The 107,530-nt window shown below is 75.8% G+C and carries 93 protein-coding genes and 1 tRNA gene; 40 read left to right on the forward strand and 54 right to left on the reverse strand.

Annotated features, from left to right (window positions below; genetic code table 11):
* Nucleotides 1–123 precede the first annotated feature (123 nt).
* On the forward strand, nt 124–906 hold the full coding sequence (locus ACI78R_RS16345; protein WP_457041479.1) for an esterase/lipase family protein: 783 nt from the start codon (nt 124–126) through the stop codon (nt 904–906).
* Here ACI78R_RS16345 and ACI78R_RS16350 read toward each other — a convergent pair.
* Nucleotides 873–2,522 (reverse strand): FAD-dependent oxidoreductase, encoded by a 1,650-nt coding sequence (locus ACI78R_RS16350; RefSeq protein ID WP_457041480.1) that lies wholly within the window; start codon nt 2,520–2,522, stop codon nt 873–875. The genes ACI78R_RS16345 and ACI78R_RS16350 overlap by 34 nt on opposite strands.
* Before the next feature lie 68 nt (nt 2,523–2,590).
* On the opposite strand from ACI78R_RS16350, the gene ACI78R_RS16355 reads away from it, so the two are divergent.
* Nucleotides 2,591–3,184, forward strand: a complete 594-nt coding sequence (locus tag ACI78R_RS16355) for a helix-turn-helix domain-containing protein (RefSeq protein WP_073419281.1) — start codon at nt 2,591–2,593, stop codon at nt 3,182–3,184.
* A gap of 2 nt (nt 3,185–3,186) precedes the next feature.
* On the opposite strand, the gene ACI78R_RS16360 is transcribed toward ACI78R_RS16355, so the two are convergent.
* The 5 genes from ACI78R_RS16360 to ACI78R_RS16380 are packed head-to-tail and all read right to left on the reverse strand — an operon-like array spanning nt 3,187 to nt 7,426.
* Entirely contained in the window at nt 3,187–4,170 is a 984-nt protein-coding gene (locus ACI78R_RS16360; protein WP_457041481.1) for a zinc-binding dehydrogenase, read from the reverse strand.
* Between the two features lie 17 nt (nt 4,171–4,187).
* Entirely contained in the window at nt 4,188–4,547 is a 360-nt protein-coding gene (locus ACI78R_RS16365; RefSeq protein ID WP_073419276.1) for a hypothetical protein, read from the reverse strand.
* Nucleotides 4,544–5,422: a DODA-type extradiol aromatic ring-opening family dioxygenase gene (locus ACI78R_RS16370; RefSeq protein ID WP_073419275.1), complete on the reverse strand. Its 879-nt coding sequence runs from the start codon at nt 5,420–5,422 to the stop codon at nt 4,544–4,546. The genes ACI78R_RS16365 and ACI78R_RS16370 overlap by 4 nt, the downstream gene beginning before the upstream one ends.
* Nucleotides 5,415–6,239 carry a citryl-CoA lyase gene (locus ACI78R_RS16375; RefSeq protein WP_457041482.1) on the reverse strand — a complete coding sequence of 275 codons (825 nt, stop codon included), beginning with the start codon at nt 6,237–6,239 and terminating at the stop codon, nt 5,415–5,417. Before ACI78R_RS16375 ends, ACI78R_RS16370 begins: the two co-directional genes overlap by 8 nt.
* Nucleotides 6,236–7,426, reverse strand: a complete 1,191-nt coding sequence (locus tag ACI78R_RS16380) for a CaiB/BaiF CoA transferase family protein (RefSeq protein WP_073419273.1) — start codon at nt 7,424–7,426, stop codon at nt 6,236–6,238. Before ACI78R_RS16380 ends, ACI78R_RS16375 begins: the two co-directional genes overlap by 4 nt.
* A 214-nt stretch (nt 7,427–7,640) precedes the next feature.
* On the opposite strand from ACI78R_RS16380, the gene ACI78R_RS16385 reads away from it, so the two are divergent.
* From ACI78R_RS16385 to ACI78R_RS16415, 7 genes are all read left to right on the forward strand, one after another.
* Complete coding sequence (locus tag ACI78R_RS16385; RefSeq protein ID WP_457041483.1) at nt 7,641–9,134, forward strand: amidohydrolase family protein; 1,494 nt, start codon at nt 7,641–7,643, stop codon at nt 9,132–9,134.
* A gap of 9 nt (nt 9,135–9,143) precedes the next feature.
* Nucleotides 9,144–9,962 carry an IclR family transcriptional regulator domain-containing protein gene (locus ACI78R_RS16390; protein WP_073419271.1) on the forward strand — a complete coding sequence of 273 codons (819 nt, stop codon included), beginning with the start codon at nt 9,144–9,146 and terminating at the stop codon, nt 9,960–9,962.
* Nucleotides 9,963–9,991: 29 nt separating this feature from the next.
* Nucleotides 9,992–10,561: a hypothetical protein gene (locus tag ACI78R_RS16395; RefSeq protein ID WP_457041484.1), complete on the forward strand. Its 570-nt coding sequence runs from the start codon at nt 9,992–9,994 to the stop codon at nt 10,559–10,561.
* 158 nt (nt 10,562–10,719) lie between these two features.
* Nucleotides 10,720–11,322, forward strand: a complete 603-nt coding sequence (locus ACI78R_RS16400; protein WP_457041485.1) for an acyl-CoA-like ligand-binding transcription factor — start codon at nt 10,720–10,722, stop codon at nt 11,320–11,322.
* A gap of 80 nt (nt 11,323–11,402) precedes the next feature.
* Entirely contained in the window at nt 11,403–13,073 is a 1,671-nt protein-coding gene (locus tag ACI78R_RS16405) for an MDR family MFS transporter (protein WP_457041486.1), read from the forward strand.
* A gap of 130 nt (nt 13,074–13,203) precedes the next feature.
* Complete coding sequence (locus ACI78R_RS16410) at nt 13,204–13,434, forward strand: ribbon-helix-helix domain-containing protein (RefSeq protein WP_073419268.1); 231 nt, start codon at nt 13,204–13,206, stop codon at nt 13,432–13,434.
* Nucleotides 13,421–13,768, forward strand: coding sequence for a type II toxin-antitoxin system PemK/MazF family toxin (locus tag ACI78R_RS16415; RefSeq protein WP_073419267.1), 348 nt, complete (start codon nt 13,421–13,423; stop codon nt 13,766–13,768). Before ACI78R_RS16410 ends, ACI78R_RS16415 begins: the two co-directional genes overlap by 14 nt.
* 78 nt (nt 13,769–13,846) lie before the next feature.
* On the opposite strand, the gene ACI78R_RS16420 is transcribed toward ACI78R_RS16415, so the two are convergent.
* The 9 genes from ACI78R_RS16420 to ACI78R_RS16460 form a co-directional block, all read right to left on the reverse strand.
* Nucleotides 13,847–16,069: a glycoside hydrolase family 3 C-terminal domain-containing protein gene (locus ACI78R_RS16420; RefSeq protein ID WP_457041487.1), complete on the reverse strand. Its 2,223-nt coding sequence runs from the start codon at nt 16,067–16,069 to the stop codon at nt 13,847–13,849.
* A complete protein-coding gene (locus ACI78R_RS16425; RefSeq protein WP_457041488.1) occupies nt 16,066–17,541 on the reverse strand; it encodes a family 43 glycosylhydrolase in 1,476 nt (491 codons plus the stop codon). Before ACI78R_RS16425 ends, ACI78R_RS16420 begins: the two co-directional genes overlap by 4 nt.
* Nucleotides 17,538–20,156, reverse strand: coding sequence for a glycoside hydrolase family 78 protein (locus ACI78R_RS16430; RefSeq protein ID WP_457041489.1), 2,619 nt, complete (start codon nt 20,154–20,156; stop codon nt 17,538–17,540). The genes ACI78R_RS16425 and ACI78R_RS16430 overlap by 4 nt, the downstream gene beginning before the upstream one ends.
* The gene (locus ACI78R_RS16435; RefSeq protein ID WP_457041490.1) at nt 20,153–21,073 is read right to left on the reverse strand and encodes an alpha/beta hydrolase fold domain-containing protein; all 921 of its coding nucleotides are present in this window, start codon (nt 21,071–21,073) and stop codon (nt 20,153–20,155) included. Before ACI78R_RS16435 ends, ACI78R_RS16430 begins: the two co-directional genes overlap by 4 nt.
* Nucleotides 21,070–23,718 carry a family 78 glycoside hydrolase catalytic domain gene (locus ACI78R_RS16440; protein ID WP_457041491.1) on the reverse strand — a complete coding sequence of 883 codons (2,649 nt, stop codon included), beginning with the start codon at nt 23,716–23,718 and terminating at the stop codon, nt 21,070–21,072. The genes ACI78R_RS16435 and ACI78R_RS16440 overlap by 4 nt, the downstream gene beginning before the upstream one ends.
* A complete protein-coding gene (locus tag ACI78R_RS16445) occupies nt 23,715–24,734 on the reverse strand; it encodes an ABC transporter ATP-binding protein (protein WP_457041492.1) in 1,020 nt (339 codons plus the stop codon). The genes ACI78R_RS16440 and ACI78R_RS16445 overlap by 4 nt, the downstream gene beginning before the upstream one ends.
* Entirely contained in the window at nt 24,731–26,752 is a 2,022-nt protein-coding gene (locus ACI78R_RS16450; protein WP_457041493.1) for a dipeptide/oligopeptide/nickel ABC transporter permease/ATP-binding protein, read from the reverse strand. Before ACI78R_RS16450 ends, ACI78R_RS16445 begins: the two co-directional genes overlap by 4 nt.
* Nucleotides 26,749–27,690 carry an ABC transporter permease gene (locus ACI78R_RS16455; protein WP_457041494.1) on the reverse strand — a complete coding sequence of 314 codons (942 nt, stop codon included), beginning with the start codon at nt 27,688–27,690 and terminating at the stop codon, nt 26,749–26,751. Before ACI78R_RS16455 ends, ACI78R_RS16450 begins: the two co-directional genes overlap by 4 nt.
* Nucleotides 27,691–27,764: 74 nt before the next feature.
* On the reverse strand, nt 27,765–29,354 hold the full coding sequence (locus ACI78R_RS16460) for an ABC transporter substrate-binding protein (RefSeq protein ID WP_457041495.1): 1,590 nt from the start codon (nt 29,352–29,354) through the stop codon (nt 27,765–27,767).
* Between the two features lie 185 nt (nt 29,355–29,539).
* Between ACI78R_RS16460 and ACI78R_RS16465 the strand changes: the two genes are divergently transcribed.
* The 7 genes from ACI78R_RS16465 (at nt 29,540) to ACI78R_RS16495 (ending at nt 37,218) form a co-directional block, all read left to right on the forward strand.
* Nucleotides 29,540–30,352, forward strand: coding sequence for an IclR family transcriptional regulator (locus ACI78R_RS16465; protein WP_245794338.1), 813 nt, complete (start codon nt 29,540–29,542; stop codon nt 30,350–30,352).
* A gap of 233 nt (nt 30,353–30,585) precedes the next feature.
* Nucleotides 30,586–31,143 (forward strand): quercetin 2,3-dioxygenase, encoded by a 558-nt coding sequence (locus ACI78R_RS16470; protein ID WP_457041496.1) that lies wholly within the window; start codon nt 30,586–30,588, stop codon nt 31,141–31,143.
* Between the two features lie 70 nt (nt 31,144–31,213).
* Nucleotides 31,214–32,119, forward strand: a complete 906-nt coding sequence (locus ACI78R_RS16475; protein WP_457041497.1) for an alpha/beta hydrolase fold domain-containing protein — start codon at nt 31,214–31,216, stop codon at nt 32,117–32,119.
* Nucleotides 32,120–32,293: 174 nt separating this feature from the next.
* Entirely contained in the window at nt 32,294–33,922 is a 1,629-nt protein-coding gene (locus ACI78R_RS16480) for an FAD-dependent monooxygenase (RefSeq protein ID WP_457041498.1), read from the forward strand.
* A gap of 23 nt (nt 33,923–33,945) precedes the next feature.
* Nucleotides 33,946–35,121 carry a glycoside hydrolase family 1 protein gene (locus ACI78R_RS16485; protein ID WP_457041499.1) on the forward strand — a complete coding sequence of 392 codons (1,176 nt, stop codon included), beginning with the start codon at nt 33,946–33,948 and terminating at the stop codon, nt 35,119–35,121.
* A complete protein-coding gene (locus tag ACI78R_RS16490) occupies nt 35,121–35,972 on the forward strand; it encodes a fumarylacetoacetate hydrolase family protein (protein WP_457041500.1) in 852 nt (283 codons plus the stop codon). Before ACI78R_RS16485 ends, ACI78R_RS16490 begins: the two co-directional genes overlap by 1 nt.
* Nucleotides 35,962–37,218 carry a DUF3500 domain-containing protein gene (locus tag ACI78R_RS16495; protein ID WP_457041501.1) on the forward strand — a complete coding sequence of 419 codons (1,257 nt, stop codon included), beginning with the start codon at nt 35,962–35,964 and terminating at the stop codon, nt 37,216–37,218. Before ACI78R_RS16490 ends, ACI78R_RS16495 begins: the two co-directional genes overlap by 11 nt.
* 67 nt (nt 37,219–37,285) lie before the next feature.
* On the opposite strand, the gene ACI78R_RS16500 is transcribed toward ACI78R_RS16495, so the two are convergent.
* The 10 genes from ACI78R_RS16500 to ACI78R_RS16545 form a co-directional block, all read right to left on the reverse strand.
* On the reverse strand, nt 37,286–38,602 hold the full coding sequence (locus ACI78R_RS16500) for a hypothetical protein (protein WP_457041502.1): 1,317 nt from the start codon (nt 38,600–38,602) through the stop codon (nt 37,286–37,288).
* 55 nt (nt 38,603–38,657) lie between these two features.
* Entirely contained in the window at nt 38,658–39,494 is an 837-nt protein-coding gene (locus tag ACI78R_RS16505; RefSeq protein ID WP_457041503.1) for an SDR family oxidoreductase, read from the reverse strand.
* A 66-nt stretch (nt 39,495–39,560) separates the two neighbouring features.
* Nucleotides 39,561–41,033 (reverse strand): rhamnulokinase, encoded by a 1,473-nt coding sequence (locus tag ACI78R_RS16510; protein WP_336031772.1) that lies wholly within the window; start codon nt 41,031–41,033, stop codon nt 39,561–39,563.
* Entirely contained in the window at nt 41,030–43,066 is a 2,037-nt protein-coding gene (locus ACI78R_RS16515; protein ID WP_457041504.1) for a bifunctional aldolase/short-chain dehydrogenase, read from the reverse strand. Before ACI78R_RS16515 ends, ACI78R_RS16510 begins: the two co-directional genes overlap by 4 nt.
* 96 nt (nt 43,067–43,162) lie before the next feature.
* Nucleotides 43,163–44,347: an L-rhamnose isomerase gene (gene rhaI / locus ACI78R_RS16520; RefSeq protein ID WP_073419250.1), complete on the reverse strand. Its 1,185-nt coding sequence runs from the start codon at nt 44,345–44,347 to the stop codon at nt 43,163–43,165.
* The gene (locus tag ACI78R_RS16525; RefSeq protein ID WP_336031766.1) at nt 44,344–44,706 is read right to left on the reverse strand and encodes an L-rhamnose mutarotase; all 363 of its coding nucleotides are present in this window, start codon (nt 44,704–44,706) and stop codon (nt 44,344–44,346) included. The genes rhaI and ACI78R_RS16525 overlap by 4 nt, the downstream gene beginning before the upstream one ends.
* A 68-nt stretch (nt 44,707–44,774) precedes the next feature.
* Nucleotides 44,775–45,863 carry a rhamnose ABC transporter substrate-binding protein gene (rhaS, locus tag ACI78R_RS16530; protein ID WP_073419248.1) on the reverse strand — a complete coding sequence of 363 codons (1,089 nt, stop codon included), beginning with the start codon at nt 45,861–45,863 and terminating at the stop codon, nt 44,775–44,777.
* 56 nt (nt 45,864–45,919) lie between these two features.
* Nucleotides 45,920–46,933: an ABC transporter permease gene (locus ACI78R_RS16535; protein WP_457041505.1), complete on the reverse strand. Its 1,014-nt coding sequence runs from the start codon at nt 46,931–46,933 to the stop codon at nt 45,920–45,922.
* Nucleotides 46,923–47,999 carry an ABC transporter permease gene (locus ACI78R_RS16540; protein WP_457041506.1) on the reverse strand — a complete coding sequence of 359 codons (1,077 nt, stop codon included), beginning with the start codon at nt 47,997–47,999 and terminating at the stop codon, nt 46,923–46,925. The genes ACI78R_RS16535 and ACI78R_RS16540 overlap by 11 nt, the downstream gene beginning before the upstream one ends.
* Nucleotides 47,996–49,546: a sugar ABC transporter ATP-binding protein gene (locus ACI78R_RS16545; protein ID WP_457041507.1), complete on the reverse strand. Its 1,551-nt coding sequence runs from the start codon at nt 49,544–49,546 to the stop codon at nt 47,996–47,998. The genes ACI78R_RS16540 and ACI78R_RS16545 overlap by 4 nt, the downstream gene beginning before the upstream one ends.
* A gap of 210 nt (nt 49,547–49,756) precedes the next feature.
* Between ACI78R_RS16545 and ACI78R_RS16550 the strand changes: the two genes are divergently transcribed.
* From ACI78R_RS16550 to ACI78R_RS16565, 4 genes are read left to right on the forward strand one after another with little or no spacing between them, the layout of a single operon-like run.
* Entirely contained in the window at nt 49,757–50,788 is a 1,032-nt protein-coding gene (locus ACI78R_RS16550; RefSeq protein WP_073419246.1) for a LacI family DNA-binding transcriptional regulator, read from the forward strand.
* A complete protein-coding gene (locus ACI78R_RS16555; protein ID WP_457041508.1) occupies nt 50,785–51,558 on the forward strand; it encodes a (Fe-S)-binding protein in 774 nt (257 codons plus the stop codon). The genes ACI78R_RS16550 and ACI78R_RS16555 overlap by 4 nt, the downstream gene beginning before the upstream one ends.
* Nucleotides 51,555–53,051, forward strand: a complete 1,497-nt coding sequence (locus tag ACI78R_RS16560) for a LutB/LldF family L-lactate oxidation iron-sulfur protein (protein ID WP_457041509.1) — start codon at nt 51,555–51,557, stop codon at nt 53,049–53,051. Before ACI78R_RS16555 ends, ACI78R_RS16560 begins: the two co-directional genes overlap by 4 nt.
* Complete coding sequence (locus tag ACI78R_RS16565) at nt 53,048–53,668, forward strand: LutC/YkgG family protein (protein WP_457041510.1); 621 nt, start codon at nt 53,048–53,050, stop codon at nt 53,666–53,668. Before ACI78R_RS16560 ends, ACI78R_RS16565 begins: the two co-directional genes overlap by 4 nt.
* Here ACI78R_RS16565 and ACI78R_RS16570 read toward each other — a convergent pair.
* A complete protein-coding gene (locus ACI78R_RS16570) occupies nt 53,665–54,036 on the reverse strand; it encodes a thioredoxin family protein (protein WP_073419243.1) in 372 nt (123 codons plus the stop codon). The two genes, ACI78R_RS16565 and ACI78R_RS16570, sit on opposite strands and share 4 nt — an antisense overlap.
* A gap of 131 nt (nt 54,037–54,167) precedes the next feature.
* Between ACI78R_RS16570 and ACI78R_RS16575 the strand changes: the two genes are divergently transcribed.
* Nucleotides 54,168–55,460 carry a PP2C family protein-serine/threonine phosphatase gene (locus ACI78R_RS16575; RefSeq protein ID WP_073419242.1) on the forward strand — a complete coding sequence of 431 codons (1,293 nt, stop codon included), beginning with the start codon at nt 54,168–54,170 and terminating at the stop codon, nt 55,458–55,460.
* Between the two features lie 34 nt (nt 55,461–55,494).
* On the opposite strand, the gene ACI78R_RS16580 is transcribed toward ACI78R_RS16575, so the two are convergent.
* The 4 genes from ACI78R_RS16580 to ACI78R_RS16595 all read right to left on the reverse strand — a co-directional run bounded on the left by ACI78R_RS16580 (nt 55,495) and on the right by ACI78R_RS16595 (nt 60,168).
* The gene (locus tag ACI78R_RS16580) at nt 55,495–56,310 is read right to left on the reverse strand and encodes an HDOD domain-containing protein (protein WP_073419241.1); all 816 of its coding nucleotides are present in this window, start codon (nt 56,308–56,310) and stop codon (nt 55,495–55,497) included.
* Complete coding sequence (locus ACI78R_RS16585) at nt 56,307–58,352, reverse strand: putative bifunctional diguanylate cyclase/phosphodiesterase (RefSeq protein WP_457041511.1); 2,046 nt, start codon at nt 58,350–58,352, stop codon at nt 56,307–56,309. Before ACI78R_RS16585 ends, ACI78R_RS16580 begins: the two co-directional genes overlap by 4 nt.
* A 141-nt stretch (nt 58,353–58,493) precedes the next feature.
* Complete coding sequence (locus tag ACI78R_RS16590; RefSeq protein ID WP_457041512.1) at nt 58,494–59,351, reverse strand: patatin-like phospholipase family protein; 858 nt, start codon at nt 59,349–59,351, stop codon at nt 58,494–58,496.
* A 1-nt stretch (nt 59,352) separates the two neighbouring features.
* The gene (locus ACI78R_RS16595) at nt 59,353–60,168 is read right to left on the reverse strand and encodes a mycofactocin-coupled SDR family oxidoreductase (protein WP_457041513.1); all 816 of its coding nucleotides are present in this window, start codon (nt 60,166–60,168) and stop codon (nt 59,353–59,355) included.
* A 79-nt stretch (nt 60,169–60,247) separates the two neighbouring features.
* Between ACI78R_RS16595 and ACI78R_RS16600 the strand changes: the two genes are divergently transcribed.
* The 5 genes from ACI78R_RS16600 (at nt 60,248) to ACI78R_RS16620 (ending at nt 66,099) form a co-directional block, all read left to right on the forward strand.
* Nucleotides 60,248–60,832: a TetR family transcriptional regulator gene (locus ACI78R_RS16600; protein ID WP_457041514.1), complete on the forward strand. Its 585-nt coding sequence runs from the start codon at nt 60,248–60,250 to the stop codon at nt 60,830–60,832.
* Complete coding sequence (locus ACI78R_RS16605) at nt 60,829–62,790, forward strand: alpha-amylase family protein (RefSeq protein WP_457041515.1); 1,962 nt, start codon at nt 60,829–60,831, stop codon at nt 62,788–62,790. Before ACI78R_RS16600 ends, ACI78R_RS16605 begins: the two co-directional genes overlap by 4 nt.
* Before the next feature lie 19 nt (nt 62,791–62,809).
* Nucleotides 62,810–63,751, forward strand: coding sequence for an alpha/beta hydrolase (locus tag ACI78R_RS16610; RefSeq protein ID WP_457041543.1), 942 nt, complete (start codon nt 62,810–62,812; stop codon nt 63,749–63,751).
* Nucleotides 63,752–63,843: 92 nt separating this feature from the next.
* Nucleotides 63,844–65,346: a diguanylate cyclase domain-containing protein gene (locus ACI78R_RS16615; RefSeq protein ID WP_457041516.1), complete on the forward strand. Its 1,503-nt coding sequence runs from the start codon at nt 63,844–63,846 to the stop codon at nt 65,344–65,346.
* 45 nt (nt 65,347–65,391) lie between these two features.
* A complete protein-coding gene (locus tag ACI78R_RS16620; protein WP_073419232.1) occupies nt 65,392–66,099 on the forward strand; it encodes a class I SAM-dependent methyltransferase in 708 nt (235 codons plus the stop codon).
* A 125-nt stretch (nt 66,100–66,224) separates the two neighbouring features.
* Here ACI78R_RS16620 and ACI78R_RS16625 read toward each other — a convergent pair whose 3' ends face one another.
* Nucleotides 66,225–67,061 carry an HpcH/HpaI aldolase/citrate lyase family protein gene (locus ACI78R_RS16625; protein WP_073419231.1) on the reverse strand — a complete coding sequence of 279 codons (837 nt, stop codon included), beginning with the start codon at nt 67,059–67,061 and terminating at the stop codon, nt 66,225–66,227.
* A 130-nt stretch (nt 67,062–67,191) separates the two neighbouring features.
* On the opposite strand from ACI78R_RS16625, the gene ACI78R_RS16630 reads away from it, so the two are divergent.
* On the forward strand, nt 67,192–67,794 hold the full coding sequence (locus ACI78R_RS16630) for a TetR/AcrR family transcriptional regulator (protein WP_457041517.1): 603 nt from the start codon (nt 67,192–67,194) through the stop codon (nt 67,792–67,794).
* A 3-nt stretch (nt 67,795–67,797) separates the two neighbouring features.
* Nucleotides 67,798–69,981: an MMPL family transporter gene (locus tag ACI78R_RS16635; RefSeq protein WP_457041518.1), complete on the forward strand. Its 2,184-nt coding sequence runs from the start codon at nt 67,798–67,800 to the stop codon at nt 69,979–69,981.
* A gap of 57 nt (nt 69,982–70,038) precedes the next feature.
* On the opposite strand, the gene ACI78R_RS16640 is transcribed toward ACI78R_RS16635, so the two are convergent.
* Nucleotides 70,039–70,611 carry a DUF4865 family protein gene (locus ACI78R_RS16640; protein WP_457041544.1) on the reverse strand — a complete coding sequence of 191 codons (573 nt, stop codon included), beginning with the start codon at nt 70,609–70,611 and terminating at the stop codon, nt 70,039–70,041.
* Nucleotides 70,612–70,640: 29 nt separating this feature from the next.
* On the reverse strand, nt 70,641–71,204 hold the full coding sequence (locus tag ACI78R_RS16645; RefSeq protein ID WP_457041519.1) for a TetR/AcrR family transcriptional regulator: 564 nt from the start codon (nt 71,202–71,204) through the stop codon (nt 70,641–70,643).
* A gap of 125 nt (nt 71,205–71,329) precedes the next feature.
* On the opposite strand from ACI78R_RS16645, the gene ACI78R_RS16650 reads away from it, so the two are divergent.
* A complete protein-coding gene (locus ACI78R_RS16650; RefSeq protein WP_245794333.1) occupies nt 71,330–72,997 on the forward strand; it encodes an AMP-binding protein in 1,668 nt (555 codons plus the stop codon).
* A gap of 281 nt (nt 72,998–73,278) precedes the next feature.
* Here the strand turns inward: ACI78R_RS16650 and ACI78R_RS16655 are convergent, their stop codons facing one another.
* Entirely contained in the window at nt 73,279–73,884 is a 606-nt protein-coding gene (locus ACI78R_RS16655; protein ID WP_217651138.1) for an SACE_7040 family transcriptional regulator, read from the reverse strand.
* Between the two features lie 46 nt (nt 73,885–73,930).
* On the opposite strand from ACI78R_RS16655, the gene ACI78R_RS16660 reads away from it, so the two are divergent.
* The 3 genes from ACI78R_RS16660 to ACI78R_RS16670 are packed head-to-tail and all read left to right on the forward strand — an operon-like array spanning nt 73,931 to nt 78,718.
* On the forward strand, nt 73,931–75,556 hold the full coding sequence (locus ACI78R_RS16660; RefSeq protein ID WP_457041520.1) for a carboxyl transferase domain-containing protein: 1,626 nt from the start codon (nt 73,931–73,933) through the stop codon (nt 75,554–75,556).
* A 2-nt stretch (nt 75,557–75,558) separates the two neighbouring features.
* Entirely contained in the window at nt 75,559–77,565 is a 2,007-nt protein-coding gene (locus ACI78R_RS16665; RefSeq protein WP_457041521.1) for an ATP-binding protein, read from the forward strand.
* A 1-nt stretch (nt 77,566) separates the two neighbouring features.
* Nucleotides 77,567–78,718: an acyl-CoA dehydrogenase family protein gene (locus ACI78R_RS16670; RefSeq protein ID WP_457041522.1), complete on the forward strand. Its 1,152-nt coding sequence runs from the start codon at nt 77,567–77,569 to the stop codon at nt 78,716–78,718.
* A gap of 37 nt (nt 78,719–78,755) precedes the next feature.
* On the opposite strand, the gene amaB is transcribed toward ACI78R_RS16670, so the two are convergent.
* The 3 genes from amaB to ACI78R_RS16685 form a co-directional block, all read right to left on the reverse strand.
* Nucleotides 78,756–80,285, reverse strand: a complete 1,530-nt coding sequence (gene amaB, locus ACI78R_RS16675; RefSeq protein ID WP_457041523.1) for an L-piperidine-6-carboxylate dehydrogenase — start codon at nt 80,283–80,285, stop codon at nt 78,756–78,758.
* A gap of 90 nt (nt 80,286–80,375) precedes the next feature.
* The gene (locus tag ACI78R_RS16680; protein WP_457041524.1) at nt 80,376–81,533 is read right to left on the reverse strand and encodes an NAD(P)/FAD-dependent oxidoreductase; all 1,158 of its coding nucleotides are present in this window, start codon (nt 81,531–81,533) and stop codon (nt 80,376–80,378) included.
* A complete protein-coding gene (locus ACI78R_RS16685; RefSeq protein ID WP_457041525.1) occupies nt 81,530–82,174 on the reverse strand; it encodes a cysteine hydrolase family protein in 645 nt (214 codons plus the stop codon). The genes ACI78R_RS16680 and ACI78R_RS16685 overlap by 4 nt, the downstream gene beginning before the upstream one ends.
* Before the next feature lie 86 nt (nt 82,175–82,260).
* Between ACI78R_RS16685 and ACI78R_RS16690 the strand changes: the two genes are divergently transcribed.
* From ACI78R_RS16690 to ACI78R_RS16700, 3 genes are all read left to right on the forward strand, one after another.
* Nucleotides 82,261–83,205, forward strand: a complete 945-nt coding sequence (locus tag ACI78R_RS16690; protein ID WP_457041526.1) for a quinone oxidoreductase family protein — start codon at nt 82,261–82,263, stop codon at nt 83,203–83,205.
* A 101-nt stretch (nt 83,206–83,306) separates the two neighbouring features.
* Nucleotides 83,307–84,275: an intradiol ring-cleavage dioxygenase gene (locus tag ACI78R_RS16695; RefSeq protein ID WP_457041527.1), complete on the forward strand. Its 969-nt coding sequence runs from the start codon at nt 83,307–83,309 to the stop codon at nt 84,273–84,275.
* A gap of 16 nt (nt 84,276–84,291) precedes the next feature.
* Complete coding sequence (locus tag ACI78R_RS16700; RefSeq protein ID WP_457041528.1) at nt 84,292–84,483, forward strand: twin-arginine translocase TatA/TatE family subunit; 192 nt, start codon at nt 84,292–84,294, stop codon at nt 84,481–84,483.
* Here ACI78R_RS16700 and ACI78R_RS16705 read toward each other — a convergent pair.
* The 4 genes from ACI78R_RS16705 to ACI78R_RS16720 all read right to left on the reverse strand — a co-directional run bounded on the left by ACI78R_RS16705 (nt 84,462) and on the right by ACI78R_RS16720 (nt 89,376).
* Nucleotides 84,462–85,649 (reverse strand): NAD(P)/FAD-dependent oxidoreductase, encoded by a 1,188-nt coding sequence (locus tag ACI78R_RS16705; RefSeq protein ID WP_457041529.1) that lies wholly within the window; start codon nt 85,647–85,649, stop codon nt 84,462–84,464. The two genes, ACI78R_RS16700 and ACI78R_RS16705, sit on opposite strands and share 22 nt — an antisense overlap.
* 14 nt (nt 85,650–85,663) lie before the next feature.
* Nucleotides 85,664–86,683, reverse strand: coding sequence for a hemolysin family protein (locus ACI78R_RS16710; RefSeq protein ID WP_457041530.1), 1,020 nt, complete (start codon nt 86,681–86,683; stop codon nt 85,664–85,666).
* Complete coding sequence (locus ACI78R_RS16715) at nt 86,680–88,083, reverse strand: hemolysin family protein (protein ID WP_457041531.1); 1,404 nt, start codon at nt 88,081–88,083, stop codon at nt 86,680–86,682. The genes ACI78R_RS16710 and ACI78R_RS16715 overlap by 4 nt, the downstream gene beginning before the upstream one ends.
* A 159-nt stretch (nt 88,084–88,242) precedes the next feature.
* Nucleotides 88,243–89,376 (reverse strand): serine hydrolase domain-containing protein, encoded by a 1,134-nt coding sequence (locus ACI78R_RS16720; RefSeq protein ID WP_457041532.1) that lies wholly within the window; start codon nt 89,374–89,376, stop codon nt 88,243–88,245.
* Between the two features lie 195 nt (nt 89,377–89,571).
* Here ACI78R_RS16720 and ACI78R_RS16725 point away from each other — a divergent pair, with 195 nt between their 5' ends.
* Complete coding sequence (locus ACI78R_RS16725; RefSeq protein ID WP_457041533.1) at nt 89,572–90,729, forward strand: epoxide hydrolase family protein; 1,158 nt, start codon at nt 89,572–89,574, stop codon at nt 90,727–90,729.
* Between the two features lie 144 nt (nt 90,730–90,873).
* Here the strand turns inward: ACI78R_RS16725 and ACI78R_RS16730 are convergent, their stop codons facing one another.
* Together ACI78R_RS16730 and ACI78R_RS16735 are read right to left on the reverse strand one after the other, a co-directional pair.
* On the reverse strand, nt 90,874–91,776 hold the full coding sequence (locus tag ACI78R_RS16730; RefSeq protein WP_457041534.1) for a glycerophosphodiester phosphodiesterase: 903 nt from the start codon (nt 91,774–91,776) through the stop codon (nt 90,874–90,876).
* A 65-nt stretch (nt 91,777–91,841) separates the two neighbouring features.
* Nucleotides 91,842–91,914 (reverse strand) — tRNA-Asn (locus ACI78R_RS16735).
* Between the two features lie 140 nt (nt 91,915–92,054).
* Here ACI78R_RS16735 and ACI78R_RS16740 point away from each other — a divergent pair.
* The gene (locus tag ACI78R_RS16740) at nt 92,055–92,378 is read left to right on the forward strand and encodes a hypothetical protein (RefSeq protein WP_217651137.1); all 324 of its coding nucleotides are present in this window, start codon (nt 92,055–92,057) and stop codon (nt 92,376–92,378) included.
* A gap of 28 nt (nt 92,379–92,406) precedes the next feature.
* Here ACI78R_RS16740 and ACI78R_RS16745 read toward each other — a convergent pair whose 3' ends face one another.
* From ACI78R_RS16745 to dusB, 7 genes are all read right to left on the reverse strand, one after another.
* Nucleotides 92,407–92,988, reverse strand: a complete 582-nt coding sequence (locus ACI78R_RS16745) for a hypothetical protein (protein ID WP_457041535.1) — start codon at nt 92,986–92,988, stop codon at nt 92,407–92,409.
* Nucleotides 92,985–95,810, reverse strand: coding sequence for a DNA primase (dnaG, locus tag ACI78R_RS16750; RefSeq protein WP_457041536.1), 2,826 nt, complete (start codon nt 95,808–95,810; stop codon nt 92,985–92,987). Before dnaG ends, ACI78R_RS16745 begins: the two co-directional genes overlap by 4 nt.
* 94 nt (nt 95,811–95,904) lie before the next feature.
* Entirely contained in the window at nt 95,905–96,423 is a 519-nt protein-coding gene (locus ACI78R_RS16755; protein WP_336028619.1) for a hypothetical protein, read from the reverse strand.
* Nucleotides 96,424–96,439: 16 nt separating this feature from the next.
* Nucleotides 96,440–97,066, reverse strand: a complete 627-nt coding sequence (locus ACI78R_RS16760) for a YdcF family protein (RefSeq protein ID WP_175562795.1) — start codon at nt 97,064–97,066, stop codon at nt 96,440–96,442.
* 115 nt (nt 97,067–97,181) lie between these two features.
* Nucleotides 97,182–97,505, reverse strand: a complete 324-nt coding sequence (locus ACI78R_RS16765; protein WP_073419207.1) for a hypothetical protein — start codon at nt 97,503–97,505, stop codon at nt 97,182–97,184.
* Between the two features lie 105 nt (nt 97,506–97,610).
* Complete coding sequence (locus ACI78R_RS16770; RefSeq protein ID WP_073419206.1) at nt 97,611–98,084, reverse strand: hypothetical protein; 474 nt, start codon at nt 98,082–98,084, stop codon at nt 97,611–97,613.
* Nucleotides 98,081–99,235: a tRNA dihydrouridine synthase DusB gene (dusB, locus tag ACI78R_RS16775; RefSeq protein WP_457041537.1), complete on the reverse strand. Its 1,155-nt coding sequence runs from the start codon at nt 99,233–99,235 to the stop codon at nt 98,081–98,083. The genes ACI78R_RS16770 and dusB overlap by 4 nt, the downstream gene beginning before the upstream one ends.
* A 135-nt stretch (nt 99,236–99,370) precedes the next feature.
* Here dusB and ACI78R_RS16780 point away from each other — a divergent pair, with 135 nt between their 5' ends.
* The gene (locus ACI78R_RS16780; RefSeq protein WP_457041538.1) at nt 99,371–100,474 is read left to right on the forward strand and encodes an NAD(P)-dependent alcohol dehydrogenase; all 1,104 of its coding nucleotides are present in this window, start codon (nt 99,371–99,373) and stop codon (nt 100,472–100,474) included.
* Between the two features lie 72 nt (nt 100,475–100,546).
* Nucleotides 100,547–101,692, forward strand: a complete 1,146-nt coding sequence (locus tag ACI78R_RS16785; RefSeq protein WP_457041539.1) for a glycosyltransferase family 9 protein — start codon at nt 100,547–100,549, stop codon at nt 101,690–101,692.
* Here the strand turns inward: ACI78R_RS16785 and ACI78R_RS16790 are convergent.
* The 4 genes from ACI78R_RS16790 to ACI78R_RS16805 form a co-directional block, all read right to left on the reverse strand.
* Entirely contained in the window at nt 101,662–103,062 is a 1,401-nt protein-coding gene (locus tag ACI78R_RS16790; RefSeq protein WP_073419203.1) for a glycine--tRNA ligase, read from the reverse strand. The genes ACI78R_RS16785 and ACI78R_RS16790 overlap by 31 nt on opposite strands.
* Nucleotides 103,063–103,142: 80 nt before the next feature.
* Nucleotides 103,143–104,090 carry a hypothetical protein gene (locus ACI78R_RS16795; RefSeq protein WP_457041540.1) on the reverse strand — a complete coding sequence of 316 codons (948 nt, stop codon included), beginning with the start codon at nt 104,088–104,090 and terminating at the stop codon, nt 103,143–103,145.
* A 69-nt stretch (nt 104,091–104,159) separates the two neighbouring features.
* A complete protein-coding gene (locus tag ACI78R_RS16800; protein ID WP_073419201.1) occupies nt 104,160–104,438 on the reverse strand; it encodes an antibiotic biosynthesis monooxygenase in 279 nt (92 codons plus the stop codon).
* A 48-nt stretch (nt 104,439–104,486) separates the two neighbouring features.
* Nucleotides 104,487–105,365 (reverse strand): hypothetical protein, encoded by an 879-nt coding sequence (locus ACI78R_RS16805; protein WP_457041541.1) that lies wholly within the window; start codon nt 105,363–105,365, stop codon nt 104,487–104,489.
* Between the two features lie 251 nt (nt 105,366–105,616).
* Between ACI78R_RS16805 and ACI78R_RS16810 the strand changes: the two genes are divergently transcribed.
* Nucleotides 105,617–107,449: a protein kinase domain-containing protein gene (locus ACI78R_RS16810; protein ID WP_457041542.1), complete on the forward strand. Its 1,833-nt coding sequence runs from the start codon at nt 105,617–105,619 to the stop codon at nt 107,447–107,449.
* The last annotated feature ends 81 nt before the right edge of the window (nt 107,450–107,530 follow it).

Here is a 107,530-nt window from a genome sequence, read left to right on the forward strand (position 1 = left end):
CCCCCCCCCCCCCCCCCCCCCCCCCCCCCCCCCCCCCCCCCCCCCCCCCCCCCCCCCCCCCCCCCCCCCCCCCCCCCCCCCCCCCCCCCCCCCCCCCCCCCCCCGGCCGGGTAGCGGAGGTCCGTGACCGACCAGGACCGGCGCCGCACGCTGCTCGCCGCCACCGAGCCGGTGCGGGCCGCCGCCAGCGCCGGCGCGCTGGCGCTCGCCTACCCGCTGCTGCGCGGCGCCCCGAGGGGTGAGCCGCACGGCGTGCTCGTGCTGCCGGGCCTGCTCGCCTCCGACGTCTCCACCGTCACCCTGCGCCGCTGGCTGAGCGGCCTCGGGTACCCGGTCGTCGGCTGGGAGCTGGGCCGTAACCGCGGCCCGACGAAGGAGATCACCGACGAGCTGCCCCGCCTGGTGGAGCGGCTGGCGGAGCGGCACGCCGGGCCGGTGAGCATCGTCGGGCAGAGCCTCGGCGGCATCTACGCCCGGCGGCTCGCGCTGCGGGTGCCGCGCCTGGTCCGCCAGGTGATCAGCCTGGGCTCCCCCTTCGGGCTGGCCGGCGGGGGCGGCGGGGCGGGTGACGACAGCCCCGGCGCCCGGGCCTACGCCCGCTACCGCCACCTGCACGCCGTCCCCCGCGGGCGCGGAGGGCTCGGCGGCGGGCTGCCGGCGCCGAGCACCGCCGTCTACTCGCGGTGGGACGGCGTCGTCGACTGGCGGGCCTGCCGGCAGCAGGCCGGACCGCGGGCGGAGAACGTCGGCGTCCACGCCAGCCACCTCGGGATGGGGCACGACCCTGCGGTGCTGTGGCTGGTCGCCGACCGGCTGGCCCAGACCCGGGAGGGCTGGGAGCCGTTCCGCCCGCCGGCCCGGCTGCGCTTCCTCTACCCGCGCGAGGACGGCGACACGGCCGGCTGACGCCGCCGCGCCCGCAGCACGGCGTCGGCCACGTGCGCGTGGCCGCCGTGGCCGTGGCCGCCCTCGCCGTGCCCGTGGCCGTGGCCGTCCCCACCGCGCTCGTGGGCCCGCGCCGCCCGGGGCCGGGTCTCGGCCACCTCGACCTCCCACTCCTCGCCGTCGAGGACCGCCGCGAGCTGCTCGCCGGTGGCGTACCACTCGGGCAGGCCGGGCCGCTGCACGCCGTGCGAGAGGTCGCTGCCGTCGTGCATGGTCACCAGCAGCGTGCCGCCGGGCGCCACCGCGGAGGCGAGCCGGCGCAGCACGTCGTCGCGGGTGGCGGGCAGGAAGTGCAGGAAGGACGCCGTCACCAGGTCCCACCGCTCCTCGCCCGGCTCCCAGGAGGAGATGTCGGTCTTGCGGGTGTCGAGCGGCACCCCGGCCGCCGCGGCCGCCGCGGCGGCCCGGTCGAGCGCCACGCGGGAGAGGTCGAGCGCGGTGACCGCCCAGCCGCGGCGGGCCAGCCACACGGCGTCGCCGCCCTCGCCGGCCCCGGCGTCGAGCGCGCGGCCCGGCGGCAGGTCGGCGGCCTCGGTGGCCAGCACGTCGTTGACCCGCCCGCTCCACGCGCGGTCGGTGGACCGGTAGCGGTCCTCCCACCACTGCTCGCCGAACTCCGGGTCGGTCTGCGCGCGCAGCACCTCGACGGCGAAGCGGGTGTCCTCGGCGACCAGGTCGGCGTTGATCTGCCCCGCCGCCCACAGGCCCTGGGCGGCCGAGGAGATCACCTGCGCGCCCAGGTCGGCGACGTTGCCGGCCGCCCAGACCCCGGGCACCGACGTCGCGCCGCGCGCGTCGACGGGCACGTGGGAACCCATGACCACCTCGCTCATCGCGAAGGGCACCGCCTCGATGCCGAGCCCGGCCAGCACGGCCGAGCGGGCGGTGAACCGCGGCGCGACGACGACGGCCGCGCGCGGCACGACCTCGCCGGAGGCCAGCCGGACGCCGGTGAGCCGGCCGCCGTCGGTCTCGAGGCCCGCGACCTCGCCGGTCACGACCCGCACGCCGCGCGCGGCCAGCGCCTCCGCGGCCTCGGCGGGCAGCTCCCCCACGGTGTGCTGGAAGAGCACGACGTCGGCGCTCCACTGCCGCCACAGCTGCGCCTGGTGCAGCGACAGCGGGCCGGTGGCGACGACGCCGATGGCCTGGTCGCGCACCTCCCAGCCGTGGCAGTAGGGGCAGTGCAGCACGTCGGTGCCCCAGAGCTCCCGCACGCCCGGGATGTCGGGGAGCTCGTCGGTCAGGCCGGTGGTGACCAGCAGCCGCCGCGCCCGCAGCGTCCGCCCGCCGGCCGTGCGCACCGTGAACGCGCCGACCTCCCCGCCGGCCTCGGTGACCGTGTCGGACACCAGCACCCCGCCGTAGCCGGCGACCTCCGCGCGCCCCGCGGCGAGCAGGTCGGCGGGCGGCGTGCCGTCGCGGCCCAGGTAGTTGTGCATCGCGTGCGCCGGCGCGTTGCGCGGCGTCCCCTCGTCGACCACCGCCACGGAGCGGCGCGCCCGTCCCAGGGCGAGGGCACCGGACAGGCCGGCCGCTCCCCCGCCGATGACCACCACGTCGTACGTCTCGTCCATGCCCGAGACGGTGCACCCGCCCGTGCCGCCTTGACAAACTTCATTGCTGGAACGGCAAACTGGACGGCGTGACCGACCTCGACCCGGGCCTCGACGCCGTCCTCGACGCGGTGGGCCCGCGGCTGCGCGAGCTGCGGCGGCGGCGCGGCGCCACGCTGCAGCAGCTCGCCGACGACACCGGCATCTCGGTGTCCACGCTCTCGCGGCTGGAGTCGGGGCAGCGCCGGCCCACCCTGGAGCTGCTGCTGCCGCTGGCCCGCGCCCACCAGGTGCCGCTCGACGAGCTCGTCGACGCCCCCGAGACCGGCGACCCCCGCGTGCGCCTGCGCCCGCTCACCCGGCACGGCGCCACGTTCCTGCCGCTCACCCGGCGCCCCGGCGGGCTGCAGGCCTACAAGATGGTGCTGCCGCCGCGGTGGGGCGGAGAGCCCGGCGAGCTGCGCTCGCACGAGGGCTGGGAGTGGGTCTACGTGCTGTCGGGCCGGCTGCGGCTGCTGCTCGGCGACGCCGACGTCACCCTGACCCCCGGCGAGGTGGCCGAGTTCGACACCCGCACCCCGCACTGGCTGGGCAACCCCGACGACCGGGCCGCCGAGGTGCTCGCGCTGTTCGGCCCGCAGGGCGAGCGCATCCACGTCCGCGCCGCCCCGAAGGGCCATTAGCGCTACGAAGGCCCCTCCGGGACGACGACCAGGCGGGTGCCCGCGTCGCCGACGGCCTGGCGCTCCCACGCCCGGGTCACCTCGGCCAGCGGCACCGTCTCGTGCGCGACGGCGACCTGCCCGGCCGCGGCGGCGGCGAGGACGGCGTCGAGCGCGGTGCGGCGCTGCGCCGGGGTGAGCGCGTTGTTCGTGTACCCGAGCACCTCCGCCGACCGGCCGCGCAGCACCGCGGAGGAGAACACCGCCTCGTCACCGGACGCGCCGCCGAGGTTGACCAGCCGCCCGCCGGGCGCGAGCACCCGCGCGGCGGCCGTGGCGGCGACGCCGAAGACCGGGTCGACGACGACGTCCGCCCCGCCGCCGAGCGCGTCCCCGAGCGCCGCGGCCAGCGCGCCGGCGTCGCCCCCGGCGGGCACGACGGCGTCCGCCCCGGCCGCGCGGGCCCGCTCCCGTCCGGCCGCCGACCGCGCCAGCGCCACCACCCGGGACGCACCGAGCACCCGCGCCGCGCCGACCGCCGCCTGCCCGACCGCGCCGCCCGCGCCGAGGACGAGCACCCGCTCGCCCGCCTGCAGCCGGCCGCGCCAGGTCAGCGCCATCCAGGCGGCCACGCCGGACAGGCCGATCGCGGCGACGGCGGCGTCGGGCAGGTCGGCGGTCAGCGGCACGAGGTCGTCGTCGGCCACCGAGCACCGCTCGGCGAGGCCGCCGTCGCCGGGGGCCATGCCGGCCGACGTCGCGAACCACACCCGGGTGCCGGCCGACAGCCGGCCACCCTCCTCGACGACCCCCACCCCCTGCACGCCCGGCACGTACGGCACGTACGGGGCGCCGAGGTAGGAGGTGCCCGACGCGCAGAGCAGGTCCAGCGGCACGATCGGCGCCGCGGTGACCCGGACCAGGCTGCGGCCGGGCGCCGGGGCCGGGTCGGGGTGCTCGGCGTGCCCGGGCGGCGTCCCGGGCGCGCGGACGACGGCGGCGCGCACGTCAGGTCGCCCGCACGTCAGGTGGTGATGTCGGGATAGGGCAGCGTGATGTGCTCCATCGCCTTCCCGTAGGCCTTCTGGTACTCCAGCGGCCCGTGGTCGCGCTCGAACATCGCGATGAAGAGCGTGAGCGTGAGGAACGGGTGGGCGCCCATCTGGAACAGCGTCACGTGGTCGTGCTCGCGCAGCGCCCGCCGCTCGTCCTCGGTGAACTCCAGCCAGGTGGAGCGCTCGTCGGAGGTGCAGTTGAGGATGCGGTTGGCCATCTCGGCCTCCCACCACTCGACCGTGCCGGCCGGGTCCTCGCGGTAGCGCTCGACCAGCTCGGGGTCGCGGTCGACGGTGTAGAGGAACTTGTCCAGCAGGTACCGGCTCATGCCGAGGCCGCCTCTCCGGGGACGCCGTTCGGGTACCAGGTGAAGTACGCCTCCATGGTGTGGAACAGGTCGAGGGTGTCCACGTGGTCGGCCTTCCGGCCCTCCCCGGCCACGCCCATCATCAGCATGAAGTCCATGAAGCCGTGGGTGGCGTTGCCCGGCTGGTGCAGGGAGTCCAGCGACACCTCGGCCAGGCAGCCCTCGATGTCGCCGGAGGCGATCCACTCGACGGCCTTGCGGTCGAACTCCGGGTCGGGCCCGTGCTCGCCGAACTGGCGCGGGCCGCCGAGCTCGAGGCTCAGGTGGCCGGTGCCGATGACCGCGACCCGCTTGTCGGACTCCCAGGACTCGACCATCTCCCGGATCGCCCGGCCCAGCTGCACGAACCGCCTCGGCTGCGGCAGGGGCGGGGCGAAGATGTTCGTGTAGACCGGCACGATCGGCAGGTCGGCCTGCGGGCGCAGCGTGATGATCGGGCACGTGATGCTGTGGTCGATCCGCAGCTCGTTGGAGAACGCGAGGTCGAAGTCGCGGTCGAGGCCGTCGCGCAGCAGGTGCGCGGCCAGGTCCTCCTCGCCGCGCAGCGTCATCCGCGGCAGGCCGAACTCGCGCTCCTCGTTGTAGAAGTTGGCGTCGAAGAACGGCGCCTTGCCCACGAGGAACTGCGGCATGTTGTCCAGCCACAGCTGGTGGAAGTGGTCGCTGCCGACCATCACCAGCACGTCGGGCTCGGCCCGGGTCAGGGTCTCCCGGAACCGCTCGATCTTGGCCACCCACTCGTCGGCGAAGGGCGGCCGGTCGGCGCCGGTCGAGGTGCTCGCCCGGTAGTAGAAGGGGTGGTGGGTCGATGCGATGACCGCGGCCAGCTCAGCCACGACTGCCTCCCAAGGTCTCGGGCTCGTACGGGTCCGGGGCGACGGAGCGGTTGTTCAGGTCGACCGACAGGAAGACCTCGTTGGCGACCGGGTGCCGGATCTCCTCGGCGAGCTGGCCGATGAGCCCGGCGGTGCGGGCGAGCAGCGCGAAGCCGCGCAGCAGCTCCAGCGGCAGGCCGAGGTCGGCCAGCGCGGCGCCGCAGACGCCGGCGCCGTTGAGCGGCAGCGTCCGCCCGAGCACCTGCGGGTGCGCCCGGCCGATCGCGGCGAACAGGGACAGGTGCGGGCCGACCAGGCCCTCCTCGGCGGCGATCTCGAACAGTCTGGGAGTGCGCGGGTCGCCGTCCTTGTGCACATGGTGCCCGAGGCCCGGGACGAACCGGCCGGCGGCCCGCTGCGCGGTGACGGTCTCCAGCGCGAGGGCGTCCCAGCCGGCGTCGTCGGTCGGCAGCTCCCCGGCGGCGGCCAGCACCCCGTGCAGGAAGCGGCCGCAGTCCTCCGTGACGCCGAGGAACCGCGAGCCGCCGCCGAGCAGGCCCGCGGCCAGCGCGCCCTGCACCGAGTCCGGCGCGGACAGCCAGGTCAGCCGGGTGACGATCGCCGTCGGGGTGAAGCCGTGGTCGGCGAGCGCGGCGAGCACCGCCTCGAACACCCGCGTCTCCCCCGCGGTGGGCCGGCGCTGGGTGGCCAGCCAGAAGGCGAGCTCGCCGAAGCCGACGTTGCCCATGACGTCGCGGGCGAGGTCGGTGCCGAGCAGGGTGATCGACTCCCGGCTCGAGGCGCCCAGCGCCGTCGGGTAGCCCTCCTCCGCGCTCACGGCGTCTCCTCCCCCTCGGCCAGCCAGCGGCGGATCTCCGCGCCGTGCTCGTCGAGCCCCGGCGGCGGCAGCCGGTACTCGGCGGCGGTGGCGGAGAAGCGGATCGGGTTGCGGATCGACGGCACGGCCGCCGCACCCTCGCCCGCGACGACGACCGGGTCGAGGCCGACCTCCTCGGCGAAGGCGACGCCCTGGTCGATCGTGTTGATCGGCCCGCACGGCACGCCCGCGGCGATGATGTCGCGGAACCACTCCATCTTGGTGCGGGTGCGCAGCCGCTCGACCAGCAGCGGCCGCAGCTCCTCGCGGTTGGCCGTGCGGTCCTCGTTGTGCAGGAAGCGCGGGTCCTCGGGCAGCTCCGGGAGGCCGAGCACCTCGCACAGCCTGCGGAACTGGCCGTCGTTGCCGGCGGTCACGATGAGGTCGCCGTCGGCGCAGGGCAGCGGCTCGTAGGGGAACAGGCTCGGGTGGCTGTTGCCCATCCGGAACGGGACGACGTCGCCGGCCACGAACGCCGACGACTGGTTGACCAGCCCCGACAGCGCGCTCGCGAGCAGGTTGACCTCGACGTGCTGGCCCCGCCCGGTGGCGTGCCGGGCGTTGAGCGCCGACAGCACGCCGATGGTGGCGTGCAGCCCGGCCATCACGTCGAAGACGGCGACGCCGGCGCGGTACGGGTCGCCGTCCGGGTCGCCGGTGAGGCTCATCAGGCCCGAGATCGCCTGCACGATGAGGTCGTAGCCGGGCAGCGAGCGCCCGCCGGGGCCGCTGCCGAAGCCGCTGATCGAGGCGTAGACGACGGCGGGGTTGGTCGCGGCGACCGAGTCGTAGTCCAGGCCGAAGCGGGCCAGGCCGCCGGGCTTGAAGTTCTCCACCACGACGTCGGCGCGGCGGGCGAGCTCGCGCGCGGCGGCGAGGTCGGCGTCGTCCTTCAGGTCCAGGGCCACCGACCGCTTGTTGCGGTTGACGCCCAGGTAGTAGGTGGACACGCCGTCCCGGACGGGGGGCTGCCAGGTGCGGGTGTCGTCGCCGCCGGGCCCCTCGACCTTGACCACCTCAGCGCCGAGGTCGGCCATCAACATCGTGGCGTAGGGGCCGGCGAGGATGCGGGAGAAGTCGGCCACCAGCAGCCCGGCGAGCGGGCCCGAGGGTGGCGGTGCGCCGGTTCCGGCCGGTCCTGCCGTCATCGTCGCTCCGCGCTCCTCGTGCTCGGGTGCCGCTGGCACGGACGGGCGTCCGCCGGTGGCGCCGATCCTGGGCACCGGTCCTGACCTGTGTCAACCGCACCACCCTGCGCTTGACATGTGCGGCAGGTCACGCGCAGGGTGACGCCGATCCAAGCTCGCGTCCGCTGGACGGACGCTCGTCCGCTCTCGTCGCCCGACGTCCGAGGAGACCTCCGTGACCCAGCCCGAGACCCCCGCCCCGCAGGCCGGCCGCCCCGTCGTCCTCCGCGGCGGCACGGTGCTCACCATGGACGACGCCGGCACCGTGCTGCGCGACGCCGACGTCCTCGTCGTCGGCGACCGCATCGCCGCCGTCGGGCCGGCGCTGGAGGTCCCCGAGGGCACCGAGGAGGTCGACGCCACCGGCGGCATCGTGATGCCCGGGATGATCGACACCCACCGGCACATGTGGCAGACGGCGATGCGCGGTTACGGCGCCGACTGGTCCCTCACCCAGTACTTCGTCTGGTACTACCTCGAGCACGGCCGCCGCTTCCGCCCCGAGGACGTCGCCGCCGGCAACCGGCTGGCCGCCGTGGAGGCGCTGGACGCCGGCGTCACCACCGTCGTCGACTGGTCACACGGGCTGCAGACGGTCGACCACGCGGAGGCCGCCGTGGACGCCCTGCAGTCGGTGCCCGGCCGGTACGTGCTCGCCTACGGCAACATCCAGGCCGCGCCGTGGGAGTGGACCGCCGACAAGGCCGTGCAGGCCTTCCTCGAGCGCCGCCGCACCGGTGCCGGCGACCTGTTCGACGTCCAGCTCGCCTTCGACGTCACCGGCGACCCGGCCTTCCCCGAGAAGGCGGCGTTCGAGGTGGCCCGCGACCTCGGCCTGCCGGTGACCACGCACGCCGGCGTCTGGGGCGCCACCAACGACGACGGCATCCGGCTCATGCACGAGCACGGCTTCGCCACCCCAGAGACCGTCTACGTGCACGCCGCCTCGCTGTCCCCCGACAGCTACCACCGCATCGCCGCCACCGGCGGGTCGATCTCGGTGTCCACGGAGTCCGAGCAGAGCGCCGGGCAGGGCTACCCGCCCACCTGGCAGGTGCGCGCCCACGGCATCCCGGTGTCGCTGTCGATGGACACCAGCGTGTGGTGGAGCGGCGACCTGTTCTCCGCGATGCGCACGACGCTCGGCGCCGACCGTTCCCGCGAGCACTTCGAGGCCCACCTCAAGGGCGAGACGGTCACCCACCTGGCGCTGCGCGCGCAGCACGTCGTGGAGTGGGCGACCCGCGGCGGGGCGACGGCGCTGGGCCGCGACGACCTCGGCCGACTGGTGCCGGGCGCGAAGGCCGACGTCGTGCTCCTCAAGAACGACGCGTCTCCGGTGTCCTCCCCCCTCCTGCACCCCTACGGGCACGTGGCGTTCCAGGCCCAGCGCGGCGACGTGCACACCGTGCTCGTGGACGGCCGGGTCGTGAAGTCCGAGCACCGGCTGGTCGGCGTCGACCTGGCCGCCGTGCGGCGCGAGGTCGAGGCCACTGTGGAGCACCTGCGCGCCGACATGGGCGAGGACGTGTGGCAGTCGGGCATGGACCCCGAGCTGCCCGAGGGCAAGGTGCTCGACAACCCGTACCAGTACACCGACTTCCGCTCGGAGAGCACGCACGCCGCCCGCGAGGAGGCCTTCGAGCGGCACCTGGCCGGGGAGCACTGAGGGGGAACGGTGGCCGGACGCGGTGAGGGGCCGGACTTCGTCGAGGCGCTGGCGCGCGGCCTGGACGTGCTCACCTCCTTCGGTGCCGACCGGCCGGCGATGTCCCTGTCGGAGGTCGCCGCGGCCGCCGGGCTCGCCCGCCCGACGGCGCGGCGGCTGCTGCTCACGCTCGAGGAGCTCGGCTACGTCCGGTCGGCCGGGGGGACGTTCTCGCTGACGCCGAAGGTGCTGTCGCTGGGCATGGCCTACGTCGGCGCGCTGGGGCTGTGGGACGTCGCCCGGCCGCACCTGGAGGCGCTGGTCGCGCGCACCGGCGAGTCGTCGTCGATGGCGCAGCTCGACGGGTCCGACATCGTCTACGTGGCCCGGGTCTCGGTGCCCAAGTTGATCACCCTGCGCGTGGAGATCGGCACGCGCTTCCCGGCCGCGCAGACGTCGCAGGGCAAGGTGCTGCTGGCCGCGCTGCCGGCCGGGGAGCTGGACGCCGTCCTCGCCCAGCCGAGCCGCTCGGGCCTGCCGCCCTACATCGGGCGCTCGCCCGAGCAGCTGCGCGAGGAGCTCACGGAGGTGCGCGCCCGCGGCTGGGCGCTGGCCGACGAGGAGCTCGCGCCCGGGGTCCGGTCGGTCGCCGTCCCGGTGCGCGACGGGCACGGCGCGGTGCGGGCGGCGATGAACGTGACCGTGCACGCCGCGGAGACCTCCACCGAGGTCCTGCTCGCCGAGCACCTGCCCGCGCTGCTGCGCACCGCCGGCGAGGTGAGCGCCGACTGGGCGCGGTGGCAGTCCCGGCCGCACGTGGAGGTGGACCGGTCGCGCTCCGCCGGATGACTTCACGCCGGATCGGGTACCCCCGGCCCATGAGCGGGAAGTCGGCGGAGGACTACGCCAGGGACTACACGGACCCGGAGCTGCGCGAGCGGCTCAAGGAGGAGATCAAGGCCGGCGACCGGGGTGGGCAGCCCGGCCAGTGGAGCGCCCGCAAGAGCCAGCTCCTCGCGCACGAGTACGAGGCCCAGGGCGGCGGCTACGTGCACGAGGGCGAGCGCACCGAGTCCCAGCGGCACCTGCAGGAGTGGACCGGCCAGGACTGGCACACCGCCGACGGCGGCGACCGCGCCCGCGGCTCCGGTGGCACGAAGCGGTACCTGCCGGACGCCGCCTGGGAGCTGCTGTCCGACGAGGAGAAGCGCGCCACCGACTCCCGCAAGCGGCACGGCGAGGAGCAGCACGTCGCCAACACCGACGCCGCCAGGGAGGCGCGGAAGGCCGCCGAGCTGCTCGACGCGAAGGCCGACGAGGCGAAGCGCGCGGTGGGCCGCATGCACGGCGACTCCCAGCTCGACCGCGCGGAGAAGGCCGAGCGCGACCTCGGGAAGGGCCGCAAGACGGTGCTCGAGGCGATCGAGCGGCAGCGCGACCGGGACTGAGCGACACGCAGCAGGATCAGGCGGCCTGATCGTGCTGCGTCCTGACTCGCGGTCTGCGGTGAGCCAGGACGCGCGGCGGTGCGCCAGGACGCCGATCGACACGCCGTGCAGTACGCGCAACTTTGCACTGACTGCACCTTTCGGGCGATGATGAGCGGGTGACCTCCGGCCTGCGCGAGCGCAAGAAGCTCGCCACCCGCCTGGCGCTGCACCAGACGGCGCTGCAGCTGGTGGCCGAGCGCGGCCTGGACGGCGTCTCTGTCGACGACATCGCCGGCCGGGCCGGCGTCTCCCCGCGCACCTTCTTCAACTACTTCCCGACCAAGGACGACGCCGTCGTCGGGATCGACGCCTCCGCCGTCGGGCAGGCCGCCGAGCGGTTCGCCGCGCGGCCGGCGCACGAGTCCCCGGTCGAGGCGCTGCGCGCCGTTCACGCCCAGCAGGCCGCCGAGATGGCCAGCGAGCCCGAGACTCTGTGGCCGCTGCGGCTGCGGGTCATCGACGAGCACCCGGTCCTGATCGCCCGGCTGCACGCGGTCTTCGGCTCCGCCGAGCGGGCCCTGGCCGAGGCGATCGCCGTCCGCACCGGCACCACCGTCGGTGCCGACCTCTACCCGACGCTGCTCGCCGCGGTGTCCGGGGTGGCCGTGCGCGCCGCCCTGCACGCCTGGCTCGCCAGCGACTTCACCGAGTCCCTGCCCGCCCTCGTCGACGAGGCCTGGGACGTGCTCGCCGCCGGGCTGCCCGCCCCGCGCCCCTGATCCCCCGAGCGGCCGGCGCCGTCCGCTCGCCCCCCGGTGCCGCGCGCCCGCGGCACCGTCGCACGACCCGTGGAGAACGAGTGAACCCGCCGCCCGACGGCACCGCCCCGCCCATCGTCCTGACCCGGCGCCGCATCAACGTGATCTTCTCGGCGCTGCTCGCCGGGATGCTCGTCGCCGCCCTCGACCAGACGATCGTCTCGACGTCGATGCCGACCATCGTCGGCGAGCTCGGCGGCGTCTCGCACATGGCGTGGGTGACCACCGCCTACCTGCTGGCCACCACGCTGGTCATGCCCGTCTACGGCAAGTTCGGCGACCTGTGGGGTCGCCGCACCCTGTTCCTCGTCGCGATCGGCCTGTTCACCGTGGCCAGCGTCGGGGCCGCGCTGGCGCCCGACTTCGGCTGGTTCGTCTTCTGGCGCGGCGTGCAGGGCCTCGGCGGCGGCGGGCTGATGATCCTGTCGCAGGCGATCATCGCCGACATCGTCCCGGCGCGGGAGCGCGCGCGGTACATGGGCCCGATCGGCGCGCTGTTCGGGCTGTCGGCCGTCGCCGGCCCGCTGGTCGGCGGCTTCTTCACCGACACCGCGGCCCTGGGCTGGGAGTGGTGCTTCTGGATCAACGTGCCGGTCGGCGTGGGCGCGTTCCTCATCGGGTGGTTCGCGCTGTCGCTGCCGCGCCGGCGTAGCACCACCCCGCTCGACGTCGCCGGCATCGTCGCGCTGTCGGCCACGACGACGTCGCTGGTGCTGTTCACCGACCTCGGCGGCAGCGACGGCTGGACCGACCCGTGGACGCTGGCGCTCGCCGCGGCGTTCGTCGTCTGCGCGGTCGTGTTCGTGCTCGTCGAGCGGCGCGCGGTCGAGCCGATCGTGCCGCTGACGCTGTTCCGCAACCCGACCTTCGTCGTCGCCACCGCCATGGGCATGGCCGTGGGCCTCGGCATGTTCTCGGCCATCGCGTTCATGCCGACGTTCCTGCAGATGAGCTCCGGCCTCTCGGCGGCGGGCTCCGGCCTGCTCATGCTGCCGATGACCGCCGGGATCATCCTCACGATCCAGTCCTCCGCGGCGGTCATCCTGCGCACGGGCCGGTACAAGCGGTTCACGGTCGCTGGCGTGGCGGTCATCCTCGCGACGATGGTCTGGATGACCACGCTGACCGGCGGGACGTCGCTGTGGGTGATCGGCGCGATGTTCTTCGCCCTCGGCTGCGGGCTCGGGCTGATCATGCAGAACGTCGTACTGGCCGCGCAGAACGCCGTCCCGGCCACCCAGATCGGCACCGCCACCTCCACGAACAACTACTTCCGCGAGGTGGGCGCCACCCTGGGCGTCGCGGTCTTCGGCACGCTGTTCACCAGCCGGCTGGCGGAGAACCTCACCGGCGCGCTGACCGCGAACGCCCCGCAGGCGGCCGCCGCGGGCATCAGCTCGCCGGACACCCTGGTCCCCTCGGCGGTCGACGCGGCCGGGGAGCCGCTGCGGACGGCGATCGTCGACGCCTACGCGGGCTCCCTCGCCCCGGTGTTCTGGTACCTGGTGCCGGTCCTCGCCGTCGCGCTGCTGCTGTCGTTCCTGCTGCGCGAGATCCCGCTCGCCGAGCACGCCGGCATGGTCGCCCGCGGCGAGGCGGTCGAGTCCGAGGAGGAACTCGCGACGCTGCTGCGGTCGGGCGCGCAGGCCGCCGTCCCGGCGCCCGAGCCGACCCTGCACGGACCCCGCGACGACGACCAGCTGCGCGTCTGAGCGCGTCCTGACCGGAGGGGATGTGCGGCTGGGGTGCGGTGCGGACCCCGGACACGCCCCGGCTGCACATCACCTCACCCCTCGGTTGCATCCACCGCCGCGGTTCGTGCTACCCGGGTAGCATCGCGGTGTGAAGCTGAGCGTGAGCTTGACCGAGGAGGACGTCGCGGTCCTCGACGACTACGCCCGGTCGGCCGGCCTGCGGTCCCGATCGGCGGCCCTGCACCACGCGATCCGGCTGCTCCGCCATCCGGACCTCGAGGACGACTACGCCGCGGCGTGGGAGGAGTGGCAGACCTCGGGCGAGGAGGCCGTGTGGCAGACGACGACGGGCGACGGGCTGGACGATGCTCCGCGGTGAGATCCGGCTCGTCGACCTCGAGCCCGTCCGCGGCAGCGAGGCGGGCAAGCGCCGACCCGCGGTGGTCGTCAGCAACGACCGGGCGAACGCGGTGGCCGACCGGCTCCGGCGGGGTGTGGTGACCGTCGTACCGGTCACCAGCAACACCACCAGGGTCTTCCCCTTCCAGACCCTGCTCTCTGCCGAGGACACCGGCCTCCGGGTCGACAGCAAGGCGCAGGCAGAACAGGTACGCGCGGTCGCGGTCGAGCGCGTGGGCGCCGTGCTCGGCCGCGTCCCCGCGGCGGCGATGGCCGCCCTCGACGACGCGCTCCGGCTCCACTTGCAACTCTGACCGACCGCTGTACCCCGGTGGCCCGGCACCGTGCGGATCCCGTGCCCCCGGGGTCCAGCACTCCCTGGCCCGGGCGCGTCAGCCGGCGCGGGCGGCCCGGGCGACGGCGACCAGGCGGTCGAGCTCGGCGGGCGGGATGGCGGCACCGAAGTCGGCGGCGAACCGGCGCATCGGCATCGACCCGATCATCTGCAGCATCCCGGCGTGAATCTCCGCGGCGCCGTCCGGCATGGCGGCGAGGAACCCCTCGAGCAGCGGCGGCCCGACCACCGGGTGCTCGAACCACTCGGCCACCGACGAGCCCAGCGTGAGCTCCGGGACGACGGTGTCGCCGGTCAGCGTCACCGTCTCCTCGGCCAGGACCTCGGCGGCGTTCGCGCAGACCTGCACCGTGTACTGACCCGGCGCGACGACCCAGCCGCCCTCCCGGACGTCCCAGTGGGCGAAGGCCCTCCGGTCGAGCGCCAGCTCCACCGTCCGCGACTCCCCCGGCTCCAGCGGCACCTTCGTGAAGGCGCGCAGCTCCCGGGCGGGGCGGCGGACCGGGCCGGCCGTCGTCGCGACGTAGACCTGGACCACGTGCCGGCCGGCCCGCTCGCCGGTGTTGGTCACCGTCACCGACACGCTCGCCGCGTCGTCGCCGGTGACGGCCACCCGCAGGCCGGAGGTCTCCACGGTCGTGTACCCCAGCCCGTGGCCGAACGGGTAGCGCACCGGGCGGCCGACGGTGCAGTGGTGGCGGTAGCCGACCATCACGCCCTCGCCGTAGCGGACGTGCCCCTGCTCGCCGGGGAAGGTCAGGAAGCTGGGGGTGTCCTGCAGGCGCAGCGGGATCGACTCGGCCAGCCGCCCGGAGGGGCTCACCGCTCCCGTGAGCAGGTCGGCCAGCGCGCTGCCGCCCGCCTGGCCGAGCAGGAAGCCGGCCAGGACCGCGTCGACGTCGTCGTGCCAGCCCTCCAGGGACACGACGCCGCCCGAGGACAGCACGACGACGGTGCGCGGGGCGGCTCGGGCCACCGCCCGGATGAGCTCGACCTGCACGGCGGGCAGGTCGAGGGTGGTGCGGTCGAAGCCCTCGGACTCGTCGTCCTCGGCCAGTCCGGCGAAGACGACGGCGACCTCGGCGTCGCCGGCCGCGGCGACGGCCTCCTCGCGGAGCGCGGCGGCGTCGCCGGAGCCGTCGAGGGAGAAGCCGGGCGCGAACGACAGCGCCGGGAGCGCCGCCCGCAGCGCGGTCAGCCCGTCGTCGACCCGGGTGGCGTTGACGTGCGAGCTGCCGCCGCCCTGGTAGCGCGGCGTGCGGGCGAACTCGCCGACGACGGCCACCCTCGTCCCCGGGGCCAGCGGGAGCACGGCGCCGTCGTTCCTCAGGAGCACCGCGCACTGCGCCGCGAGCTCGCGGGCCAGCGCGTGGTGCGCGTCGGCGTCGAAGCCGTCGGTCGGCTCGGCGACGAGGTCCGCGAGCGCGGCCACCCGCCGGGCGCTGCGGTCGACGAGCGCCTCGTCGAGGTCCCCGGCGCGGACGGCCTCGACCACGCGCCGGTTGCCCGCACCGGAGTCTCCGGGCATCTGCAGGTCCAGGCCGGCGGCCAGCGCGGCGACCCGGTCGTCCACGGCGCCCCAGTCGGAGACGACGACGCCCTCGAAGCCCCACTGCTCGCGCAGCACCTCGGTGAGCAGCCAGCGGTCCTGCGATGCGTACACGCCGTTGACCCGGTTGTAGGCGCACATGACCGTGGCCGGCCGCGCCGAGGTCACGATCCGCTCGAAGGCAGGCAGGTAGATCTCGCGCAGCGTGCGCTCGTCGACGTCGGCGCTGACCTGCATGCGCTGCGTCTCCTGGTTGTTGGCCGCGAAGTGCTTGACCGAGGCGCCGACGCCCTGCGCCTGCTGGCCGCGCACGTGTGCTGCGCCGAGCACGCCGGTGAGCAACGGGTCCTCGGAGTAGTACTCGAAGTTCCGCCCGCACAGCGGGGACCGCTTGATGTTCACACCCGGGCCGAGGACAACCGGCACGCCGAGGGCGCGCGCCTCCCGGCCGACCGCCGCGCCGACCCGCTCGGCGACGTCGGGGTCCCAGCTCGACCCGACGGCGACGGCCGGCGGGAAGCAGGTGGCCGGCAGGCTCTGCAGCAGGCCGATCCGGTCGAAGTCGTCGGCCTGCCGGCGGACGCCGTGCGGTCCGTCGGTGAGGACGACCGACGGCAGCCCGGCCTCCTCCACCGCGGGCGTCGACCAGAAGTCCTGCCCGGACAGCAGCGTCGCCTTCCGCTCGAGGGGCAGGTCGGCGGGGTCGGTCACGGGAGCTCCTGCGGGTCGTCGGCGCCGGCGTACGCGAACGAGCGCACCACGAGCGAGCCGCGGGCGCACCAGACGCCGCCGAGCCGGCCGGTCATCCCGCCGGCGACCTCGGTGGACACGTAGCGCCCGTCCAGGCGGCCGAGCTCGACGGAGCCGCCCGCGCCGACGAGGCAGGCCACCAGCACGTCGGGCGCCAGCGCCGTCGAGGAGAAGTGGCCCTCGCCGGGGAGCGTCCGGATCTCCAGGGTCACGTCGCCGCCGGTCACCTCCGCCTCCCCCAGGACCTGCCGCAGCGGGCCGACCTGCGCCACCGCGCGCACCCGGGTGCCCTCGACCTCGACGTCGAGGGAGTGGCGGCCGTCGATCCGCAGCGTCAGCCCGCCGACCCCGTCGGAGGCGCGCACGACGGCGCGGAACCGCGCGTGCTCGTGCTCCTGGCGGCGGCCCACGAAGGCCACGTCCTCCGACGCCGGGTCGGGGTCGGCGGTGGCCAGCCGCCAGCCGCCCTCGACCCGGGTGAGCAGGTCGCCGGGGAAGCGCCGCGGCGCCGCCCACGCCGGGCCCGCGAGGTCCTCGGTGACCGCGACCGCGCCGCCGGGCGGGGCCAGCCACTCCCCGAGCCGGGGCCAGCCGTCGGCCCACTCGACCTCGGCGGCGAAGGTCTCGCGGCCGAGGACGTGGAACTGGGGGCTGGTGCCGCGCGGGCGCACGCCGTGGAAGACGACCGCCCACGAGCCGTCGGCCCGCTGCACCAGGTCGGCGTGCCCGGTGTTCTGCACCGGCGACTCGACGCCCCGGTGGGTGAGCAGCGGGTTGTGCGGACAGGGCTCCCACGGCCCGGCCGGCGACGGGCCGCGCGCGATCGTCACCGCGTGCCCGCGCTCGGTGCCGCCCTCGGCGATCAGCAGGTACCAGAGGCCGCCCACCCGGTACAGGTGCGGCCCCTCGGGGAACCGCCCGCCGGTGCCCTGCCACAGCCGCCGCCGCCCGGTGAGTGGCGTCCCCGTGGCCGGGTCGACCGCCTGCTGCACCAGCCCGGCGGGGCCGCCCGCCCCGAAGCCGGCGTAGCTGACCAGCAGCGTGCCGTCGTCGTCCCAGGCGAGGTCGGGGTCGATGCCGCGCACGTCCGGCATCCGCACCGGGACCGACCAGTCCCCCAGCGGGTCCTCCGCGGAGGTGAGCACCTGCCACCCGCCGTCGGCGAGGTTGGTGGTGACCAGCCAGAACCGGCCGTCGTGGTGGCGGATCGTCGGCGCGGTGATCCCGCCCGACCCGGGCGCCGCGGAGACGTCGAGCTGCGAGGGCCGGGCCAGCACGTGCCCCACCTGCTCCCAGGACACGAGGTCGGCCGAGCGGTACAGCGGGACGCCCGGGGCGTACTCGAAGGACGAGTGCACCATCCAGTAGGCGTCCCCGACCCGGACGACGCTCGGGTCGGGGTGGAACCCGCCGACGACGGGGCGCGGCGTCACGCGTGCGCGTCCGGGTCGAAGAACAGTGCCGGCCTCTCCACCGGGCGCGGCTCCTCGATCGTGCAGGTGAACGCGTGCCGGCCCGGGCCGGCCTCCCGCGGCGCGCTGCCGTCGGGCAGCACCACCTCCGCCGTCGTGTTCGGCGGGACGACGACGTCGAGCGCGAACGCCGTGCCCCCGGTCAGCGCCCAGGACACCGACGCCGTCCCGTACGGCGTCTCGTGCGTGGCCGCCGCCGAGGTGAGGCCGGGCCCCGGGCGCGGGGCGAACCGGATCCGCCGGTAGCCGGGGGCGGCCGGGGCCAGCCCGGCCACCGTGCGGTGCAGCCAGTCGGCGACCGCGCCGAAGGCGTAGTGGTTGAACGACGTCATCTCGCCGGGGTTGATCGTCCCGTCGGGGAGCATGGAGTCCCAGCGCTCCCAGATCGTCGTCGCGCCCATCGTCACCGCGTACAGCCACGACGGGTTGCCGCGTTGCAGCAGCAGCTCGTAGGCGGTGGCCAGCTCGCCCGCGTTCGTCAGGGCGTCGGTGACCAGCGGCGTCCCGAGGAAGCCACTCGCGATGTGGAACCCGTCCGCCAGCACCTGCTGGGCCAGCAGCCGGCCGGCGTGCTCCCGCTGCCCGGGCTCGAGCAGGTCGAACTCCAGCGCCAGGGCGTAGGCCGTCTGCGACGGGAAGGCGACCCGGCCGTTCGGGGAGACGTACTCGGCGCGGAAGCGGGCCGCGGCCCGCTTCCCCAGCTCGGCGAACCGGGCGCCGTCGCGCCCGAGCACCTCCGCCACCTGCGCCACGGTGCGCGCCGAGCGGGCGAGGTAGGCGGTGGCCACGCACTGCCAGGGGGTGCGGGCGGCGGCCGGGTTGTCCGGCGGGGCGGCGGTGTCGAGCCAGTCGCCGAAGGAGAACCCGTCCCCGGGGAAGTCGAGGTGCTCCCCCGCCCGCGCGGCGAACGCGTCGATCCACGCGGTCATCGAGTCCCACTGGGCGGCGAGCAGCCCGGCGTCGCCGGTGCGCTGGTAGAGCACCCACGGGACGACGACGGCGGCGTCGCCCCACCCGGTCTCCGGCTGCTGCGGGAAGGGCAGCAGCGGCAGGAACGGCACGTACATGGGCACGACGCCGTCGAGCTCCCGCTGCTCGGCGGCGAGGTCGGTCAGCCAGGAGCGGAGCATGCCGGTGGTGTCGTGGAGGAACGACGCGGTGGGCGCGAACACCTGCAGGTCACCGGTCCAGCCCAGCCGCTCGTCGCGCTGCGGGCAGTCGGTCGGGATGTCGAGGAAGTTGCCCCGCATCCCCCAGACGACGTTCTCGTGCAGCCGGCTGACGTCCGGGTCCGAGCACGTGAACGTGCCGGTCCGGCGCATGTCCGTGTGCAGCACCACCGCCTGCAGGTCCTCCGGCCGCAGCTCGCCGGGCCAGCCGGTCACCTCGGCGTACCGGAAGCCGTGGAACGTCGACCGGGGCTCCCAGGTGCGCGGGCCGCGCCCGTCGAGGACGGCGACGTCGGTGGCACGGGCGGCCTTCAGCGGCCGGGTGCCGAGCTCGCCGTGCTCGAGCACCTCCGCGTGCCGGACGGTGATCTCGGTGCCGGCCGGACCGTCGGGCAGGGACAGCCGGAGGCGGCCCACCAGGTTCTGGCCGAGGTCGACGAGCACCCTCCCCGACGGCGAGGTGGTGACCGCCCGCACGGGGAGGACCTGCGTGCGGCGCACCGGCGGTCCGGTGGGGGCCACCAGCGTGGCGGGGTCGAGGTCGGCGACCTCGACCGGCGTCCAGGCGGCGTCGTCGAACCCGGGCGCGGACCACCCGGGCAGGTCGCGGCGGAAGTCGACCGTCTCGCCGGAGTAGAGGCCGGAGCGGACGGTGGGCCCGTCGGTCGTCGAGCGCCAGGCGCCGTCGGTGGTCACCACGGTGCGCGAGCCGTCGGGGTGGTCGACCTCCAGCTGCAGGAAGGCGCCGGTGCGGTCGCCGTACCACCCGCGCTTGCCGGTGAAGCCGAGGTACCCGGCGAACCAGCCCTCGGCCAGGTGCACGCCGATCGCGTTGGGGCCCTCGGTGAGCAGTCCCGTGACGTCGTGGGTCCGGTAGCGGAGCCGGTGCCGGTAGCTCGTCCAGCCGGGCGCCAGCACGACGTCGGAGACCGCGGCGCCGTTGAGCTCGGCCTCGTACACGCCCTGCGCGGTGGCGTACAGCCGGGCGCGCGCCACCGGCCGGTCGAGGACGAACTCGCGCCGCAGCAGGGCCACGGCCTCCTCCCGGGCGGGGAGCACCGGGCGCACCAGCCGCGCGCTCCAGTCGGCGGGCGACAGCAGGCCCGCCTCGACGGCGACCTCCTCGCTCCACGCCGACGGCTCGGCGTCGTCCGCTCCCCACACGCGGACGCGGACGGTGCGCCCCTCCCGGGAGGCGAGCGGCGGTGCGTCCCACGGCACGAGCACCGAGTCGGCGGAGTCGACCCGGCCCGAGGACCAGGTGCCGATCTCCAGCTCGTAGGCCACCTGCCGCCAGCCGGGCAGGTCGGTGGAGGTGACCCACGACAGCCGCGGCGTCGTCTCGCCGATGCCCAGCGGCTCCCGGTGGTGCTCGGCGGTGACGGGGGCGACGGTCACGTCGCTCATCGGACCCGGTCCCCGAGCAGCGCGTCGGCGAGGTACGCGACGGAACGGTCGACGATCCCGTCGACGTGGTCGCACCCGAGCCAGATGTGCCCGGCACCCTCGACCGGCTCCAGCTCCGAGGTGGCGCCGGCCTCCTGCAGCGCGGCGTGCAGCGCCTCGCTCCGCGCGTACGGGACCAGCCAGTCGGCGGTGCCGTGCAGCAGCAGGAACGGGGGCGCGTCCGCGGTCACGTGGGTGACCGGGCTGGCGTCGGCGCGGGTGGCGTCGGTGAGGCCCGCGACCAGGTGCTCCTCCGGCGGTCCCCGCAGCTCCTCGGGGAGCAGGGCCGCGATCTCCGGCGGCGGCTCCTGCCGGGGCATGGTGGCGAGGTCGGAGACGCCGTACCAGTCGACGACGACGTCGACCGCGCTGGACTCCCCGACCACGCCGTGCGTCCCCTCCAGGTCGGGCCGGTGCCCGGTGAGGCCGAGCAGCGCAGCGACGTGCCCGCCGGCCGACTCGCCCCACGCGCCGATCCGGGTGGTGTCGACGCCGAGGTCGCCGGCGAACCGGCGCAGGTAGCGGACGGCGGCCTTCGCGTCGTGGAGCAGCGCGGGGAACGGCGCCTCCAGCGCGTGCCGGTAGTCGATGGTGGCCACCGCGAGCCCGGCGGCGAGCAACGCGTCGAAGACCTGGTCCACCCGCAGCGTCTCGGGCAGGTACCGGCGGTCGCCCATCATGAACGCGCCGCCGTGCACCCAGACGACCAGCGGCGCGGGCGCCGGGGTGTCGGGCACCCACACGTCGAGCTGCAGCGGGCGGTAGCCGAAGGCGACGGCGTAGGTGACGCCGGAGAAGTGGCGGGCGCCGTCCGCGCGCCGGACCGGCGGCGGCGGGGGCAGGAACCGGGCCGGACCGGCCCACTCGGCGGTGGTCATGCGGCGTCCTCCAGGGCGCTCGGGAACGTGTGGGTGCCGGGGCCGGCCGTCGTCGCGGTGCCGTCGGGCAGCACCACCTCGGCCTGCGTGCCGGCGGGGACCTCGACGGTCAGCGCGAAGCGGTCGCCGTCGACCCGCCAGGACGAGGCGATCCGGCCGTACGGGGACTCGTGGGTGGCCACGGCGGAGGTGAGGCCGCCGCCGGGCCGGGGCCGGACGCGGAACCGGCGGTACGCGGGCTCCAGCGGCTCGATGCCCGCGGTGTACCGGTGCAGGAAGGAGACGACCGCGCCCTTCGAGTAGTGGTTGAGCGAGTCGCGCGGCCTGCCCTCGGCGTCCACGCCGTCCCAGTGCTCCCACACCGTCGTCGAGCCGCGGTCGACCATCACCAGCCAGCCGGGCTCGGTGTCCTGCAGCAGCAGCTCGTAGGCGACGTCGAGGTGCCCGGCGTCGGCCAGCACGGGCAGCAGGTACGGCGTCGCCAGGAAGCCGGTGCCCAGGTGGGTGCCCGCCTCGCGCACCAGCTCCACCAGCCGCTCGGCGACGGCGGGCCGCAGCTCCCCGGGCACCAGGCCGAAGGCGAGCGCGCGCACGTGGTCGGCCTGGGTGTCGCTGACCAGCCGCCCGTCGCCGTCGAGGTACTCGGCCTGCCAGGCGGCGCGCACCCGCGCGGCGAGCCCGGCGTAGCGGGCGGCGTCGTCGTCGCGGCCGAGCACGGCGGCGATCTCCGCCAGCAGCCCCGCGCTGTGCGCGAACCAGGCGGTGGCGACGACGCCCTCGTCGGCGGCGACGAACGCGCCGAAGTCACCCACCTCCTCGCCGGGGACGAGCCACTCGCCCCAGTGGAAGCCGGTGTCCCACAGCCACCGCTCGTGCGGCGCGGGCTCCGGCCGCCGGGCCGCGCGGTCGGGGTGCCGCTGCTCGCGCGCCATCCGCTCCGCCCGGTCCAGCCAGCGCACCATCGCCGGCCAGGTCTCCTCGAGCACGCGGGTGTCCCCGTAGGCGCGGTACAGCTGCCACGGCACGACGACGACCGCGTCGCCCCACCCGGCCGAGCCGTTGAGGAACGACACCGGGCTCTCCCGCCCCTCTCCGCGCGGGCAGGGGCTGACGTTGGCGACCGTGCCGTCGGGCCACTGGTCGGCCACCACGTCGCGCAGCCACTTGGTGGAGAACCCGGCGACGTCGTAGAGGAACGCGGCCGTCGGCACGAACAGCTGCCAGTCGCCGGTCCAGCCGTGCCGCTCGCGGTGCGGGCAGTCGGTCGGGATGTCGCAGGCGTTGCCGCGGAAGCTCCACACGGCCGCCTCGTGGAGGGCGTCCACCCGGGCGTCGCTGCAGGCGAACGTGCCGGTGCGGCGCAGGTCGGTGTGCACCACGACGCCGCGCAGGTCGTCGGGCGTGAGGTCGCGCGGATGGCCCTCGATCCGCACGTACCGGAACCCGTGGGTGGTGCGGCGCGGCTCGAACACCTCGCCGGGCGCCCCGGCGGAGACCACGACGTCGACCTGGCCGGCCGGCAGCGGGTGCGGCAGGAACGGCAGGTCGGGCCGCAGGTGCTCGACCGTGACGTCGCCGTCGGGGCCGAGCCACTCGCCGTGGGTGAGCGTGAGCGTGGTGCCGGCGGGGCCGAGGTCGGTCAGCCGCACCCAGCCGTTGACGTTCTGACCGAGGTCGGCGACCTGGACGCCGGACGGCAGCCGGGTCATCGAGACCGGGACGATCTCCTCCACCCGGCGCACCGGCGGGGCCGGGCTGTCGACCAGCCCGCCGGAGCCGTGCTCGGCCACGGTGACCGGCTCCCACGCGGCGTCGTCGAAGCCGGGGGCGTCCCAGCCGCGCGGCAGCCGCGTGAGGTCCCACCGCTCGCCGGCGATGAGGTCGGCGGCGGTGACGTGGCCGGTCGCGCTGCGCCAGCCCGGGCCGGTGCCGAGCACGGTGACGGTGCCGTCGTCGTGGGTGAGGTGCAGCTGCGCGAGGAACGCGACGCGGTCGCCCCACTGGTCGGCCGAGCGCGTGACGCCGGTCTGCCCGCGGAACCAGCCGTCGGCGAGGACGACGGCCAGCGCGTGCCGCCCGGGCGCGACCGGGCCGGGGTCCAGCGTCTGCACCTGCAGCCGCCGGTCGTACTGGGTGTAGCCCGGGGTCAGCTCGGCGTCGCCGATGCGCGCGCCGTCGAGGAACGCCTCGTAGAGCCCCTGCGCGGTGGCGTACAGCCGGGCGGAGGTGACCGGCCGGTCCGCGTCGAACTCCCACCGCAGCAGGGCGGCCGCCCGCTCCCCCGCCGGGCCGGCCGGCATGGTGCCCGGCTCGATCCAGTCGGCCGACCAGTCGGTGGCGTGCAGCAGTCCGGTCTCGAACCACGCCGGGACCGACTCCGGGCTCGCGCCGAGGTCGGTGCGCACCCGCACCCGCCAGGCGACCCGCTGCGCGGAGGACAGCGCCGGGCCGGGCCACGGGACCAGGACGTGCTCCTCGTCCTCCACCCAGCCGGAGTCCCAGCCGTCGTCGGTGGTCAGCCGGTACGCGTGCTGCTCCCGGGCGCCGTCGGGGAGCCGCCAGGACAGGCGCGGCGACGTCGTGCCGAGGCCGAGCGGCTCGTCGAGGTGCTCGACGCGCAGGCCGTGCGGTGCCGCACCCGTCACAGGGCGGGGACCCGGTCGGCGTGGTGGCAGGCCGCCTCGGTGCCCTCGACCAGCCGCAGCGCGGGCCGCTCGGTCCCGCACACGTCGGTGGCCAGCGGGCAGCGCGGCACGAACGGGCAGCCGGTGGCCGACGGCTGGGCGACGCCGGCGGTGCCGAAGCCGGCGGCCTCGCGGGCCGCCCGGCGGGCGGCCTGCTCGGCGGGACGCGGCACCGGCGCGGCGGCGGTCAGCGCCACGGTGTACGGGTGGCGCGGCGCGCTGCTGACCGCCTCCACCGGCCCGGTCTCCATGACCTGGCCGCGGTAGAGCACGACGGTCCGCTGCGAGAGGAACCGGACGACACCGAGGTCGTGGGCGATGAACAGGAACGCCAGGCCGCGCTGGTCGCGCAGGTCGGCGAGCAGGTTGAGCACCTGCGCCTGGGTGGAGAGGTCCAGCGCGCTGACCGGCTCGTCGAGGACGACGACCCTCGGGTCGCACACCAGCGCGCGGGCGATGGCGATGCGCTGCCGCTGGCCGCCGGAGAACTGCGCCGGGTAGCGGTCGACGGCGTCGCCGGGCAGGCCGACCGACTCCAGGCCCGAGCGCGCCTTCTGCAGCGCCTCGGCGCCCCGGATGCCCATCAGTCGCAGCGGCTCGACCAGGGTCTGGCCGATGGTGCGCGCCGGGTTGAGCGAGGAGTACGGGTCCTGGAAGACGACGCGCAGGTCGGCCACCTGACGGCTGCGCTGCTTGAGCGACATCGCGGTGACGTCCGTGCCGTTGACCCGGATCGTCCCGGAGGCCGCCGGCTGCAGGCCGAGGACCGCCTTGCCGATCGTCGACTTGCCCGAGCCGGACTCGCCGACCAGGCCGACGGTCTCGCCGGGGGCGATGTCGAAGCTGACCCGGTCGATGGCCGGGGGCGCCTGCCGGGCCCTGCGGCCCGAGCCGTAGCGGACGAAGAGGTCGCGGATCTCCAGAGCGGGGGTGGTCGCCGTGGCCGAGAGGGCCGTGGCTCCGGCGGGGGCGCTCATGCGGACACTCCGGCGGTCGGGGTGGGCTCCTGGACGGACGTCTCGTCGCCGGCGGACTCGGGCTCCCAGACGGCGTGGTCGCGGGAGAGCTCGTCGACACGCACGCACAGGACCGAGCCGTCGTCGTGCGCGGGCAGCGCCGGGAAGGGCGCGCTGCAGCGCTCCTCTGCGAACCGGCAGCGGGTGGCGAACCGGCAACCGGTCGGCCACGAGCCCGGCGGCGGGACGGTGCCGGCGATGGAGGCCAGCCGCTCGGGCACCGGCTCGCCCTCGGGCACGTGCGGGTTCGCCCCGAGCAGCGCCATCGTGTACGGGTGCGCCGGCGCGTCCAGCACGGCTGCGGCGGTGCCGGACTCGACGACCTCGCCGGCGTACATGACGGCGACCGTGTCGCAGATGTCGGCGACGACGCCGAGGTCGTGGCTGACCAGGACCACCGACAGACCGGTGTCGCGCACCAGCGCCCGCAGCAGCGACAGGATCTCCGCCTGCACGGTGACGTCGAGCGCCGTCGTGGGCTCGTCGGCGACCAGCAGCCGCGGCTCGCCGGTGAGCGCCAGCGCGATGCAGACCCGCTGCGCCATGCCGCCCGAGAGCTGGTGCGGGTGGCTCCTCAGGACCCGCTTCGCGTCGACGATGCCGACGTTGCGCAGCAGCTCCGCGGCGATCCGTCTCGCTTGCTTCCGGCCCACCCCGCGGAAGCGGCGGATCGGCCCGACGAGCTGGGTGGCGATCGAGAACATCGGGTCCAGCGCCACCATCGGCTCCTGGGAGATCATCGCGATCTCGCGGCCGCGCACCCGGTCGATCTCCCGCTCGGTCAGCCCGGCCAGCTCCCGGCCCTGCCAGCGGATCGAGCCCCCGGTCACCGCCACGCCGTCGGGCAGCAGGCCCAGGAGCGAGCGCGCGGTCATCGTCTTGCCGCAGCCGGACTCGCCGACCAGGCCGAGCACCTGCCCCTGCCGCAGGGAGAAGGAGACACCGGTGACCAGGTCGGGGCCGTCGTCGACGGAGACGGTGAGGTCGCGGACCTCGAGCACCGCCTCGGGGTCGGCCGGGGTCGCCGGGGTGACCGCCTGCACGGCCCGGCGCAGCGGCCGGCGGCGGCGGCGGCGGCGCACGGTCGGTGCGGCGGCCCGGCCGGCGAGGGCGTCGGCGAGCTCGTTGGCCGCGACGACGGTCAGCGCCAGCACCAGGCCGGTGGGCACCATGAGCCACGGCGCGTTGTAGATGTAGCCCGAGGCGTCCTGGATCATGAAGCCCCAGCTCGGCTCCGGCTCCCCCGGACCGAAGCCGAGGAACGCCAGTCCCGCCACGACCAGCAGGCCGATGCCGAACAGCTGCGCGGCCTGCACGGCGACCACCGTGGCCATCGACGGCAGAACGTGCACGAGGTTGACCCGCAGCGAGCCGAGGCCGTTCACGCGGGCGGCGTCGACGTAGAGGCGCTGGCGCACCGACTGGGCCACGCCGAGCAGCACCCGGTAGACGGCGGCCGAGATGAGCACGCCCATGACCGCCATGACCGGGTAGAGCCGGTTGCCGATCACGCCGATGACGGCGAGCAGCAGGATCGTCGCCGGCAGCGCGAGGAACACCTCGGTGGCCCGGCTGATGACCCGCTCGACGCGGCGGCCGCGCTCGGCGGCCACCAGAGCCAGTGGCAGGCCGATGCCGAAGGCGACGACGAGCATCAGCGCCGACGCCAGCAGCGGCAGCGCGCCGGCGGTGAAGATCCGGCTGAGCAGGTCGCGGCCCAGCGGGTCGGTGCCCAGCCAGTGCTCGGCCGAAGGCAGCGCGAGCCGGTTCGCGGTGTCCTGCTGCCCCGGCTCGTAGGGCCGCCACAGCGGCGCGCTGAGCGAGGCGACCACGACGAGGACCAGCCAGCCGGCGCCGAAGACCCCGCCGGGGCGGCGCAGGAAGCCGGGCAGGCCGCGTCGGCGGCGGGCCGGCGGGACGGGCTCGGTGGCGACCTCGTCGGCCGCGGCCTCGGCGCCAGGGAGGGGCAGCACGCTCATGCCGCACGCACCTTCGGGTCCAGCGCCGCGACCAGCAGGTCCAGCAGCAGGTTGATGACGACGACGACAGCGGTGGCGACGACGACCACGCCCACCAGGGCCGGGAAGTCGCTCGCCGTGGCGGCGGCCTGGCTGGCCTGTCCGAGGCCCGGCAGGGCGAAGAGGTTCTCGATGATCACCGAGCCGCCGAACAGCGCGATGAACTGGATGCCGAGCGTGGAGACGACCGGCACGCTGGCGTAGCGGAGCGCGTGCACGTAGCGGATCCGCCACGGCGGCGTCCCCATCGCCCGCAGCGTGCGGACGTGCTCCTGCGACAGCGCCTCGCGCATGCCGGCGTTGGCGGTCCGGGCGACGATCGCCGCGCCGCCGACGGTGAGGGTGAGCACCGGCAGCAGCAGGCTCTGCAGCCACGCGGCCGGGTCGGCGGAGAAGTCGACGTACCCGGTCGCCGGGAGCCAGCCCAGCTGCAGGGAGAGGAGGTAGACCAGCAGGATCCCGACCCAGAACGCCGGCAGCGACAGGGCGACGCCGCTGCCGGTGGTGATGCCCTTGCCCAGGCGGCCGCCGCGCACCGCGGCGGTCACGCCGAGCAGCACCCCGACGACACCGGACAGCAGGGTGGCGAGGAAGGCGATGGAGGCGGTGACCGGCAGCCGGTCGGCGAGGTCCGCGGCGATGTCACGGCCGTCGATCAGGGAGGTGCCGAGGTCCCCGCGGAACAGGGCGCCCACGTAGTCGAGGAACTGCGCGTACAGCGGGCGGTTCCAGCCCAGGGCCTCGTTCTCCGCGGCCACCGCCTCCGCGGTGGCGCCGGGGCCCAGCCGGACCGCTCCCGGGGAGCTGTCGCTGGCGTGGACGAGCAGGAAGGTGATCAGGACGGCGGCCAGGAGGGTGCCGACCGCCAGGGCGAGTCGCCGGGCGACGTAGGCGAGCATCTGGGTCCTCGTGTCAGGGGTGTCGAGGAGGGGGCCGGTGGCCGCGGCGGGACCGCGGCCACCGGCCGGGGACCTCAGCTGGCCGGCTGGACGGCCGACAGCACGAGGTAGTTGTTCGTCCCGGCGAAGGCGGGCTCGCTCACCGAGTCGGCGTTGTAGCCGGCGTAGGTGACGTCCTCGTAGACCGGGATGAACCAGCCGTGCTCGGTGATGGCCCGGTTCAGGTCGGTGAGCGCCTGCTGCTGCGCGTCACCGGTCGCGCCGAGCGCGGCGCCGAGGGCCGACTGGATGTCGGGCTCCTGCGCCTGCTGCATGTTCATGAACCCGCCGTAGAGGACGCCGGCGACGAAGCCGGCCGGGTTGGACCCCACGGAGAAGGGCCCGAAGATCACCGGGTCGGTGCGGACGGCCGCGAAGACCTGGTCGGTCGAGGTCGCGGTGACGAAGTTCAGCCGGATGCCGACCTCGGCCCACTGGCTCTGCACGGCGACGGCGTCCTCGTCCGGCTGGCCGAGCACGGTCAGGTCGACGTCGATGCCGTCCGGGTAGCCGGCCTCGGTCAGCAGCTCGCGGGCGCGGTCGGGGTCGTAGGCGAACTCCTCGTCGAGGGCGGGGTCGAAGCCCGGGGCGTCCTCGGGGAAGAACTGCGACGTCGGTCGGGAGCCGTCGTGCAGGTCGCTGACCAGCGACTCGCGGTCGGTGGCGAACAGCAGGGCCTGGCGCACCTGCTCGCTGCCGAAGGCCGGGTTGCTGCTCCCCAGCTTGTCGATCACCGGGAAGCCGACGATGGTGCCGCCGACGTCCACGGTGCTCTGCCGGGACTGGACCAGGTCGATCGTGGTGGGGTCCAGCTGGGTGGCGATGTCGGCCTGGCCGGAGACGACCGCGTTGGCCAGCGACTGCGGGTCGGTGATGACGTCGTACTCGATGGTGTCCCAGACCCACTCGTCGGCGGCCCAGGCGTCGTCGTTCTTGACCACGGTGTAGGTGCTCGCCCGGGTGGTCGCGTCCTCGTCGAGGACGTAGGCGCCCGAGCCGTCCGGGGTGGTCTCCAGCGAGGAGGGGTCGGCGACGCCGGTGGGTCCGACGATGACGCCGGTCGTGTCGGCCAGGTTCTGCTCGGGCGTCGCCTGCGGCTGCGCCCAGGTGATGACGACCGTGCGGGGGTCCTGGACCGTGACGTCGGTGATCTCCGACGCCTGGCCCGGCGCCAGGGAGCCGTACGCCTCCAGGTCGGGGTCGCTGCGCCGGTCGAGGTTGGCCTTGACCACCTCGGCGTCCAGCGGGGACCCGTCGGTGAAGGTGACGCCCTCGCGCAGGGTGAGGGTGGTCTGGGTGTTCTCGGGGTTGTTGGAGAACTCCGTCACCAGGCTCGGCTCCACCGACCCGTCGGGCTGGGTGACGAACAGCGAGTCGTAGAGCGACGCGAAAAACTCGAACTGGCGCTGGGAGTACAGCAGCGGGTCGTACCCGGTCGGGGCGGCGTCGGCGTCGAAGGCGATGGTGAGCGTGCCGTCGGCGCTCTGACTGCCGCCACCCCCGCCGCTGCCGTTGCCGCCGCAGGCCGCGAGCGTGGCCGCGGTCGCCGTCGCGAGCACCGCGGCGCCGATCCGCACGGTCGCCGGCCGGGTCTGCCGGGAGGTCCGCGTGGTGAATCGATTCATCGTGTCCTGGCTCCTCATCCTCGACGGACGCGAGGGGTCTGGACGGCCGACCGGCGGCCGTGCGGGCTGCTCCGCCCGACTGCTCCAAGACGATGCGGACGTCTCCCCTGTGGCGTCAGGCACAATTCCGGCCAATGGCACGCGAGTGTGGTGCGCGCCTCAGCTGACGGGGAGGTGGCCGACAGGTGTCGGAGACGTCGCCCGGGGACGTGCCCCGGGTGCGGGGCAAGCGCCCGCCGCAGGGCGATCCGGTGGTCGACCGGGCGCTGGCGCTGCTGTCCGCGTTCGACGCAGCCCACCCGTCGCTGACCCTCGGCGAGCTGGCCCGGCGCAGCGGCATCCCGACCAGCTCGGCGCTGCGGCTGGCCGGCCGGCTCGTCGCGTGGGGCGCCTTGGAGCGCGACGCCGAGGGCCGGTTCACGGTGGGCCTGCGGCTGTGGGAGGTCGCCTCGCTGGCCCCGCGGGCCCGCGGGCTGCGCCAGGTGGCGATGCCGTTCCTCGGTGACCTGGAGGAGGTCACCCGCCAGCACGTGCTGCTCGCCGTCCGGGAGGGCGGGGACGCCGTGCTGCTCGAGCGGCTGTCGGCGCACGCGGCGATCCCGGTGCTCTACAGCGTGGGCGGCCGGCTGCCGCTGCACTCCACGGGCGTGGGCCTGGTGCTGCTCGCCTACGCCGAGGCCGACGTGCAGGAGGAGTACCTGTCCCGGCCGCTGCTGCACGAGCCGGAGCGCACGCCGGTGTCGGAGGCGGCGCTGCGGCGGACGCTGGCCGACGTCCGCCGCGAGGGCATGGCGCACTTCCGCCGGAAGGTGCCGCGGCCGATCGTGTCGGTGGCGGCGCCGGTGTTCGACGCGGCCGACCGGCTGGCCGCTGCTGTCTCGGTGGTCGTGCCCCAGGAGGGCGCCGATGCGCGGGTGCTCGGGCCCGCGGTGCGCACCGCCGCCCGCGCGATCTCCCGCGGCCTGGGCGCACGCCGCCCCCTCGGTCCCGGCCGCTGAGCGAGCACCTCAGGCTGCGACCCCTGCCCGCCGCGCTGTCCCGCCGCGGGCCGTACCTCCGCGATCATGGAGCTGCGGTGGCGACACTCCGGCGGGTGCCGGCGTGTCCTCACGCCGGCTCCATGATCGCGGGAGCCACAGCGACGCGTGCCGCTCAATGGCACGGCCGTTGGTCGGGTGACCGGGGTCACGGATGCTCGACCGGTCAGCGTCGACCCGACCCGGGAGTGCAGATGAGCTTCGAGTACCTGATCGACCCGGAGAAGGGGCCGCAGTGGCAGGGGGTCCTGCCCGGCAAGCCCGTCCCCTACGTGCTCCGGCGCGGCGAGGGGGAGCACGCGAAGCTCTTCGGCGACCTGTTCACCGTGCTGCTCTCCGGTGACGAGACGGAGAACCAGTTCGGGATCGTCGTCAGCGACTCCCCCGCCGGCGACGTCATCCCCACGCACTCGCACGACGCGACGCACGAGACGTTCTTCGTCCTCGACGGGAAGGTGCGGCTGTTCTTCGAGGACGCCGAGGGCGGCAAGCAGTCCCAGCTGCTCACCCCCGGCGACTTCGGCTACGTCCCCGCCGGCTTCGCCCACGCGTACCAGATCGTCGAGGACGCCCGGATGATGGGCACGCTGTCGGGCGGCTTCGAGCGGTTCTTCCAGCACATGGGCACCCCGACCGACTCCACGGCGACGGACCAGCCGCCGTTCGTCCCGGACTTCCCGCGCATGCAGGCGGCGGCGCAGCAGCACCGGATGCGGTTCCTGCGCGACTACACCTGGCCCGAGCAGGGCTGAGTCCCGCATCCCCTCACCGGGCGCGGCTCCTGCGTGGAGCCGCGCCCGTCGCGCGTCCCGAGGAGGCCCCGTGCCCACGCCCGCCCTGCCGCTGCCCCCGCCGGCACACGCCGCCCCGCTGCCGCCGGCCCTGCCCGGCCCGGACGGCACCCGCCTCCTCCCCGGGGTCCCCTACGCGGCGCTCCCCGGCGCCCGCCCGCTCGAGCTCGACCTGTACCTGCCGGCCGGCGACGGCCCGCACCCGGTCGTGCTCTTCCTGCACGGCGGCGGCTGGCGGCTCGGCAGCCGGCGCTCCGGCGGGCCGGCCTTCCCCGGCCGGACGCTGTTCGAGCGCGTGGCCGCCGCCGGGATCGCCGTCGCCAGCGCGGACTACCGGCTCTCCGGCGAGGCGGTGTGGCCGGCACAGCTGTCCGACGCGAAGGCCGCCGTCCGCTGGCTGCGGTCCCGGGCGCACGAGCTCGGGATCGACGGCGACCGGCCGGCCGCGTGGGGCGAGTCGGCCGGCGGGCACCTCGCCGCGCTGCTCGGCCTGGTCACCGACCCGGAGCTGGAGGGCGACGTCGGCGTGACGGGCCCGTCCAGCGCCGTCGTCGGGGTGGCCGCCTGGTACCCGCCGACCGACCTCGTGGGCTTCGCCGGGGACGCCGGCGCGGATCCCGCCGACGCCACCACCCGCGAGGCGCAGCTGCTCGGCGCTGCGCCCGCGGACGCCCCCGACACCGCGGCGGAGGCGAGCCCGCTCGCCCACGTGTCGGCCGGGGCGCCGCCGTTCCTGCTGCTGCACGGCCGCGCCGACCGGTTCGTCCCGTGCGTGCAGTCCGAGCGGCTGGCCCACGGCCTGCGGGACGCCGGGGCCGACGTCGCGCTGCACACCTACGCCGGTGCCGACCACATGTGGCTCGGCGCCCCCGAGGCGGCGGCCGACGCCCTCGACCGGACCGTCGCCTTCCTCCGCGCGCGGCTGCTCGGCGGCTGATCCGGAACGGCCGGGGTCCGCTTGCCGGTCAATGGAATCGGCACTCGGCAGGGTGACCCGCGCCACGGATGCTCGTCCCCGTCCGGACGCGGCCACCCGAGCCCGCCGGCCCCCCTCCTCGGCCTCCATCGCGCCAGAGGCTGCTCCCGCACCGCTGTTCGACAGGAGTCCCCCGTGACCGAAGCGCACGTCCCCCCGCGGGTCCCGGTCCTCGTGGCCGGCGGCGGTCCCAGCGGCCTGGCCGCGGCGATCGAGCTGGGCCGGCGCGGGATCGAGGTCCTCGTCGTCGAGCCGCGCACGGCGCTGGACCCGCTGCGCCCCCGCGCCAAGACCACCAGCGTCCGGACCATGGAGCACCTGCGCCGCTGGGGCCTGGCCGACCGGCTGCGCGCCGCCGCGCCGCTGCCGGTCTCGTACGCGCAGGACGTCGTCTTCTGCACCGGGCTGTTCGGGCACGAGATCACCCGCTTCCCGGAGGCGTTCGGGCTGTGGACCCGGCCGCGGCAGATCGCCGCCGAGGCCGGCCAGCAGGCGCCGCAGTCGGAGGTCGAGCGGCTGCTGCGCGAGGCCGCCGCGGAACTGCCCGCCGTCACGCTGCTCCTCGGCTCCCGGGTCACCGCCGTCACCGACGGCCCCGACGAGGTGCGCGCCGTCGTCGAGGGGCACGACGGCGGGACCGCCGAGGTGACCGCCGAGTACCTGCTCGGCTGCGACGGCAGCGCCGGCGTCTCCCGCCGCGCGATCGGCGCCCGCTACGAGGGCTCATCCGGCGCGCTGCCCAACCTCAGCGTCACCTTCCGCTCGCGCGCGCTGGAGGAGCGGCCGCTGTGCGCGCACGGCGTGCACCACTGGGTGATCGGCACCGAGCGCGGCGGGCTCATGGGCCGCCTCGACCTCGACGGCACCTGGTGGGCGATCGTCCAGGGCGTCGACACGGTGGCCGGCGACGCCGACGCCGCCGCGCTGGTGCGCGCGATGGTCGGGGACGACATCGACGTCGAGGTGCTGGCCACCGACCCGTGGCAGGCGCGGATGCTGCTCGCCGACCGCTACCGCGGCGAGCGGGTGTTCCTCGTCGGCGACGCCGCGCACCTCAACCCGCCGTGGGGTGGCCACGGCTTCAACACCTGCGTCGGCGACGCCGTCAACGTCGGCTGGAAGCTCGCCGCCGTGCTGCAGGGCTGGGCGCCCGCCGCACTGCTCGACAGCTACGAGCCCGAGCGCCGGCCGGTCGCACGGCGCACCATCGACGCCGCCGGCAGCCAGGAGGCGTTCCTCGCCCCCGCCTTCACCGGCCGCGACCTCGACGACGACGGCCCGACCGGCGTGGAGCTGCGCGCCGCGCTGGCGGAAGCGCTGCAGGTCAAGGACCCCGAGTTCCACAGCCTCGGCCTGGTCCTCGGCTACGACTACCCCGACTCCCCCGTCGTCGTCCCCGACGGCCGGCCGGTGCCCGGCCCCGTGCTCGCGACCTTCACCCCGTCGGCGCACCCCGGCGCGCGGCTGCCACACGCCTGGCTGGCCGGCGGCGACTCGCTGTTCGACCGGCTCGGCGACGGGTTCACGCTCCTGCGGCTCGACCCCGCCGCGGACCCCGGCGCGCTCCCGGCCGCCGCGGCCGCCCGCGGCGTGCCGCTCGCCGTCGTGGACCTGGCCGGCGAGCCGGGCCTGCGCGACCTGGTGGACGCCGACCTGGTGCTCGTCCGGCCCGACCAGCACGTCGCCTGGCGCGGCGCGTCCGTCCCCGACCCGGACGCGCTGCTCGCGCGCGTGCTCGGCGCCGCCGTCCCCGCCCTCCGCTGAGCCTCCCCGAAGGAGATCCGCCCATGACCGCCGCACAGTTCCCGGAGGGCTTCCTCTGGGGTGCCGCCACCGCCGCCCACCAGGTCGAGGGCGGCAACGTCAACAACGACCACTGGGAGGCCGAGCACGCGCCGCACTCGCCGTTCGCCGAGCCCAGCGGCGACGCCTGCGACTCCTGGCACCGCTGGCCCGAGGACCTCGACCTGGTCGCCGGCGCGGGACTCACCGCTTACCGGTTCAGCCTCGAGTGGAGCCGCATCGAGCCGGAGGAGGGCGAGTTCTCCCGCGCGGCCCTCGACCACTACCGCCGGGTCCTCGACGGCTGCCGCGACCGCGGCCTGGCGCCGGTCGTGACGCTCGTGCACTTCACCCAGCCGCGCTGGCTGCTGCACGACGGCGGCTGGACCGGGCAGAAGACCGGTGACCGGCTCGCCCGCTTCGCCGAGTACGCGCTGCCGGTGCTCGCCGACGCCGAGTACGTCTGCACGCTCAACGAGCCCAACCTCATGGCGGCCCAGCCGGTGATGGGCGCGATGGCGATGCGGGGCGAGGAGATCCGCGGCCTCCCCCGGCCCGACCAGGGCGTCGCCGAGGCCCTGCTCGGCCTGCACGGCCGGGCGATGGACGTGCTCCGCGGGAACGTGCGCGCCGCCGGCATGACGCTCGTCGGCCGCGAGCACCTCGCGGAGCCCGGCGGGGAGGAGCGGATGCGCGAGGAGCGCGCCGCGTTCGAGGACCAGTTCCTCGAGGTGGCCCGCGACGACGACTTCCTCGGCCTGCAGGTCTACACCGCCGCCCGCTTCGACGCCGGCGGCCTGGTCGCGCCCGCCCCGGAGCTGCAGACGCTGGCCCACGGGATGGAGCGCCGGCCGCAGGCGCTGGGCGCCGCCGTCGCCCGCGCCGCCGAGGTGCTGCCCGGCCTGCCGCTGCTCGTCACCGAGAACGGCATCGCCACCGCCGACGACGACGACCGCGTCGCCTTCACCCGCGACGCGCTGACCTCCCTGGCCGGCGCGGTCGAGGGCGGTGCCGACGTCCGCGGCTACCTGCACTGGTCGCTGCTGGACAACTTCGAGTGGATGCTCGGCTACCGGCCCACCTTCGGCCTGGTCGCCGTCGACCGGCGGACCTTCGCCCGCACGCCCAAGCCGAGCCTCACCTGGCTCGGCGAGGTCGCCCGCCGCAACGGGCTCGCCTGATGCGGGTCGTGGGCATCCGCCGCGACGGCGGGCCGGTGGAGGTGGCGGCGCTGTCGGAGGACGGCGCGACGGTGACGGTGCTCGCCGGGCTCGAGGAGTTCTGGGCCGACGCCGCCGGGCACCTCGCGCGCCGGGTGGACGGGGAGCCGGTCCCGGTCGGCGACGTGGGCTTCGTGCCGCCCGTGCTGCCCGGCGCCCGGGTGGTCTGCATCGGGCTGAACTACCTGAAGCACGTCGCGGAAGGCTCCTTCGCCGGCGACGGCGTGCCGCCGTACCCGACGCTGTTCGCCCGCTGGACGCAGTCGCTCACCGTCGACGGCGCGGAGATCCCGGTGCCCGCCGACGAGGACGGCCTCGACTGGGAGGGCGAGGTGGTGGCCTACGTCGGCTCGACGCTGACCGACGCGACGCCGGAGGAGGCGCTGGCCGCCGTCGTCGGCTACTCCGCCTTCAACGACGTCACCTCGCGGCGGGCGCAGAAGCTGACCAGCCAGTGGATCCTCGGCAAGAACGGCGACCGGTCGGGCCCGCTCGGCCCGCTGGTCCCCGCCGCCGAGGTGGGCGACCTGCGCGAGGGCCTGCGGGTGCGGACCCGGGTCAACGGGGAGACCGTCCAGGACGGGCGCACCGACGAGATGGTCTACACGGTCGGCGACACCCTCGCCCTCGTCTCGCGCACGTTCACGCTGCGCCCGGGCGACCTGCTGGCCACCGGCACGCCGTCCGGCGTCGGCTACGCCCGCACGCCCCCGTGGCTGATGCAGCCCGGCGACGTCGTCGAGGTGGAGGTCGAGCGCCTCGGCGTGCTCACCAACCGCATCGTGGGGAGCGGGGCGCGCCGTGCCCGGTGAGTTCCGGCGGTACCTGTTCCCGCACGACCACCCGCGCCTGGCGGAGGTCCGCGGGATGGACCCGTACGCCTACCGCGAGCACGCCCGCACGCCCGGGACCTTCACCGGCGGGCTGGTCGAGGGCTGGACGCCGCTGTACCTGGCGCCGTTCCGCGGGGTGACCGAGGACGGCACGCTGCGCCCGGAGGTGCACCGGTTCGAGCCCGCGCGCCCGGGCGAGGAGGCGCCGGTGGCCGCGATGGTGGCCGCCGCGGAGTCGCTGCTCTCCCTGCTGTCGGCCGAGGACCGCGCGCGCGTGTGCTTCCCCGTCGACGCGCCCGAGTGGCAGACCTGGGCCAACCCGGAGTTCATGCAGTTCGACACCGGCCTGCGCCTGGAGTCCCAGCGCGAGGAGGTGCGCGAGGCGGCGCTGGGCCTCGTGCGCGCGTCGCTGTCGCCCGAGGGCGCGGGCCTCGTGCACGCCGCGATGCTGGTCAACGGCTTCCTCGGCGACGTCGTCGACCTGCCCACCGTGCTCGGCGAGTGGAGCTACAACCTCGCCGTCTACGGCACCCCCGACCTCCGCGCGCCGTGGGGCTGGCAGCTCTACGGCCACCACTGCGCGGTCAACGTGCTGGTGGTCGAGGGCCGCATGGTGGTCTCGCCGGTGTTCGTCGGCGCCGAGCCCGACGAGATCGACGAGGGCCCGCACGCCGGGGTCGCCGGCCTGTTCGCCGACCGCATCGAGGCCGGCCTGTCGGTCATGGCCGCGCTGACGCCGGAGCAGCGGGCGGCCGCCACCGTCTACGAGCGGATGGTCGACCCGGCGATGCCGCCCGGCCGCGTGCACCCCGGCGACGAGCGGCACCTGGCCGGCGCGTTCCAGGACAACCGGGTGATCCCGGCCGAGGGCGTGCGCGGCGCGGACCTCTCGGCGGACGCCCGCGCCCGGGTGCTGCACCTGGTGTCGACGTTCGTGCGGCTGCTCCCCGAGGGCCCGCGGGCGGCGCGGCTGCGCGAGGTCGGGGCGCACCTCGACGACACGTGGTTCTCCTGGATCGGCGGGCACGCGCCCGGCGACGTCTTCTACTACCGGGTGCAGTCGCCGGTGGTGATCGCCGAGCTCGACCACCACTGCGGCGTCTTCCTCGACCACGCCACTCCGCAGCCGTTCCACGTCCACACCGTGCTGCGCACCCCGCACGGCAACGACTACGGCCGCGCCTGGGTGCGGCAGTGGCAGGCCGGGCACGATCAGGCCGGCTGATCGTGCCGCGTCCTGGCTCACGGTGGGCGGCGAGCCAGGACGCACCACGGTGAGCCAGGACGGGTGATCAGGCCTGCGGCTGCGCGTCCCGGTTCTGCGGCGCGTCGTCGGGCGGGCGCGGGTCCTCGACCTGCGGGTGCGGGTCGTCGCCGCGGTCGCGGGCGCGGCCGGCGCCGGGCAGGCCCGACACCACCTGGTGGACGTCGTCGACGAGCTCGAGCAGGGCGTGCAGGTCGGTCGGCACCCGCCCGAGGTCGGCGGTGGTCGGCAGGGTGCCGGCCTCCAGGCCGCGCAGCAGCCGCGGCGCCTGGTCGGCGAGCGCCGCGAGGACGGCGACCCGCTCCTCGGTGAGCAGGGCGGGCAGGCGGCCGAGGAGGGTGCCGAGCGCGCGGGCCGCGTCGTCGGTCAGCTCTCGGTTCAGCCGGGTCACGAGGTCGAGGACGGCGTCCGCGGTCCCCCCGTCGAGCACCTCCTCGACGCGGTCGAGGCGCTCGTCGGTCAGCAGCCCGTCCACCCGGGCGCCCAGCCGCGCGAGGCGCTCGTCCTCCAGCAGCGCGCCGGCGCGGTCCACCAGCCGCGGGACGCGGTCGGCGGCCAGCAGGTCGTCGAGCCGGCCCAGCAGGCGCAGCACCCGCTCGTCGGCCGCGAGGGCCAGCAGCGTGCGGACGCGCTCGTCGGCGGCGAGGTCGAGGGCCTGCTGCACCCGGTCGCCGGTCAGCAGGTCCAGGGTGCGGTCCACCCGGGGGTCGGTGAGGACGTCGAGGCTCCGGTCGACCCGCGGGTCGGTGAGCACGTCCAGGGTCCGCTCGACCCGGTCACCGGTGACGAGCTCGAGGGCCCGCACGACGCGGTCGTCGCCCGCGAGGTCCAGGGCGCGCTCCACCCGCTCGTCGGCGAGGTGGTCGAGCAGGCGGTCGACGCGGGGCAGCAGGTCGGCGTCCAGCAGCCGGTCGAGCCCGTCGGCGAGCCGGTCCAGCCGGCCCGAGGACAGCAGGCCGTCGACGGCGTCGAGGAGCCGGGGCACGACGTCGGCGCGCGAGCGCAGCGTGTCCACGGTCCGGGTGACCGCCTCGACCCGCTCCGGGGCGAGCGCGGCGCCGAGCCGGTCGACCAGCGCGCCCACGGTCGCGACCCGCTCCGGCGGGGCGACCGCGGCGAACCGCCGCACGAGGTCGGCCGCCACCTCCACCGCCTCCGGGCCGACCGCCGCCGCGCGGGACACCGCCGGCGCGGCGCCCTCGAGCAGGGCGCGGGTGCGGCGCAGGACGTCGTCGGCCAGCGGCAGCAGCGTCTCCGCGCGCGGCAGGGCCGCGCTCAGCGAGCGGACCGAGTCGGCGAGCGTCCAGGGCAGGTCGAGGAGGTCCGAGGGACCGGGCAGGCGCACGGGCGTCGTCTACCCGCGCCGGTGCCCCTGACGCCCCGACCGCCGAGCCCCTGCGTCAGCCGCGTGCGCGCAGCACCTGCTCCAGCGTGCGCGCCGGCCGGCCGAGCAGGTCGGGCACGGCGGGGCTGACGACGTCCAGCTCGCCCGCCGCGACGGCGGTGTAGGTGGACACCCACGCCTCCACCTGCCAGTCCGGCGCGCCGTAGGAGGCCCGCGAGGCGTACGCCTCCTCGAGCGTCTCGGGCACGTAGCGCACGTCCCGCCCGGTCGCGGCCGACAGCGTCGCGGCCAGCCCGGCGAAGGTGAGCGCCTCCGGGCCGGTGAGGTCGTACGTGCGGCCGGCGTGCGCGGCGGGGTCGCGCAGCACCGCGACGGCGACGTCGGCGATGTCGTCCTGGGCGACCGGCGCCACCCGCCCGTCGCCGGCCGGGCCGCGGATGGCGCCGTCCTCGCCCACGAGCACCGGCGCGAAGTCGGCGTAGAGGGAGTCGCGGAGGAACGTCGCGGACAGCCCGCGGGCGCGCACGTGCTCCTCGGTGGCCCAGTGGTCGCGGGCCAGGGTGAACGTGGCGTCCGGGGCGGCGCCGAGGAACGACACGTAGACCAGGTGCGCCACCCCGGCGTCGGCCGCGGCGTCGACGAAGGTCCGGTGCTGCTCCACGCGGTCGGGCGTCTCCGACGCCGAGACCATGAGCACCGTGCCGACGCCGTCCAGCGCGGCCCGGACCGCGTCCCCGTCGGCGTAGGGCGCGGCGACGGCGGTGGCGCCGGGCAGCCGGAGCGCGCGCGAGGTGTCGCGGACCAGCAGCCGCTGCTCCACCCCTGCGTCGGCGAGCCGGCGCGCGACCCGCCCGCCCAGCTGCCCGGTCGATCCGGTCACGGCGAGGGTCACGGGCGTCTCCTGACGGTCGGGGCCGGATGCCGCGTGCAACCGCCCGGCCCCGCCCCGCGTTCCCGCTCAGGACAGGCGCGCCTCCGCGGCGGCCCACCCGGCGTCGGTGCCCGACGGCCGGTACTCGACCAGGGACTGGGTGGCGCGCAGCAGCTCGCGCATCTCCCCCAGCCCGCCCTCGAGCCCGCCGAGCGCCCGCGCCTGCACCAGCGCGTTCCCCAGCGCCGCGGCCTCCACCGGCCCGGCCAGCACCGGCCGCCCGCAGGCGTCGGCGGTGAGCTGGCACAGCAGCGCGTTGCGCGCTCCCCCGCCGACCAGGTGGACGACGTCGACGTCGCGGCCCGACAGCTCGACGGCCCTCCGGACGGTGCGCCGGTAGGCCAGCGCGAGGCTGTCGACGATGCAGCGGACGGTCTCCGCCTGGCTCTGCGGCGGCGTCTGCCCGGTGTCGGCGCAGGCCTGCGCGATGCGGGCCGGCATGTCGCCGGGCGGGAGGAAGCGCGGATCGTCGGCGTCGACCACCGCGGTGAACGCGGGCACCCGCGCCGCGGCGGCGAGCAGCTCGGGCAGGTCGGCCGGGAGCCCGGCGGCGGCCCAGGTGCGCAGCGACTCCTGCAGCAGCCACAGCCCCATGACGTTGTGCAGGTACCGGACGGTGCCGTCGACGCCGAGCTCGTTGGTGAAACCCGCCGTCCGGCCGGCCTCGGTGAGCACCGGCCCGTCCAGCTCCACGCCGACCAGCGACCAGGTGCCGCAGGAGACGTAGGCGAACCGGTCGCCGCGCGCCGGGACGCCGACCACCGCCGAGGCGGTGTCGTGCGAGCCGACGGCGAGCACCGGCACCTCGCCCAGCCCGGTCTCGGCGCGCACCTCGGCGGTGAGCCGGCCGATCTCCTCCCCCGGCTGCACGAGGGCCGGGAGCAGGTCGCGCGGCAGGTCCAGCCGGTCGAGCAGGCCGGTCGCCCACTGCCGGGTGGTGGCGTCGAGCAGCCCGGTGGTGGAGGCGTTGGTGACCTCCGCGACCCGCGCCCCGGTGAGCCAGTGGGCCAGCAGGTCGGGGACCAGCAGCGCCTGCCGGGCGGCGGCGAACCGGGCCGTGCCGCGCATCGCGGCGAGCTGGAACACCGTGTTGAACGGCAGGTGCTGCAGCCCGTTGACCCGGTACAGCTCGTCGGGCGGGACGAGCGCGTGCACGGCCGGCACCGCCGTCTCGTGCCGGGCGTCGCGGTAGTGCACGGGGTTGCCGAGCAGCGCGCCGTCGGCGTCGAGCAGCCCGACGTCGACCGCCCAGCTGTCGATGCCGATCCCGTCCAGGCCCCGCCCGTCCGCCTCGTGCCCGGCCGCGCGCAGGCCGTCGAGCACGCCGGCGTACAGGCCGAGCACGTCCCACTGCAGCGTCCCCGCGGTGCGCACCGGCCGGTTGGGGAACCGGTGCACCTCGGTGAGGTCGAGCCGGCCGGGGCCGACCCGCGCGGCCATGACCCGGCCGCTGGAGGCGCCCAGGTCGACGGCCGCGAGGGTCAGCTCCCGGGGGCTCACCGGAGGAACGCGGCGGCGACGCCGGAGTCGACCGGGACGTGCAGGCCGGTGGTCCGGCTGAGCTCCCCGCCGGTGAGGGCGAAGACGGCGTCGGCGACGTGCTCGGGCAGCACCTCGCGCTTGAGCAGCGTGCGCTGCGCGTAGAACTGCCCGAGCTCCTCCTCCGGCACCCCGTAGACGGCGGCGCGCTGGGCGCCCCAGCCGCCGGCGAAGATGCCCGACCCGCGGACGACGCCGTCGGGGTTGATGCCGTTGACCCGGATCTGGTGCTCGCCGAGCTCGGCGGCCAGCAGCCGGACCTGGTGGGCCTGGTCGGCCTTGGTCGAGGAGTAGGCGATGTTGCTCGGGCCGGCGAACACGGCGTTCTTCGAGGAGATGTAGACGACGTCGCCGCCCATCCCTTGCTCGATCATGATTCGGGCCGCCTCGCGGGAGACGAGGAAGCTGCCCTTGGCCATGACGTCGTGCTGCAGGTCCCAGTCGCGCTCGGTGGTCTCCAGCAGCGGCTTGGAGATCGACAGGCCGGCGTTGTTGACCACCAGGTCGACGCCGCCGAAGGCGAGCACCGCCTCGCGGAACGCGGCGGCCACGGCCTCGGCGTCGGACACGTCGGCGGCCACGCCGATCGCGACGTCGGGACCGCCGATCCCGGCCGCGGCGTCGGTGGCCTTCTGCAGGTCGAGGTCGGCGACGACGACGCACGCGCCCTCGGCGGCCAGCCGCTCGGCGATGGCCTTGCCGATGCCGCTCGCCGCGCCGGTGACCAGCGCGACCCGGGTGGCCAGCGGCTTCGGCTTGGGCATCCGCTGCAGCTTGGCCTCCTCCAGCGCCCAGTACTCGATGCGGAACTTCTCGCTCTCGTCGATGGGCGCGTAGGTGGAGACGGCCTCGGCGCCGCGCATGACGTTGATGGCGTTGACGTAGAACTCGCCGGCCACCCGCGCGGTCTGCTTGTTGGCGCCGAAGCTGAACATGCCGACGCCGGGTACCAGCACGATCGCCGGGTCGGCGCCGCGCATGGCCGGCGAGTCCGGCGTCGCGTGACGCTGGTAGTAGGCGGCGTACTCGGCGCGGTACTCCTCGTGGAGGGTCTTGAGCCGCGCGACGACGTCCTCCACCGGCGCGGTGGCCGGCAGGTCGACGACCAGCGGCCGCACCTTGGTGCGGAGGAAGTGGTCGGGGCACGAGGTGCCGAGCGCCGCGAGCGGGGCGAGCTTCTCGCGGGACAGGAACTCCAGGACGACGTCCGAGTCGGTGAAGTGACCGACCTGCGGCTTGTCGGTGGAGGCCAGCCCGCGGATCACCGGCGCGAGCGCGGCCGCCTTCGCCCGGCGCTCGTCCTCGGGCAGCGCCTCGAAGCCGGGGACGACGGCGCCGAACGGCTCCGCCTTCCCCTTCTCGGCCAGGAACCGCTCGGCGGTCCGGATGACGTCCAGCGAGTGGGCCTCGGCCTCCTCGCTGGTCGCGCCCCACGCGGTGATGCCGTGGCCGCCCAGGACGCAGCCGATGGCCTGCGGGTTCTTCTCCTTGATGGCGGCGATGTCGAGGCCGAGCTGGAAGCCCGGACGGCGCCACGGCACCCAGACGACGCGGTCGCCGAAGCACTCGCGGGTCAGCGCCTCGCCGTCGGCCGCCGTCGCCAGGGCGATGCCGGAGTCGGGGTGCAGGTGGTCGACGTGCGCGGCGTCGACCAGGCCGTGCATCGCGGTGTCGATGGAGGGGGCGGCGCCGCCGCGGCCGTGCAGGCAGTAGTCGAACGCGGCGACCATCTCGTCCTCGCGCTCGACGCCGGGGTAGACGTCGGCCAGCGAGCGCAGCCGGTCCAGCCGCAGGACGGCGAGGCCCGCCTCCTGCAGCGTGCCGAGGTCGCCGCCGGAGCCCTTGACCCACAGCAGCTCGACCGGCTGCCCGGTGACCGGGTCGGTCTCGGTGCCCTTGGCGGAGGTGTTGCCGCCGGCGTAGTTGGTGTTGCGCGGATCGGCGCCCAGCCGGTTGCTGCGCTCGAGCAGCTTCCGGACGACGGGGTTGGTCACGGGGGTGCTTCCTTCCGGTGGGAACGTGCTGGAACGGCCCGGCCGCAGGGACCCGCGGCGCGCGGAGCGTGGCGTGGGGGGCGGTCGGGTCCTTGCTCAGGCGCCCCAGGAGGCCTGGGTGCCGCCGACGCGCTCACGGGCGATGCGCTCGGCGTGGCCGGACCGCGCGTAGGCGGCGTACGGGTCGGCGTCGAGCCCCTTGCTCTCGCGGAGCTCGGCGAGCAGCGGGCGGACGTCGGTGGAGAAGGCGTCGGTCAGCGCGCCGTGCGCGCCGAGCACGTCACCGGACTGCTGCGCGGCGGCCAGCGCCTCGCGGTCGACCAGCAGCGCCTTGGCGGTGGCCTCCTGCACGTTGGTCACCGAGCGGATCTGGCCGGGGATCTTCGGCTCGATGTTGTGGCACTGGTCGAGCATGAAGTTGACGCCGGAGTCGGGGCGCAGCGCGTCGGCGGCCACGATCTCGTTCATGATCCGGAACAGCTGGAACGGGTCGGCCGAGCCGACGATGAGGTCGTCGTCGCCGTAGTAGCGGGAGTTGAAGTCGAACGCTCCGAGGCGGCCGGCCCGCAGCAGCTGCATGACGATGAACTCGATGTTCGTGCCCGGCGCGTGGTGGCCGGTGTCGAGGACGACGGTCGCCTGCTCGCCGAGGGCCAGGCAGTGCAGCAGCGAGGTGCCCCAGTCGGGGATGTCCATCGCGTAGAAGTAGGGCTCGTAGAACTTGTACTCGAGCAGCAGCCGCATGCCCGGGTCGAGCTGGGCGTAGATCTGCTGCAGGGAGTCGGCGAGCCGGTCCTGGCGGCCGCGCAGGTCGTCCTGGCCGGCGTAGTTGGTGCCGTCGGGCAGCCACAGCTTCAGGTCCGTGGAGCCGGTGGCCCGCATGACGTCGATGCACTGGGTGTGGTGCGCGATCGCCTTGTCGCGCACCCGCTTCTCCGGGTGGGTCAGCGACCCGAGGCGGTAGTCGTCGTCCTGGAACAGGTTGGAGTTGATGGCGCCGATCGAGACGCCGAGGTCGGCGGCGTGGGCGGCGAGCTTGCCGAAGTCGTCGACGAGGTCCCACGGGACGTGCAGCGACACCCGCGGCGCGGCGCCGGTGTAGCGGTGCACCTGCGCGGCGTCCTCGATCTTCTCGAACGGGTCGCGGGCCACCCCGGGCTGGCCGAAGACCTTGAACCGGGTGCCGGAGTTGCCGAACGCCCACGAGGGCAGCTCGATGGTCTGCTCGGCCAGCGCGGCGAGGGCGGCGGCCCTGCGGTCGGGGGTGCCGGGGTCGGTCACGAGGGGTCTCCTGGAGCGGCGGTGGTGGGTTCGCCGAGCGCGGTCAGCTGGGCGTCGAGGTCGAAGACGAGGGACAGCTCGGCCTTGCCGGAGCCGTCGCCGGTGACGAAGAAGGGCGCCATGGAGGCCTCCCAGCGGGCGCTCACCTCGGTGGCGTCCACGGCGGCCTGGGCGGCGGCGAGGTCGTCGGTCTCCACGACGCCGACGAGCAGGCCGTCGTCGCGGAGGTAGAGCCGGTAGTCGTGCCAGCCGGCGTCGCGCAGCGCGCGCAGCATGTCCGGCCAGACGGCCGCGTGCCGCTCGCGGTACTCGGCCAGCCGGTCGGGGCGGACCTGGAGGGTGAACACGGCGCGGGGCACGCGGGGGTCCTCTCGGGAGGGGGTCCCCGCCGCCGCCCGCCGGGGGCCGGCGGCGGCGGGGAGACGACTCAGAAGTCGAAGTCGTCGATGTTGTCGGCGCTGAACACGGTGGGCTCGCCGAGGACGACGACGCCGTCGGCGCCGATCTCGTACTCGCCGAGGTCACCGGCGGTGAAGGTCTCGCCCTCCTCGCCGGTGATCTGGCCGGCGGCCAGCGCGGCGCCGGCGTACGCGGCCAGGTAGCCCAGGTCCTCGGGGTTCCACAGCGCGAAGGCGGTGACGGTCCCGTCCTGGACGAACTCGCGCATCTGGTTCGGGGTGCCGAGGCCGGTCAGCGCGACCCGGCCCTTGTACTCGGAGCCGGACAGGTAGCGCGCCGCGGCGGAGATGCCGACCGTGGTGGGCGAGATGATGCCCTTGAGGTCGGGGTAGGTCTGCAGCAGGCCCTGGGTCTCCTGGAAGGACTTCTCGTCCTCGTCGTCGCCGTAGACCGTCGTGACGATCTCCATGTCCGGGTACTCCTGGGCGGCGTACTCGGTCATGAGCTCGATCCAGGTGTTCTGGTTCGTGGCGTTGGCGGTGGCCGACAGGATCGCCACCTGGCCCGTGCCGCCGATCTGCTCGGCCATCGTGTCGATCTGCGTCTGCGCGATGCCCTCGGCGGTGGCCTGGTTGATGAACAGGTCGCGGCACTCGGGGTCGGTGTCGGAGTCGAAGGTGACGACGCTGGCGCCGCCGCTGCGGGCCTGGTCGAGCGCGCTGCAGATGGCGTTCGGGTCGTTGGCCGAGGTCAGGATGACGTCGGCGCCCTGCTGGGTCAGCGTGTTGATGTAGCTGACCTGCGAGGAGGCGCTGGCCTCGGACGGGCCCACCTGGCTGAACTCGCCCTCGATCTCGCCGACGGCCCGCTCGGAGCCGGTGGCGGCGACGTCGAAGTACGGGTTGTTCAGCTGCTTGGGCAGGAAGGCGATCGCGAGGTCCGCGGGGATCTCGGCGTCGGGGTCGGCCGAGGCGCCGGCGGCGTCCCCGCCGCCGGAGCTGCCCTCGTCCTCGCCGCGGGTGGTGCCGCCGCAGGCGGCCGTGGTGAGCACCATGGCGGCCACCGCCAGGCCGGTCAGGCCACCGCGCACGCGGCGGCTGGTCAGGAACAGCGACATCGGGGTCCCTCTCTTCGGGTGGATGGGGTGGTGCGGTGGTGCGGATCGGGGGGGGGTCAGGCGGGGGCCCGGCGTCGCCGGCCCTTGACCCGGGCGGCGACCTGCGGCGCGACGACCGCGGTGATCAGCAGGACGCCGGTGACGATGTTGAGGACGTCGGAGGGCACGTTGACCAGCTGCAGCGCGTTGCGGACCGAGGCCAGCAGGAGCGCGCCGGCGATGACACCGAGCAGGCCGCCGCTGCCGCCGAAGATGGACACGCCGCCGAGCAGGATCGCCGCGATGACCTGCAGCTCGAGGCCCGTGGCGTTGTCGGCGCGGGCGCTGCCGTAGCGCAGCGTCCAGTAGACGCCGCCCAGGGCGCTGACGACGCCGGTGACGACGAACAGCCAGAGCTTGGTGCGGGCGACGTCGATGCCGCTGAACCGGGCGGCGTCCTCGCTGTTGCCCATGGCGTAGAGCGAGCGGCCGATCGGGGTGGCGTGCAGGACGACGGCCGTGACCGCGACGAGCACCAGCAGCGGGACGACGACGGTCGGGATGCCGGTGGAGCCGATCGAGCTGATCGCCCAGGTGGTCCAGGCCCGCGGGAAGTCGGCCACCGCCTGGTCGCCGAGGACGACGAACGCCAGGCCGCGGTAGAGCGCCAGGGTGCCGATGGTGACCGCCAGCGAGGGCAGGCCAAGCCGCGTGACGAGGAAGCCGTTGACCGCGCCGAGCACGCCGCCGAGCACGAGGAGCAGCGGGACGATCGCCTCGAGCGGGAGGCCGGCCACCCACAGCTGGCCCATGACCGCGCTGCACAGGCCGACGGTGCTGGCCACCGACAGGTCGATCTCGCCGGTGACCACGACGAGCGTCAGCGGCAGCGCGATGAGCGCGATGACGACGACGTCGAGCAGCAGGAAGCCGGCGTTGCGGGTGCTGGCGAAGCCCTCGACGGAGAAGGCGGCGACCACCAGGAACAGCACGAGGAACGTGGTGATGACGCTGCCGCTGGGCAGGGTCGGCCCGCGGCGGGCGGGCGCCGCGGCGGCCGGGGCCGGCGCGGGCGGGGTCTCAACGGTCACGGCGGGCGTTCCTCCCCCGGAGACGGGCGGCCAGGCGCAGCTGCAGCGCCCGGTCGAGGGCGATGGCGGCGAGGATCAGCCCGCCGACGGCGGCGTCGCGCCAGAACGGGTCGAGGCCCAGCTGCGGGAGCGCGGTGCCGATCGTGGTGAGCAGCAGCGCGCCGAGCGCGGCCCCGTAGACCGAGCCGCTGCCGCCGAAGATGGCCACGCCACCGACGACCGCGGCGGCCACGACGAACAGCTCCTGGCCGGTGCCGGCGGTGGTGTCCAGCGTCTGGAACCGGGCGGCGTAGAGCACGCCGGCCAGGCCCGCGAGGGCGCCGTTGACGACGAAGGCGGTGAGCACGCGGCGGCCGACCGGGATGCCCGACAGCCGCGCCGCCTCCGGGGCGGAGCCGATGCCGTAGAGCTCGCGGCCGCTGCGGAAGGTGCGCAGGTAGTAGCCGACGACCAGCACCACGACGACGGCGACGAGGAAGAGCACCGGGACCCCGAGCAGGCGGGCGGTGCCGAGCGACTTGAACCCGCCGGGCAGGTCGGCGGCGTTGATCTGCAGCCGGTCGGCGCTCGACGCCCACAGCGAGTCCAGGCCGCGGAAGGCGTAGAGCGTGCCCAGGGTGACCACCAGCGAGGGCACCCCGGCGACGGCGACGATGGCGCCGTTGAGCAGGCCGCACACCGCGCCGACGGCCATGCCGGCGAGCACCACGACGACGACCGGCGTGCCCGGCGCGACCACCATCAGCGTGCCCGAGGCGTAGGCCGACAGGCCGAGCACCGAGCCGACCGACAGGTCGACGTTGCGGGTGATGATCACCATCGTCTGGCCGGCGGCGAGCACCGTGAGGATCGCCGCGGACAGCAGCAGGTCCCGGACGTTCTGCCCCGACAGGAACCGCGGGTTGGCCACGACCGTGGCCACGACCAGCAGGACCAGCGCGGCGACGATGCCGAGCTCGCGGACGACGACGAGGCGCTGGACGAGCGCCGAGCCGCGGCGGCCGGTGCGCTCGGGGGCGGCCAGCTCCTCGGGCAGCGGCGCGGGCTTCGTGAGGGGCGCGCTCACCGGGCACCTCCCGCGAGGGAGCTGCCCTGGCCGGTCGCGGCCAGCATCACGCTGTCCTCGTCGGCGCGGGCGCGGGGGATGTCGTCGACGAGGCGGCCCTCGGAGACGACGAGGACGCGGTCGGCCATGCCGAGCACCTCCGGGAGCTCGCTGGACACCATGACGACGGCCAGTCCCTCGGCGGCCAGCTGCGACAGCAGCCGGTGCACCTCGGACTTGGTGCCGACGTCGATGCCGCGGGTGGGCTCGTCGACGATCAGCACGCGCGGCTCGGTCGACAGCCACTTGGCCAGGACGACCTTCTGCTGGTTGCCGCCGGACAGCGTGGACACCGGGTCGGAGAGCTTCCCGGCCTTGACCTGCAGCCGCTTGGACCACTCGGCGGCCTGGGCGCGCTCGGTGCGGGAGCTGAGCAGCCCGGCCCTGGCCAGCTTCCAGCGCCGGGTGAGGGTGGCGTTCCTCTCCACCGAGAGCTCCATGACCAGGCCCTGCTGGCGGCGGTCCTCGGGGACCAGTGCGAGGCCGGCGGCCATGGCGACGGCGGGGCTGCCGCCCCTTAGCTCCTCCCCCGCGACGCGGACGGTGCCGGCGTCGTAGGGGTCGACGCCGAAGACGGCGCGCACGATCTCGCTGCGGCCGGCGCCGACGAGGCCGGCCAGGGCCACGATCTCGCCGGCCCGCACGTCGAAGGAGACGTCGGAGAACACACCGCGGCGGGTCAGGCCGCGCACCTCGAGCACGACCTCGCCCGGGGTGACGTCGGTCTTCGGGAACAGCGAGGAGACCTCGCGGCCGACCATCCGGCGCACGACGGCGTCGACCGTGAGGTCGCGGGCGAGGTCGGTGGAGACCCACTGGCCGTCGCGCATGACGGTGATCCGGTCGCACAGGTCGAAGACCTCGTCGAACCGGTGGGAGATGAACAGCACCGCCGCACCCGAGTCGCGCAGCGACCGGGCGACGGCGAACAGCCGCTCCACCTCGACGCCGGACAGGGCCGCGGTGGGCTCGTCCATGACCAGCACCCGTGCGTCGAACGACAGCGCCTTGGCGATCTCGACCATCTGCTGGTCGGCGATCGACAACCCGCGCGCCGGCCGGTCGGGGTCGAGGGCGACGCCGAGGCGGTCGAACAGCGCCCGGCACCGCTGGGCGAGGCCGCGGCGGTCGATCCGGCGGCCGGACAGCAGCGGCTGGCGGCCCATGAAGATGTTCTCCGCGACCGACAGGTCGGGGAACAGCGTCGGCTCCTGGTAGATGACCGCGATGCCGGCGGCCCGCGCGGCGGCGGGGTCGGCGAGGGTGACCGGCTGCCCGTCGAGCAGCACGCGGCCGGTGTCGGGACCGTGCACGCCGGCGAGGATCTTGACGAGGGTCGACTTGCCGGCGCCGTTCTCGCCGACGAGCGCGTGGGCCTCCCCCGCGCGCAGCTCGAGCTGCGCGCCGCGCAGCGCGGCGACCGCGCCGAAGCTCTTGCCGACGTCCTCCAGGGCCAGGACGACCCCGCCCTCCGCCGGCGGCGCCGCTGGCGCCGGGGCGTGGTCCACGACGACCACCTCCGTTGTGAAACGATTCAGACGACCTGTGGCGCAGACCATAGGGGCCGGTTCGAGAACGTGTCAACGCCCTCCCTGCGGCCGTTGCGGGACCGCGATCCGGCACGGCACCGCGCCGTTTGACACGTTTCAGCGCAGCAGCGACCATCACTGCCGACGGGTGTCCCCCATCACCCCGTCCGACCAGCGCGAGGAGGCGCCGTGGCCGCGAGCATCCGCGACGTCGCCGAGCACGCCGGGGTGTCGGTGGGCACCGTGAGCAACGTCCTCAACCGGCCCGACGTCGTCAGCGCCGCCACCCGCGAGCGGGTGCTCGACGCGATCGCCGCCCTCGGGTTCGTGCGCAACGAGTCGGCCCGCCAGCTGCGCGCCGGGCACAGCCGGACCATCGGCCTGGTGGTGCTCGACATCGCCAACCCGTTCTTCACCGACGTCGCCCGCGGCGTCGAGGACGTCGCCAACTCCGCCGGCCTCGCGGTCATCCTGTGCAACTCCGACGACCGGCCGGAGAAGGAGAGCGCCTACCTCGACGTGCTCGCCGAGCAGCGGGTGCAGGGCGTGCTCATCACCCCGACGGCGGAGCTCTCGCCCCACCTGCAGACGCTGCGTCGGCGCGGCGTCCCGGTGGTGCTCGTCGACCGGCGGGCGCCCGGGCCCGACCAGTGCGCCGTCGCCGTCGACGACGTCCTCGGCGGCCGGCTGGCCGCCGAGCACCTGCTCGAGCGCGGACACCGGCGGATCGCCTTCATCGGCGGCGCCTCGGGCCTGCCGCAGGTGCAGGAGCGCCACGCGGGCATCGAGACCGCCGTCCGGGACGCCACCGGGGGCGACGACGCGCTCGTCGTCTTCTCCCCCGAGCAGCTCACCGTCGACGCCGGCCGCGAGGCCGCGGCGCGCATCGTCGGCATGCCCGCCGCGCGCCGGCCCACGGCGGCGATCTGCGCCAACGACCTCATGGCGCTCGGGGTGCTGCAGGAGATGGTGCGCCAGGGCGTGCGGGTGCCCGACGACTTCGCGATCGTCGGCTACGACGACATCGACTTCGCCGCCTCGGCCGCCGTGCCGCTGACCAGCGTGCGCAAGCCACGCCAGGCGCTGGGCTCCCGGGCCGCCGAGCTGCTGCTCGACGAGGCCCGCGGCGGGGAGCACGCGCACGTGCAGGAGGTCGTCGAGCCCACGCTGGTGGTGCGCGAGTCGAGCATGGTCTTCCGCGATCGAGAGGGGACCCCGTGAGGGTCGCGCTGTTCGCCACCTGCCTGGTGGACACGATGGTGCCGCAGGTCGCGCGGGCCACCGCGACGCTGCTGCAGCGGCTGGGCCACGAGGTGGTCGTGCCGCCGTCGCAGGCCTGCTGCGGGCAGATGCACGTCAACACCGGCTACCGGCGCGAGGCGGTGCCGATCATGGCCAACCACGTGCGGGCGTTCGCGGGCGCCGAGGCCGTCGTCGCCCCCTCCGGGTCCTGCGTGGCCTCGATCCACCACCAGCAGGCGATGGTCGCCCGGCGCGCCGGGGAGCACGCCCTGGCCGACGACACGGAGGCGCTCGCGGCCCGCACGTACGAGCTGAGCCAGTTCCTCGTCGACGTCCTCGGCGTCACCGACGTCGGCGCCTACTACCCGCACCGGGTCACCTACCACCCGACCTGCCACTCGCTGCGGATGCTGAAGGTGGGCGACCGGCCGCTGCAGCTGCTGCGGGCGGTGCGCGGCCTCGACCTCGTCGAGCTGCCCGGCGCGGAGTCCTGCTGCGGGTTCGGCGGCACCTTCGCGGTGAAGAACGCCGACACCTCGACGGCGATGCTCACCGACAAGATGGCCGCCGTGCTGTCCACGCACGCCGAGGTCTGCACCGCCGGCGACGCGTCCTGCCTGATGCACATCGGCGGCGGGCTGTCGCGGCTGCGCTCGGGCACGCGCACGGTGCACCTGGCCGAGATCCTCGCCTCGACGGAGGAGAACGTGTCCCCCACCCAGACCACCGCCCCCGCGGTGCCCGCGTGAGCGCCTCCCCGCTGGCCCCCGGCGCCCCGCGGTCGGGCACCACGTTCCTCGGCCTGCCCACCGCGCCCCCCGGCGTCGGCCACCTGCGCGGTGACCGGCCCTTCCCCGACGCCGCCCGCACCGCCCTGCGCGACGGGCAGCTGCGCGCCAACCTCGGCCGCGCCACGACGACGATCCGCGGCAAGCGCGCCGCCGTCGTGTCGGAGGTGCCGCACTGGGAGCAGCTGCGCCAGGCCGGCAAGGCGCTCAAGGCCGCCACCATGGCCCGGCTCGACGAGCACCTCGAGGAGCTCGAGCGGCAGGTGACCGCGCGCGGCGGCACGGTGCACTGGGCGCGCGACGCCGCCGAGGCCAACCGCATCGTCACCGAGCTCGTGCGGGCCACCGGCAGCTCCGAGGTGGTCAAGGTCAAGTCGATGGCCACCCAGGAGATCGGCCTCAACGAGGCGCTGGAGGCCGCGGGCATCGAGGCGGTCGAGACCGACCTGGCCGAGCTGATCGTGCAGCTCGGCGCGGACTCCCCCAGCCACATCCTGGTGCCGGCGATCCACAAGAACCGCTCGGAGATCCGCGAGATCTTCAGCCGGACCATCCCCGGCGTCGACCCCGGGCTGACCGACGACCCCCGGCAGCTGGCGATGGCCGCCCGCGCCCACCTGCGCGAGCGGTTCCTGCGCGCGCGGGTCGCCGTCAGCGGGGCGAACTTCGCCGTCGCCGAGACCGGCACGCTGTCGGTGGTCGAGAGCGAGGGCAACGGCCGGATGTGCCTGACGCTGCCGCAGACGCTCATCACCGTCATGGGCATCGAGAAGGTCGTGCCGCGCTGGGCGGACCTCGGCGTCTTCCTGCAGCTGCTCCCCCGCTCCTCCACCGGCGAGCGGATGAACCCCTACACCTCGACCTGGGCCGGCGTGACGCCCGGCGACGGGCCGCAGGAGTTCCACCTCGTGCTGCTCGACAACGGCCGCACCGCGGTGCTCGCCGACGAGGTGGGCCGCGAGGCGCTGCACTGCATCCGCTGCTCGGCCTGCCTGAACGTGTGCCCGGTGTACGAGCGCACCGGCGGGCACGCGTACGGCTCGGTCTACCCGGGCCCGATCGGGGCGGTGCTGTCCCCGCAGCTGACCGGCGTCGAGGACAACGCCTCGCTGCCGTACGCCTCGTCCCTGTGCGGCGCCTGCTACGACGTCTGCCCGGTGGCGATCGACATCCCCTCGATCCTCGTGCACCTGCGCGCGGAGCACGTCGAGGCGCAGGAGCAGCCCACGGCGGAAGCCGTCGCCTTCCGAGGACTGGCGAGGGTGATGAGCAGCCCGCGGCTGTGGCACCTCGCCCAGCGCGCCGCCGGGCTCGGCCGGCTGCTCGCCCGCGGGAAGCCGACACTGCCGGCCGCGCTCCCGCCCCCGGCGAGCGCCTGGACCCGCACCCGCGACCTGCCCACCCCGCCGGGGAGGACGTTCGTGCAGCAGTGGAACGAGGAGCACCGGTCGTGAGGGCGCGCGAGGAGGTGCTCGGGCGGATCCGGACGGCGCTCGGCGAGCAGCGCCCGTCCGTCGCCGTCCCGCCGGTGCCGGCGCCGCGCGAGCTGCCGGCCGGCGAGCTGCTCGACCTGCTCGCGGAGCGGGTGGAGGACTACCGCGCCACGGTGCTGCGCTGCGCGCCCGGCGAGATCGGCCCGACCGTCGCCCGCGGCCTGGACGCGGCGCTGGGAGGCGGCTGGGACCCGGCGGGCGTCGTCGTCGCCCCCGGGGTGCCGGCCGCCTGGCGGCCCGACGGCGCGACGGAGGACGACGGCCGGCCGCCGGTCGAGCTGGCCGCCTTCGCCGCGACCCTCACCGGCGTCGCGACGGCGGTCGCCGAGACCGGCACCCTGGTGCTCGACGGCGCGCCGCTGTCGGGGCGGCGGGCGCTGTCGCTGCTGCCCGACGTCCTGGTGTGCGTGGTCGAGGCCGCGCAGGTGGTGCCCGACGTGCCCGACGCGCTGGGCCGGCTCGACCCGGTCGCGCCGCTCACGATGGTCAGCGGTCCGTCGGCGACCAGCGACATCGAGCTGCAGCGCGTCGAGGGCGTGCACGGCCCGCGGACGCTGGTGGTCGTGCTCGCCGGCTAGTGCTCCTGGCGCAGCGGCTCGGGGTAGACCGCGCGGACGGCCGGCATGTCGAGCGCGCGGATGGTGTCGACCAGCAGGTCCAGGGAGTCGGCCGGGAGCCAGCCGGGCTCGGCGAACACCAGCACGCCGTCGCGGTAGGCCATGAGCGTCGGCGCCGACCGCACGCCGAGCTCCGCCGTCAGCGCCTCCTCGGCGCCGGTGTCGACGGCGGCCAGGCGCAGGTCCGGGTGGCGCGCGGCGGCCGCGTCGAACACCGCGCTGAACGCCCGGCTGCTGCCCGAGCGGTCCGTGCGGAAGTCGACCAGCACGATCCCGGGCCCGGCCACCGCGTCCGCGTAGCCGCCCGCGTCGAGCACCTCGGTGGTCATGGCGCACCTCCCGTCCGCGTCCAGTGTGGCCCGGGGGACGGCGCCGGGCACGATCTCGTTCCGGCCGGTGCGGGCTGCCGTACCCTCCGTACCCGGCACGTGCGGGGACCGCGGGCCGGGACGGAGCCTGGGTGAGGACACCGACCGACGACGGCGGAGCCGGCGTCGAGCGCGACCGGTTCCGCTACCTGGCCGAGGTCACCGAGTCCCTCACGCAGAGCCTCGACACCGGCACGGCCGCCGACCAGCTGGCCCGCCTGGTGGTGCCGCGGCTGGCCGACTGGGCCACCGTCACGCTGCTCGCCGGCGACGGCGCCCCCGGCAGCTCGGCCCGCGCGCACCGCGACCCCGGCCTGCTCGACGCCGTCGACACCTACCTCGCCGGGCGGGTCACCGCCCCGCGCGACCAGTCCGCGCTGGCCTCGGCGCTGCTGTCCGGCGAGCCGGTGCACCTCACCGCGCTCGAGCCCGACCTCGGCCCCGAGTCGCTGCCGGAGGGCCCGGTGCGCGCCGCCTGGGACCGGCTGGACCCGCGCTCGAGCCTGTTCGTCCCGCTGCAGGCGCGCGGCTCCGGCTTCGGCGTCCTCTCCCTCGTGCGCTGCGGGGACCGTCCGCCGGCGGGGCCGGACGACGTCGCGCTCGCCGTCGAGGTGGCCCGCCGCGGCGGGCTGGCGCTGGACAACGCCCGGCTGTTCGGCCGGCAGCTGCGGGTGGCCGAGACGCTGCAGCACAGCCTGCTCACCCCGCCGCCGCAGCCCGCCGGCCTGGAGCTCGCCGTCCGCTACCGGGCCGCGGTGTCCCAGGACCTGGTCGGCGGGGACTGGTACGACGCGTTCGGCCGCCCCGACGGCGCCACGGTGCTCGTCATCGGCGACGTCGTCGGCCACGGGGTGGAGGCGGCCGCGGCGATGGCGCAGCTGCGCAGCGCCGTGCGGACGCTGGCCTACGACTCCCCCGACGGCCCCGCCGGCACCCTCGACCGGGTCGACCGGGTGCTCGCCGGCCTGCACGTGGGCACGCTGGCCACCGCGCTGGTCGCCCACGTGCTGCCGCCCGACGGGACCGGCCCGCGCCGGGTGCTGCGCTGGTCGTCGGCCGGCCACCTGCCCCCGCTGGTGCTCGACGCCGGCGGCGGGGTGCGGACGCTGGCCACCCCACCCGAGCGGCTGCTCGGCGTCGACGAGCCCGGCACCCGCCGGGACCACGAGGTGGCGCTGGAGCCCGGCGAGACGCTGGTGCTGGTCACCGACGGGCTGGTGGAGGTCGGCCGGCGGGACATCGACGAGGGCATGGCCGCGGTCGCCGGGGCGCTGGCGGGGCTGTCCCGGCTGCCGGCGGACGCGCTGTGCGACCGGCTGCTCACGCGGGTCCTGCCCGACCGCACGGACGACGACGTCGCCGTGCTCGCCGTCCGCGTGCTCTGACCGCGGGCGCCGACGGCCGGCCCGACCGGGCGGCTCAGCCCAGCAGGGCCAGCCGCAGCTCCTCGGCCTCGGCGCGCACCCGGTCCACGACCAGGTCCAGCGCGTCCTCCTGCAGCAGGCCGCCGCACAGGCGCCCGACCGGTACCGGCCGGTGCGGCCGGCCCGAGAGCCGGGCGGCGACCTCGGTGGCCACGCGCAGCAGGGCCCCCTCGGGAGCGGTCAGGTCGTCGGCGAGCTCCAGCGCGGTCACCATCCGCTGCGGGAAGCCCCAGTGCCGCAGGGCCAGGGCGCTCAGCCGCAGCGCGTGCACGCCGTAGCGCCGGGTCTCGGCCAGCCGGCGGGCGGGCGCGTCCTCCGCCCCGGCCACGAGCGCGGGACGGCCCTCCGGGTCCTCGTGGTGCAGCAGCGCCGCCCCGATCTGGGACAGCATGCCCAGGCACAGGGCGTCGGGCGGGCGCTCGCCGAAGCGCGGCGCGAGCGCGGCCGCCGCCTGGGCGACGTGGGTGCTGGTCAGCCAGAAGTCCTCCGGCAGCGCGGACTCGTCGCCGAGGTCGGTGAGGGCGACGGTCGCCATCGTCCGCACGGTCATGAGGCCGACGACGGTGACGGCGAACTGCAGCGAGGTCACCCGGCCGCACATGCCGAAGTAGGCGGAGTTGGCCAGCTTCATCACCCGGCCGGCCAGCGCCACGTCACCGGCGAGCACGCGGGCGAGGTCGCGGGCCCCGGCGTCCTCGGCGCTGGTCATGGCGACCAGCTGGGCTGCCACGGGCCGGCTGGCGGCGAGCGTGTCGATGCGGGCCAGGAGCCGGTCGACGTCGAGCGGGACCGGGGTGTCGAGGACGGTCACGGGGTCTCCCGTCGGGCGGCGAACCAGGCGGCGCAGTCGGCGCCGGCCATCGGGCGGGCGTGCAGGAAGCCCTGCAGGTGGGTGACGCCCAGCCGGGCGAGCTCCCCCGCCTGGGCGTGCGTCTCGACCCCCTCGGCGACCGTGCTCAGCCCCAGCGTCCGGGCGAGGCCGATGACCGCCGCGGCGATCGCGTCGCCGCCGGTGGTGAGCTCGGCGACGAAGGAGCGGTCGACCTTCAGGCAGTCGACCGGCAGGTGCCGCAGGTAGGCCAGCGACGAGTAGCCGGTGCCGAAGTCGTCGATCGCGAGGTGGACGCCGAGGTCGCGCAGCCGCTGCAGGACCTCCCGGGCCGCGGCCGGGTCGGTCATGAGCGCCGACTCGGTGAGCTCGATCGACAGCCGCTCGGGGGTGAGCCCGTGCCGGGTCAGGGCCGCGGCGACGCGGCCGGGCAGCGAGGCGTCGAGCTGCAGCGCGGACACGTTGACGTTGGCGCGCCGCGGGGCGGCGTCGCCCAGCTCGGCGTCCCACGCGGCCAGCTGCCGGCAGGTCTCGTCGAGCACGTGCAGGCCGAGCGGCCCGATGAGCCCGCTGGTCTCCGCCAGCGGGACGAACTCCTCGGGGCTGACGGCGCCGCGCTCCGGGTGCATCCACCGCGCCAGCGACTCGACGCCGCTGGGGCGCCCGTCCGCGGCGGAGAGGATGGGCTGGAACCACACCGCGATGCCGCCGCCGGAGATGGCGTCGCGCAGGTCGGCGACCAGGGCCAGCCGCTCGCGGGCGGCCACCCGGGCGCGCTCGTCGAGCACGGCCACCCGGCCCTTGCCGCCGGCCTTGGCCTGGTACATGGCGATGTCGCAGTCGCGGACGAGGTCGTCGGCGGTGACGTGCGCGCCGGTCTGCACGGTGACCCCGACGCTGGTGGTGGGCCGCACCTCCACACCGCTGAGCCGCACCGGCAGCGCCACGGCCGCGACCAGCCGCTCGGCGAGGAGCACCGCCTCGGCCTCGTCCACCGACGTCGCGACGACGACGAACTCGTCGCCGCCGAAGCGGGCGACCAGGTCGCCGGGCCGGACGGCGGCGCGCAGCCGGTCGGCGACCTCGACCAGCAGCACGTCGCCGGCCGCGTGGCCGAGGGAGTCGTTGACCACCTTGAAGTCGTCGAGGTCGAGGAAGAGGCACGCCAGGCCTCCGGCGCCCGGGGTGAAGTGCTCGGCGATCCAGCCGGACAGCAGGGTGCGGTTGGGCAGGCCGGTCAGCGGGTCGTGGTTGGCCTGGTGGGCCAGGCGCGCCTCGAAGGCCATCCGCTCGGTGACGTCCTCGAGCGTGGCCACGAAGCCGGCGCCCACGCCCGGGGTGGTCACGTGCGACAGGCGCAGCACCGCCGTCCGCACGTCCCCGTCGGCGCGCACCACGCGCACCGAGGTGACGCCGTCGGCGCCCTCGAGGACGCCGGCGACCTGGTCGACGACGTCGTCGATGTCGTCGGGGTGCAGGAAGTCCAGCCAGCCGACGCCGAGCAGCTGCTCGGCGCGGGCGCCGACGAGGGCGCACATGGCCTCGTTGACGTGGGTGAGCCGCATGCCCTGCTCGCTGAGCAGCAGCGGCACCGGCGAGCGCTCGGTGACCGCGGCGAAGCGCCGCTCGTGGGCGTCGGCGGTGGCGCGCAGCGCCCGCTCGAGCTCGTCGGCGGTGGAGATGACGCGGAGGGTCCAGCGGGTGCCGGAGGGCTCGGGCATGGCGACGACGACGGCCTCGACCTGCTCCCCGGTCGCCCGCCGCACCGGGGCGGTGAGCTGCGCGGTGCGCCCGGAGTGCAGCAGCGCGTGCAGCACGTCGGGCGCCACGCCGGGGAGGAAGGAGCGCAGGTCGTGACCGCGGAGGTCGGCGGCGCGCGCACCGAGCAGGCGGGCGGCGCCCTCGTTGGCCCAGCTGATGGGCAGCGCCCCGCTGCCGACGGCGTCGACGACGAGGAGGGCCGTCGCGTCGACGGCGGTGGCGCTGTAGGTGGGGGTGCCGGGTGCCGCCGTCGCTGCCGTCACGCCGCCACCTTCTCTCCTCCGGGGACGGCATCCGCCGTCCGGGACCAGGTCGCCCAGAGCCGGCCGGGCATCCTGGTCATCGGCGGGACGGGCGTGTGCTGGAGTCGGTCCGGCGACGCCCCTCCCCGGAGGGGTGAGGCCTCAGCCCCAGACGGCGGCGACCTCCGCGGCGACGCGCTCGGCCTGGGCCCGGCCGGCCCGGGCGGCGGGCGCGCGGGTGGCCGGGTCCAGCGGGTTGGACCCGAACGCCGCCAGGGCCGCCTCGTCGGCCAGCACGAGGTGCGCCTGCCCGTCGCGGCGCAGCGTGGCCATCTCCTCGTCGAGGGAGGGCCCGAGCGGGCTGCCCGGGAAGCCGCCCATCGGCGCGACGACCAGCACCCGGTCGTGCCCGGCCGCGAGGTCGGCGTTCGTCGGCGAGCGCAGGCCGCCGTCCATGAACCGCCGGTCGCCGATGGTGATCGGCGGGTACACCCCGGGCACCGCGCAGGACGCGGCGACGGCCTGCAGCAGGTCGAACCCGGAGCCGCTGTCGACGGCGAGGAACTCCCCGTCGGCGGTGTCGATCGCGGTGACCACCAGGCGCGCGGCGGGCCACCCCGGCGTCCCGATCCGCCCGCCGATGACCGCGAGCCGCTCGGACTCGGGCATGGTCCGCGCCCGCAGCGCCAGCGCGCCGATCCGGGCCCGCGCCTCCTGCGGGGAGGAGACGCCGGCCAGCGCCTCGGCCATCGCGGCGAAGAACCCGGCGCCGTCGAAGTCGACGGCCCGCTCGGTGGCCGGCACCGGGCCGAGCTGGGCGGCGTAGGCCTCCTCCAGGTCGGCGCCGGTGCGCACCAGCGTCCCCACGATCGAGCCGGCCGAGGTGCCCACCACGGTGTCGGCGTCGCGGACGTCGACGCCGGCCGCGGCCAGCCCGGACAGCAGCCCGAGCTCCCACGCGATGCCGGCGATCCCGCCGCCGCCGAGGACCAGCGCCCGGCTGCCCGGGGAGCCGCCCACCTCAGAACTCCGAGACGCCGGCGTCGACGGCCATCTCGTGGGCCGTCACGTACCGGGACTCGTCGGAGGCGAGGAACAGGACGACGTCGGCGACGTCCTCGGGCTGCGTGATCTGCACCGGCAGCAGGTTGCTGAACATGGGCGCCAGTCTGGGGTCGCCCGCCATCGCGGCGCCCAGCGTCGCCTGCATGTCGCCCTCGCCCATCGGCGTCGCGACGCCGGTCGGGTGCAGGCTGTTGACCCGGATCGCGTGCTGCGCGAGCTCGGTGGCGAAGGCCTTGGCCATCCCGCGGACGGCCCACTTGCTGGTCGTGTAGTGGACCATGAACGGCTGCACCTTGAGCCCCGCCGCGGAGCTGACCAGCACGATCGAGCCGCCGCCGGCCGCGACCAGGTGCGGCGCGGTGGCCATCACGGTGTTCCAGACGCCGGTCACGTTGACGTCCAGGGTGTTGGCGAAGACCTCCGCGCCCACCCGGTCCCACGCGCGCGGGCTGCAGATGCCGGCGTTGGCGACGACGACGTCGAGCCGGCCGAGCTCGGCCACGCCGCGGTCGGCGGCCGCGCGCAGGCCGTCGAGGTCGCGGACGTCGACGACCGCCGACACCGCCCGCCGGTCGTGGGCCTCCACCTGGCGCACCGTCTCGGCCAGGTCCTCCTCGGTGGCCGAGGGGTAGCTGACGTCGGGCAGCGGCCCGCAGACGTCGACCACCACGACGTCGGCGCCCTCGGCGGCGAGCCGGACGGCGTGCGCCCGCCCCTGCCCGCGCGCCGCGCCGGTCACCAGCGCCACCTTGCCCTCGACCCGTCCCGCCATGTCGTCTCCTCCGCTCGGCCGTGTGCCGCGTCACGCTAAGGATCGCTTGCACTCAGTGCAAGGCCCTAGGGTCGGGGCCGTGACGCAGGCCCGGCACCCCACCCGGCTGGAGACGTGGCGGGCGCTGCGCGAGGCCACGCTGCGGCTGGTGGCCGAGCACGGCTTCGCGGCGGTGAGCGTCGACGACGTCGCGGCGGCGGCCGGCACGTCGCGGCGGACCTTCTTCAACTACTTCCCCACCAAGGCCGCCGCGCTGTTCGACCCCGACCCGGAGCTCGCCCAGCGGCTGGAGCGGCTGACCGCCGAGGCGCCGGACACCGGCGACGTGTGGGCCGACCTGCGCGGCATCTGCGCGGTGTTCGTCCGCTGGGGCCCGCACGACGTGCTGCGCGTGTACCGCCGGGTGGCCGGCTCGGGCGAGCTCGGTGACTACCCGGTCGAGGTGCACCGGCACGTGCAGGCGGCGCTGGAGGCGTGGGCCACCCGGCGGCTGCCCGGCGACGAGCTCGGCCCACGGCTGCTGGCCGCCGCGGCCGGCGCGGCGCTCGGGGCGGCGTTCCGCACCTGGGACCCGGCGTCGCCCGCGGAGGAGTTCGCCCGGCTCGCCGACGAGGCGCTCGCCCGGGTGCGGGTGGGCCCGGGACGCGCTACGGAGGACACGTGAGCGGGGGCGCGGAGGACAGCAGGCTGCCGGTGGGGTTCTCCGGGGAGGTGGCCACCGCGCTCGGCGCGGACGAGGCCGACGCCTTCCTCACCCGGGTCGGGCTCGCCCTGCCCGACCTCACCGCCGCGCTGACCGGGCTGTACGGCGACCGCGCCGGCGACGTCCTCGCCCGCGGGCTGCGGACCGCCCTGGCCGCCGCCGCCGAGCGGCCCGCGCCGCTGCGGCGGATCGACCGGCGCCGCGAGATCGACCCGGGATGGTTCCAGTCCCCCGGCGTGCAGGGCTACGTCTGCTACGTCGACCGGTTCTGCGGCACGCTGCGCGAGCTGCCCGCCCGGCTGGACCACCTGCAGGACCTCGGCACCACCTACCTGCACCTCATGCCGCTGCTGCGCCCGCGGGAGGGCGAGAACGACGGCGGCTACGCGGTGGCCGACTACCGCGCCGTCGACCCGCGGCTGGGCACGATGGCCGACCTCGAGGCGGTCGCCGCCGCGCTGCACGGGCGCGGGATGAGCCTGTGCATCGACCTGGTGCTCAACCACACCGCCCGCGAGCACCCGTGGGCGCGCGGCTGGCTGGCCGGCGACCCCGCGTACGCCGGCTTCTACACCGCCTACCCCGACCGGGCCGAGCCCGACGCCTGGGACGCGACGATCCCCGAGGTCTTCCCCGACCGGGCGCCGGGCTCGTTCTCCTGGGTGCCGGAGGCGCTCGGCGGCGCCGGCGGCTGGGTGTGGACGACGTTCTGGCCCTACCAGTGGGACCTCGACTACACGAACCCCGAGGTCGCGCTCGCGGTGCTCGGCGAGATCACCTGGTTGGCCAACCGCGGCGTCGACGTCTTCCGGATGGACGCCGTCCCGTTCATGTGGAAGCGGCGGGGCACCGACTGCCAGAACCAGCCCGAGGCGCACCTGCTGCTGCAGGTGCTGCACGCGCTCACCCGGCTGGCCGCGCCGGGCGTGGTGTTCAAGGCCGAGGCGATCGTCGCGCCCGACGACCTGGTGCGGTACCTCGGCGCCCACGAGCGCGAGCGGCCCGAGTGCGAGCTGGCGTACCACAACCAGCTCATGGTGCTGCTGTGGAGCAGCCTGGCCACCGGCGACGTGCGGCTGGCGCGGCAGTCGCTGGGCCGGATGCGGCCGATCCCCCGCACGACCACCTGGTGCACCTACGTGCGCGGGCACGACGACATCGGCTGGGCGGTCACCGACACCGACGCCGCGGCGGTCGGCCTGGACGGCTTCGCGCACCGCCGGTTCCTCAACGACTTCTACGCCGGCCGCTTCCCCGGCTCGTTCGCCCGCGGCGCGCTGTTCCAGGAGAACGAGGCCACCGGCGACGCGCGGATCTCCGGCACCACCGCCTCGCTGTGCGGCGTCGAGGCCGCCCTCGAGGCCGGCGACGACGCGGCACTGGACGCCGCCGTCCGCCGGTTCGTGCTCCTCCACGCGGTCGCCTACGGCTTCGGCGGCATCCCGCTGCTGTTCTCCGGCGACGAGCTCGCCCAGCGCAACGACGCCGGCTACCTCGCCGACCCGGAGCTCGCCCCGGACAACCGCTGGATGCACCGGCCGCCGCTGGACTGGGCCGCCGCCGGGCGCGCCGCCGACCCCGCCACCGTGGAGGGGCGGGTGTGCGCCGCGCTGCGGGAACTCGGCGCGGCCCGCCGGTCGCTGCCGTCCCTGACCGGCGACGTCGGCGCCGAGCCCCTGGACGCCGGCAGCGACGCCGTCCTGGTGTGGCGCCGCCGGCACCCGCGGCACGGCACGTTCGTCGGGGTGGCCAACGTGGCCGCGGGCCCCGCGTCCGTCGACGCCGACACGGTCACCGGGCTGGGCACCTTCGCCCAGGTGCACGGCAGCGATGGCGTGCTGCCGGTGGCCGACGGCCGGGTCGTGGTGCCCGGCCACGGGTTCGCCTGGTACGCCGAGACCGTCGTCGACCGGATCTGAGGAGGAGCGCGTGGCAGGGATGGACCTGCGGGTGCGGGTGCTGGGCCGGCTGCTGGGCCGGATGTCGGTCTCGTCGATGGACGAGGAGCGGATCCGCCGGGCGCAGGCGCAGCGCATCCCGCACAACCCGCTCACCGACGCGCTGCTCGGCGGCGTGGCCCGCGGCGTGCGGCTCACCGACGGCACGGCGCGCGGCGAGGTCGGTGACGTGCCGGTGCGCACCTACCGGCCGCAGGGCGGCGACGGCCCGCTGCCGCTGGTCGTCAACTTCCACGGCGGGGGCTGGACGCTCGGCAACCTGGACTCCGCCGACTGGCTGTGCAGCAACGTGGCCGCCGCGGTCGGCGCCGTCGTCGTGTCGGTCGACTACCGGCTCGCGCCCGGGCACCGCTGGCCCGCCGCGGCCGAGGACTGCTACGCCGCGCTGGTCGACGTCGTGGCGCGGGCGGCCGAGCTCGGCGCCGACCCGGAGCGGGTGGCGGTGATGGGCGACAGCGCGGGCGGCAACCTGGCCGCCGTCGTGTGCCTCATGGCGCGGGACCGCTCGGGCCCGCGGATCGCCCACCAGGGACTGGTCTACCCCTCGGTCGACCTGACGATGAGCAGCCCCTCGATCGACGAGAACGCCTCCGCGCCGGTGCTGACGAAGGCCGACTGCCTCGCGTTCCGCGACCACTACCTGGGCGGCCAGGACCCCACCGACCCCTACGCCTCCCCGTTGTTCGCCCCGGACCACACGGGCCTGCCCCCGGCGCTGGTGCAGGTGGCCGAGCACGACCCGATCCGCGACGACGGCGCCCGCTACACCGCGGTGCTGCGCGCGGCCGGGGTGCCGGTGCGGCACACCGAGTACGTGGGCATGCCGCACGGCTTCCTCGCCTTCCCGCGGCTGTGCCGGTCGGCGCCCCAGGCGCTGGCCGAGCTGTGCGCGGAGCAGACGGCGGCGCTCGCCGCAGGCTGAGCCGCGCGCTCCCTCACCCCGACGGGTCATCTCCCCGGCGCCGCCGCGCGCCGATGACGGGAGGAGACCGCCGTCGACGAGAGGAGCACGAGGTGGCCCGCACCGGCCCGGCCCCCCGGCACCTGGGGGCGCTGCTCGTCGCCGTCTGCGCGGTGGGTGTGCTCGCGACCGCCGTGCTGCCCTCCTCCGCCGCGACGCTGGTCTCCGACGTCGTCCAGGCGCTGGCCGCGGCCGCCGCCGCGGCGGCCACCGCCCGGCACGCCGTCGCGTCGGCCGGGCTGCGGATGCGCACGGCGTGGTGGCTGCTGGCCGCGGCCTGCGGGTCGTGGTCGGCGGGGCAGGCGTACTGGACCGTGCTCGCGGCCCGCGGGGAGTCGCCGTTCCCGTCGCTGGCCGACGTCGGCTTCCTCGGCTTCTCCGCGTGCGCGGTGCTGGCGCTGGCGGTCCACCCGGCCGGCGGCGGGCGCACCGGGCGGTGGCAGCGCTGCCTCGACGCGGTGATGACCACCGGCGCCGTGGGCCTGGTCAGCTGGCAGACCGCGCTCGGCGCGGTGCTGCGCGAGGACACCGGCCACGACGTCGCCGCCCGCCTGCTGCTGGCCGCCTACCCGGTCGCCGACGTCGCCCTCGTGGTGCTGGCGGTCCTGCTCGTCACCCGCACCGCCGGCGACCGCCGCCCGCTCAACCTGGTCGCCGCCGGCGTCACCGCGATGGCGGTCGCCGACAGCGCCTTCACCTACCTCGCCGCGACCAGCGCCTACGACGGCGGTACCGCCGACGCCGGCTGGACGCTGGCCTTCGTGCTGCTCGCGGTCGCGGGCCTGTGCCGGCCGGCGACCGCCGCGGGCGCCGCGCCCGCCGGCCACGCCGCCCGCCGGACCAGCGCCGCGGCGTCGCTGCTCCCCTACGCCCCGGTCACCCTGGCCCTCGGCACCGCCCTCGTCCGGACCCTCTCCGGCGCCGCCCTGACGCAGGGCGAGGAGCTCGTGGCCGCCCTGGTCGTCGCCGCCCTGCTCGCCCGCCAGTACGGCACCGTGCGCGAGAACGTGCGGCTCGCCGACGACCTGGCCGCCCGCGAGGCGCAGCTGCGCCGGCTGGCCTTCTCCGACCCGCTCACCGGCCTGGCCAACCGCGCGCTGTTCCTCGACCGGCTCGAGCACGCCCTCGCGCTGCACGCCCGCGACATGCGGCCGGTCGCCGTCGTCTTCCTCGACCTCGACGACTTCAAGGCGGTCAACGACACCCTCGGGCACGCGGCCGGCGACGAGCTGCTGCGGGGGGTGGCCGGCCGGCTGACGGGCTCGCTGCGCGCCGGCGACACCGTGGCCCGCCTGGGCGGCGACGAGTTCGCCGTGGTGCTCGAGGACGGCGGCGACGCCGGCGAGGCCGCCGCCCGGGTGGCGGCCGCGATGGCGCTGCCGTTCACCGTCGCGGGCACGCTGCGCCCGGTGGGCGCCAGCACCGGCGTGGTCGCGCTCGGGCCCGGCGACGCCGCCGTCGGCGCCGACGAGCTCATGGCCCGCGCCGACGCCGCGATGTACGCCGCCAAGCGCGCCGGCAAGGGCCGCGTCGTCCACCACGGCGCGCCCGCCTGACCTCCGGCTTCGGCAGGCGGGCGACCGAGGTGCCAGGGTGGACAGGTGACCGACCTCCAGCACCGCGACGGCCGGCGGACCGAAGCGGTCCGCACCTACCGCGGGCACGGCATCCACGCCGCGCCCGGGGTGCACGAGTACGCCGCCGCGCAGGTGCGCGCCGCGCTGCCCGACGGCGGCCGGGTGCTCGAGGTCGGCTCGGGGTGCGGGGCGCTGGCGCTGCGGCTGCGCGACGCCGGCATCGACGTCGTCCCCACCGACCTCGACCCGCCGCACGACTGGATCGCCCGGCTCGACCTCGACGACCCCGAGTGGACCGACGACACCCGCGGCCCGTTCGACCTCGTCGTCTGCGTGGAGACCCTGGAGCACGTGGAGAACCCGCGGCAGGTGCTGCGCTCGATCCGCGCGCTGCTGCGGCCCGGCGGGCGGCTGCTGGTGAGCACGCCGAACGTCACGCACCCGCACTCGCGGCTGCTGACCCTGCTGCGCGGCGCCCCGTACATCTTCGGGCCGCGGCACTACGACTCCCCCGGCCACATCACGCTGCTGCCGGACTGGATGCTCACCCGGCACGTGCAGCGGGCGGGCTTCGGCTCGGTGGAGGTCACCACCGCCGGCGACACCCTCTACACCGGCCCGATGCGGATCGCCTACCGCGTGGAGATGGCGGTGCTGTGGCTGCTGGGCGTCCGCCAGCGCGCCACCTCCGGCGACGGCGTCTGCACCTTCGTCACCGCGACGGCGGTCTAGCGGTCACTCCCCCACGGTGACGTGCACCCGTGGCGCATCCCAGGCCGGGAGCGCGCCGCGACCGCACACCACCGGGGACGGCGGCCTGCGGTCCTCCCGGGCGCCGGGAGGACCGCAGGGGCGGGTCAGCTGGGCTGCACCCCGAAGGTGGCGGCCAGCCGCTCGATCTTGCGGGCGCGGCCGAGGCGGGGCAGGTCGCTGCCGTCGCGGATGACCTGGCCGCGCGCCTCGAAGTCGGCGAGGAAGTCCAGCGCCCAGGCGACGTCGGACGGCGCGGGGCTGATGACCTCGTTGATCACCGGCGCCTGGTCGGGGTCGAGGCACAGCTTGCCGGTGAGGCCGAGGGACACGGTGACGGCGGACTGCTCGCGCAGCACCGGGTGGCTGGTGCTCACCGTCGGGCCGTCGATCGGCCCGGGCAGCCCGCCGATCCGGCTGGCCACGACCAGGCGGGAGCGCGGGTAGGCCATCGCCAGGTCGTCGGCGCTGGTGCCGGTGTCGCGGCGGTAGTCGCCGCTGCCGAAGGCGAGCCGGAAGGCGCCGCGGGCGCGGGCGATGCCCACCGCCTCCTCGATGCCCAGCGCCGACTCCACGAGCGCGAGCACGGGGGTCGCGCCGCCGAGCCGGTCGAAGGTCTCGGTGACGTGCTCGCCGGCCTCGGTCTTGGCCAGCATCACGCCGGCGAGGCCGGGGAGGCCGGCCAGCGCGGCGACGTCGTGCTCCCACCAGGGCGTCGAGTGGTCGTTGATGCGCACCCACGCCGAGCGGCCGGCGTCCCCGAGCCACTCGACGACGCCGGCGCGCGCCTCGTCCTTGTGGGCCGGGTCCACGGCGTCCTCGATGTCGAGGACCACCTGGTCGGCGCGCGAGGCGTACCGCTCGTCGAACAGCTCGGGGCGCGCCCCGTTGACCAGCAGCCACGAACGCGCGTCCGCGGGGCCGACCCTCCTGCGTGTCGTCATGACGTCATCCTCCCGTCCGCGGCCGCGAGGACCGAGCCGACTCCCGGCCAGCGGGACGTGACACACCCCACCCGACCGGATCGGACGGCGGACCGACCGATTCGGTCGGTCGCGCGTACCGTCTGGGGACGTGGCACGACCGTTCCGGCAGCAGATCGACGAGGGCATCCTCGACCGCGCCGCCGGCCTGTTCGCCCGCCGCGGCTACGCCAAGACCTCGCTGCAGGACGTGGCGGACGCCGTCGGGCTGTCGAAGGCCGGCCTGCTGCACCACTTCCCCAGCAAGGACGCCCTGCACGAGGCGGTGCTCGCGCACGCCGACGCGCTCGGCCGGCGGGTGCTCGAGGCCGTCCGCCCCCTGCCCGCGGGCCCCGCCCGCGACCGGCGGGCGATCGAGGTCCTCGTCGACGTCGCCCTCGGCCACCCCGGCTTCGTGGCCATGCTGCTCGCCCCGGTGACCGAGCTCCCCGACGGCGGCGCGCACGAGCCCGGCGGACCCGAGACCGCGGTCTTCGAGTGCTTCGGCGTCGACCCCCACGACGAGGACGCCGACCCCGAGCGGCTCGTGCGCGTGCTCGGCGCCGTCGCCGCCCTCGCCGTCCTCACCCTCGCCGCCCACGAGGCGGACCAGACCAGCGCGTGGCGGCCCCTCGTGGTCGCCACGTGCCTCGACGCGCTCGGACACCGCCGTCCCCGCGCGGTCCCTTCCCACCCCCACCAGGCGGAGGCCTGATCCATGGCTGTCCTGTTGTCCCGACTCGGGACCTTCTCCGCGCGGCACCGGTTCGCCGTCCTGGCCGTGTGGCTGCTCGTCCTCGTGGCGGGCGGCGTCGGCGCGGTCACGCTCTCCGGGCCGACGTCGACGAACTTCTCCATCCCGGGCCAGGAGTCGACGACCGCGCTCGACCGGATCCAGTCGCAGTTCGGCGCCGGTGCCGGCGGGGCGACCGCGCGGGTCGTCGTCGTCGCCCCCGAGGGGCAGACGCTGACGACGCCGGAGAACGCCGCGGCGGTGACCGAGCTGGTCACCACGCTCGGCGAGCTGCCCGGCGTCACCTCCGCCACCAACCCGCTGGACCCGGCCGCGCCAGCGGTCAACCAGCAGCAGACCACCGCCTACAGCACGGTCAGCTACGACGCCGCGCCCGGCGGGGTCACGCCCGAGGAGCAGGAGGCGCTGCAGGACGCCGTCGCCGACGCCGGTGAGGGCGGCCTGACCGTCGAGGTCACCGGCGAGGCGGTGCAGGAGGTGCCCGCGGTCGGCGGCCCGTCGGAGGTCATCGGCGTCGTCGTCGCCCTCGTCGTCCTCGCCGTCACCTACGGCGCGCTGGCGATCGCCGGGATGAACCTGCTGACCGCGCTCGTCGGCGTGGGCGTCGGCGTCCTCGGCATCACGATCGCCACCGGCTTCGTCGACCTGTCCTCGACCACGCCGATCCTCGCCGCGATGCTCGGCCTCGCCGTCGGCATCGACTACACGCTGTTCATCGTCACGCGGCACCGCCAGGAGCTGCTGCGCGGCACCGACGTGCGCCGCTCGATCGGCCTGGCCGTCGGCACCGCGGGCTCCGCGGTCGTCACCGCCGGCCTCACCGTGGTCATCGCGCTGGCCGGCCTGTTCGTCGCCGGCATCCCCTTCCTCACGCAGATGGGTCTGGCCGCGGCCGGCACGATCGTCGTCGCGGTGCTCGTCGCGCTGACCCTGGTGCCCGCGGTGCTCGCTCTGCTGGGCACCCGGGTGCTGCCGAAGCGGATGCGCGCGGCGGCCGCAGAGGGCACGTCCGTCCCCGCCCGCGGCCGCGGCTTCCTCGCCGGCTGGGCCGACGGCGTCACCTCCCGCCGGGTCGCCTCGCTGCTGCTGGCGATCGTCGCGCTCGGCGTCGTCGCGATCCCGGTCGCCTCGATGCGCACGACGCTCATCCAGCAGCCGGCGGAGGACACGTCGGCCGCTCGCGCCGACGCGCTGCTCGCCGAGGGCTTCGGCGAGGGCTTCAACGGCCCGATCACCGTGCTGTTCGAGGGCGACGGCGCCGTGGAGGCCGCCGCGCAGCAGGCGCAGGAGATCCCCGGCCTCGACGACGTCGCCGTCGTCGCCCCGCCGATCCCGAACGCCGACGGCACCGCCGCCCTGCTGACGGTGGTCCCGCAGTCGAGCCCGAGCAGCGCGGCCACCGAGCAGCTCGTCGCCGACCTGCGCGACCAGTTCGGCTCGCTCGACGGCGTCGAGGCCTCGGTCACCGGGCAGACGGCGGTCAGCGTCGACGTCGCGCAGAGCCTGGACGAGGCGCTGCCGAAGTACCTGGCGCTCGTCGTCGGGCTGGCGCTCGTGCTGCTGGTCCTGGTCTTCCGGTCGCTGCTGGTGCCGCTGGTCGGCGTCCTGGGCTTCCTGCTCACGATCGGCGCCTCGCTCGGCGCGACCGTGGCGGTGTTCCAGTGGGGCTGGCTGGCCGACGTGGTCAACCTCGACACCACCGGGCCGCTGCTGAGCCTCACCCCGATCCTCGTGATCGGGATCCTGTTCGGCCTGGCGATGGACTACCAGGTGTTCCTGGTGTCGCGGATGCACGAGGCGCACAGCCACGGCACCCCGCCGCTGCAGGCGATCCGCACTGGGTTCCGCCAGGCCGCGCCGGTGGTCGTGGCCGCCGCGCTGATCATGTTCAGCGTGTTCGCCGGCTTCGTGCCGGCGGGCGAGGCGACGATCAAGTCGATCGCGTTCGCGCTGGCGGTCGGCATCCTGGTCGACGCGTTCGTCGTCCGGATGGTGCTCGTGCCCGCGGCGCTGGCGCTGCTCGGTGAGCGCGCGTGGTGGCTGCCGCGCTGGCTGGGCTGGCTGCCGGTGCTCGACGTCGAGGGTGCGGCGCTGGAGCGCGACCCGGCCACGTCCCGCGAGCGGGAGCTGGTCGGCGACCCGCGCTGACCCACCCCGCGTCCCGGTCCGGCCCGTCCCCCTCCCGGGGAGGCGGGCCGGACCGCGTCACCAGAGGCGGCCGGTCGGCAGGTCGGCCAGGTGCGGGGTGCTCGCGTGCAGCACGTCGAAGGGCGTCGACCCGGCGGGCACCGTGTCGGGCACCGCGCTCCACAGCACGAACCGGACCAGCTCCCAGCGGGAGGGGTCGACGGCGACGGCCTGGCTGTGCCACCGGTCGTCCGCCGGCCCGGCCTGGGCGGCCTCCCGCTCCACCGCCTCCCCCGGTGCGACGTCGGCCGGCAGCGACCGCACCGCACGGGTGGCGAACACCGGCGCCTCCGCGAACGCCGGGCCGCGGTCGAACGAGACGCCGATCCAGGAGCGCACCGGCGGCCGCCCGAAGTCGGCGACGATGTTCCGGAACGGGCCGTAGAGGAACGCGTCGAGGCCCGCGGGGTCGCGCCACAGGTAGAACGGCGCGTAGGCGTTGACCGCCGACCCGTGCCGGCCGACCCGGCGGACGGCGTAGGCCTTGACGCCCAGGTGCGGGAAGTCGTCGGTGGCCGTGCCCCGGGTGGCCACCCGGCGCTCGATCACCGCCATGTCCTGGTCGGCGGGCAGGCCGATCTCGTACTGCATGACGTGCACGTCGTCCCCTCCTCCGGGTCTCAGCGGGCCAGGGCGCCGAGCAGCGCGACGGCGCCCTCGACGGCCTCGTCGAACGGCTCCGGCCGCCCGGCCGCGCGGGCCAGGACGTAGCCGCCCTGGACGGTGGCGACGACGGCCGCCGCCACCGCCGCGGGGTCGGCGTCGGGGCGCAGCTCCCCCGCCGCCTGCCCCTCGGTCACGACCTCGGCCAGGCGGGAGCGCAGCCAGGCGAACGTCGTCTCCACCGGTGCGCGCAGCGCGGCGTCGGCGACGAGGTCGGGGTCCTGGGCGTGCCGGCCGACCGGGCAGCCGCGCATCACCTGGCGCTCGCGCCGCAGGTAGGCGGTCAGCCGCTCGAGCGCCGTGCCGGTCCCGCCGAGCAGGGCCTCCGCGCCGGCGCGCTCGCGGTCGGCGGTGCGCTGCAGGGCGGTGCGCGCGAGGTCGGCCTTGCCGGTGAAGTGGTGGTACATGCTGCCCTGGCCCGCACCGGCGCGGTCCTGGATCGCCTTGGGGCTGGTGCCGACGTACCCGCGCTCCCACAGCAGGTCCTGCGCGGCCTCGACCAGTCGCTCGCGGGCGTTCACACGGCGACCGTACACACCAGTAGGTACAGCCGTCGAGACGTCCCACCCCGGCCGTTCGGGGGTGCCGCCGGCCGCCCGGAGGGTGCAGCCTCTACCCACCCATGCCCGGACGGAGAGGACCAGCAGTGACCCAGCACGGCACGCCCCCGGCCCTGCCCTCCTACGCGAGCGGCACCTCGACGGTCCCGCTGCTCGGCGACACGATCGGGGACAACCTGGACCGGACGGCGGCGCGGGTCGGCGACCACGAGGCGCTCGTCGAATGCGCCACCGGCCGCCGGTGGACCTATCCGCAGCTGGTCGCCGACGTCGACGCCTGCGCGCTGGGCCTGGACGCGCTGGGCGTGGCGAAGGGCGACCGGGTCGGCATCTGGTCGCCCAACTGCGCCGAGTGGGTGTTCGTGCAGTACGGGACGGCGAAGCTCGGCGCCGTCATGGTCAACATCAACCCGGCCTACCGCACCCACGAGCTGGCGTTCGTGCTGCGCCAGGCCGGCATCTCGGTGCTCGTCGCGGCGCCGGAATTCAAGACCAGCGACTACCGCGCGATGGTGGCCGAGGTGCGCGGCGACTGTCCCGACCTGCGCGAGGTCGTGTTCCTCGGCGACCCCGAGTGGGAGCGGCTGCTGGAGACCGGCCGCGCCGCCGACCGCTCGCTGCTCGCCGCCCGCGCCGCGGAGCTCTCCCCCGACGACCCGATCAACATCCAGTACACGTCGGGCACCACGGGCTTCCCGAAGGGCGCCACGCTCACCCACCACAACCTGCTCAACAACGGGTTCTTCGTGGGCGAGGGCTGCGGCTACACCGAGGCCGACCGGATCTGCATCCCGGTGCCCTTCTACCACTGCTTCGGCATGGGGATGGGCAACCTCGGGGCCACCAGCCACGGCGCCACGATGGTGATCCCGGCGCCCGCCTTCGACCCGGTGGCCACCCTGCGCGCGGTACAGGAGGAGCGCTGCACCTCCCTGTACGGCGTCCCGACGATGTTCATCGCCGAGCTCGCCCTGCCCGACTTCGGCACCTACGACCTGTCCAGCCTGCGCACCGGGATCATGGCCGGCTCGCCGTGCCCGGTGGAGGTGATGAAGCGGGTGGTCGCCGAGATGGGCATGACCGAGGTGACCATCTGCTACGGCATGACCGAGACCTCGCCGGTGTCCACCCAGACCGGCGCCGACGACGACCTCGACCGCCGCACCTCCACCGTCGGCCGCGTGCACCCGCACCTGGAGGTCAAGGTGGTCGACCCGGCCACCGGCATCACCGTGCCGCGCGGGACGCCCGGGGAGTTCTGCACCCGCGGCTACTCGGTGATGCTCGGCTACTGGGACGAGCCGGAGAAGACCGCCGAGGTGATCGACGCCGCCCGCTGGATGCACACCGGAGACCTCGCCGTCATGGACGAGGCCGGCTACCTCAACATCGTCGGCCGGATCAAGGACATGGTGATCCGCGGCGGGGAGAACGTGTACCCGCGGGAGGTGGAGGAGTTCCTCTACACCCACCCCGACGTCGTCGACGCGCAGGTGATCGGCGTCCCCGACGAGCGCTACGGCGAGGAGCTGATGGCGTGGGTGCGGCTGCGCGAGGGCGCCGCGCCGCTGACCTCGGAGGCGCTGCGCGAGTTCTGCGCGGGCAAGCTCGCCCACTACAAGGTCCCCCGCTACGTGAAGGTCGTCGACGCCTTCCCGATGACCGTCACCGGCAAGGTGCGCAAGGTCGAGATGCGCGAGGTGTCGGTCGAGGAGCTGGGCCTGCAGTCGGCCGCCGCGGTCCGCAACGCCTGACCCCGGCTGGCGGCGAAGGGCGGCCGGCGGCGGGCTGACGGTGTGCGCGGAGGTGCAGTTCCGAGCCGCGGAGCTGCACGTCCGCGCACGCTGTCACGTCGAGGCCCGCCGTCCGCGCGCGGGAGGCGAGGCCAGGCGGTGGCCGCCGGGCGAGGGTCCGGTCGAGGTGATGTGCATCTGCGGCGCATCCCGGGGCGGAAACGCGCGACAGGCGCACATCGCCGGCCGCCTGCGGGCTCGGGTCGGCCCCCGGACCCGCCGTCCGCGCGCGGATGGCGGGGTCAGGCGGTGGCGGCGGCCTCGGCCATCGCGGCGAGCAGGGCGGCGGTCCGCTCGCGGGACAGCCGGCCGGCGCTGTGCGGGGTGGAGTTGACCAGCCCGAAGACGGCGTGCGCGCGGGCGCGGCTGGCCGCCGTCCCCTCCTCCGGCAGCAGGCGGGCCAGCACGTCCACCCACACCTCGACGTAGCGGCGCTGCAGCCGGCGCACCCGCGCGGCGTGCTCGGGCGCCAGCGAGCCGAGATCGCGGTCGTGCACGGTGATCAGCGCCGGGTTGTCGAGCGCGAAGTCGACCTGGAAGGCGACCAGCGCGCGCAACTGCGCGGCCGGGTCGTCGCCGGCCGCGGCCACCCGCTCCCGCCCGCCGGCGAGCAGCCGCTCGCTGATGCCCTCGAGCATCTCGGCGAGCATCGCGTCCTTGCTGGCGAAGTGCCGGTAGATCGCCGGCCCCGTCACCCCGATCGCCGCGCCGACGTCGTCGACGCCGACCGACCGGGCGCCGCGCTCGGCGAACAGCTGCGCCGCCGCCCGCAGGATCTGCTCGCGCCGGGACGGCCGGGCCGCGTCGGCGGCCAGCGCGCTGTCGACGTCGCCCCCGGCCGCTGCCACGCCGGGATGGTAGCGCCGGATGTGAACGTGCGTTAACGTGACGCCCGTGACGTTAACTGCGGTTAACACGTCGGGGACGCCGCTCGCCTCCAAGGCGGACGTCCGCGGCGAGACCTTCGCCCGCAACGCCGCCGCCCAGGACCAGCTGCGCGCCGAGCTGCACGACCGGCTCGCCGCCGCGGCCCTCGGCGGCCCCGCCCGCACCCGGGAGCGGCACGTCGCCCGGGGCAAGCTGCTCCCCCGCGAGCGCGTCGACGCCCTGCTCGACCCGGGCAGCCCGTTCCTCGAGCTCTCCCCGCTCGCGGCCGACGGCATGTACGACGGCGACGCCCCGGGCGCCGGGATCATCACCGGCGTCGGGCGGGTCAGCGGCCGCGAGGTCGTCGTCGTGGCGAACGACGCCACCGTCAAGGGCGGCACCTACTACCCGATGACGGTGAAGAAGCACCTGCGCGCGCAGGAGGTGGCGCTGCACAACCGGCTGCCCTGCGTCTACCTCGTCGACTCCGGCGGCGCCTTCCTGCCGATGCAGGACGAGGTCTTCCCCGACCGCGAGCACTTCGGCCGGATCTTCTTCAACCAGGCCACCATGAGCGCCCAGGGCATCCCGCAGATCGCGGCGGTGCTCGGCTCGTGCACCGCCGGCGGCGCCTACGTGCCGGCGATGGCCGACGAGGCGGTCATCGTCCGCGACCAGGGCACGATCTTCCTGGGCGGCCCGCCGCTGGTGAAGGCCGCGACCGGGGAGGTCGTCAGCGCCGAGGACCTCGGCGGCGGGCTGCTGCACAGCCGCACCTCCGGCGTCACCGACCACCTCGCCGACGACGACGCGCACGCCCTGCGGATCGTCCGCGACATCGTGGCGAACCTGGGCCCGCGCGCCCCGCGCCCGTGGGAGGTGCGCCCGGCCGAGCCGCCCGCCGTCGACCCCGCGGAGCTGCCCGGCGTCGTCCCCGCCGACCCGCGCACGCCCTACGACGTCCGCGAGGTCATCGCGCGGCTGGTCGACGGCAGCCGGTTCTCGGAGTTCAAGGCGCTGTACGGCACCACGCTCGTCTGCGGGTTCGCGCACGTCGAGGGCCACCCGGTGGGCATCGTCGCGAACAACGGCGTGCTGTTCGGGGAGTCGGCGCTCAAGGGCGCGCACTTCATCGAGCTGTGCGACCAGCGGTCGATCCCGCTGCTGTTCCTGCAGAACATCACCGGGTTCATGGTCGGCCGCGACTACGAGGCCGGCGGCATCGCCAAGCACGGCGCGAAGATGGTCACCGCCGTCGCCTGCGCCCGGGTGCCCAAGCTGACCGTCGTCATCGGCGGCTCGTTCGGCGCCGGCAACTACTCCATGTGCGGCCGGGCCTACTCCCCCCGCTTCCTGTTCACCTGGCCCGGCGCCCGCATCTCCGTGATGGGCGGCGAGCAGGCGGCCAGCGTGCTGGCCACCGTCCGCCGCGACCAGCTCGGCGACTCGTGGAGCGCCGAGGACGAGGAGGCGTTCAAGGAGCCGATCCGCGCGCAGTACGAGTCCCAGGGCAACGCCTGGTACGCGACCGCGCGCCTCTGGGACGACGGGGTCATCGACCCCCTCGACACCCGCACCGTCCTCGGCCTGGCGCTGTCGGCGTGCGCGAACGCGCCGCTCGCGCCGGTCTCCTACGGCGTCTTCCGGATGTGAGCGTGTTCGACACCGTCCTCGTCGCCAACCGGGGCGAGATCGCCGTCCGGGTCATCCGCACCCTGCGCCGCCTCGGCGTCCGCAGCGTCGCCGTCTTCTCCGACGCCGACGCCGGCGCCCGGCACGTCCGCGAGGCCGACGTCGCCGTGCGGCTCGGCCCCGCCCCCGCGGCGCAGTCCTACCTGGCCGTCGAGCGCCTGCTCGAGGCGGCGGCGGCCACCGGCGCCCAGGCGGTGCACCCCGGCTACGGCTTCCTCTCGGAGAACACCGCCTTCGCCCAGGCCTGCGCCGACGCGGGGCTGGTCTTCGTCGGCCCGCCGGCCAAGGCCGTCGAGATCATGGGCGACAAGATCCGCGCCAAGCAGACCGTGAGCGCGGCCGGCGTCCCCGTCGTCCCCGGCCGCACCGACCCCGGCATGACCGACGACGACCTGGTCGAGGCGGCCGCCGAGGTCGGCTACCCGGTGCTGGTCAAGCCCTCGGCCGGCGGCGGCGGCAAGGGCATGCGGCTGGTGCACCGCGACGCCGACCTGCGCGCCGCGCTGGTCTCCGCCCGGCGCGAGGCCGCCACCAGCTTCGGTGACGACACCCTCTTCCTCGAGCGGTTCGTGCCCGACCCGCGGCACGTCGAGGTGCAGGTGCTCGCCGACACCCACGGCACCGTGGTGCACCTCGGCGAGCGCGAGTGCAGCCTGCAGCGGCGGCACCAGAAGATCGTCGAGGAGGCGCCCTCGCCGCTGCTCACCCCGGCGCAGCGCGCCCGCTACGGCGCGCTGGCCTGCGAGGTCGCCCGCTCCGTGCGCTACACCGGCGCCGGCACCGTGGAGTTCATCGTCGCCGGCGACGCCCCCGACGAGCCGTTCTTCATGGAGATGAACACCCGGCTGCAGGTGGAGCACCCGGTCACCGAGCTGGTCACCGGCACCGACCTGGTCGAGCAGCAGCTGCGGGTGGCGGCCGGCGAGCCGCTGGCGTTCGGCCAGGACGACGTCGTCCTCACCGGGCACGCGGTCGAGGCGCGGCTGTACGCCGAGGACCCGGCGCGCGGCTTCCTGCCCACCGGCGGCACCGCGCTCGTCCTCGCCGAGCCCGCGGGCGCGGGCGTGCGGGTCGACAGCGGCCTGCTCGAGGGCTCGGTCGTGGGCACCACCTACGACCCGATGCTCGCCAAGGTGATCGCGCACGGGCCCGACCGGGAGACCGCGCTCACCCGCCTCGACCGCGCGCTGGCCGGCACCGTCGTCCTCGGCGTCGGCACCAACACCGCGTTCCTCCGGGCGCTGCTCGCCTCCCCCGACGTCCGCGCCGGCCGGCTCGACACCGGGCTCGTCGAGCGCGACCTCGACGCGCTGACGAGCAGCGCCGTCCCGGTGGAGGCGTACGCCGCGTTCGCGCTCACCCGCCTGGCCGCGCTGTCCCCCGCCGGCCCCGTCGTCGACCCGTGGGACGTGCCCAGCGGCTGGCGCACCGGCGGCCGGCGCGCGCCCCTGCGGTGGGACGTCGCCGGCCCCGACGGCGAGCGGCTGACCGTCGCCCTCACCGGCGGCACCCGGCTGCGGGTGGGCGACGGCGACGAGCACGCGGTCGCAGCCGTACCCGCGGACGGCGGGCTGCTGCTCACCGTCGACGGCCGCACCACGTCCGCCCGCACCGCCGTCGACGGCGCCACCACCTGGGTGCACGTCGACGGCGTGACCGCCGCGCTGACCGAGCTGCCGCCCGCCCGGCTGCACGCCGACGCCGGCACCGCCGACCGCACGGTGCGCAGCCCGCTGCCGGGCACCGTCGTGGCGGTGCACGTGGCCGCGGGCGCCGAGGTGGCCGCGGACGCCCCGCTCGTCGTCGTCGAGGCGATGAAGATGGAGCACACGCTCACCGCTCCCGCCGACGGCACCGTCGACCTCTCCGTCCGCGTCGGCGACCAGGTCGCCCTGGGCCAGGAACTGGCCGTCGTCCACCCCGCGGCAACTCCCGCGGCACCCCCCGCAGCACCGACACAGGAGTCGTGACGTGCTCGACACCCGCCTCACCGACGAGCAGCAGCAGCTGCGCAAGACCGTGGAGGAGTTCGCGCGCGAGGTCGTCGCGCCGGTCTCCTACCAGCACGACCGCGACAGGACGTTCCCCTACGAGGTCGTGCGCGGCATGGCCGAGATGGGCCTGTTCGGCCTGCCCTTCCCCGAGGAGTACGGCGGCATGGGCGGCGACTACTTCGCCCTGTGCCTGGCCATCGAGGAGCTCGCGCGGGTCGACCAGAGCGTCGCCATCACCCTGGAGGCGGGCTGCTCGCTCGGCGCCATGCCGGTGTACCGGTTCGGCAGCGAGGAGCAGCGGCAGCAGTGGCTGCCGCTGCTCACCAGCGGGGAGGCGTTGGGCGCCTTCGGCCTGACCGAGGCCGGCGCCGGTAGCGACGCCGGGGGCACCCGGACGACGGCGGTGCTCGCCGACGGGCAGTGGACGATCAACGGCGGCAAGGCGTTCATCACCAACTCCGGCACCGACATCACCCGGCTGGTCACGGTCACCGCCGTCACCGGCGAGCTCGCCGACGGCCGCAAGGAGATCAGCTCGATCCTCGTGCCGGTGCCCACGGCCGGCTTCACCGCCGAGCCCGCCTACGACAAGGTCGGCTGGCACGCCAGCGACACCCACCCGCTGTCGTTCGACGACGTGCGGGTGCCCGAGGAGAACCTGCTCGGGCAGCGCGGGCGCGGCTACGCCAACTTCCTGTCGATCCTCGACGAGGGCCGCATCGCGATCGCCGCGCTGTCGGTCGGGGCCGCCCAGGGCTGCGTGGACGAGAGCGTGAGGTACGCGCGGGAGCGGTCGGCGTTCGGCCGGCCGATCGCCCAGAACCAGGCGATCGCGTTCAAGATCGCCCGGATGGAGGCGCGGGTGGTGGCCGCGCGCGCCGCCTACTACGACGCCGCGGCGAAGATGCTCGCCGGCCTGCCGTTCAAGAAGGAGGCGGCGATCGCCAAGCTCGTCGCCGGCGAGGCCGCCATGGACAACGCCCGCGACGCCACCCAGGTGCACGGCGGCTACGGCTTCATGAACGAGTACCCGGTCTCCCGGCACTACCGGGACTCCAAGATCCTCGAGGTCGGCGAGGGCACCACCGAGGTGCAGCTCATGCTCGTCGCCCGCACGCTCGGGCTGTGAGCCGGGGCCGGGCCCGCGAGGGCCCGGCCCCGTCCGCTCAGATGGGGAACTCGACGCCCTGCGCCAGCGGCAGCTCGCCGGAGAAGTTGATCGTGTTGGTGGCCCGGCGCATGTAGCCCTTCCAGGCGTCCGACCCGGACTCGCGGCCGCCGCCGGTGGCCTTCTCGCCGCCGAACGCGCCGCCGATCTCCGCGCCCGACGTGCCGATGTTGACGTTGGCGATGCCGCAGTCGGAGCCGTCGGCGGCGAGGAACCGCTCGGCCTCGGCCTGGTCGGAGGTGAAGATGGTCGACGACAGCCCCTGCGGGACGTCGTTGTTGAGCGCCACCGCCTCCTCCAGCGTGCGGTAGGTCAGCACGTAGAGCACCGGCGCGAAGGTCTCCTGCCGGACGATGTCGGTCTGCCCGGGCATCCGCACCAGCGCGGGCTCTGCGTACCAGGCGTCGGGGGCCTCCTCGGCCAGCCGCCGCCCGCCGCCGACGACGACCTCGCCGCCCTGCTGCCGCGCCGCCTGCAGCGCGTCCTGCATGCCCTTGTAGGCGGCGTCGTGGATGAGCGGGCCCACGAGCGTGCCGCCCTCCAGCGGCGAGCCGATCGGCAGGTTGCGGTAGGCCGCGGCGACCCGCTCGACGAGGGCGTCGGCGACGTCCTCGTGCACGATCACCCGGCGCATGGTGGTGCAGCGCTGCCCGGCGGTGCCGGCGGCGGAGAACACGACGCCGCGGGTGGTGAGGTCGAGGTCGGCCGACGGCGTGACGATCGCGGCGTTGTTGCCGCCGAGCTCGAGCAGCGAGCGGCCGAAGCGGTCGGCCACCCGCGGGCCCACCGCGCGGCCCATGCGGGTGGAGCCGGTGGCCGACAGCAGCGCGATGCCGGGCGAGTCCACGAGCGCCTCGCCGACGTCGGCGCCGCCGATCAGCACCTGGCTGAGCCCCTCGGGCGCGCCGGTCTCGGCGATGGCCCGGTCGAGCAGCGCGGCCGACGCGAGCGCCGACAGCGGGGCGAGCTCCGAGGGCTTCCACACCACCGGGTCGCCGCAGACCAGCGCGAGCGCGGTGTTCCACGACCAGACGGCGACCGGGAAGTTGAAGGCGCTGATGACGCCGACGACACCGAGCGGGTGCCAGTTCTCGGTGAGCCGGTGGCCGGGCCGCTCGGAGGCGATGGTGCGGCCGTAGAGCTGCCGCGAGAGGCCGACGGCGAACTCGCAGATGTCGATCATCTCCTGGACCTCGCCGGCCGCCTCGGAGGTGATCTTCCCGACCTCGATGCTCACCAGGGTGGCCAGGTCGGCCTTGTGCTCGCGCAGCAGCTCGCCGAGCCGGCGCACCAGCCCGCCGCGCACCGGCGCCGGCACGGTCCGCCACTGCCGGAACGCCTCGCCCGCGCGCTCGACGGCGGCCGCGACGTCGGCCGCGGTCTGCCGGCGCACCGACAGCAGGTGCTGCCCGTTGACCGGGGAGGTCACCGGGTGGTCGCCGGCGACGGCGTCGAGGTCGACCCCGCAGCGGCGAGCGGCCTCCTCGGCGAGTCGGCGGAGCTCCTCGGCGGTGGGCAGGCTGGTCACAGGGATGTCCTTCTTCCTCTATGCATCTCGGCCGCCCTGCAGGGTCCCGCCGCGAGCGTGCGAGCGGCGGGGGGCAGGGTGGTCCTTCGTCTAGACGACGTTCAGTTCGGGCCGGACGGCCGCGCCCTCGAAGCGTCCCGCATCGAAGACCGACACGTCGACGAGGGGTTCCCGGCCCAGGTACAGGTCGCGCACGACCTCCCCGACGGCCGGGCCCATGAGGAACCCGTGCCCGGAGAAGCCGGTCGCGTAGAGGAACCCCTCGACGTCGCGGGCCCGGCCGATGAGCGCGTTGTGGTCCGGCGTCATCTCGTACAGCCCGGCCCAGCCGCCGGTGACGCCGACGCCGGCCAGCGCGGGCGCGCGCCGCTCGATCGCCTCGCCGAGGCGCGGCAGCCACGCGTCGGAGCGGGTGAGCCGGAAGCCCGGCGTCTCCTCGGGGTCGGACATGCCCATGAGCAGCCCCCGGCCCTCGCGGTGGAAGTAGAAGGAGGTGGCGAAGTCGATGGTGAACGGGGTGTGCGGGTCGAGGTCCGGCACCGGCTCGGTCACCAGGATCTGCCGCCGCAGCGGGGTCACCGGCAGGTCGACGCCGGCCCAGGCACCGACCTCCGCCGACCACGGGCCCGCGGCGCACACGACCGCGCCGGTGCGGATGCTGCCGTCCGCGGTGTGCACCGCGGTGACCCGCCCGCCGGTGACGTCGATGCCGGTGGCCGCGCGGCCCGGCAGCAGCGTGGCGCCGGCCCGGCGGGCGGCCGAGGCGTACCCGAGCACCACCGACTCCGGGGTGCAGTGCCCGTCGGTGGGCGAGAACGCCGCGGCGAGCAGCCCGTCGGTCTCGATCAGCGGGGACAGCCGCCGCGCCTCGGCGACGTCGACCATCCGGCTGGGCACGCCGAGGGAGTTCTGCAGGGCGACGGCGTCCTCGAAGGCGGTCACCGCCTCGGGCGTGGACAGCAGGAACAGGTAGCCGACCTCGGCGTAGTCGATCTCCTGGCCGAAGCGGGCCGGGAAGTCGCGGAAGGTCTCCAGGCTGCGGGCGCCGAGGGTGACGTTGACCGGGTCGGAGAACATCGCCCGCACTCCCCCGGCCGCCCGGCTGGTGGAGCCGGAGCCGAACGAGTCCCGGTCGAGCAGGACGACGTCGGGCACCCCGGCGCGGGCGAGCTCGTAGGCGCTGGCCAGGCCGGTGAGCCCCCCGCCGACGACGACGACCGACGCCTCTTCCGGCAGCGCCGCGCTCACGCCGCACCCCCGAAGGCCGCGACGACCTCGGCGGTGGAGCAGCGGTGGCTGAGCAGGCTGTAGTCCAGGCTCGCCAGGGAGCGCTCCGCGGCCTCGTCGTCGACCACCCCGCAGGCGTCGTCGACCACCACCGGCAGCAGCCCGAGATCGGCGGCGTGGCGGGCGGTCGGCTCGATGCCGATCTCGAGCACCGCGCCGACGACGACCAGCGTGGTGACGCCGCGGTCGCGCAGCGCCGCCTCCAGCGGGGTGCCGACCAGCGCCGACATCCCGAGCTTGTCGAACACCGGCTCGCCGTCGGCCGGCGCGAGCGCGGGGTCGAGCTGGGTGTGCGCGGCGTCGGGCGGGAAGGAGGAGGTGACGGCGTCGGCCCGGTCCTTGCGCTGCCAGGCCATCGCGGTGCGCAGCGCGGCCACGCCCAGGTGCGACGGGGGCAGCGACACGTGCCGCACGTAGAAGACGGGGACGCCGGCGCCGCGGGCCGCGGAGAGCACGGCGGCGATCCGCCCGGTCAGCCCCTCCCGGTCGCGGACGGCGGCGAGGATGCCCACCTGGGCGTCGTAGACCAGGACCGCGGCCGCGCCCGGGCGGCACATCTCCGCCACGGACTCGGGCACGTCCAGGCCGAAGGCACGCTGCATGGCGGGCAGCCTCTCAGCCGCGACGCGGTGCCACCAGGCCCGCCACGCCCTAGCGTGGGGCCGCAGGCGACGGCCAGGGAGGCGACGTGCAGGCGGTCCTCGTCGAGTCCACCGGCGGGCCCGAGGTGCTCTCGGTGCGCGACGTGCCCGACCCCTCGCCCGGCGAGGGGCAGGTGCTGGTCGACGTCGAGGCGGTCGGCGTCAACTTCCGCGACGTGTACGAGCGCGAGGGCCGCCCGCCCTACGGCCAGGACCTGCCCGCCGTGGTGGGCAGCGAGGGCGCCGGCCGGGTGGCCGGCACCGGGGAGCGGGTCGCCTGGCTGGACGTGCCCGGCAGCTACGCGGGCCGGGTCGCCGCACCCCGGGAGAAGCTGGTGCCGGTCCCCGACGGCGTCTCCGCCGAGACCGCGGCCGCGGTGATGCTGCAGGGCTGCACGGCGCACTACCTCGCCGCCGACTCCCACCCGGTGGCCGAGGGCGAGTGGGTGGTGGTGCACAGCGCCGCCGGCGGCGTCGGACTGCTGCTCACCCAGCTGGTGCGGCTGCGCGGCGGGCACGTGCTCGCGACGACGTCGACCGGCGAGAAGGCGGAGCTCGCCCGCGCGGCCGGCGCCGACGAGGTCGTCGTCGGCTACGACGGGTTCGCCGAGCGGGCGCGGGAGCTCACCGACGGCGAGGGCGTGGCCGCGGTCTACGACGGGGTCGGCCGGACGACGTTCGCCGACGGGCTGCGCGCGCTGCGCCCGACGGGGCGGATGGTCGTCTACGGCGCCTCCAGCGGGCAGCCCGAGCCGCTGGAGGTGCAGTCGCTCGCCTCGCACGGCTCGCTGTACGTGCAGCGCCCGACGCTCGGCACCTACACCCGCACGCCGCAGCTGCTGCGGGAGCTCGCCGGGCGGGTGCTCGGCCTGGTCGCCGACGGCCGGCTCGACGTGCGCGTCGGCGGCCGGTACCCGCTGGCGCAGGCGCGGCGGGCGCACGAGGACCTCGAGGGCCGGCGCACCACGGGCAAGCTGCTGCTGCTCCCCTGAGCCGGCGCTCCCAGCATCCCCACAGCCCGCGTCCAGCGGGCGCGGCGGGCCGGCGACGACGGTGGTCGGTGACCGAGCACCACCGTCCGCCAGGAGAGCCCGTGCCCCCGCACCCCCCGACCGTCCCCGCCTACGAGGGCCGCCCGCTGCCCCGCCCCGACGAGGAGGTGGTCGACCAGGGGCTGGCCTTCGACATCGGCACCCTCATGAGCCGCCGCCGGCTGCTCGGGCTGTTCGGGATCGGCGCGGCGACCGTTGGCCTCGCCGCGTGCGGCTCCGGCTCCTCGTCGGCCGCCGGCTCGTCGTCGTCCCCGTCGTCCTCCGCGGCCGCCGCGGCCGGGGAGATCCCCGACGAGACCGCCGGCCCCTACCCCGGCGACGGGTCGAACGGGCCCGACGTGCTCGAGCAGTCCGGCGTCGTGCGCAGCGACATCCGCTCCAGCTTCGGCGAGTACAGCGGCACCGCCGAGGGCGTGCCGATGACCCTGCGCCTGACGGTCACCGACCTCGCGAACGGCGGCGTCCCGTTCGCGGGGGCCGCCGTCTACGTCTGGCACTGCACCCGCGAGGGCGGCTACTCGCTCTACTCCGAGGGGATCACCGACCAGAACTACCTGCGCGGTGTGCAGGTCGCCGGGTCCGACGGGACCGTGACGTTCACCAGCGTCTTCCCCGCCTGCTACGACGGGCGCTGGCCGCACGTGCACGTCGAGGTCTACCCCGACCAGGCCTCCATCACCGACTCGACGAACGCCGTCGCCACCTCCCAGGTGGCCCTGCCGCAGGACGTCTGCGAGGCCGTCTACGCCACCGCGGGCTACGAGGCCTCCGTCGCCAACCTCGCCCGGGTGTCGCTCGACGGCGACAACGTCTTCGGCGACGACGGCGGCGCGAGCCAGCTCGCCACGGTCACCGGCGACGTCAGCGGCGGCTACACCGTCGCGCTCACCGCCGGCGTGGACACCACGACGACGCCCAGCGGCGGCGGCGCGGCCCCCGGCGGCGACGGCGCCCCCTCCGGCGCGCCGCCCGGCGGTCCCGGCGGCACGCGGCCGAGCCCGCCGGCCTGACGCGGCAGGGGGACCCGTGAACCTGGGACCGGCCGAGATCGGCCTCGTCGTCCTCGCCGTCATGCTGCTGTTCGGCTACCGGAAGCTGCCCGACGCCGCGCGCTCGCTGGGCCGCTCGATGCGCATCCTCAGGAGCGAGGTGCACGCCGACCCGGAGCCGGCCCTCCCGTCCGAGGAGCCGCGGACTCAGGCGTCGACCGGCGCGTAGAGCCCGGCGTCGGCGCTCGTCCCGGTGGTGACCAGGTCGGCCACCACGCGGGAGGCCACCCACGCCTGCACGTGGCCCGTGCCGTTGTAGCCGCCGAGCGCGAGCACCCGCCCGTCGCTGCCGGGCACCGGGCCGCACCGGGGCAGGGGGTCGTCGGCGAAGCCCACGACCCCCGCCCACCGGTGCGTCACCGGGGCGGTCACGCCGAGCTCCTCGGTCAGCCACCGGTCCAGCCGCGCCTGCACCGGCGCGGACACCTCGGCGCGGTCGGTCCAGCTCGCCGGCCCGTCGAGGTCGGAGAAGCCGCCGAGCGCGATCCGGCCGTCGGCGGTCTGGTGGGCGTACTCGTAGCCGTGACGGACGTAGACGGGGAACGGCAGGACCGTCTCCGCGAGCGGCGCGGTCGCCAGCATGTTGAGCCGCCGCGGGCGCACCGCCGCCGCCGAGGGGACCAGCGCCGCGAGGTCGCCGTCGGCGGCCACGACCGCCCGGTCGCAGCGCACCTCCCCCGCGGCCGTCGGCACCCGGACGCCGTCGCCGTCCACCGACGGCGGCGCGACGACCGCGGTGCGCTCGTGGAAGCGCACCCCGTCCCGCTCCAGGGCGGCGGCGAGCGCCCGCAGCCAGCGGACCGGGTGCACCGACCCGTCGTGCGGGAAGAACAGCCCCGCCCGGTCCGGCCGGGCCAGCCGGCCGGGGAGGTCCTCGCCGGCGACCGGGTCGCCCGGGAAGCCGTCCTCGGCCAGCGCGGCGGCGTCCGCGCGCACCTCGGCGGCCTCCGCCGCGTCGGCGGCGACCCGCATGAGGCCGTCCACCCGGAACGCCCCGCGCGCGCCCACGGCCTCGGCGACCGCGAGCATCTCCCGCTGCGCGGCCAGCGTCGCCGCGTGCACGGCTGCGGCCCGCTCGCGGCCCCACAGGGCGCGGGTCTCGCCGTAGGCGGGGGCGGCGCCGGCGAGGAAGAAGCCGCCGTTGCGCCCGCTGGCGCCGGAGGCCACCTCCGCGCGGTCGACGACGACGACCGACAGCCCGGCGGCGGACAGCCGGTGTGCGGTGGCCAGGCCGCCGGCGCCCGCGCCGACCACGCAGACGTCGGCGGTCACCGCGCCCTCCAGCGGCGGGCGCGGGGCGTACGGCTCGTCCTGCCAGAGCGGGACGGTGCTCACGTGCCGCTCCACGGTCAGGCCGCCGCCGGCTGCGGGAACAGCCGGCGTAGCACGTCGGCGAGGGTGACGACGCCGGCCACCGCGCCACCGTCGATCACGAGTGCGAGGTGGTTGCGGGTCTCGCGCATCGCCTTGAGGGCCGCGTGCACGGTGGTGTCGGCCTCCAGGGTGAACACCGGGCGGGCGAACGGGGCGGCCGGGGCGTCGTCGGGGGCGGTGAGGGTGTCGCGGACGTGCACCACCCCGGTGACCTGCTCGCCGTCGACCGCGCCGAGCAGGATCCGCAGGTGACCGGAGGCCCGGGTGGCCGCACGGACCTCGCCGGCGGTGGCGGTCGCCCGCACGCCGGTCGGGCGCGAGACGGTGCCGAGCAGCTCGCGGACGGTCAGCCGCTCCAGCTCCAGGGCGCCGGAGATCTGCGCGGAGAAGCTCGCGTCGAGCGCGCCCACGTTGGCCGAGTGCTCCACCAGGTGCCGCAGCGCGTCGGGGCTGTGCCCGACGGCGACCTCGTCGACCGGCTCGACGCCGACCCGGCGCACCAGCGCGTTGGCCGCGGAGTTGAGCAGCCGCAGCAGCGGCCGGAACACCGCCATGAACGCCCGCATCGGCCCGGCGAGCAGGGTGGCCGAGCGCTCCGGGTGGGCGATCGCCCACGACTTGGGCGCCATCTCGCCCACCACGAGGTGGATGAAGGTGACGACCAGCAGTGCCAGCACGAAACCGGTGACGTCGGCGGCGACCAGCGGCAGCCCCCAGTCCTCGAACAGCGGCGTCAGCCAGTGGTGCACCGCCGGCTTGCTGACGGCACCGAGGGCGAGGGTGGCCGCGGTGATGCCCAGCTGCGACCCGGCCAGCAGCAGGGTCAGCTCCGAGGAGTTGCGCAGCGCGGCGCGCGCCGAGCGGCTGGTGGGCGCGGCCTCCTCCAGCCGGTGCCGCTTGGCGGCCAGCGCGGCGAACTCGACGGCGACGAAGAACGCCGACAGCGCCACGATCAGGACGGTGACCGGGACGATCACCCACGGGTCGTCGGTCATCGGGAGGTCTCCTCGTCGGCGGTCCGGTCGGTGGTGTGGCTCGCGGGGTGGTCGGGCAGCTCGAGCCGCACCCGGGAGGGCACGTGCCGCTCGACGGCGAGCACCTCGACGGCGAGGGCCCGGCCGACGGGGACGTCCTCGTGGACCAGGTCACCGGGGTCGGGCGGCAGCTCGACCGTCAGCGTCGTGCCCGGCTCCGGCAGGTCGCCGTGGGCGGCGATCACCAGCCCGGCGATCGTCTCGTAGTCGCCGCGCGGCAGGTCGACGCCGAGAGCGCGCTCCACCTCGTCGACGTGCACGTCGCCGGCCATCTCCCACACGCCGTCGCCCTCGACCGGCACGTACTCCGGGTCGACGTCGGCGTCGTGCTCGTCGGTGATCTCGCCGACCAGCTCCTCGGCGAGGTCCTCCAGCGTGACGACGCCGGCGAACCCGCCGTACTCGTCGACGGCGCAGGCCAGCTGGTTGCGCGACTCGGTCAGCTGGCGCAGCACGTCGGGCAGCGAGGCGAGCGTGGAGACCACCAGGGGCGGGCGGGCGATGGCGGTGACCGGCGCCGTGTCGGGCTCGGCGGTGGTCAGGACGTCGGCGAGGTGCACGACGCCGACGACGTCGCCGGTGCCCGACTCCAGCACCGGGTAGCGCGAGTGCCCCGAGGCCATCAGCTCGCGCAGCCGACCGACCGTCTCGGCGTCGGACACGGTGCCCACCCGGGGCCGCGGGATCATCGCGTGCTCGACGTCGCGGTCGGGGAAGTCGAGGATCCGGTCGACCATCATCGACAGCTCGGGCGTCAGGTCACCGCTCTCGCGGGACTCCTCGACGATGTGCTCCAGGTCGCGGGCGGTGGCGGCGTGCTCGACGTCGTGCACCGGCTCGATGCGCAGCGCGCGCAGCAGCAGGTTCGAGGCCTGATCGAACACCCAGATCAGCCAGCCGAGCACCGTCAGGTAGACGGTGGTGGAGGCGGCCAGCCAGCGGGCCACGGGCTCGGGCCGGGCGATGGCGAGGTTCTTCGGGAACAGCTCGCCGAAGAGCATCTGCACCAGCGTGGAGAACAGCAGCGCGAGGACCGCGCCGATGCCGACGCCGACCGCCGTCGGGATGCCGACGCCGCCGAGCAGCGAGCCCAGGGACTCCCCGATCAGCGGCTCGGCGACGTAGCCGACCAGCAGGCCGGTGACGGTGATGCCGAGCTGGGCGCCGGACAGCATGAACGACGTGCGGCGGGTGACCGCCAGCGCACGCTTCGCCGCGCCGTCACCGGCCTCCGCGCGGGCGGCCAGCGTCGAGCGGTCGACCGCCATGTAGGCGAACTCCTGCGCCACGAAGTAGCCCGTGGCGGCGGTGATCGCGAGGACGACCAGGACGCCCAGGAGCAGAGACAGGACCTCGGTCACCGGCCACGCACCCCCTCAGCGGTTCCGGGGGACGTGGCCTGGGGACTGTGATAGGGGCTCATGACTCTCTTCGACGGCCGGATGGGCACAGCGGAGCTGTCCCCCGAGAACGGAGCAGCCCCGGCGCGCGTTCCGGGGACGCCCCCACCGGGAGGCGGGTCACAGGGCGGCGTAGAGGGCGCCGAGATACGCCTCCGACCGCGGCGACCCGACGATCCCGGGCGCCATCCGGTTCATCATGTAGCTCGTCGTCACCCGGCGGTCGAGGTCCATGACGATCAGCGAGCCGCCCCAGCCGCCCCAGAACGCGACCCGCCCCTCGGGCAGATAGGGCACGGCGGCCGACGGCGAGAGCCCGAAGCCGATGCCCATCCGGAACGGCACCCCGAGCACGAGGTCGACGCCGTCGGCCTGGACCTCGAAGACGCGGTCGATCGTCTTCTCCGACAGCAGCCGGACGCCGCCGGCCTCCCCGCCGAGCGAGAGCACCCGCATGACGTCGAGGACGCCGCGGGCGTTGGAGTGCCCGTTGAGCGCGCCCATGTCGGCGGCCCGCCACTCCGGGGTGTTGGCCCGGCTCGCGTCGGCGACGGGGCCGGTGAAGCAACGCACCATCGGGCTGGCCGGGTCGAGCGCGGCGAGGTCCATCGGCAGCGGCGGGGGCGGGACGACCGGCGCGATCCGGCCCGCGTCCTCCGGCCGCGCGCCGATCTGGAAGTCCGCGCCCAGCGGCCCGGCGAGCTCCTCGGCCACGTACCGCTTGAGCGACCGCCCGTCGACCCGCCGCAGCACCTCGCCGAGCAGGTGGCCCTGGTCCTGCGCGTGGTAGCCCGACGCCGTCCCCGGCTCCCACCACGGAGCCTGCGCGGCGAGGCGGGCGACCGAGGTCTCCCAGTCGTACATGTCCTCGAGGGCGAACGGCGGGTCCCAGCCGGCGACGCCGGAGGTGTGCGCCATCAGGTGCCGGACGAGGACGCCGGCCTTGCCGTTGGCGGCGAACTCCGGCCAGTACTCGGCGACCGGGGCGTCGAGGTCGAGGCGGCCCTGGTCGGCCAGCGTGAGGACCGCCAGCGCGGTGACCGTCTTCGTCGTCGACCAGACGTTGACGATCGTGTCCCGCGTCCAGGGCGTCGTGCGCGCCTCGTCCCGCCAGCCGCCCCAGACGTCGACGACGGTCTCGCCGTCGACGTCGACGGCGATCGAGCCGCCGAGCTCGTCGCCCTCCAGCTGCGCGGCGAAGGCGTCGCGCACCCCGCGGAAGCGGTCGTCGAACGTGCCGTGGACCTCGGCCATGAGCCCTCCCGGGGCGCCCGCGCGACCCCGGTGTCGCGTCGGCCGGATCACACCACGGTTCTCGCGGCAGGGGCAACGAGCACGGGCGCCGCGCCGCCGCCCGTCAGGGCCCGCTCGGCAGCACAGCGGACAGGATCTGACCTGCAGGTTCCCCAGGATGGGTGCACCGGCCACCCCGAGACCCAGGGAGCTCCCGTGCAGCCCTTCCAGCTCGACATCGCCGCCGCCGACATCGAGGACCTCCGCGACCGCCTGGCGCGCACCCGCTGGCCCGAGCAGCTGCCCGGCGACACGGGCTGGGCCAAGGGCGTCCCCGTGTCCGAGGCCCGCGCCTGGGCCCGCGACCTGGCCGCGTTCGACTGGCGCGCCCTCCAGGACGAGCTCAACGCGCTGCCGCAGTTCACCACCGAGATCGACGGCGCGACCGTCCACCTCGTGCACGCCCGCTCCGCGCGCGCGGACGCCGTCCCGCTGCTCGTGCTGCACGGCTGGCCGGGCACCGTCGTCGAGCTGGTCGACCTGGTCGCGCCGCTGACCTCCCCGGAGTCCGACGACGACCCGGCCTTCTCCGTCGTCATCCCCTCGCACCCCGGCGTCGGGCTGTCCGGCCGGACCGCCGAGCCGGGCTGGGGCGTCCCGCGCACCGCCCGGGCCTACGCGGAGCTGATGGCCCGGCTGGGCTACGGGTCCTACGTGGTGCAGGGCGGCGACCACGGGGCGGTGCTCGCCCCGCAGGTGGGGCGCGTCGACCCCGCCCACGTACGCGGCGTGCACGTGAACGCCGCGACGGTCGGCTTCATCCCGATGGGAGAGGTCGACGAGGAGACCGCGGCGGCCCTGTCGCCGCTCGAGCAGCGCCGGCTCGCCCGCATCGCCGAGTTCATGACCGACGGCAACGGCTACACCGTCATCCAGGCGACCCGGCCGCAGACGATCGGCTACGGCCTGGAGGACTCCCCCGCCGCCCTGCTGACCTGGATCGTGGAGAAGGTCGAGGCCTGGACGCACGACCCGGCGCGGCTCGGCGACCGGCACTACCGCGACCGCCACCTGGCCGACGTGCTCGTCTACTGGCTCACCCGGACGGCCACCTCCGCCGCCGACGTCGTCTACGCCTCCTACGGCGACCTGTTCGCCGACCCGCTGGCCTTCGCCGACTCCGGGGTGCCGACGGCGGTGCTGGCCTACGCCGAGGACGTCGCCATCCGCCGCTTCGCCGAGCAGGGCAACACCATCGTGCGCTGGACCGACGTCGACGACGGCGGGCACTTCGCCGCACTGGAGCAGCCGGCGAGCCTGGTCGCCGACCTGCGGGCGTTCGTGCGCGGGCTCGGTCCCGTGCGGCGGGACTGACGCCGTCGCCGCCCGGCCGCCGGGGAGGCGATGGGCCCCGTCACCTCCGGGCTCGGCGTCAGCAGCACCGAGGCGCCCGCCCTCTCGACCGCCCCGTCCTCGACGACGCGGGCGCGACCCGGCGCCGCGCAGCTCGCCGCGGCGTCACGCGTTCCCCGGCGAGGACGGCCCTCCCCGTCCCAGCAGGTGCAGCAGCCGCGCGGGCTCGTCGGTGATGACGGCGTCGACGCCCAGCGACAGCACGAAGCGCATGTCCTCCGGCTCGTTCACGACCCAGACGTGCACCTGCGCGCCCGCCCGGTGCAGCCGGGCCACGAGCGCCGGGTGCTGGCGCAGCAGGGCCAGCGAGGGCCCGAGGACGCGGCCCGCCAGGTGCGGCCGCCGGGCGGACATCCACGGCCGCACCTGCCCGAAGAGCTGCACGGTGGGCAGGTCCGGCGCCAGCAGCCGGACCCGTCGCAACGCCGTCGGAGAGAAGCTCATGACGCGCACCGCGGCCCGCCCCGACCACTCCAGCGGGCGCCCACCGGTGAGCAGGCCGAACCGCTGCAGGCTGGCCAACAGCGCCACCTCGACCTGGCCGGAGTGGCGCGTCGGGTGCTTGGTCTCGATCGCCAGCCGCACCCGCCCGGGAGAGGAGGTCGCGTAGTCCAGCAGCCGGTCCAGGGTCAGCACCCGGCCCGCGTCCTCGTCGGCCTCCACGTCGTCGGCCTCCAGGTCGTCGTCCTCCCCGAGCACCGGGGCGGCGACCGGGGCCGCGGCGCGTCGGGCGCCGCGCGGACGGCGGTGCACCACCTGGTACTGCTCGAGCTCGGCCAGGTCCAGTGCCGACACCACGCCCCGGCCGGTCGACGTCCGGTGGATGCGGCGGTCGTGCACGCACACGAGGACGCCGTCGCGGGTCATCCGGACGTCGCACTCGACGGCGTCCGCGCCGAGCGCCACGGCCTGCCGGTACGCCGCGAGGGTGTGCTCCGGCGCGGTCGCGGAGGCGCCGCGGTGGGCCACGACCTCGACCTCGGGACGGTCGGGCGGCTGGGTGCTCACACCGCCTCCGCCGGGACGCCACGACCGCATCGGGCGACGGCAGCGGTGCGCGGCCTGCGGTGGTGCTCCCCCGATTGGACTCGAACCAATAACCCTGCGATTAACAGTCGCATGCTCTGCCAATTGAGCTACGGGGGACGGGCGGGGACGACCCGCGCGCCCGTCGAGAGTACCGCACGGCTCCGGACGTCCCGCGGAGGCTCCTCCGATCGCGGACGGCAGCGTCCGCCCGTAGCGTGATCACCCGGTCCGTGTCCGTCTCGAACCCGGAGGTCCCCGTGGCCAAGTTCTCCTTCCTGCTCGGCTTCGGTGCCGGCTACGTGCTCGGCGCGAGGGCCGGCCGCGAGCGCTACGAGCAGATCGTCGGCCTGTGGTCCGACGCCAAGGACAACCCGCAGCTGCAGGGCCTGGCCGGCATGGCGCAGGCCCGCGCCGACGACGTCGTCAGCTCGGTGAAGTCGAAGATGGGCCGCGACACCGGAGCCGACAGCGACGGCGCGCTCAGCGCCCGCAGCACCGGGACCACGACGATCCCGCCGGCGACGACGACCGAGGCGCCCGACCTGACCGCGCTGCCGGCGGACCCGCCGCCCGTCGGCTGAGCCGCACCGCCGGGCGGCCGGGGCGCACTCAGCCCGGCTGCTCGGCGGCCAGCGCCTCCTCGAGCTTCGCCCGCGCGGCCGCCCGCGCCCCCGGGTCGCCGCGGTCGGCGTCGTCGTCGAAGACGACCGTCCACTCCCGCGCGGCCTGACCCGGCACGCGGCGGGCCACCAGCAGCACCCCGCCCCCGCCCGGCAGCGGCGAGCGCCGGCTAGCCACCACCGTCTCGTCCACCCGGCGGCGCACCACGGCCGGCAGGTCGCCAGCGTCGGCGAGCGCGTACCGCTCGGCCGCCTCGCGGGCCTGCACCCCGGGCTCGACCTCGGTCAGCGCGGTCACGGTGAACGAGCCGCCGCCGTCGTTGGTGGCCGCCCAGCGGGCCGCCCCCACCTCGTGCCAGCGCAGCACGCCGACGTCGCCGGCCTCGCCGAGCGACAGGTCGGCCGGCACGACGCGCAGGCCCCGGCTGGTGGCCACCAGCCAGCCCTGGTCCCGCACCAGCACGCCCCACGCCAGCACCCGCTCGTCCGGGTCCGGGGACGCCTGGACGACGGCGCGCACCGGCTCCGGCGGGCGGGTGAACCGGCGGCGCAGGTGCGCGGCCAGCCTCACTCGGCCAGCCCGCCGATCGCCCGCTTGCGCAGCGAGATGGCCTTCTGCTCCAGCTCCATGAGCGAGGAGAACAGGCGCATGTACTCGTCGCCCTGCTCGACGGGGTTCATCCGCTGCAGCCGGCCCTTGATGCCCCCGACCTGCCGGTTGGTGTGCATCTCCTCCAGCCGGGCGAGCACCGCCGCCACGTAGCCGGCGTCGGCCTCCCCCACCGACCGCAGCGGCTCCACCGCCAGCGCGGTGAGCTGGGCGCGGGCGGTCTCCCGGTCGCAGTGCGCGGCCACCTCGTCCAGCCACGCCGGCCCGGTCACCGTGGCCGCCGCCGCGCCCCCGGCCTGCGCCACGGCCGCCGCGACCGCGGCGTGGTCGGGATCGGTGAAGGCGTCCACCGGCACCGCGTCGAACGACGGGCCGGCGACCTCGGGCACCTGCAGCGCGGCCTTCAGCGCCTCCCGCTCGACGGCGAGGGCGGCGTCGTCGGGTGTGCGCCGCGGCGTCCGCGGGCGGCGCGGCGGCGCGGTGTCGCCCCCGGTGACCCGGCGCACCCGCTCGAGCACCTCGGCCTCGTCGGTGTCGCCGATCAGGCCGGCCAGGCGCCGCGCGTACGCCGGGCGCAGCGCGTGGTCCTTGACCTGGGCCAGCAGCGGCGCCGTCCGGTCGAGCGCGGCGACCCGCCCCTCGACGGTGTCGAGGTCGTACTCGGCGAGCGTGGTGCGCAGGACGAACTCGATCAGCGGCGTCCGGCGGGCCACCAGGTCGCGGACGGCGGCGTCGCCGTGCGCCTGGCGCAGCTCGCAGGGGTCGCGCCCGTCGGGCTCGACGGCCACGAAGGTCTGCGCGACGAAGCGCTGGTCCTCCTTGAACGTCTTCATCGCGGCGGCCTGGCCCGCGGCGTCGCCGTCGAAGGTGTAGACGACCTCCCCGCGGAACTCGTCCTGGTCCATGAGCAGCCGGCGCAGCACGCTGATGTGCTCGGGCCCGAAGGCGGTGCCGCACGAGGCGACGGCGGTGGTCACGCCGGCCAGGTGACAGGCCATCACGTCGGTGTAGCCCTCGACGACGACGGCCTGGTGCTTCTTGGCGATGTCGCGCTTGGCCCGCTCGATGCCGTAGAGGACGGTGCTCTTCTTGTACAGCGGCGTCTCGGGGGTGTTGAGGTACTTCGGCCCCGGGTCGTCGTCCATGAGCTTGCGGGCGCCGAAGCCGATCACGTCGCCGGTGATGTCGCGGATCGGCCAGACCAGCCGCCGGTGGAAGCGGTCGATGAGCGTGCCGCGCGAGCTCTCCTTCGCCAGGCCGCCCGTGACCAGCTCCTGCTGGCTGTACCCCTTGCCCCGCAGGTGCCGGGTGAGGGCGTCCCACCCGGCGGGCGCGAAGCCGCAGCCGAAGTCGAGCGCCACCTGCCGGTCGAAGCCGCGGTCGGCGAGGAACTGCCGGGCGGGCGCGGCGTCGGGGCTGCGCAGCTGCTCGGCGTAGAAGGCCGCGGCCTCGGTGTTGGCCGCGACCAGCCGGGCGCGCTGGCCGGCCTGCGGACGGTCGGGCGCCCCGGTCGGCCGGCCGCCGTCGTCCTCGTACTTGAGGTCGATGTTGGCGCGCCCCGCCAGCCGCTCGACGGCCTCGGTGAAGCTCAGGTGGTCGATCTGCTGCACGAAGCTGATGACGTCGCCGCCCGCCCCGCAGCCGAAGCAGTTCCCGGTCAGGACGTTGTCCTCGAGCGTGAAGGCGTGCGTGCCGGGCACCTCCGCGCAGTAGACCTCCTCCACGCGGTCGCTCCACTCGACCGACCGGACGACCCAGCGCTTGCGCTCGTACTTCTTCCGGTTCCCCAGGATCCGCTCGCGGTGGTGTGTGAGGAGGAAGAAGGAGTCGGGCAGGCCCTTCGTCATGAAGCGGACGTTGTAGATGTCGCTCACGACACCGTCGATGCCGAGCCGGGTCTGCTTGGCGACGCCGTAGGTGCCGATGCCGAGGCGCGTGCACAGCGTGCGGACGTACTCGAGGTCGTCGACGCGCGCCGAGTTGAGGATCGCGTCGCCGTCCTCGGCCACGCAGCCGTCGGCTGCGAAGTACCCGGCCAGCCACCCGAGCAGGTAGGACGCGTCCTCGTCGAGCGACGGCCGCTCGTCCTTGAAGTAGGCCGGGAGGCCGTAGTAGCGGGTCCCCCGCTCATCGGACCAACTGCGGCACCCCTCGAAGAAGTCAGCGAGCTCGGCGTCCTTCTCGCCGTAGAGGACCGCGATCGAGCCGGCTCCGGAGCGGGTCCCGTCGCCGTAGACCAGACCACGCGCGATGCCGAACGGGGACGGCCGGGTCGCCGGGTTGAGCACCCGGCTCATCGGGAACGACGCCGACAGCTGGTCACCGGGCCGCAGGTCCCTGGTCAGCTTCTCCCGGCGGTCCTGCCGCAGCCTCCCGGACGGGACGAACCAGCGGTGCTCGTCGGTGGCGAAGAGCTCCTTCTCGCGGCCGTTGCGGGACAGGACGACCCGCATGAGCCGTTGCACGCCGTACGAGCGGAACGGGGCCTCCACCCAGCCGCCGTCCCCGTTGAGGACCCGGACCGTCCGTCCTGCCAGCTCGGCGATCGGGACCACGCCGTCCTCGGTGAGGACCCCGGTCTCCCCCGCCAGGCAGTGGAAGAGGTTCCTCGCCGGGGTGACGTGGAACGACGGCGACTTCTCGTCGTGGAACGGGCACAGGCCCTTGAGGCTGCCGCCCCCGGCGCGCTTGAGCTGCAGGTGCTCGCCGACCACCTCGTCGATCCGGCTGCGCTCGCGCACCAGCGCGATGTCCGCTGCCCGGATGCGTCCCCGGCCGGCCATGGGCCCCCTCCGTCGTGCTGCTCGCCGGGACGCCGGCGGGCGTCCCGCACCGATCATCCCCTCCCGCGACGACGGGGCGGTGACCCGTGTGGACTCAGCTGCTCCCCGCCGCGGCCCCGCCGGCGACCGCGGCCCCGATCGCCGCGCCGTACGTGCGCCGCTGCAGCACGAGGACCAGCCACAGGAGGAACACCTGGGCGTCGAGGGGCACGTCCTCGCCGGCGGTGAGCGTCGGCCGCGGCGACCAGCCGCCCGTCGTCCCGCTCTCGGCGACGGTGCGCTCCCCCGCCGTGAACCGGTAGGTGCCCTGCCACCACGAGGCGGGGGCGACGTCGACGACGGCGCCCTCCAGGTCGGCGCGCCAGGTGCCCCGCCACACCGACACCTGCTCGGCGCGCAGACGGGCGGCGTCCTCCGGCTCGGTCGCCCAGCGGCCGACGAGCGCGCCCCCCTTCCGCCGCTCGAGGACCCACTGCCGGTCCCCCACGACGGCGGCCGAGCCCTCCTTCCAGAAGTCCGTCGACCGCAGCCGGCCGACCGGCTCCCCGTCGCGCAGGACGGGCACCTCGCCCCGCTCCGCGCCGGCGGTCCCGGCCCTCCCCAGCTCCAGCACGCTGCCTCCCGCGGTGTCAGCCGATGCCCGGCGCCCCGGCGACGCTCTCCCCGGTCACGCGGTAGAGCAGGTAGGCGGCGGTCTCCCTGAGGATGTACCGGAACTGGGTGCCGCGCGTCTGCACGGCCGGCCCCTGGCGGGTGGGCGAGCTCTCCGCGGTCATGCCGGCGTCCTCGGCCATCCGCTCGGCGCGCATCGCGTGCCACGGGTCGGTGACCAGGACCGCGCTGGACCACCCGCGCTCCGCGAACGCCGCGCCGACCGCGCGCATGCTCTCCAGCGTGTCCACGCCCTCGGGCACCGCGAGCAGCGCGTCCTCCGGGACGCCGGCGGCCCGCAGGTAGTCGCGGCCTGCCTCGGCCTCGGTGAACTGGTCGCCGGCGGCCTTGCCGCCCACGGTGACGACGACGGGCGCGACGCCGTCCTCCCACAGCGACAGCGCGTGCTCCAGGCGTGCCTCGAAGATCGACGAGGGGACGCCGTTGTACTGCGCCGACCCCAGCACCACGATCGCGTCCGACGCCGGCCGCGCGTCCTGCCGGGCGGTCCACCAGATGGCCACCGCCGTCGACACGACCAGGAGCAGGCCGGCCAGGACGGCCGCGGCGAACACCCGCGTCACCAGTGCCCCGACCCGTGTCACCGGTCGAGGATGACACGGGCCGCGCGACGCCCGTGGCAGCCGGGACAGGCGTGGCGCGGGCTCCGCGGGCGCCCGGGAGCCGCGGCGGCCGGACGCTGTCCCGTCCGCGGGGAGATCAGCCGACCAGCAGGAACCCGATCACGGCGAACAGCACGGTCAGGACGACGACGAGGGTCCCGACGTAGAGGCCGGTCCGGTTCACCGGCGACGGCGGCGGCGGGACGTAGTGCGGGAAGCCGGTGGCCGGCGCGGCGTGCCGGGCGGCGGCCTGCTGGGGCGTGGGCGCGTACTGCGGCTGCGGCGGCAGCTGCACCTGGCCGGGGTACACGACCTGGGTGGCCGCGGCCGGGGCCGGGACGGCGGGGGGCGCGTACGGGGCCGCCGGCGCCTGCGGGGCGGCGGGCGCGTACGGCGCGGGCGGCGGATACGGCTGCGACAACGGGGGTTCCTCTCGAGCGGGCCCGGGCGGTCTCCCCCGGCCGGGCGGCGCACATCGTGGCAGCCCCGGGGCGGGCCCGGAAGGGATCCCGGCGCGGCTCGGAGGTCAGTCGCCGGACGTGGTCCCGCAGACCCGCGGGCCGTCCTCCAGCACCACCAGGAGCGTGCTCTCGCTGCCGTCGTCCCAGCGCACGCCGACCTGCCGGGCGTCCTTGCCGTCGAGCTCGCCGGGCTCGACGCCGGTGACCTCGCCGCCGCTCCCGGCGCCGCCGGCCGGGGCGTAGGCGACGGCCAGCTCCTCGGCGGTGCGGCCCTCGGCGTCGGCGCGGTCCCGCTCGGCCTCGCAGAGCAGGTCGCCGGCGGTCTCGGTGTCGCCGGCGGCGAGGGCGGCGGTGAAGACGCCGACCGCCTCGCGCGCCTGCTCGTCCCCCGACCCCTTGACCAGCGGCAGCGCGACGACCATGCCGACGCCGACGGCGAGGGTGGCGCCGAAGACGGCGAGGATGAGCCCGTTGCGGCGGCGCGGGGTGCCGGTGTGCAGCGCCTCGGGGCCCTCGTCGTAGAGGTACGGGCCGGTCATCCGCCGCTCGTCTCCAGTTCCGCGCCGGCGGGCGGCCGCGGGTCGTCGCGGTCGTCGAGCCAGCCCTCGGGCAGCGCCACCGGGCGGGGGCTGCTGGTGCGCCCGCGCGGGCCGCCGAGCACCGCCGTCGGGTAGGGCTGGTCCTCGATGCGGGCGAGCAGGCCGGCGAGCTCGTCCAGCGAGCTCACCATCGCCAGGGCGCGGCGGACGTCGGAGCCGACGGAGAAGCCCTTGAGGTACCAGGCGACGTGCTTGCGGAAGTCGGTGCAGCCGTGCTGCTCGCCCTGCTCGGCCGACAGCAGCTCGGCGTGCCGGACCATCACCGCGGCGACCTCGCGCAGGGTGGGCAGCGCCCGCCGGGACTCCCCGGCGAAGGCGGCGGCGAGGTCGCCGAACAGCCACGGCCGGCCCAGGCAGCCGCGGCCGATCACGACGCCCGCGCAGCCTGTCTCGGCGACCATCCGCAGCGCGTCGTCGGCCTCCCAGACGTCGCCGTTGCCCAGGACGGGGATGTCGACGGTCTCCACCAGCCGGGCGATCGGCGCCCAGTCGGCGGTGCCGCTGTAGAGCTGGTCGGCGGTGCGCCCGTGCAGGGTGATCGCCGCGGCGCCCTCGTCCTGGGCGATCCGGCCGGCGTCGAGGTAGGTGACGTGGTCGGCGTCGATGCCGATGCGGGTCTTGACCGTGACGGGCACGTCGCGGGCGGCGCGGACGGCGGCGCGCACGATGTCGCGGAACAGCACCCGCCGCCACGGCAGCGCCGAGCCGCCGCCCTTGCGGGTCACCTTGGGCACCGGGCAGCCGAAGTTGAGGTCGACGTGCGCCGGGCGGGTGCCGGCCACCTCCTCGTCGACGAGCATCTCGACCGCGCGCCCGACGGTGGCCGGGTCGACGCCGTAGAGCTGCACGGAGAAGCCGGCCGCCGCCTCCTCGGGCGTGGCCCGGATCATCCGCAGCGTCTTCTCGTTGCGCTCCACGAGCGCCCGCGTGGTGATCATCTCGCACACGTAGAGGCCGGCGCCGAACTCGCGGCACAGCGTGCGGAACGCGGGGTTGGTGATGCCGGCCATCGGCGCGAGCACGACGGCGGGGTCGACGGTCAGCGGCCCCAGCCGCAGCGGGGCGACCGCCGGCGCCAGGGTGCTCGTCACGCCGTCCAGGGTAGGTGGCCGCACCCGGTGGCCGGGGTCACCCGGGCGGGCCTCGCCGCACCGGAGCCGCCGCCGCGCGTGCGGGCGGCCGTCCTGGGCACTGCCGGGGGACCACCCCGACCGCCAGGAGGACTCATGAGGATCACCGCCGCCGTCGTCGAGGAGCTGCACGGCCCGTTCGTCGTCCGGGAGGTCGAGATCGACGAGCCCGGTCCCGGCGACGTGCTCGTCGAGGTGGCCGGCACCGGCTTCTGCCACACCGACGGCATCGCGCGCGACGGCGACCTGCCGTTCCCGCTGCCCGGGGTGCTCGGCCACGAGGGCGCCGGCACCGTCGTCGCGGTCGGTGAGGGGGTGACCGGCGTGCGGGAGGGGCAGGCCGTCGTCCTGGGCTGGCCGTCCTGCGGCGCGTGCCGCAACTGCCAGGCCGGCCAGCCGCGCTACTGCCTGCGGATGGGCGAGCTCGTCGGCGGCGGGCACCGCCTCGACGGCGCCTCCGCCCTGCGCACGACGGACGGCGCCCCGCTGTCGAGCCACTTCTTCGGGCAGTCGTCGTTCGCGACGCACGCGATGACCACCGCGTCCTCGCTCGTCCCGGTGCCCGAGGGCCTGCCGGTCGAGATCGCCGGCCCGCTCGCCTGCGGCCTGGCCACCGGCGCGGGCGCGGTGCTCAACACCGTCCGCCCGGAGCCCGGCACGTCGATCGTCGTGTACGGCGTCGGGACGGTGGGGCTGGCCGCGGTCATGGCGGCCCGCAACTCGGCCGCCACGACGATCATCGCCGTCGACCGGCACGCCTCCCGGCTGCGGCTGGCGAGCGAGCTCGGGGCCACGCACACCGTCGACGCCACCGACACCGACGCCGTGCAGGCGGTCACCGACATCTGCGGCGGGCCGGCCGACGCCGCGTTGGAGTGCACCGGCGTGCTGCCGGTCATCCGGCAGGCCATCGACTCGGTCGGCATGCTCGGCACCGCCGTCCTCATCGGCGGTGCGCCCGCGGGCGCGGAGTTCACCGCCGACCACCTGACGACGCTGTGGGGCAAGACGATCCGCGGGACGCTCGGCGGCAGCGGCCACGGTCAGGCGTTGATCGCCGCGCTCATGGACCTGCACCTGCAGGGCCGCTTCCCCTTCGACCGGCTCGTCGAGTCCTTCCCGCTCGAGCGCATCGAGGACGCCGTCGAGGCCTCCTACAGCGGCGAGGTGGTCAAGCCGGTCATCCGCATGGGCGGCTGAGGAGCGGCGCAGGTTCGGGGGACGGCGCGTCCGGGCAGGGGGTCGTCCCCCACACGGTCCAGGAGGGTGCTCGTGCGCAGGTCGTCCCCCGCCCCGCCGGCGGCCGGCGGTGCGCCGGTCCCCGGCGTCACGAGGATCGCGGTGCTGCGCGCCAACTTCCTCGGCGACCTGGTGCTCACGCTGCCCGCGCTCGAGGCGCTGCGGGCGGCCTATCCGGACGCGGAGGTCACCTACCTGGGCGCGCCGTGGCACCCCGGCCTGCTGGAGGGCCGGCCGGGGCCGTGGGACCGCGTGGTCGTCGTCCCGCCGTGGCCGGGCGTGCGCGACGAGCCGGGCGCCGACCGCGGGAGCCTCGCCGTCCGTCGCTTCCTCGCCGAGCAGCGCGCGGAGGGCTACGACCTCGCTGTGCAGCTGCACGGCGGGGGCGCCAACTCCAACCCGCTGGTCGCCGCGCTCGGCGCCCGGGTGACCGCTGGGGCCCGCGACACCGGCGCCCCGCCGCTGGACCGCTGGCTGCCCTACGCGCACGACCAGCACGAGGTGCTGCGCTGCCTGGACGTGGTGGGCCTGGTCGGCGCCGCGCCGGTCACCCTGGAGCCGCGGCTGGCGCCCACCCCGGGCGACGCCGCCGCGGCCGCCGCCGTGCTGCCGGCCGGGCCCGCGCCGCTGGTGGCCCTGCACCCCGGCGCCCAGGACCCGCGCCGCCGCTGGCCGCCCGGCTGCTTCGCCGCCCTCGCCGACGCGCTCGCCGACGCCGGCGCGCGCGTCGTCCTCGTCGGTTCTGGCGACGACGACCGGCGGGCGGCCGACGCGATCCGCGCGGCGTCGTCGGCCCCGCTGCTCGACCTCGTCGGCGCCCTGTCGCTGCCGGCGCTCGCGGGCGTGCTGGCCCGCTGCCGGCTCGTGGTGGCCAACGACTCCGGCCCGAGGCACCTCGCCGCGGCGGTGGGGACCGCGACCGTGGGCGTGTTCCTCGAGCGGAACCTGCTCAACGCCGGCCCGCTCGGCCGGGCCCGGCACCGGGTCGCCGTCTCGGCCCGCACCGACTGCCCGGTCTGCGGCACCGACCAGCGCGTCACCCGCTGCGGGCACGACCGGTCACTGGTGGCCGGCGTGTCCCTGGAGACGGTGCGGGCCGCCGCCCTCGATCTCCTCGAGGACGACGGCCCGGCGGTGTCCGGCCCGGTTCAGCAGCCGGGCAGGCGGGCGGCCAGGTAGGACTCCACCTGCGCCAGCCCGATCCGCTCCTGGCTCATCGAGTCGCGCTCGCGCACCGTCACCGCGTCGTCGGTGAGGGTGTCGAAGTCGACGGTGAGGCAGAACGGCGTGCCGATCTCGTCCTGACGGCGGTAGCGGCGGCCGATCGCGCCGGCGTCGTCGAAGTCGACGTTCCAGTTGCGGCGCAGCGTGGCGGCCAGGTCCCGGGCCTTGGGCGAGAGGTCGGCGTTGCGCGACAGCGGCAGCACGGCGGCCTTCACCGGCGACAGGCGCGGGTCGAGCTTGAGCACCGTGCGGGTGTCGACGCCGCCCTTGGCGTTGGGCGCCTCGTCCTCGGTGTAGGCCTCGACGAGGAACGCCATGAGCGACCGGGTGAGCCCGGCCGCCGGCTCGATGACGTACGGCGTCCAGCGGGTGTTGCTCGCCTGGTCGAAGTAGGACAGGTCCACGCCCGAGTGCTGCGAGTGGGTGGACAGGTCGAAGTCGGTGCGGTTGGCGATGCCCTCGAGCTCGCCCCACTCCGAGCCCTGGAAGCCGAAGCGGTACTCGATGTCGACGGTGCGCTTGGAGTAGTGGCTGAGCTTCTCCTGCGGGTGCTCGAAGTGCCGCAGGTTGTCCGGCGCGATGCCGAGGTCGGTGTACCAGCGGGTCCGCTCGTCGATCCAGTACTGGTGCCACTCCTCGTCGCTGCCCGGCTCGACGAAGAACTCCATCTCCATCTGCTCGAACTCGCGGGTGCGGAAGATGAAGTTGCCGGGCGTGATCTCGTTGCGGAACGACTTGCCGATCTGGCCGATGCCGAACGGCGGCTTCTTGCGCGCGGCGCCCATGACGTTGGCGAAGTTCACGAAGATGCCCTGCGCGGTCTCCGGGCGCAGGTAGTGCAGCCCCGACTCGTCCTCGACCGGGCCGAGGTACGTCTTCAGCATCATGTTGAAGTCGCGCGGCTCGGTCCACTGGCCGGTGACACCGCAGTTCGGGCAGGTGATCTCGGCCAGGCCGTTCTCCGGCAGCCGGCCCTTCTTCTCCTCGAAGGCCTCCTCGAGGTGGTCGGCCCGGAACCGCTTGTGGCAGTTCTGGCACTCGGTCAGCGGGTCGGTGAAGACGCCGACGTGACCGGAGGCCACCCAGGTCTGGCGCGGCAGGATCACCGAGGAGTCCAGGCCAACGATGTCGTCGCGGCTCTGCACGACGGTGCGCCACCACTGGCGCTTGATGTTCTCCTTGAGCTCGACGCCCAGGGGCCCGTAGTCCCAGGCGGAGCGGGTGCCGCCGTAGATCTCGCCGGAGGGGAAGACGAACCCCCGGCGCTTGCAGAGGTTGACCACCTTGTCGAGGCGGGCGGGGTCGTGTGTGGTGCTGGCGCTCACGGGCGGGGTGCTCCATCCGGCTGGCGGTCGGCGGTCGACCCGCCAACGGTAGTCGCCGCCGGTCCGCCGCCCGCCGCCGGTCAGGGCCGGGTGTACCCGCAGACGGTCGGGCCGCCCTCGTCGGCGACGGTGACCACGAACGTGGTCTGGCTGCCGGTGTCGAGGGTGACGTCGAAGGTGACCTCGTCGACGTCGCCGGCGGGCGCCGCGTCGGTCGCGGTGCCCTCGGTGATCTGGCCGCCGAGGAACGCGTCGAAGTCGGCGAGCAGGGCGTCCGCGTCGGCGAACTGGGCCCGCCCGTCGCCGCACAGGCCCTCGTAGGCGGCCGCGCCGTCGCGGTCGACGACCGACTGCACCCACGACGCCGCGAACTCCGGGCTGGCGGGGACGTTGAGCTCCCCTCCCCCGGTGCCGCCCCCTCCGGGCGTGGGGGTGGACGCCCCGCCGCCGAAGCCGCCCTCGTCGCCCGGCTCCGCCGACGACGACGGCGCGGACGACGAGCCCGGGGACGACGAGGACGACGGGGACGAGGACGCGGTCGACGACGGCGCGGCGACCGGCGCCTCGTCGTCGCGGCCGAGCAGGAGGAACAGCAGGACGCCGCCGCCGACGAGCAGGACGGCGAGTGTGGCCAGCGCGGCGATCAGCGGGCCGCGGCCCCGCTTCCGCGGCGGCGGCACCGGGTAGCCGTAGCCGCCCTGCGCGGGCGCGCCGTACCCCGGCTGGCCGGGGGCGCCCCAGGGCGGCTGCTGCCCGTACCCGGGCCCGCCGTACGGCGGCTGCTGCGGGAGCTGCTGGCCGTACGGGGGCTGCTGTCCGTAGGGCGGCTGCTGTCCGTACGGCGGCGGCTGCTGCGGTACCGGGCCGCCGAGGCGCAGGGTGGGGTCGCGCTGGTCGGGCGGGCCGCCGGCGAGCCGGTCGGTGGGCTGGTCCGGCGGCACCGGCGGGCGGCCCGCGGGCGGCGGCGGGGGGAGGCGCACCTCGCGGGTGCGGTCCGGCGGTGTCCCGTCCTGCGGCGGCTGGGTCATCGCGCCCGTCCTCCCTGCTGGTGCTGTCCGACGCAGGCTACGCACCCGGACGCGGGCGGGCGCGGCGGTTCACCCCGGCGGCAGGAAGGCGCCGGGCTCGTCGACGGCGTGCACCCAGACCGGCGCCCCGGCGATCTTCACCTCGGCGGCCGACAGCGCGCGGCGGTAGGAGCCGACGCCGTCCCAGCGGGTCACCAGCGCCCAGAGGCCCGGGTCGTCGGCGCAGCGGCCGGCCTCGCCGCCGAGCCAGCCGGGCCGGGCCGCCAGGGCGGCGAGCAGCCGGTCGAGGTCGGCGGGCAGGCCGGCCGCCGCCTCCGGGGACACCCGCAACCGGGTCACCGCGAACACCGGCCCATCGTGCCCGGGCCGGTGTCCGCGGTGCCGGTCGGGAGCGGGTCAGTAGAAGTCGCAGACCGTCAGGGTCTGGTCCACCCACAGCTCGACGACCTGGGTGCCGCCGCTCTCCAGCGTCAGCTCGAAGGTGGCGACGTCGACGGCGTTGGCGGCGTCGTGCTCGAGGGCGACCAGGGTGCCCGCGGTGATGCCCTCGCCGCCGAGGGTCTGCGTGTAGAAGTAGTAGGTCAGGTACTCGTCGGGGGTGTAGTCGGTGCCCGCCGAGCCGGCGATCGCCGCGGCCTGCAGCGTCGAGCAGGACAGGTCGAAGACCGTGGCGGTGTCGAGGTCGTAGACGGCCTGCACCCAGGCCAGTGCGACGTCGCCGGAGCCGGGGATCTCGCTGGTGTCGGCGCCCCCGCCGGTCTGCTCGGTCATGCCGCCGCCGGAGCCGGTGCCGGAACCGCTGCCGGACCCGGTCCCCGAGCCGCTGCCGGAGCCGCTGCCGGAGCCGCCGCCGCCCGGGGAGCCGGCCCCGCCGGGGACCTCCACCGGACCGCCCATCTCCATGCCGGAGCCGCCCTCGGACCCCGAGCCGCTCTCGGACCCGCTCTCCGGCGCGCTCTCGGACGCCGGCGCGCTCGTGGTGGCCGACGCGGCCTGCGTCCCGTCGTCGTCGCGGCCGAGCAGGAGGAACAGCAGGACGCCGACGCCGGCCGCCACCACGACGACGGCCGTGATGACCCACGGCAGCACGCTGTTCCTCCGCGGCGGCTGCCCGTACCCGCCGGGGCCGCCCGGGCCGGGGCCGTACTGCCCGGGGGCGCCGTACGGGCCGGGTGCTCCGTACTGCCCGGGGGCGCCGTACTGGCCGGGTGCGCCGTACTGGCCGGGCGGCGCGGAGGGGGCGGGGGCGCCGTAGGGGCCGGGGGGCTGGGACATCGTGGGGTTCCGTTCCGGGAGGGAGCGGGCCCGAGGGCCCGGGGAGCGGGAGCAAGCTAGTGACGACCCGGCGTCCCGGCCACGGGTTCGCGCGCGCCTCGGGTCACGTCCCGGTCACGGATCGGAGCGGACACCTCCCCGCGGCGTCGGCGCTGGTCGGGTCCGGTCGGCGTCCCTACACTCCGCCGACGACCCGCACGCGCCGCCCGGGACCCGTGGGCGCCGGCGCAGCGGCACACGGAGGACGACCGGTGGAGTTGCAACAGTTCGGCCCGTATCGCATCGAGTCGCTGCTCGGCCGCGGCGGGATGGGCGAGGTCTACCGCGCCTTCGACACCGAGCACGACCGCACGGTCGCGCTCAAGGTGCTCAGTGAGCACCTGGCCGCCGACAGCGGCTACCGCGAGCGGTTCCGGCGCGAGGCGCACCTGGCCGCCCGCCTGAACGAGCCGCACATCGTGCCGATCCACCGCTACGGCGAGATCGACGGGCGGCTGTTCCTCGACATGCGCCTGGTGCCCGGCCGCGACGTCGCCGCCGCGCTGGCCGAGAACGGGCCGATGAGCCCCGAGCGCGCCGTGTCGATCGTCGGCCAGACCGCCCGGGCGCTCGACGCCGCGCACGCCGACGGCCTGGTGCACCGCGACGTCAAGCCGTCCAACGTGCTGCTCAGCGGCAGCGCCGACGACGAGTTCGTCTACCTCGTCGACTTCGGCATCGCGCGCTCCACCAGCGACGGGCAGGGCCCGGCGCTCACGCAGACCGGCGCGGCGCTCGGGTCGTTCGACTACATGGCGCCCGAGCGGTTCCTCGAGAAGCCGATCGACCGGCGGGTCGACGTCTACGCGCTGGCGTGCGTGCTCTTCGAGTGCCTCACCGGCCGCCGCCCCTTCACCGGCGACGGCCTGGCCACGCTCATGTACGCGCACCTGAACACGACGCCGGTGGCGCCCTCGCAGTTGCGCCCGGACCTGCCCCGCGCGCTCGACGACGTCGTGCAGAAGGGCCTGGCCAAGGAGCCCGACGAGCGATACGCGACCTGCGGCGAGCTCGCCGCGGCCGCGCGGGCCGCGCTGAGCTCGGCCGGCGTCACCCCGCGCGCCGAGGCCGCGCCGCCGACGTCGGTGTCCCCGCTGTTCCGGCCGCAGACGGTCGGCTTCTCCAACCCCGGCCCGCCCGGCGGCTACGGCCCGCCGTCGAACCCGGGCGGGTACGGCCCGCCGTCGAGCCCCGGCGTGCCCGCGGCCTACGGCCCGCCGTCCCAGTCCGGTCCCCCCGGCTACCGGCCGCCGTCGCACCCCGGCGCGCCCGGGTACGGGCCGCCGTCGAACCCCGGCCCGCCGGCCGGCTTCGTGGCGCCCCCGCCCGGTGGCTTCCGCCCGCCGACGGGACCGGTCCCCCCGCACGGCGGCGGCGCGACGCCGTCCGGCCAGAAGCAGCCCAACCGCATCCCGCTGGTGCTGGCCGGCCTGGCGGTGCTGCTGGTCCTGGTGGTCGTGGGCGTGATCGCGCTGACCAGCGGCTCCGGAGGTGGCGGCGACGTCGCCGACGACTCGTCGTCCTCGTCCTCCTCCTCGTCGTCGTCCGGCGACACGGGCGGCGGCTCGACCGGGGACCCCGCCTCCCCCGAGGAGCAGCTGCGCGCCGCCCTGCCGGCCGGCTTCGACGCGGCGTCGTGCACCACCGAGCCGCTGGTGGGCGACGGCGACCTCGCCGCGCTCCGATGCGGCCCGGCTACCTCCCAGCCCGGACCGCAGGTCGCCTTCTTCTACCTGTACGAGGACGCGGCCGCCGTCGACGCGGTCTTCCTGTCCGACGTCGCCGACGTCGGCCTCGCACCGCTGACCGGCGAGAACGGCTGCCCCGGCACCCAGGGCCACCAGCCCTACCGCGACGGCGACGGCCAGCAGGCCGGCCGCGTCGCCTGCTGGGTGGACACCGAGGGCGACGCGAACGTGGCCTGGACGCAGGACGACGTCGGCGGCGAGGCCGTGGTGTCCATCCCCGGCGGCGGCGAGACCGGGCTGGCCGACCTGTACGCCTGGTGGCGGATGGGCGAGCAGAGCGACTTCCAGACGCCCTGACGGACGCCCCGCGGCCCCCGGGCGCGGGGGGGGCCGCGGGCGGCGCGGGGGGGGGGGGGGGGGGGGGGGGGGGGGGGGGGG

This window comes from Geodermatophilus sp. SYSU D01106, assembly GCF_054049995.1.

Coding starts and splice junctions, on each gene's coding strand:
- ACI78R_RS16350 (WP_457041480.1), bottom strand. CDS start 2,522: ATGGACGAGACGTACGACGTGGTGGTCATCGGCGGGGGAGCGGCCGGC.
- ACI78R_RS16365 (WP_073419276.1), bottom strand. CDS start 4,547: ATGAGCCGGTACCTGCTGGACAAGTTCCTCTACACCGTCGACCGCGAC.
- ACI78R_RS16380 (WP_073419273.1), bottom strand. CDS start 7,426: ATGACGGCAGGACCGGCCGGAACCGGCGCACCGCCACCCTCGGGCCCG.
- ACI78R_RS16395 (WP_457041484.1), top strand. CDS start 9,992: ATGAGCGGGAAGTCGGCGGAGGACTACGCCAGGGACTACACGGACCCG.
- ACI78R_RS16415 (WP_073419267.1), top strand. CDS start 13,421: ATGCTCCGCGGTGAGATCCGGCTCGTCGACCTCGAGCCCGTCCGCGGC.
- ACI78R_RS16430 (WP_457041489.1), bottom strand. CDS start 20,156: ATGAGCGACGTGACCGTCGCCCCCGTCACCGCCGAGCACCACCGGGAG.
- ACI78R_RS16435 (WP_457041490.1), bottom strand. CDS start 21,073: ATGACCACCGCCGAGTGGGCCGGTCCGGCCCGGTTCCTGCCCCCGCCG.
- ACI78R_RS16445 (WP_457041492.1), bottom strand. CDS start 24,734: ATGAGCGCCCCCGCCGGAGCCACGGCCCTCTCGGCCACGGCGACCACC.
- ACI78R_RS16450 (WP_457041493.1), bottom strand. CDS start 26,752: ATGAGCGTGCTGCCCCTCCCTGGCGCCGAGGCCGCGGCCGACGAGGTC.
- ACI78R_RS16455 (WP_457041494.1), bottom strand. CDS start 27,690: ATGCTCGCCTACGTCGCCCGGCGACTCGCCCTGGCGGTCGGCACCCTC.
- ACI78R_RS16460 (WP_457041495.1), bottom strand. CDS start 29,354: ATGAATCGATTCACCACGCGGACCTCCCGGCAGACCCGGCCGGCGACC.
- ACI78R_RS16470 (WP_457041496.1), top strand. CDS start 30,586: ATGAGCTTCGAGTACCTGATCGACCCGGAGAAGGGGCCGCAGTGGCAG.
- ACI78R_RS16485 (WP_457041499.1), top strand. CDS start 33,946: ATGACCGCCGCACAGTTCCCGGAGGGCTTCCTCTGGGGTGCCGCCACC.
- ACI78R_RS16490 (WP_457041500.1), top strand. CDS start 35,121: ATGCGGGTCGTGGGCATCCGCCGCGACGGCGGGCCGGTGGAGGTGGCG.
- rhaS (WP_073419248.1), bottom strand. CDS start 45,863: ATGTCGCTGTTCCTGACCAGCCGCCGCGTGCGCGGTGGCCTGACCGGC.
- ACI78R_RS16570 (WP_073419243.1), bottom strand. CDS start 54,036: ATGACCACCGAGGTGCTCGACGCGGGCGGCTACGCGGACGCGGTGGCC.
- ACI78R_RS16595 (WP_457041513.1), bottom strand. CDS start 60,168: ATGGCGGGACGGGTCGAGGGCAAGGTGGCGCTGGTGACCGGCGCGGCG.
- ACI78R_RS16610 (WP_457041543.1), top strand. CDS start 62,810: ATGGACCTGCGGGTGCGGGTGCTGGGCCGGCTGCTGGGCCGGATGTCG.
- ACI78R_RS16625 (WP_073419231.1), bottom strand. CDS start 67,061: ATGACGACACGCAGGAGGGTCGGCCCCGCGGACGCGCGTTCGTGGCTG.
- ACI78R_RS16635 (WP_457041518.1), top strand. CDS start 67,798: ATGGCTGTCCTGTTGTCCCGACTCGGGACCTTCTCCGCGCGGCACCGG.
- ACI78R_RS16640 (WP_457041544.1), bottom strand. CDS start 70,611: ATGCAGTACGAGATCGGCCTGCCCGCCGACCAGGACATGGCGGTGATC.
- ACI78R_RS16685 (WP_457041525.1), bottom strand. CDS start 82,174: ATGCAGCGTGCCTTCGGCCTGGACGTGCCCGAGTCCGTGGCGGAGATG.
- ACI78R_RS16710 (WP_457041530.1), bottom strand. CDS start 86,683: ATGACCGACGACCCGTGGGTGATCGTCCCGGTCACCGTCCTGATCGTG.
- ACI78R_RS16720 (WP_457041532.1), bottom strand. CDS start 89,376: ATGGCCGAGGTCCACGGCACGTTCGACGACCGCTTCCGCGGGGTGCGC.
- dnaG (WP_457041536.1), bottom strand. CDS start 95,810: ATGGCCGGCCGGGGACGCATCCGGGCAGCGGACATCGCGCTGGTGCGC.
- ACI78R_RS16770 (WP_073419206.1), bottom strand. CDS start 98,084: ATGACCGGCCCGTACCTCTACGACGAGGGCCCCGAGGCGCTGCACACC.
- ACI78R_RS16780 (WP_457041538.1), top strand. CDS start 99,371: ATGAGGATCACCGCCGCCGTCGTCGAGGAGCTGCACGGCCCGTTCGTC.
- ACI78R_RS16795 (WP_457041540.1), bottom strand. CDS start 104,090: ATGACCCAGCCGCCGCAGGACGGGACACCGCCGGACCGCACCCGCGAG.
- ACI78R_RS16805 (WP_457041541.1), bottom strand. CDS start 105,365: ATGTCCCAGCCCCCCGGCCCCTACGGCGCCCCCGCCCCCTCCGCGCCG.